This window comes from Rhodococcus sp. USK10 (genome assembly GCF_019378875.1).
Lineage (GTDB): Bacteria > Actinomycetota > Actinomycetes > Mycobacteriales > Mycobacteriaceae > Rhodococcus_F > Rhodococcus_F pseudokoreensis.
The window spans coordinates 2,201,813-2,317,155 of the sequence record NZ_CP076048.1 but is presented as its reverse complement, the minus strand read 5'-3'; the positions used below and the strand labels follow the sequence as shown (position 1 = coordinate 2,317,155).

105 protein-coding genes (1 of these 105 cut by a window edge) are annotated in these 115,343 nt (G+C 67.6%); 65 read left to right on the top strand and 40 right to left on the bottom strand.

Annotated features, from left to right (window positions below; all coding sequences use genetic code 11):
- The 5 genes from pssA to I1A62_RS17755 all read right to left on the bottom strand — a co-directional run.
- Positions 1-230: the beginning of a CDP-diacylglycerol--serine O-phosphatidyltransferase gene (gene pssA / locus I1A62_RS17775; RefSeq protein WP_124396036.1), read on the bottom strand. Its footprint begins 634 nt before the window's first position; 230 of the gene's 864 nt are visible here — the first part of the coding sequence; its start codon is at positions 228-230; its stop codon lies off the left edge, out of view.
- Positions 227-940 carry a phosphatidylserine decarboxylase gene (locus I1A62_RS17770; RefSeq protein WP_095862479.1) on the bottom strand — a complete coding sequence of 238 codons (714 nt, stop codon included), beginning with the start codon at positions 938-940 and terminating at the stop codon, positions 227-229. Before I1A62_RS17770 ends, pssA begins: the two co-directional genes overlap by 4 nt.
- Positions 941-1,003: 63 nt before the next feature.
- Positions 1,004-2,041 carry a MerR family transcriptional regulator gene (locus I1A62_RS17765; RefSeq protein ID WP_219459298.1) on the bottom strand — a complete coding sequence of 346 codons (1,038 nt, stop codon included), beginning with the start codon at positions 2,039-2,041 and terminating at the stop codon, positions 1,004-1,006.
- Positions 2,016-2,528 (bottom strand): hypothetical protein, encoded by a 513-nt coding sequence (locus I1A62_RS17760; RefSeq protein WP_219459297.1) that lies wholly within the window; start codon positions 2,526-2,528, stop codon positions 2,016-2,018. The genes I1A62_RS17765 and I1A62_RS17760 overlap by 26 nt, the downstream gene beginning before the upstream one ends.
- Before the next feature lie 43 nt (positions 2,529-2,571).
- Positions 2,572-3,027, bottom strand: a complete 456-nt coding sequence (locus I1A62_RS17755; protein WP_219459296.1) for an SRPBCC family protein — start codon at positions 3,025-3,027, stop codon at positions 2,572-2,574.
- A 476-nt stretch (positions 3,028-3,503) separates the two neighbouring features.
- On the opposite strand from I1A62_RS17755, the gene hutH reads away from it, so the two are divergent.
- Positions 3,504-5,051, top strand: a complete 1,548-nt coding sequence (gene hutH, locus I1A62_RS17750) for a histidine ammonia-lyase (protein WP_219459295.1) — start codon at positions 3,504-3,506, stop codon at positions 5,049-5,051.
- A gap of 55 nt (positions 5,052-5,106) precedes the next feature.
- A complete protein-coding gene (locus I1A62_RS17745) occupies positions 5,107-5,970 on the top strand; it encodes an alpha/beta fold hydrolase (protein ID WP_219459294.1) in 864 nt (287 codons plus the stop codon).
- A gap of 20 nt (positions 5,971-5,990) precedes the next feature.
- On the opposite strand, the gene I1A62_RS17740 is transcribed toward I1A62_RS17745, so the two are convergent.
- On the bottom strand, positions 5,991-7,247 hold the full coding sequence (locus tag I1A62_RS17740; RefSeq protein ID WP_219459293.1) for an FAD-binding oxidoreductase: 1,257 nt from the start codon (positions 7,245-7,247) through the stop codon (positions 5,991-5,993).
- Between the two features lie 103 nt (positions 7,248-7,350).
- Complete coding sequence (locus I1A62_RS17735) at positions 7,351-8,514, bottom strand: helix-turn-helix domain-containing protein (protein WP_219459292.1); 1,164 nt, start codon at positions 8,512-8,514, stop codon at positions 7,351-7,353.
- A gap of 146 nt (positions 8,515-8,660) precedes the next feature.
- Here I1A62_RS17735 and I1A62_RS17730 point away from each other — a divergent pair, with 146 nt between their 5' ends.
- From I1A62_RS17730 to groL, 5 genes are all read left to right on the top strand, one after another.
- Positions 8,661-9,662: a zinc-binding alcohol dehydrogenase family protein gene (locus I1A62_RS17730; protein ID WP_219461244.1), complete on the top strand. Its 1,002-nt coding sequence runs from the start codon at positions 8,661-8,663 to the stop codon at positions 9,660-9,662.
- A gap of 12 nt (positions 9,663-9,674) precedes the next feature.
- Positions 9,675-10,568 carry a universal stress protein gene (locus I1A62_RS17725; protein ID WP_219459291.1) on the top strand — a complete coding sequence of 298 codons (894 nt, stop codon included), beginning with the start codon at positions 9,675-9,677 and terminating at the stop codon, positions 10,566-10,568.
- Positions 10,569-10,588: 20 nt separating this feature from the next.
- Complete coding sequence (locus tag I1A62_RS17720; protein ID WP_124396046.1) at positions 10,589-11,368, top strand: HAD-IIA family hydrolase; 780 nt, start codon at positions 10,589-10,591, stop codon at positions 11,366-11,368.
- An 80-nt stretch (positions 11,369-11,448) separates the two neighbouring features.
- Positions 11,449-12,003, top strand: a complete 555-nt coding sequence (locus I1A62_RS17715; protein ID WP_124396047.1) for a DUF6764 family protein — start codon at positions 11,449-11,451, stop codon at positions 12,001-12,003.
- 229 nt (positions 12,004-12,232) lie between these two features.
- Positions 12,233-13,858: a chaperonin GroEL gene (groL, locus tag I1A62_RS17710; protein ID WP_087562199.1), complete on the top strand. Its 1,626-nt coding sequence runs from the start codon at positions 12,233-12,235 to the stop codon at positions 13,856-13,858.
- Between the two features lie 120 nt (positions 13,859-13,978).
- Here the strand turns inward: groL and I1A62_RS17705 are convergent, their stop codons facing one another.
- Entirely contained in the window at positions 13,979-14,185 is a 207-nt protein-coding gene (locus I1A62_RS17705) for a PspC domain-containing protein (RefSeq protein WP_012689066.1), read from the bottom strand.
- 735 nt (positions 14,186-14,920) lie between these two features.
- On the opposite strand from I1A62_RS17705, the gene I1A62_RS17700 reads away from it, so the two are divergent.
- Positions 14,921-15,964, top strand: a complete 1,044-nt coding sequence (locus I1A62_RS17700) for an alpha/beta hydrolase family protein (protein ID WP_219459290.1) — start codon at positions 14,921-14,923, stop codon at positions 15,962-15,964.
- Between the two features lie 73 nt (positions 15,965-16,037).
- Positions 16,038-16,871, top strand: a complete 834-nt coding sequence (locus I1A62_RS17695) for an alpha/beta fold hydrolase (RefSeq protein WP_257890827.1) — start codon at positions 16,038-16,040, stop codon at positions 16,869-16,871.
- A 52-nt stretch (positions 16,872-16,923) separates the two neighbouring features.
- Here I1A62_RS17695 and I1A62_RS17690 read toward each other — a convergent pair whose 3' ends face one another.
- Positions 16,924-18,999: a prolyl oligopeptidase family protein gene (locus I1A62_RS17690; protein ID WP_257890951.1), complete on the bottom strand. Its 2,076-nt coding sequence runs from the start codon at positions 18,997-18,999 to the stop codon at positions 16,924-16,926.
- A gap of 67 nt (positions 19,000-19,066) precedes the next feature.
- Here I1A62_RS17690 and lpdA point away from each other — a divergent pair, with 67 nt between their 5' ends.
- Positions 19,067-20,470, top strand: a complete 1,404-nt coding sequence (gene lpdA / locus I1A62_RS17685) for a dihydrolipoyl dehydrogenase (RefSeq protein ID WP_124396050.1) — start codon at positions 19,067-19,069, stop codon at positions 20,468-20,470.
- Positions 20,471-20,583: 113 nt separating this feature from the next.
- On the top strand, positions 20,584-21,033 hold the full coding sequence (locus I1A62_RS17680; RefSeq protein WP_124396051.1) for a DUF5709 domain-containing protein: 450 nt from the start codon (positions 20,584-20,586) through the stop codon (positions 21,031-21,033).
- Here I1A62_RS17680 and I1A62_RS17675 read toward each other — a convergent pair.
- Entirely contained in the window at positions 21,026-21,436 is a 411-nt protein-coding gene (locus I1A62_RS17675) for a helix-turn-helix domain-containing protein (RefSeq protein WP_124396052.1), read from the bottom strand. The genes I1A62_RS17680 and I1A62_RS17675 overlap by 8 nt on opposite strands.
- A gap of 123 nt (positions 21,437-21,559) precedes the next feature.
- Between I1A62_RS17675 and I1A62_RS17670 the strand changes: the two genes are divergently transcribed.
- Positions 21,560-22,417, top strand: a complete 858-nt coding sequence (locus I1A62_RS17670; RefSeq protein ID WP_219459289.1) for an SDR family oxidoreductase — start codon at positions 21,560-21,562, stop codon at positions 22,415-22,417.
- 10 nt (positions 22,418-22,427) lie between these two features.
- Here the strand turns inward: I1A62_RS17670 and atzF are convergent, their stop codons facing one another.
- The 14 genes from atzF to I1A62_RS17600 all read right to left on the bottom strand — a co-directional run bounded on the left by atzF (position 22,428) and on the right by I1A62_RS17600 (position 39,775).
- Positions 22,428-24,170: an allophanate hydrolase gene (gene atzF, locus I1A62_RS17665; RefSeq protein ID WP_219459288.1), complete on the bottom strand. Its 1,743-nt coding sequence runs from the start codon at positions 24,168-24,170 to the stop codon at positions 22,428-22,430.
- Positions 24,170-27,820 (bottom strand): urea carboxylase, encoded by a 3,651-nt coding sequence (uca, locus tag I1A62_RS17660; protein WP_219459287.1) that lies wholly within the window; start codon positions 27,818-27,820, stop codon positions 24,170-24,172. The genes atzF and uca overlap by 1 nt, the downstream gene beginning before the upstream one ends.
- Positions 27,821-27,890: 70 nt before the next feature.
- Entirely contained in the window at positions 27,891-29,330 is a 1,440-nt protein-coding gene (locus tag I1A62_RS17655) for a short-chain fatty acid transporter (protein WP_124396056.1), read from the bottom strand.
- 42 nt (positions 29,331-29,372) lie between these two features.
- Positions 29,373-29,906, bottom strand: coding sequence for a carboxymuconolactone decarboxylase family protein (locus I1A62_RS17650; RefSeq protein ID WP_219459286.1), 534 nt, complete (start codon positions 29,904-29,906; stop codon positions 29,373-29,375).
- Positions 29,903-30,769 (bottom strand): SDR family NAD(P)-dependent oxidoreductase, encoded by an 867-nt coding sequence (locus tag I1A62_RS17645; RefSeq protein ID WP_219459285.1) that lies wholly within the window; start codon positions 30,767-30,769, stop codon positions 29,903-29,905. The genes I1A62_RS17650 and I1A62_RS17645 overlap by 4 nt, the downstream gene beginning before the upstream one ends.
- A 99-nt stretch (positions 30,770-30,868) precedes the next feature.
- On the bottom strand, positions 30,869-31,567 hold the full coding sequence (locus I1A62_RS17640) for a GntR family transcriptional regulator (RefSeq protein ID WP_219459284.1): 699 nt from the start codon (positions 31,565-31,567) through the stop codon (positions 30,869-30,871).
- Positions 31,567-32,280 (bottom strand): urea ABC transporter ATP-binding subunit UrtE, encoded by a 714-nt coding sequence (gene urtE / locus I1A62_RS17635; RefSeq protein WP_124396060.1) that lies wholly within the window; start codon positions 32,278-32,280, stop codon positions 31,567-31,569. Before urtE ends, I1A62_RS17640 begins: the two co-directional genes overlap by 1 nt.
- Positions 32,267-33,112 carry an urea ABC transporter ATP-binding protein UrtD gene (gene urtD / locus I1A62_RS17630; protein ID WP_124396061.1) on the bottom strand — a complete coding sequence of 282 codons (846 nt, stop codon included), beginning with the start codon at positions 33,110-33,112 and terminating at the stop codon, positions 32,267-32,269. The genes urtE and urtD overlap by 14 nt, the downstream gene beginning before the upstream one ends.
- On the bottom strand, positions 33,109-34,227 hold the full coding sequence (gene urtC, locus I1A62_RS17625) for an urea ABC transporter permease subunit UrtC (RefSeq protein ID WP_124396062.1): 1,119 nt from the start codon (positions 34,225-34,227) through the stop codon (positions 33,109-33,111). Before urtC ends, urtD begins: the two co-directional genes overlap by 4 nt.
- Positions 34,224-35,108 (bottom strand): urea ABC transporter permease subunit UrtB, encoded by an 885-nt coding sequence (urtB, locus tag I1A62_RS17620; RefSeq protein ID WP_087559292.1) that lies wholly within the window; start codon positions 35,106-35,108, stop codon positions 34,224-34,226. The genes urtC and urtB overlap by 4 nt, the downstream gene beginning before the upstream one ends.
- 44 nt (positions 35,109-35,152) lie before the next feature.
- Positions 35,153-36,406, bottom strand: a complete 1,254-nt coding sequence (urtA, locus tag I1A62_RS17615; protein ID WP_124396063.1) for an urea ABC transporter substrate-binding protein — start codon at positions 36,404-36,406, stop codon at positions 35,153-35,155.
- 207 nt (positions 36,407-36,613) lie between these two features.
- Positions 36,614-38,026 (bottom strand): acetate metabolism transcriptional regulator RamB, encoded by a 1,413-nt coding sequence (ramB, locus tag I1A62_RS17610; RefSeq protein ID WP_124396064.1) that lies wholly within the window; start codon positions 38,024-38,026, stop codon positions 36,614-36,616.
- A gap of 138 nt (positions 38,027-38,164) precedes the next feature.
- A complete protein-coding gene (fmdA, locus tag I1A62_RS17605) occupies positions 38,165-39,424 on the bottom strand; it encodes a formamidase (protein WP_219459283.1) in 1,260 nt (419 codons plus the stop codon).
- A gap of 21 nt (positions 39,425-39,445) precedes the next feature.
- The gene (locus tag I1A62_RS17600; RefSeq protein WP_308340767.1) at positions 39,446-39,775 is read right to left on the bottom strand and encodes a zinc ribbon domain-containing protein; all 330 of its coding nucleotides are present in this window, start codon (positions 39,773-39,775) and stop codon (positions 39,446-39,448) included.
- Positions 39,776-40,138: 363 nt separating this feature from the next.
- Here I1A62_RS17600 and aceA point away from each other — a divergent pair, with 363 nt between their 5' ends.
- The 4 genes from aceA (at position 40,139) to I1A62_RS17580 (ending at position 45,993) form a co-directional block, all read left to right on the top strand.
- Positions 40,139-41,428 (top strand): isocitrate lyase, encoded by a 1,290-nt coding sequence (gene aceA / locus I1A62_RS17595; protein WP_072939629.1) that lies wholly within the window; start codon positions 40,139-40,141, stop codon positions 41,426-41,428.
- A 119-nt stretch (positions 41,429-41,547) separates the two neighbouring features.
- Entirely contained in the window at positions 41,548-42,444 is an 897-nt protein-coding gene (locus tag I1A62_RS17590) for a 3-hydroxybutyryl-CoA dehydrogenase (protein WP_087559288.1), read from the top strand.
- Between the two features lie 131 nt (positions 42,445-42,575).
- On the top strand, positions 42,576-44,870 hold the full coding sequence (metE, locus tag I1A62_RS17585) for a 5-methyltetrahydropteroyltriglutamate--homocysteine S-methyltransferase (RefSeq protein ID WP_219459282.1): 2,295 nt from the start codon (positions 42,576-42,578) through the stop codon (positions 44,868-44,870).
- 82 nt (positions 44,871-44,952) lie between these two features.
- Positions 44,953-45,993 carry an NAD(P)-dependent alcohol dehydrogenase gene (locus I1A62_RS17580; RefSeq protein WP_218273403.1) on the top strand — a complete coding sequence of 347 codons (1,041 nt, stop codon included), beginning with the start codon at positions 44,953-44,955 and terminating at the stop codon, positions 45,991-45,993.
- 1 nt (position 45,994) lies between these two features.
- On the opposite strand, the gene I1A62_RS17575 is transcribed toward I1A62_RS17580, so the two are convergent.
- Positions 45,995-46,792, bottom strand: coding sequence for an RNA polymerase sigma factor SigF (locus I1A62_RS17575; RefSeq protein ID WP_124396068.1), 798 nt, complete (start codon positions 46,790-46,792; stop codon positions 45,995-45,997).
- Positions 46,789-47,223 (bottom strand): ATP-binding protein, encoded by a 435-nt coding sequence (locus I1A62_RS17570; RefSeq protein ID WP_124396069.1) that lies wholly within the window; start codon positions 47,221-47,223, stop codon positions 46,789-46,791. The genes I1A62_RS17575 and I1A62_RS17570 overlap by 4 nt, the downstream gene beginning before the upstream one ends.
- A 225-nt stretch (positions 47,224-47,448) precedes the next feature.
- Here I1A62_RS17570 and I1A62_RS17565 point away from each other — a divergent pair, with 225 nt between their 5' ends.
- Together I1A62_RS17565 and I1A62_RS17560 are read left to right on the top strand one after the other, a co-directional pair.
- Positions 47,449-48,204: a GAF and ANTAR domain-containing protein gene (locus I1A62_RS17565; protein WP_219459281.1), complete on the top strand. Its 756-nt coding sequence runs from the start codon at positions 47,449-47,451 to the stop codon at positions 48,202-48,204.
- A gap of 358 nt (positions 48,205-48,562) precedes the next feature.
- On the top strand, positions 48,563-48,871 hold the full coding sequence (locus I1A62_RS17560) for an STAS domain-containing protein (protein ID WP_225858508.1): 309 nt from the start codon (positions 48,563-48,565) through the stop codon (positions 48,869-48,871).
- A 32-nt stretch (positions 48,872-48,903) separates the two neighbouring features.
- Here the strand turns inward: I1A62_RS17560 and I1A62_RS17555 are convergent, their stop codons facing one another.
- The 3 genes from I1A62_RS17555 to I1A62_RS17545 form a co-directional block, all read right to left on the bottom strand.
- Complete coding sequence (locus I1A62_RS17555) at positions 48,904-50,106, bottom strand: glycosyltransferase (RefSeq protein ID WP_124396071.1); 1,203 nt, start codon at positions 50,104-50,106, stop codon at positions 48,904-48,906.
- Positions 50,107-50,291: 185 nt separating this feature from the next.
- A complete protein-coding gene (locus I1A62_RS17550) occupies positions 50,292-50,447 on the bottom strand; it encodes a DUF6131 family protein (RefSeq protein WP_087559280.1) in 156 nt (51 codons plus the stop codon).
- Positions 50,448-50,463: 16 nt separating this feature from the next.
- Entirely contained in the window at positions 50,464-51,021 is a 558-nt protein-coding gene (locus tag I1A62_RS17545; RefSeq protein WP_124396072.1) for a DUF2231 domain-containing protein, read from the bottom strand.
- A gap of 105 nt (positions 51,022-51,126) precedes the next feature.
- Here I1A62_RS17545 and I1A62_RS17540 point away from each other — a divergent pair, with 105 nt between their 5' ends.
- Entirely contained in the window at positions 51,127-51,348 is a 222-nt protein-coding gene (locus I1A62_RS17540; RefSeq protein WP_124396073.1) for a hypothetical protein, read from the top strand.
- Positions 51,349-51,369: 21 nt separating this feature from the next.
- Here I1A62_RS17540 and I1A62_RS17535 read toward each other — a convergent pair whose 3' ends face one another.
- Positions 51,370-52,230: a polyphosphate kinase 2 family protein gene (locus tag I1A62_RS17535; RefSeq protein WP_219459280.1), complete on the bottom strand. Its 861-nt coding sequence runs from the start codon at positions 52,228-52,230 to the stop codon at positions 51,370-51,372.
- A 35-nt stretch (positions 52,231-52,265) separates the two neighbouring features.
- Here I1A62_RS17535 and I1A62_RS17530 point away from each other — a divergent pair, with 35 nt between their 5' ends.
- Positions 52,266-53,741 (top strand): NAD(P)/FAD-dependent oxidoreductase, encoded by a 1,476-nt coding sequence (locus tag I1A62_RS17530; RefSeq protein ID WP_124396075.1) that lies wholly within the window; start codon positions 52,266-52,268, stop codon positions 53,739-53,741.
- Here the strand turns inward: I1A62_RS17530 and I1A62_RS17525 are convergent.
- Together I1A62_RS17525 and I1A62_RS17520 are read right to left on the bottom strand one after the other, a co-directional pair.
- Positions 53,728-54,036, bottom strand: a complete 309-nt coding sequence (locus I1A62_RS17525) for a DUF4873 domain-containing protein (protein WP_219459279.1) — start codon at positions 54,034-54,036, stop codon at positions 53,728-53,730. The genes I1A62_RS17530 and I1A62_RS17525 overlap by 14 nt on opposite strands.
- A gap of 49 nt (positions 54,037-54,085) precedes the next feature.
- The gene (locus I1A62_RS17520; protein WP_257890950.1) at positions 54,086-54,781 is read right to left on the bottom strand and encodes a TetR/AcrR family transcriptional regulator; all 696 of its coding nucleotides are present in this window, start codon (positions 54,779-54,781) and stop codon (positions 54,086-54,088) included.
- 190 nt (positions 54,782-54,971) lie between these two features.
- On the opposite strand from I1A62_RS17520, the gene I1A62_RS17515 reads away from it, so the two are divergent.
- From I1A62_RS17515 to I1A62_RS17415, 21 genes are all read left to right on the top strand, one after another.
- A complete protein-coding gene (locus I1A62_RS17515; protein WP_124396077.1) occupies positions 54,972-56,243 on the top strand; it encodes a DUF445 domain-containing protein in 1,272 nt (423 codons plus the stop codon).
- 100 nt (positions 56,244-56,343) lie between these two features.
- Positions 56,344-56,850, top strand: a complete 507-nt coding sequence (locus tag I1A62_RS17510; RefSeq protein ID WP_012689029.1) for a helix-turn-helix domain-containing protein — start codon at positions 56,344-56,346, stop codon at positions 56,848-56,850.
- Positions 56,843-57,676 (top strand): major lipid droplet protein TadA, encoded by an 834-nt coding sequence (gene tadA / locus I1A62_RS17505; protein WP_124396078.1) that lies wholly within the window; start codon positions 56,843-56,845, stop codon positions 57,674-57,676. Before I1A62_RS17510 ends, tadA begins: the two co-directional genes overlap by 8 nt.
- A gap of 72 nt (positions 57,677-57,748) precedes the next feature.
- On the top strand, positions 57,749-58,042 hold the full coding sequence (locus I1A62_RS17500; RefSeq protein WP_005251878.1) for a DUF2516 family protein: 294 nt from the start codon (positions 57,749-57,751) through the stop codon (positions 58,040-58,042).
- A 128-nt stretch (positions 58,043-58,170) separates the two neighbouring features.
- Entirely contained in the window at positions 58,171-58,947 is a 777-nt protein-coding gene (locus I1A62_RS17495; RefSeq protein WP_219459277.1) for a MerR family transcriptional regulator, read from the top strand.
- A 17-nt stretch (positions 58,948-58,964) separates the two neighbouring features.
- Complete coding sequence (locus tag I1A62_RS17490) at positions 58,965-59,996, top strand: alpha/beta fold hydrolase (protein WP_206009967.1); 1,032 nt, start codon at positions 58,965-58,967, stop codon at positions 59,994-59,996.
- Between the two features lie 181 nt (positions 59,997-60,177).
- Positions 60,178-61,863: an FAD-dependent oxidoreductase gene (locus I1A62_RS17485; protein WP_219459276.1), complete on the top strand. Its 1,686-nt coding sequence runs from the start codon at positions 60,178-60,180 to the stop codon at positions 61,861-61,863.
- A 234-nt stretch (positions 61,864-62,097) separates the two neighbouring features.
- Positions 62,098-62,970, top strand: a complete 873-nt coding sequence (locus tag I1A62_RS17480) for an SDR family NAD(P)-dependent oxidoreductase (protein ID WP_160096161.1) — start codon at positions 62,098-62,100, stop codon at positions 62,968-62,970.
- 15 nt (positions 62,971-62,985) lie between these two features.
- Complete coding sequence (locus I1A62_RS17475; RefSeq protein ID WP_219459275.1) at positions 62,986-63,219, top strand: ferredoxin; 234 nt, start codon at positions 62,986-62,988, stop codon at positions 63,217-63,219.
- A 6-nt stretch (positions 63,220-63,225) separates the two neighbouring features.
- Positions 63,226-64,455, top strand: coding sequence for a cytochrome P450 (locus I1A62_RS17470; protein ID WP_124396084.1), 1,230 nt, complete (start codon positions 63,226-63,228; stop codon positions 64,453-64,455).
- Between the two features lie 178 nt (positions 64,456-64,633).
- The gene (locus tag I1A62_RS17465) at positions 64,634-65,236 is read left to right on the top strand and encodes a TetR/AcrR family transcriptional regulator (RefSeq protein WP_124396085.1); all 603 of its coding nucleotides are present in this window, start codon (positions 64,634-64,636) and stop codon (positions 65,234-65,236) included.
- 403 nt (positions 65,237-65,639) lie between these two features.
- Positions 65,640-66,710, top strand: coding sequence for an ABC transporter ATP-binding protein (locus I1A62_RS17460; protein WP_308340766.1), 1,071 nt, complete (start codon positions 65,640-65,642; stop codon positions 66,708-66,710).
- Between the two features lie 77 nt (positions 66,711-66,787).
- Positions 66,788-67,600, top strand: coding sequence for an ABC transporter permease (locus tag I1A62_RS17455; RefSeq protein ID WP_374710839.1), 813 nt, complete (start codon positions 66,788-66,790; stop codon positions 67,598-67,600).
- Between the two features lies 1 nt (position 67,601).
- A complete protein-coding gene (locus tag I1A62_RS17450) occupies positions 67,602-68,477 on the top strand; it encodes an ABC transporter permease (protein ID WP_219459274.1) in 876 nt (291 codons plus the stop codon).
- Between the two features lie 4 nt (positions 68,478-68,481).
- The gene (locus I1A62_RS17445) at positions 68,482-69,564 is read left to right on the top strand and encodes an Mce family protein (protein ID WP_219459273.1); all 1,083 of its coding nucleotides are present in this window, start codon (positions 68,482-68,484) and stop codon (positions 69,562-69,564) included.
- Entirely contained in the window at positions 69,561-70,574 is a 1,014-nt protein-coding gene (locus I1A62_RS17440) for an MlaD family protein (RefSeq protein ID WP_124395537.1), read from the top strand. Before I1A62_RS17445 ends, I1A62_RS17440 begins: the two co-directional genes overlap by 4 nt.
- Positions 70,562-71,587, top strand: a complete 1,026-nt coding sequence (locus tag I1A62_RS17435; protein WP_257890826.1) for an MlaD family protein — start codon at positions 70,562-70,564, stop codon at positions 71,585-71,587. The genes I1A62_RS17440 and I1A62_RS17435 overlap by 13 nt, the downstream gene beginning before the upstream one ends.
- 1 nt (position 71,588) lies before the next feature.
- The gene (locus tag I1A62_RS17430; protein ID WP_219459272.1) at positions 71,589-72,620 is read left to right on the top strand and encodes an MlaD family protein; all 1,032 of its coding nucleotides are present in this window, start codon (positions 71,589-71,591) and stop codon (positions 72,618-72,620) included.
- 1 nt (position 72,621) lies between these two features.
- Positions 72,622-73,629 (top strand): MlaD family protein, encoded by a 1,008-nt coding sequence (locus tag I1A62_RS17425; protein WP_124395539.1) that lies wholly within the window; start codon positions 72,622-72,624, stop codon positions 73,627-73,629.
- On the top strand, positions 73,626-74,585 hold the full coding sequence (locus I1A62_RS17420; RefSeq protein WP_219459271.1) for an MlaD family protein: 960 nt from the start codon (positions 73,626-73,628) through the stop codon (positions 74,583-74,585). Before I1A62_RS17425 ends, I1A62_RS17420 begins: the two co-directional genes overlap by 4 nt.
- 71 nt (positions 74,586-74,656) lie before the next feature.
- Positions 74,657-75,274 carry a hypothetical protein gene (locus I1A62_RS17415; protein ID WP_219459270.1) on the top strand — a complete coding sequence of 206 codons (618 nt, stop codon included), beginning with the start codon at positions 74,657-74,659 and terminating at the stop codon, positions 75,272-75,274.
- Positions 75,275-75,318: 44 nt separating this feature from the next.
- On the opposite strand, the gene I1A62_RS17410 is transcribed toward I1A62_RS17415, so the two are convergent.
- On the bottom strand, positions 75,319-75,933 hold the full coding sequence (locus tag I1A62_RS17410) for a TetR/AcrR family transcriptional regulator (RefSeq protein WP_087559268.1): 615 nt from the start codon (positions 75,931-75,933) through the stop codon (positions 75,319-75,321).
- Positions 75,934-76,004: 71 nt separating this feature from the next.
- Here I1A62_RS17410 and I1A62_RS17405 point away from each other — a divergent pair, with 71 nt between their 5' ends.
- The 12 genes from I1A62_RS17405 (at position 76,005) to I1A62_RS17350 (ending at position 93,622) form a co-directional block, all read left to right on the top strand.
- Positions 76,005-77,186 (top strand): Rieske 2Fe-2S domain-containing protein, encoded by a 1,182-nt coding sequence (locus I1A62_RS17405; protein WP_124395542.1) that lies wholly within the window; start codon positions 76,005-76,007, stop codon positions 77,184-77,186.
- Positions 77,183-77,944 (top strand): enoyl-CoA hydratase/isomerase family protein, encoded by a 762-nt coding sequence (locus I1A62_RS17400; RefSeq protein ID WP_219459269.1) that lies wholly within the window; start codon positions 77,183-77,185, stop codon positions 77,942-77,944. The genes I1A62_RS17405 and I1A62_RS17400 overlap by 4 nt, the downstream gene beginning before the upstream one ends.
- A complete protein-coding gene (locus I1A62_RS17395; protein WP_219459268.1) occupies positions 77,941-78,612 on the top strand; it encodes a PaaI family thioesterase in 672 nt (223 codons plus the stop codon). The genes I1A62_RS17400 and I1A62_RS17395 overlap by 4 nt, the downstream gene beginning before the upstream one ends.
- Positions 78,609-79,859 carry a CaiB/BaiF CoA-transferase family protein gene (locus I1A62_RS17390; protein WP_219459267.1) on the top strand — a complete coding sequence of 417 codons (1,251 nt, stop codon included), beginning with the start codon at positions 78,609-78,611 and terminating at the stop codon, positions 79,857-79,859. The genes I1A62_RS17395 and I1A62_RS17390 overlap by 4 nt, the downstream gene beginning before the upstream one ends.
- Before the next feature lie 191 nt (positions 79,860-80,050).
- Positions 80,051-81,592, top strand: a complete 1,542-nt coding sequence (locus tag I1A62_RS17385) for a class I adenylate-forming enzyme family protein (RefSeq protein ID WP_219459266.1) — start codon at positions 80,051-80,053, stop codon at positions 81,590-81,592.
- Between the two features lie 62 nt (positions 81,593-81,654).
- Positions 81,655-83,061 carry an MFS transporter gene (locus I1A62_RS17380; RefSeq protein WP_219459265.1) on the top strand — a complete coding sequence of 469 codons (1,407 nt, stop codon included), beginning with the start codon at positions 81,655-81,657 and terminating at the stop codon, positions 83,059-83,061.
- A gap of 3 nt (positions 83,062-83,064) precedes the next feature.
- The gene (locus I1A62_RS17375; protein WP_219459264.1) at positions 83,065-85,194 is read left to right on the top strand and encodes a molybdopterin-dependent oxidoreductase; all 2,130 of its coding nucleotides are present in this window, start codon (positions 83,065-83,067) and stop codon (positions 85,192-85,194) included.
- Positions 85,194-87,431 (top strand): molybdopterin-dependent oxidoreductase, encoded by a 2,238-nt coding sequence (locus I1A62_RS17370; RefSeq protein WP_219459263.1) that lies wholly within the window; start codon positions 85,194-85,196, stop codon positions 87,429-87,431. Before I1A62_RS17375 ends, I1A62_RS17370 begins: the two co-directional genes overlap by 1 nt.
- Positions 87,431-89,053, top strand: a complete 1,623-nt coding sequence (locus tag I1A62_RS17365) for an FAD-dependent oxidoreductase (RefSeq protein WP_219459262.1) — start codon at positions 87,431-87,433, stop codon at positions 89,051-89,053. The genes I1A62_RS17370 and I1A62_RS17365 overlap by 1 nt, the downstream gene beginning before the upstream one ends.
- A complete protein-coding gene (locus tag I1A62_RS17360) occupies positions 89,050-91,188 on the top strand; it encodes a molybdopterin-dependent oxidoreductase (RefSeq protein WP_219459261.1) in 2,139 nt (712 codons plus the stop codon). The genes I1A62_RS17365 and I1A62_RS17360 overlap by 4 nt, the downstream gene beginning before the upstream one ends.
- Positions 91,189-91,354: 166 nt before the next feature.
- Positions 91,355-92,878, top strand: coding sequence for a class I adenylate-forming enzyme family protein (locus I1A62_RS17355; RefSeq protein ID WP_219459260.1), 1,524 nt, complete (start codon positions 91,355-91,357; stop codon positions 92,876-92,878).
- Positions 92,879-93,622, top strand: coding sequence for an SDR family NAD(P)-dependent oxidoreductase (locus I1A62_RS17350; RefSeq protein WP_219459259.1), 744 nt, complete (start codon positions 92,879-92,881; stop codon positions 93,620-93,622).
- A gap of 62 nt (positions 93,623-93,684) precedes the next feature.
- On the opposite strand, the gene I1A62_RS17345 is transcribed toward I1A62_RS17350, so the two are convergent.
- Entirely contained in the window at positions 93,685-94,485 is an 801-nt protein-coding gene (locus I1A62_RS17345) for a glucose 1-dehydrogenase (RefSeq protein WP_124395554.1), read from the bottom strand.
- Between the two features lie 133 nt (positions 94,486-94,618).
- Here I1A62_RS17345 and I1A62_RS17340 point away from each other — a divergent pair, with 133 nt between their 5' ends.
- The 9 genes from I1A62_RS17340 (at position 94,619) to I1A62_RS17300 (ending at position 105,570) form a co-directional block, all read left to right on the top strand.
- Positions 94,619-95,428: an enoyl-CoA hydratase/isomerase family protein gene (locus I1A62_RS17340; protein ID WP_124395555.1), complete on the top strand. Its 810-nt coding sequence runs from the start codon at positions 94,619-94,621 to the stop codon at positions 95,426-95,428.
- Between the two features lie 90 nt (positions 95,429-95,518).
- A complete protein-coding gene (locus tag I1A62_RS17335; protein ID WP_219459258.1) occupies positions 95,519-96,556 on the top strand; it encodes an LLM class F420-dependent oxidoreductase in 1,038 nt (345 codons plus the stop codon).
- On the top strand, positions 96,553-98,040 hold the full coding sequence (locus I1A62_RS17330; RefSeq protein WP_219459257.1) for an acetyl-CoA acetyltransferase: 1,488 nt from the start codon (positions 96,553-96,555) through the stop codon (positions 98,038-98,040). Before I1A62_RS17335 ends, I1A62_RS17330 begins: the two co-directional genes overlap by 4 nt.
- An 86-nt stretch (positions 98,041-98,126) precedes the next feature.
- Positions 98,127-98,444 (top strand): hypothetical protein, encoded by a 318-nt coding sequence (locus I1A62_RS17325; RefSeq protein ID WP_219459256.1) that lies wholly within the window; start codon positions 98,127-98,129, stop codon positions 98,442-98,444.
- A complete protein-coding gene (locus I1A62_RS17320) occupies positions 98,441-98,872 on the top strand; it encodes a Zn-ribbon domain-containing OB-fold protein (protein ID WP_124395559.1) in 432 nt (143 codons plus the stop codon). The genes I1A62_RS17325 and I1A62_RS17320 overlap by 4 nt, the downstream gene beginning before the upstream one ends.
- Positions 98,869-100,053 (top strand): transporter, encoded by a 1,185-nt coding sequence (locus I1A62_RS17315; RefSeq protein ID WP_206009993.1) that lies wholly within the window; start codon positions 98,869-98,871, stop codon positions 100,051-100,053. Before I1A62_RS17320 ends, I1A62_RS17315 begins: the two co-directional genes overlap by 4 nt.
- Positions 100,054-100,080: 27 nt before the next feature.
- Positions 100,081-101,532, top strand: coding sequence for an aldehyde dehydrogenase (locus I1A62_RS17310; RefSeq protein ID WP_219459255.1), 1,452 nt, complete (start codon positions 100,081-100,083; stop codon positions 101,530-101,532).
- Positions 101,533-101,581: 49 nt separating this feature from the next.
- Positions 101,582-104,008, top strand: coding sequence for a CaiB/BaiF CoA-transferase family protein (locus tag I1A62_RS17305; RefSeq protein WP_219459254.1), 2,427 nt, complete (start codon positions 101,582-101,584; stop codon positions 104,006-104,008).
- A 191-nt stretch (positions 104,009-104,199) separates the two neighbouring features.
- Complete coding sequence (locus I1A62_RS17300; protein ID WP_219459253.1) at positions 104,200-105,570, top strand: MFS transporter; 1,371 nt, start codon at positions 104,200-104,202, stop codon at positions 105,568-105,570.
- Positions 105,571-105,583: 13 nt separating this feature from the next.
- Here the strand turns inward: I1A62_RS17300 and I1A62_RS17295 are convergent, their stop codons facing one another.
- The 3 genes from I1A62_RS17295 to I1A62_RS17285 all read right to left on the bottom strand — a co-directional run bounded on the left by I1A62_RS17295 (position 105,584) and on the right by I1A62_RS17285 (position 109,013).
- Positions 105,584-106,501 (bottom strand): triacylglycerol lipase, encoded by a 918-nt coding sequence (locus tag I1A62_RS17295; RefSeq protein WP_124395564.1) that lies wholly within the window; start codon positions 106,499-106,501, stop codon positions 105,584-105,586.
- A gap of 138 nt (positions 106,502-106,639) precedes the next feature.
- Entirely contained in the window at positions 106,640-107,791 is a 1,152-nt protein-coding gene (locus tag I1A62_RS17290) for an acyl-CoA dehydrogenase family protein (protein WP_219459252.1), read from the bottom strand.
- Positions 107,792-107,843: 52 nt separating this feature from the next.
- Positions 107,844-109,013, bottom strand: coding sequence for an SRPBCC family protein (locus I1A62_RS17285; RefSeq protein WP_124395566.1), 1,170 nt, complete (start codon positions 109,011-109,013; stop codon positions 107,844-107,846).
- Between the two features lie 200 nt (positions 109,014-109,213).
- On the opposite strand from I1A62_RS17285, the gene I1A62_RS17280 reads away from it, so the two are divergent.
- The 3 genes from I1A62_RS17280 (at position 109,214) to I1A62_RS17270 (ending at position 112,762) form a co-directional block, all read left to right on the top strand.
- Positions 109,214-110,203 carry a GNAT family N-acetyltransferase gene (locus I1A62_RS17280; protein ID WP_219459251.1) on the top strand — a complete coding sequence of 330 codons (990 nt, stop codon included), beginning with the start codon at positions 109,214-109,216 and terminating at the stop codon, positions 110,201-110,203.
- A gap of 221 nt (positions 110,204-110,424) precedes the next feature.
- Entirely contained in the window at positions 110,425-111,249 is an 825-nt protein-coding gene (locus tag I1A62_RS17275) for a mycofactocin-coupled SDR family oxidoreductase (protein ID WP_087559244.1), read from the top strand.
- 19 nt (positions 111,250-111,268) lie between these two features.
- The gene (locus tag I1A62_RS17270) at positions 111,269-112,762 is read left to right on the top strand and encodes an aldehyde dehydrogenase (RefSeq protein ID WP_219459250.1); all 1,494 of its coding nucleotides are present in this window, start codon (positions 111,269-111,271) and stop codon (positions 112,760-112,762) included.
- Positions 112,763-112,843: 81 nt separating this feature from the next.
- On the opposite strand, the gene I1A62_RS17265 is transcribed toward I1A62_RS17270, so the two are convergent.
- From I1A62_RS17265 to I1A62_RS17255, 3 genes are read right to left on the bottom strand one after another with little or no spacing between them, the layout of a single operon-like run.
- Complete coding sequence (locus tag I1A62_RS17265; protein ID WP_072939750.1) at positions 112,844-113,500, bottom strand: TetR family transcriptional regulator; 657 nt, start codon at positions 113,498-113,500, stop codon at positions 112,844-112,846.
- Between the two features lie 38 nt (positions 113,501-113,538).
- A complete protein-coding gene (locus tag I1A62_RS17260) occupies positions 113,539-114,441 on the bottom strand; it encodes an alpha/beta fold hydrolase (protein WP_124395569.1) in 903 nt (300 codons plus the stop codon).
- Positions 114,442-114,463: 22 nt separating this feature from the next.
- Positions 114,464-115,243 carry an SDR family NAD(P)-dependent oxidoreductase gene (locus I1A62_RS17255; protein ID WP_124395570.1) on the bottom strand — a complete coding sequence of 260 codons (780 nt, stop codon included), beginning with the start codon at positions 115,241-115,243 and terminating at the stop codon, positions 114,464-114,466.
- Positions 115,244-115,343: the final 100 nt, after the last annotated feature.

Here is a 115,343-nt window from a genome sequence, read left to right as displayed (position 1 = left end):
TCGGCGCCCATCTTGCTGGTGGCGTCGAGCAGTCGCGCGATCCGCCCGTCGAGCGAGTCGAGGACCGCGGCGGCGCCGATCATGGCCAGCGCCGTTCCCAGATCCTCGTCCAGCGCGAACTTGACCGCGGACAGCCCCGCGCACAGCGCGAGGATCGTGACGACACTCGGCAGGAGCCGCACCGCCTGCTGGGGTCGTCCCCTCCGCTGTTTCTTCGCGTTGGCGATCACGGCAGTTGAGCGATGACGGTCTCGGCGCCGATCGTCCGCTGTCCCCGCTCGGCGAGCAGCGTGGTGCCCGCCGGGAAGTACGTGTCCACGCGGGAGCCGAACCGGATCAGGCCGTAGGTGTCACCGATCGGGAGGGTGTCGCCGACCTTCGCGTCGCAGACGATCCGGCGGGCGAGCAGTCCGGCGATCTGGACGACGGCGACGTCGTGGCCCTCCGCGGTGTGCAGCAGCATGCTGTTGCGTTCGTTGACCTCGCTGGCGTCGGCGAGGTCGGCGGAGAGGAACTTGCCCGGCCGGTGGACGACCTTTTTCACTTCGCCGCCGACGGGGCTGCGCTGGACGTGCACGTCCAGCACGGACAGGAAGATGCTGACCCGGGGGAGCGGTTCGGTTCCCATGTCGAGTTCGGACGGCGGGACCGCGGAGTCGACGAGCGCGACCTCACCGTCGGCGGGTGCGACTGCGACGCCGACACGGTTCGGCGGAACGCGGTGCGGATGCCGGAAGAATGCGGCGCAGGCAGCGGCGGAGGTCAGTGCTCCGCGACGGACCCACTTGCGGTTGCGGCCGAGGACGGCCACGCCGAGTGGTGCGAGGACGAAGGGCAGCCCGGCCGGATGCAGGGGCGGAACTGCTCCGCGGACGAGGTCGACGATGTGCCCGACGCTCGTGGCTTGCGGGGTTCCGGGGGGTGTGGGCTTGCGTGCCACGGGCTCCTCTAACTGTGTTCGGACGGACGTGCTGCCTGCGCGCCATCGCGCCGCACCCACAGATTACGTGAGCGCTTCCGGCTGCAACGGCATCAGGAGAGAGTACGCACTCGCGGGGTCCGATGTGTGAACGGATCGTGGCCGGATGGCGAGGGGTGTGATGGGTCCACCGACCCGGAACGTCAACTGCTCGCCCGGCAGCGCGTCGACGGCTTCGAGGAGAAAACCGGCATTCACCTGCACGTGGAAGCGGACGGGCTGCTCGGTGCCCGGGTGGCCGACGACGATCTCGCCCGACTCGAGAACCCCCAGATCCACCCGGTCGCCCGCGTCGGCCAGAAGTGCGCGCAGGGTCGCCGAGGAGAAGGTGTGTTCGATTCCCGGGTCGCGGGGCGACAGGCCGCGATGGTCGGGGAAGGCGCCGACGACGAGGCCGGTGGTGAGCTGTTCGCGGCCGCAGCGGAGAGTGATGGAGTCAGCGCCCACGACGACGGTCACCGTGCGGTGGCGTCGCAGCAACCCGGCAGCGACGTCCAGGAACGCGCACGGGACGACCACAGAGATCGGGTCAACCGGCGGTTCGAGGACGGCCGCTGTTCCGACCGCCAGCCGGTAGCGGTCGGTGGTGACGAGCCGCAGCACGTCGTGGTCCGTCTCGAAGAGGCAGCCGCGCAGTACCGGGAACTCCGACTCGGCGTCGGCGGCGAACCGCACCGCACCGACCGCGGCGAGGAGGTCGGCGGTGCGGAGTACGACCGTCAACTCTCGGTCCGCTCGGGCGTCGAGCAGGCGGTGAATCTTCGTCAGTTCGCGGCGGGCGTCGTCCAGCCCCTGCTCCAGCCGGCCGAGATGCCGGTCCAGAAGTCCGTGGGCGTCGCTGCCGCTCAGCACGGCCACCATCTCCTTCACCGGCATCCCCACCCGGCGCATCGCGGCGACGAGGACGGCGGCGTCCACCTGCCGGTCGGTGTACCAGCGGTACCCCGTGCGCGGGTCGACCGCGTGCGGGGTGAGCACCCTGGCCTTGTCGTAGAACCGCAGCGCGCTGACCGACAGCCCGGACGCGCGGGCGAGTTCACCGATGCTGAGCACGGCCCCCACTCTGCCCCGGCGGTCCGACAGTCGCGTCCAGTTCGGCGTGGAGTCGGGCGATGCCCCCGCGGATCATCCGTCCGTAGCCGTCGTCCGCGAGGTGTTCGCAGCTCTGCGCTGCCCGATCGAGATGGTGGCGCGCCTCGGCCGACTGGCCGAGGGCGTGATGAGCGGCCGCCACGTTGAGGTGCAACGACGGGTAGAAGCCTGCGACCGACAGGGACGAGTGATGCTCCTTCGCGCGGTCGTCGGTCAGCGAGTCGGCAGCATCCAGGGCTCGCAGGTCCCAGCGCAGTTCCTCGGCGGGGTCCGTCTGGACGTCCGCCATGTAGTGGGCCAGCGTGACGACGTGCAGCGGGTCCGGCGCGGTGTCGCCGGAGCCTTGGAGGGCGTCCCACACCTCCTCGAAGATGTGCCGGGCGCCCTCCCGGTCACCCGCTACTGCCCGTTCCTGCCCCTGCGCGATCCTCGCCATGACGGCGTCCGGTGTGTCCATGCAGACAACGCTGAGGCCTCGACCAGGTCGAGGGTCAACCCGGCTACTTGCCCTCGGCGGCCGACTTGATCCGGGCGAGGGTGGTGTTCATGCCGTTGACGAGGTCGACCTCGAAGTCGTCGTTGCCGCCGAGGACGGTCTTGACGAGGAACTGCGACACCTTGGACGTTCCGGTCGGGGCTTCGCGGCGCTCGATGACCTTGGTTCCGCTTGCGGTCGGCTCGAGTTCGTACGACCAGATGGTGCGGTTCTCGAGGATCCGGAAGGCGATGGCCTTGTTCGGCTGAAACGTCACGACCTTCGACGTGGTCGGCCACACGAGAAGGCCCTTACGGTTGATGTTGACAGTTTTCGTGCCCTCTTCGACTACGCCGCCGAGGACGCGCATCTTGCGGCACTGGGGGCTCCACTCGCCCATCCGCTTCAGATCCGAGACGACTGCCCACACGTCTTGCGGGGTCGCGTCGATGTCGATGCTTGCTTCGAGGGTGGTTGCCATCGGCTGTCTCCAGTCAGGGAAGGTGGTACGTAAGGTAACAATTACTTTGGCGTCATGGTAGGCCCTGTGGCCAGAGGGCTGTGCGGTAGGTCACTGGATTCTCGTCCACACTGCAGTTTTCCAGCACTTCCGCGCGCCTCATCGGAACCGTGTAACCAAAGGGGCACGATTGGCGATGAGTCAATAGTGCGACGAACTGTCGCCGATGCAATGGCGCAAATTGGAAAGTTGTCGAGTCGGTGTTCGGAAGTGATCGGTAGTGAATGTTCATTCGATCCTGCGGTGGGACCGCAGCCCTCTCCCTCTACTCGAATCAGCCCGATTGCAAGGACGTCCGTCCTCGTGGCCGAGTGAAAAACTCGAACGTCTGATGACGCCACGCGAAATCGAGGAAGCTCTCCGCGGCCGGTCGTAGACACGGTCGTGGCTCCCGCAATCCCGTCACTCTCCGCCCGGACCCGGGGGAGACTGGGGTTGTGGGAGCCGAAGAGTGTGTCGTGGTCGGAACCGGTGCGGTCTCCGCCGAAGAAGTGATCCGGGTGGCGCGCCACGGCGCGCCGGTGCGGATCTCGCGCGACGCGATGTCGGCGATGGCGGAAACCCGCAAGCGCATCGAGGCGCTGGCCGAGGACCCGAAGCCCGTCTACGGCATCTCGACGGGGTTCGGGGCCCTCGCCACCCGGCACATTCCCTCTTCCCTGCGCACGCAACTGCAGCGCAGTCTCGTCCGCTCGCACGCCGCCGGAAACGGGCCCGAGGTGGAACGCGAGGTGGTGCGCGCTCTGATGCTGCTGCGGCTGTCGACCCTCGCCACCGGCAGGACCGGCGCCCGGCCGGAAGTCGCGCAGGTCTACGCCTCGCTGCTGTCGGCGGGGATCACTCCCGTGGTCCACGAATTCGGCAGCCTCGGGTGCTCCGGCGATCTGGCGCCGCTGGCCCACGTCGCGCTCGCGGTGATCGGTGAGGGCACGGTGCGGGACGCGGACGGGGAACTCGTGCCGGCCGCGGCAGCGTTGTCCGCTGCGGGGATCGCGCCGGTGGTCCTCGAGGAGAAGGAGGGGCTCGCCCTCATCAACGGCACCGACGGCATGCTCGGCATGCTGCTGCTGGCGTGCGAGGACCTGCGCGCGCTGCTGCGGCTGGCCGACGTCACGGCGGCGATGAGTGTGGAGGGGCTGCTCGGCACCGACAAGGTGTTCGCCCCCGACCTGCAGGCGCTGCGGCCCCACCCCGGCCAGGCCCGCGCCGCCGCGAACATGGTCCGGTTGCTCGCCGGCTCCGAGATCGTGCAGAGCCATGCCAACCCGAGTTGCACCGTGGTGCAGGACGCGTACTCGTTGCGGTGCGCGCCGCAGGTCGCGGGCGCCGCGCGGGACACCCTCGCGCACGCCGAGCAGGTGGCGTCGTGGGAACTGGCGAGCGCCGTCGACAACCCGGTGGTGACACTCGACGGGCGTGTGGAGTCGAACGGCAATTTCCACGGGGCGCCGGTCGGGTACGTCCTGGACTTCCTGGCCATCGTCGTCGCGGACGTCGCGAGCATGAGTGAGCGCCGCACCGACCGGTTCCTCGACGTCGCCCGCAACCACGGGCTGCCGCCGTTCCTGGCGGACGATCCCGGTGTCGACAGTGGTCACATGATTGCGCAGTACACGCAGGCGGCGATCGTGTCGGAACTGAAGCGGCTGGCGGCGCCGGCGAGTGTCGACTCGATTCCGTCGTCGGCGATGCAGGAGGACCACGTGTCGATGGGGTGGTCCGCCGCCCGGAAGCTGCGCCGGGCGATCGACGGGCTCACCCGGGTCCTCGCCGTCGAGGCGCTGACGGCCGCTCGCGCGCTCGACCTGCGGGCCCCGCTCGCACCGTCACCGGCGACGGGGGCGGTGCGGGACACGATCCGCGAGCACGTCGCCGGACCGGGAACCGACCGTCACCTCGCGCCGGAGATCGAGGCCGCGGTCGCCCTCGCCGCCTCCGGTGCGCTGGTCGCGAGCGCGGAGGTGGTGGTGGGGCGGCTGGACTGACCCCGTTGAAGTCTCGAGTCTTGCGAACTACCGTGGAATGCAGGAGATGGTCCGCATGACTCTCGCGGAGTTCGACGCACGCCGGAAGACCGTCGACACCGACCGTGGACCGGTCAGCTACCTCGATTCCGGCGCCGGCCGTGTGGCGTTCTTCATTCACGGCGTCGGGACGTCCGGCTACCTGTGGCGCAACGTGATCCGTCAACTCGAGGACGAACGACGGTGCATCGCCCTGGACCTCCCGCTGCACGGCCGCACGCCCGCCGCACCCGATCAGGACTTCACGCTGGGCGCACTGGCCGACGTCGTCGCGGCCACCTGCGACGCGCTGGGTTTGGAGAAGGTCGACGTGGTCGCCAACGACACCGGCGGCGCGGTCGCGCAGATCTACGCCGCCCGGCACCCCGACCGGTTGTCGACGCTGACGCTGACGAACTGCGACACCCACGACAACGTGCCGCCGAAGGCATTCCTGCTGGCTGTGCTGCTGGCCCGGGCCGGACTGCTCGCCCGCATTCTGCCGCCGTTGACGCGGAAGGTGACGAGGGCTCGTAAGCTGTTGTACGGCACCGGGTATCAGAACGTGCGTTCGCTGCCGGAAGAGGTCGTGGCGGCGTACGTCGAGCCGCTGCTCGGCACCCGCGACCGCGCGTTGCTCTTCCAGCGCTGGATCGCGTCTCTGAATCCGCGCGATCTGCTCGCGGTCGAGCCGGACCTCGCGGCGCTCGAGGTACCCACACTCATCGTGTGGGGCACCGGGGACCTGTTCTTCCGGACCTCGTGGGCCTACCGGCTCCGTGATCTCATTCCGGGTGCGCGGGAAGTCGTGGAGATCCGGGGCGGCAAGCTGTTCTTCCCCGACGAGCGTTCACGCGAACTGGTGGTCGAACTGCGCAGATTCTGGGCGGCCCGGTCCTGAGCCGGGTTCAGCAGCCTGATTCAGCGCAGCGGGTCGAAATGCCGCATGACGGCGGGAACCTGGCCGCCGGTCATGGAGTCGGCCATCATGCGACCGGTGAGCGGCCCCAGCGCGATGCCCCACATGCCGTGGCCGCCCGCCACGTGCACACGAGGGGAGCGGGTGCCGCCGACGAGCGGAAGTCCGTCGGTGGTGCAGGGCCGCGATCCGACCCACTCCTCCCGACGCGATTCCCAGTCGATGCCGGTGAACATGGGCGTCGCGGCCGCGATGATCGCCTGCACCCGGCGCGGGTCGAGAGGGGCGTCGGGACTGCGAAATTCCATCATTCCGGCGACGCGGAAACGGTCGTGCAGCGGGGTGCACGCCACACGCTGGGTGGGGAAGTAGATCGGGTTCTTCGGCATCTGCTCGGGCTGGACGCTGAAGCTGTACCCGCGGCCGGCCTGGACCAGGGCGCGGACACCGAACGGACGGGCGAGAGTATTGAGGTGTGCGCCGCCGGCGAGGACGACGGAATCGGCGGTGACCGTGTCGCCGGAAGCCGCGGCCAGCCGGACGCCCGACTGCCCCTGATCCTGCACCGCCACCACGTCGAAGCCGGACCTGATCTCGCCGCCCCGGGCGCGGACCGCGTCGGCGAGTGAATGCACGAAGCGCGGCGGGTCGATGAAGCGCTGGTTGCGCAGCCGCAGACCGGAGTGCACGCCGTCGCCGAGACTCGGCTCGAGAGAGTGGATCTCGTCCCGGTCGACGCGGTCGTACTCGACCTCGCCGCCCGCGGCTTCGACGTGCCGGAACTCGTCGACGAGCGCTTCCCGGTCCTCGTCCGACTTGAACGCGGTGAGGAACGGGTCGGCGAGATGCGTGTGCTCCCGCACGCCGCCGTCCGCGAGTTCGTCGTAGGCGCCCAGGGAGATCCGGTTGACCTCGGCGTACACCTTCATCGCGTCCGCCCACCGGGTGGGAGTGCAGTGCCGGGCGAAGCCGACGAGGAAACGCACCAGCCGCAGATCGGTCGTGAACGGAACGTAGACCGGTGAGGACGGATTCAGCATCGCGCGCAGGCCGTACCGCAGCACGGCCGGTTCGGGCAGCGGCAGCGTCAATGCCGGTGCGAGCCAACCCGCATTGCCCCACGACGCATCCGCCGCGACACCCTTACGGTCGACGACGGTGACGCGCACGCCACGTTCCTGGAGGAACCACGCCGTGGACAATCCGACGACGCCTGCTCCGACAATCGCGACATGGTCAGGGCGCTGCACTGTGTTCATGACTCCATGATCGGCGGGCGACGGAGCCGGGGCAGTAGCCGTTCGGCCAATCCCGGACAGTGCCCCCTGTGCAATCGGCCAGGGGTCACAAATCCCCCAGCGGTCACCAATCCCGCAGTCCCGTCAGCTTCAGGTGCAGCATCAGGATGAGCCGGGTGTCGGCGTCGGCCAGGTCCACGTCGCACGAATCGACGCAGCGCCGCAGCCGATTCCTCAGCGTGTTGGGGTGCACGTGCAGCGCGGCGGCGGCATCGGCGACATCGCCGCCGTGCGCCAGGAAGGCGCGGGCCGTGGCGACGAGATCCGTGCCGTGCTGCTCGTCGTGCCGGGTGAGCGCGGCGAGCGGGGTGAGCTCGCCCAGGCCGTCGAAGATGTCGGCGACGCGCAACGCCAGCACGGACGCGAGACTGTCCCGCATCGTCCCGGCGACCCCACCGGACCGGGCGTGCTGCAGCACGGTGAGCACCCGGTCGGCGTCCCCGCGCGACAGGTGCGCCTGGCTGGCCGTGCTCACCTCGCGCCCGACGGCGACCACGAACGTCGCCCCGCTGCGGGCGCGGCCGAGGAAATCCTCGGCGAGGCGCCGGACGTCTTTCTCCGACGCGGCGATGACCACGTAGATGACGTCGTCGAGTTGCGCGGCCACCGAATCGACCGCCAGCGTGTCGAGGTACAGGCCGAGGGAGGCGAGCAAACCGGAAGGCAGCGGGCGCCCGATCGCGACGGGGGCGGCCGCCGCGACCGTCAGCCGTCCCTCCAGCCGGAGGTCGTCGGCGGCGCGGAAAGCGGGCTCGCCGCCGTTGATCAGGGCACGGACGCGGTCGACCTGCATCCGGCGCGTCACGTCCACCCGTTCCCGCTCCGCCGCGATGTGCTCGGCGACGACCGGGACCGCGGACCGCAGAATCGATTCCTGTTCCGGGGTGGGGGCCGACGTCATCGCCGCCCAGATCGACCCGACCGACCGTCCCGCGTCCCGCACCGCGATCACCGCGCGGGGAGTCATGTTCGGCAGCCGCATGTCCACGTAGAAGACGTCGGTGTCCCGGTGCAGTCGCTCGAAGACGCCCGCGTCCTCGAGGAGTTGCCGGTACTTTCCGGGCACCTGCCGTCCCAGGATGGTCTCGATGCGTGCTTGATCCACGGCCTGCTCGCCGCTCGAATAGGCCAGGACCGTCGAGTTCTCGTCCTCGATCGTGATCGGGGCCCCGATCAGCTCGGCCAGCGACCCCGCCACCGTGAACAGGTCTTCACCGCGCAGGTCCATGGGTGCGAGCCTAGTTGCCGGGCGCGGTCCGGCCGGGTCTTCGCCGCGGTCCGTGTCCTCGAGACACGGGTCTCCGGGTCCTGGCGGTGGCCACCCGTCACGGGCATTGTGGGGGTATGGCGGCGACGCATGGCGGAACCGGAACGATGACCGCGTGGCGCGTGGTCGCTCCGGGCCCCGTCGCGGGCCACCCGCTGGAACGGAACCGCGAGCCCATACCCGAGCCGGGACCGGGCGAACTTCTCGTGAAGGTCCTGGCGTGCGGAGTGTGCCGCACCGACCTGCACGTGACGGAGGGGGATCTTCCCGTGCACCGGCCCCGGGTGACTCCCGGCCACGAGGTGGTGGGGGAGGTTGCCGCACTGGGTGATTCGGTGGCCGGGTCCTTCGCCGTCGGGGACCGGGTGGGCATCGCGTGGCTGCGGCACACTTGCGGACAGTGCGCGGCCTGCCTGCGGGGCGCGGAGAATCTGTGCAGGCAGTCGCAGTACACGGGATGGGACGCGGACGGCGGGTACGCCGAGTTCGCGACGGTCCCGGCCGGATACGCGCTGCACCTGCCGGAGGGGTACACCGACACCGAACTCGCCCCGCTGCTGTGCGCCGGGATCATCGGCTACCGGGCACTCGAGCGCGCCGCGGTCCCCGTCGGCGGCGCGCTGGGCATCTACGGGTTCGGCGGCAGCGCGCACCTCACCGCCCAGGTCGCGTCGACGCGCGGCGCCCGGGTGCACGTCATGACACGAGGGGCGGAGGCCCGGGCGCTGGCGGAGCGACTCGGGGCGGCATCCGTGCAGGGCGTGCGCGACACACCGCCGGAGCCCCTCGACTCCGCGATTCTGTTCGCCCCGGTCGGTGACCTGGTGCCCGTCGCGATGGAGGCGCTCGCCGACGGCGGCACCCTTGCCGTCGCCGGAATCCACCTCACCGACATCCCTGCGCTGGAATATCAGCGGCACCTGTTCCGGGAACGGCAGATCCGCAGCGTCACCGCCAACACCCGTTCGGATTCCGTCGAATTCCTGCGCATCGCAGCGGAACACCGGCTGAGCATCGACACCCACCCGTACCCACTCGGCCACGCCGACCGGGCACTGAGGGACCTGGCAGGCGGAATGTTCAGCGGTGCAGCAGTTCTCGAGCCGTAGAGGGAGAGAGATATGAGCGAACAAGCAGGGTCACCCGTCGTTGTCGGTATCGACGGTTCCCGCGCCGCGCTCGACGCGGCGCGCTGGGCCGCGGGCGCGGCGGTCCGGCTCGGTGCCCCGCTCCTGCTCGCCCACACGTACCCGGACGAGGCCACGTTCTACAACGGCACCGCGATGATGATCGACGCCCAGTTCATCCAGGAACTGCGCGAGGACGGCAACACGATGCTCGATGCCGCCACCGCCGCCGCCCTGCAGGATCACCCCGGACTCGCCGTCGAGCGCGACGTCCGATCCGGGACCGCGGCGTCCCACCTGATCGAGCTGTCGCGGGCGGCGCGGATCGTCGCGGTCGGCGCGCAGGGTGCGGGTGCGGTCACCGACTATCTCCTCGGATCCACGGTCCTGCGGACGGTCAACCACGCGCACAGCCCGGTCGCGGTGGTTCGGGGAGCGCCTGCGCCGGAATCACCGGACGCGCGCCCGATCGTCGTCGGCGTGGACGGCAGCCAGGTCAGCGAGAAGGCAGTCGAGGAGGCGTTCGCGCTCGCGTCCGCGTTCGGGGTCGGTCTGGACGCGGTGCACGCGTGGAGCGGGGAGAAGCAGCACGGGCTCGCGCACGCGTCGAAGTACGTCGACTGGGCCGCCTACGAAGAAGGGGAGAAGGCCGTCGTGTCCGAATGCCTCGCCGGCGCCCGCGACGAGTATCCCGACGTGCCGGTGACCGAGGTTTCGACGCAGGGGGCGTCCGCCGACGTCCTGCTGCGGCACGCGGCGACCGCGCAACTGCTGGTCGTCGGTAGCCACGGCCGGGGCAAGGTGATGGGTGCCCTGCTCGGATCCGTCAGCCAGAATCTCGTGCATCACGCTCCCTGCCCCGTCCTCGTCTGCCGGACTCGGCAGTGATGCCGGGATAGGCTCCTGTCATGGCTGGGGTCGAGGGTGTCCTGCTCGATATCGACGGTGTGCTGGTTACTTCGTGGCATCCGATCGACGGCGCCGCCGCCGCGGTGCGGGAGGTGCGCGATCGCGGACTCGCGTGCGCGTACCTCACCAACACGACGTCGAGGACGTGCGACGAGATCGCCGACGCCCTCCGGTCGGCGGGCATCGAAGCCGACTCCGACGAGATCGTCACCGCGGCGCGGCTCACCGCCGAGTACGTCCGGTCGACGTATCCCGGGTCGCGGGCGTGGGTCCTCAACAGCGGCGACATCACCGCCGATCTGTCCGGGATCGAACTGGACGACGAGAACCCGGAGGTGGTGATCCTCGGTGGCGCCGGGCCCGAATTCACCCACGGCGCACTCAGCCGTGTGGTCGAGTTGATGCTCGACGGCGTCCCCGTCGTCGCGATGCACCGGGGCACCACGTGGGCCACCCACGACGGGCTGCGCATCGACACGGGCACCTACCTCCCCGGGATGGAGGAGGTCGCGGGAACCAACGTCGTGTCGGTGGGCAAGCCGTCGCTCGCCGCGTTCCTCACCGCCACCGATCTGATGGGCACGGAACCGGACGTGACGATGATGGTCGGCGACGACCTGACGGGTGACGTCCTGGCCGCGCAGCGGGTGGGACTCATCGGTGTACTGGTGCGGACGGGCAAGTTCCGCCAGTCGATTCTGGACCTCGTCGCGCAGCGACCGGACCACGTCGTCGACTCGGTCGCGCAGCTGCCGAAGCTCCTCGACGAACTCGCCTGAGCGGGGTCCGGGACTAACCGGCCCGGAGCGGGTACTCTCGCGGCGAATCCTCCAATTCGACGTTCCCAGAAGGAGCTTCCATGCTCGCTGTCTCCACCCCCGTCACCTCGACCGCCTCGGCATCGCGTACTCGTATCTCGACTCTGTTCGGCCGACGGCTGGCACGTGTGGGAGCGGCGATGGCCGTGGGTCTGGGCGTCGCGGCGGGAATCTCGGTGGCCGGCGCAGGCGTCGCCGGTGCGGCCCCCGTCAACTGCGTCTCCCCGCCGTCGGCCAACGACGTCCAGGTGTCGGACACCGCGAGCTGCGGCGCCAAGGCGACCGAGGCAGGCACCGCCCACGCGATGGCCGCGGACAGCGGCACCGCGGTGAGTGTCGCCAACGGGCACAGCGGCGCCACCACGTACGCGAACGGATACGGAACGTCGCTCGGTGCGTCGACGGGCTCGGGCCAGGCGTACGCCGTCTCGCTCGGCGGCGGCATCGCCCGTTCCGGTGCGGCCGACGGCACCACCACCGTCGCGATCGCGGGCTGGGGTTCGGGTGCGACGGCCGACGCGAACGGCGTCGACTGCGTCGGCGCGCTGTCCCTCGCCTTCAACCTGAACACCGGTCAGGTCTGCGCGATGCGCTGATCGCCCCGGCACAGCGCTTCCGTCCCGACCTTGCACTCACCCTGTTCGAGTGCTAAAAATGCACTTGGCACTCGCCACGGGTGAGTGCCAGGTCGGGACGGTGAGACCGGGAACCACAGACACCCCTGGTCGTCCGTCGCGGGCACCGAACTCGGCCGAAGGCGTAAATGAGGCGACCCGACTAGCGGTCGCCTTGTGTGTCACCCCCAATCCGGAGGATCACTTCGCAATGGCCAAGATCATCGCGTTCGACGAAGAGGCCCGTCGCGGCCTCGAGCGGGGACTCAACGCCCTCGCCGACGCAGTCAAGGTGACGTTGGGCCCCAAGGGTCGCAACGTCGTGCTCGAGAAGAAGTGGGGCGCCCCCACGATCACCAACGATGGCGTGTCCATCGCCAAGGAGATCGAGCTCGAGGACCCCTACGAGAAGATCGGTGCCGAGCTGGTCAAGGAGGTCGCCAAGAAGACTGACGACGTCGCTGGCGACGGAACCACCACCGCTACCGTTCTCGCCCAGGCTCTCGTCCGTGAGGGCCTCCGCAACGTCGCTGCCGGCGCCAATCCGCTGGGTCTGAAGCGCGGCATCGAGAAGGCCGTCGAGGCCGTCACCGTGCGTCTGCTCGAGACCGCCAAGGAGATCGACACCAAGGAGCAGATCGCTGCTACCGCTGGTATCTCCGCCGGCGACCCGTCCATCGGCGAGCTCATCGCCGAGGCCATGGACAAGGTCGGCAAGGAAGGCGTCATCACGGTCGAGGAGTCCAACACCTTCGGCCTGCAGCTCGAGCTCACCGAGGGTATGCGCTTCGACAAGGGCTACATCTCGGCGTACTTCGCCACCGACCCGGAGCGTCAGGAAGCTGTCCTCGAGGACGCGTACATCCTGCTCGTGAGCTCCAAGATCTCCACGGTCAAGGACCTGCTGCCGCTGCTGGAGAAGGTCATCCAGTCCGGCAAGCCGCTGGTCATCATCGCCGAGGACGTCGAGGGCGAAGCCCTGTCCACCCTGGTGGTCAACAAGATCCGTGGCACCTTCAAGTCCGTGGCCGTCAAGGCTCCCGGCTTCGGTGACCGTCGCAAGGCTCAGCTCGCCGACATCGCCATCCTCACCGGTGGCGAGGTCATCAGCGAAGAGGTCGGCCTCTCCCTGGAGACCGCCGGACTCGAGCTGCTCGGCCAGGCACGCAAGGTCGTCATCACCAAGGACGAGACCACCATCGTCGAAGGCGCGGGAGACCCCGAGGCCATCGCCGGTCGCGTGTCCCAGATCCGCGCCGAGATCGAGAACAGCGACTCCGACTACGACCGCGAGAAGCTGCAGGAGCGCCTGGCCAAGCTGGCCGGTGGCGTTGCAGTCATCAAGGCCGGCGCTGCCACCGAGGTGGAGCTCAAGGAGCGCAAGCACCGCATCGAAGATGCCGTGCGTAACGCCAAGGCTGCCGTCGAAGAGGGCATCGTCGCCGGTGGTGGCGTGGCTCTGCTGCAGTCGGCTCCCGCACTGGACGACCTGAAGCTCGAAGGTGACGAGGCCACGGGTGCGAACATCGTTCGCGTCGCCCTCGAAGCACCGCTGAAGCAGATCGCCTTCAACGCAGGCCTCGAGCCCGGCGTCGTTGCCGAGAAGGTTCGCAACCTGCCCGCAGGTCACGGCCTCAACGCCGCGAACAACGAGTACGGCGACCTGCTCGAAGCCGGCATCAACGACCCGGTCAAGGTCACCCGCTCCGCGCTGCAGAACGCAGCGTCCATCGCGGCTCTGTTCCTGACCACCGAGGCCGTCGTCGCTGACAAGCCGGAGAAGGCCGGAGCGCCCGTGGGCGACCCGACCGGCGGCATGGGCGGTATGGACTTCTAAAGGCGGCTACGCCTCCCGTGCGTGGCTGAGGAGTCCCCGGACTCGTTTCCCACTCACGGGCACGAAGTGCTCCGAAAGAGCCCGGGACACCAACTGGTGTCCCGGGCTCTTTTCGTCGTCTCAGTGTCCGGCAGGCATCAGCATCCAGGCGGCGAGGTAGACGAGGGCCGCGGTGCCGCCGGTGACCAGGGTGGCCACCACGGTGAGCAACCGGACGAGGTTGACGTCCACCGAGAAGTATTCGGCGACGCCGCCGCAGACGCCTGCGAGCATCTTCTGGCTGTCGGAACGGGTGAACTGGCGGGGAGTGTTGCTGTCGAAGGTCATGCCTCCATCCTGTTCGGCGAGACCGGCCTGCACCATCGGGATGTACCCCGATCTCCACCCTGGTCTTTCACCCTGAGCAGCGGCGACGCGCCGAAGAACTCGATATCCCACACTTCGGGTCGAATGGGTGTAAAACTGAAAACTTTTGTTTAAATTTGTCCTTTTTCTGGACAAATGGGATGCGTGTATCACTGCCAAAGAAGAGATGTGCGAAATTTGCCCACTCTTCTTTTCCTCGGCGGGAAATTCAAGGGCAACGACAAGAAAATGTCCGGAAACGGTGAAGCGAAGTATGTTCTGTCGCTCCTCGATTACGGGAACGGGAATCCGGTGGTTGAGGTCTCGTCGTATCCGCTGGTGGCACGGCGTGTTTCGGAGGTAATTGGGGATTAGCCGGTGTCAGATCAACGGTTCTTCGTTAAGTCAACGATCGCAAATGTTTACCACTTCGTGCTTATTCGGAGCGAAAACTCGGGTACAAATGACGGAGCCCCTGATCGCAGGGGGAGTTCGAAAATCCACTGCGTCGAATAGGAGTAATACTATGTCCGACAGCCTTTTGGGTCTGCTCGAAGCGCTCACCACACTGATCGGCTTCCTCGGGTCCGTCGGGGGATAGGGACACCCCGTTTCGACCCCACTTCTGAACGAGAGCTGGAGTTCACATGACATCATGTGGGCTCCAGCTCTCGCCTCTACGGAGTCGGGCAGGCGACGTCGCAGCGAAGGAGAACGATGGTCAACCGCACTGCAGCGGGTAGGTACGGGGTGCGCTTGGCGCTCGCGGTCGCTCTGACGACGGCCATTCCCTGCCTCGGGGTCCAGGCGTCCGCTTCCGCCGATCCCGCCGACGACGCCACTGTCGCGGCCGGCGGCTCCCACCTGGTGAGCACCGACCCGATCGACGACCGGCAGTCGACCATTCACGTGTACTCGGCCTCCATGGACCGGGAGATTCCGCTGCGGGTCATCACCCCCGCGGACACGAGCGCCCCGAGGCCGACGCTCTACCTGCTCAACGGTGCGGGCGGCGGCGAGGACTCCGCCACGTGGCAGGCCCGGACCGACGTCGTCGACTTCTTCGCCGACAAGAATGTCAACGTCGTCACGCCGATGGAGGGCGCCTTCAGTTACTACACGGACTGGGAACAGACCGACCCCGAACTGGGCAACAACAAGTGGACGACGTTCCTCACACAGGAACTTCCGCCGATCGTCGACTCCGCGCTCGACACCAACGGCGTCAACTCGATCGCCGGCATCTCGATGGCCGGTAGCTCCGTGCTGAGCCTGGCGCAGGCGGCGCCCGACCTGTACCAGAGCGTCGGCGCCTACAGCGGGTGCGCGATGACCAGTACCGACCCCGGCCGCGCGTACGTACAGATGGTCGTCGAGGGCCGCGGCGGCGGTGACACCTCCAACATGTGGGGTCCGGAAAACGGTCCCGGCTGGGCCGCCAACGACCCGTACATCAACGCGGAGAAGCTGCGCGGACTCGACATCTACGTCAGCAACGGATCCGGGCTGCCCGGGGCCGGCGATCAGCTGAACGCGCCGGGAATCAACGGCGACGTCGGAACGCTCGCCAACCAGATCCTCGTCGGCGGCGTCATCGAGGCCGCCACCAACCAGTGCACTCACGCGCTGGCGGACAGACTGAACGAACTGCAGATTCCGGCGACGTTCGACTTCCGGCCCACCGGCACCCACTCCTGGACCTACTGGCAGGAAGACCTGCACAAGTCGTGGCCGATGCTCGCCGCGTCGATCGGCCTGTAGCGTCCGGTCTCGGAACTGAATCGACCCCCGCAGATCCCGGATCTGCGGGGGTCGAGCCGTCTAGTCTGACGAAGTGGAGACAGTACCGATCCAGATGCCCGACGGAACCACCACTCCCGTTCGCCTGTTTCCCGGCCCGGACGACGCCCCCGTGATCGTGGTGTTTCCCGGCCTGGGAATTCCTGCCGGCTACTACGAACCCTTCGCCGAGGAACTCGTGTCCCGGGGTTTCAACGCAGCGATCGGCGAACTCCGCGGCCAGGGCGACAGCCGCCCCCGCCCGAGCAGCGACAGCACGTACGGCTACCACGAACTGGTGGCCCTCGACTTTCCCGCGATCTTCGAGGTGGTGCGGGAACGGTTTCCGGCCGCGACGCCGTTCCTGCTCGGGCACAGCATGGGCGGTCAGCTCGGCGTGATGTACGGGGCACGGATCCGGGGCCGGCTCGGCGGAATCGTGCTCGTCGCGTCGGGGTCGCCGTATCACCGCGGGTTCCCCGGGATCCACGCCCCGCGGATGCTCGTCGGCGCCGCGGCGATGTCGATGACGGCCAATCTGGCCGGGTTCTGGCCCGGCGACAAACTGGACATCGGCGGGTTCGGGCGGCAGTCGAGGGTGCTGATCACCGACTGGTCGCGATTCGCCCGCACCGGCAGGATCGAACCCGACGGGGCCGACATCGACTACGAGGAACGCATCGGCCGGCTGAAACTGCCCGTGCTGTCCGTGACCGTCGAAGGGGACGATCTGGCTCCGGAATCGGCGGCGAAGAACCTCCTCGCGAAACTCCCGAACGCCGACGTCACCCTGTGGCACCAGCCGCAACCGCTCGGCCACAACGGGTGGATCCGCGAGCCCGCGAGCACCGTCGACCGGATCGTCGACTGGATCCACGACCACACCTGACCTGTGAGTACTTCTTAACCGCGGGCGGTTGAGAAGTACTCACAGGTGGGGGTCAACGGGTGAGCTGCTCCCACAGGAACGAGAACGTCAGCGCCGATTTGAACGCTGCCTGCGCGTTGTCCGCGGCCCCGCCGTGCCCGCCCTCGATGTTCTCGTAGTACCAGACCTCGTGGCCCTGCTCTTCGAGCAGCGCCGTCATCTTGCGGGCGTGGCCGGGGTGGACGCGGTCGTCGCGGGTGGAGGTGGTGACGAGGATCGGCGGGTAGTCCGCCGCCGGATCGGTGTTCTGATACGGCGAGTACTCGCCGATGAACTTCCAGTCGTCCGGGTTGTCCGGATCGCCGTACTCGGCCATCCACGACGCCCCGGCGAGCAGCAGGTGGTATCGCTTCATGTCGAGGAGCGGAACCTGGCACACGATCGCGCCGAACAGTTCCGGGTAGCGGGTGAGCATGACGCCCATGAGCAGCCCGCCGTTGCTGCCGCCCTGGATTCCGAGTTGCTTCGACGTGGTGATGCCCCGGGCCACGAGGTCGCGGGCGACGGCGGCGAAGTCCTCGAACGCCTTGTGTCTGCCTTCTCGCACCGCCTGGGTATGCCACGACGGGCCGTACTCGCCGCCGCCGCGGATGTTCGCGACCACATACGCGCCGCCGCGTTCGAGCCACGCGAACCCGACCGACCCGCTGTACCCGGGGACCATCGAGTTCTCGAAGCCGCCGTACCCGTACAGCATGGTGGGGCAGGGTCCGGTCACGTCGTCGCGGCGCACCACGAAGTAGGGGATCTCGGTTCCGTCGTCGGAGACCGCGAAGTGCTGCGACACCGACATGCCGTCCGCGTCGAAGAACGAGGGCGCCTGTTTGACGGGTTCGAGCGCACCCCCGACCGAGCCGTACAGCAGCGTCGCCGGCGTGGTGAAGCCGCTGGAGTTGACGAAGAAGTCGTCGCCGGTGCGCGGGTCGGTGCTGATGATCCCGCTCGCCGTGAGTTCCGGGACGCCGTCGAGAGGCTTCTCCTCCCACCCGGTGTCGTTCGGCGTGAGCACCGACAGCTTGGTCTGCACGTCCGACAGACGCACGAGGAGGAGGTGGTTCCTGGTCCACGTTCCCTGTTCGAGGGACGTGTGCTCGTCCGGGGTGAACAGCGGCGTCAGCTCGCGGGACCCGGCGAGGAAGTCGGCGTAGTTCGCGGCGAGCAGCGACCCGGCCGGGTATACGGTGCCGTCCACTTCCCAGTCGGTGCGCGGACGGATGGTCAGCCACTCGCGGTACACGGACGATCCCGCGTCGTCCGGGGTGTCGATCCGGACCTTCGACCCGTCGGGGAGCAGTTCGTAGCGTTCGGAGTTGTAGAAGTCCATCGACCGGCCGACGAAGTGCCGCTCGTATCCGGGGGTGTCGTCGTACGACGCGCCGACGGACACGTCGGTGGTCTCGCCCTCGAAGACGGTGACCGCCTCGGTGAACGGGGTGCCGCGATGCCAGCGCTTCGCGATTCTCGGGTAGCCGGAGTCGGTCATCGAGCCTTCGCCGAAGTCGGTCCCGACGTACACGGTGTCCTTGTCGATCCAGCTGATGCTGGTCTTGGCCTCGGGGACGTCGAATGCGTGGTCGCCGCCGACGAATTCGCGCGTTTCGAGGTCGAATTCGCGCACCACGGACGCGTCGGCGCCGCCGCGGGAGAACGACAGCAGGGCCCGTGACTGCTCGGGTCGCAGCACGCTGGCGCCTGCCCACACCCAGTTCTCGCCCTCCTGTTCGGCGAGTGCGTCGACGTCGAGCAGGACGTCCCACTCGGGGTTGTCGGTGCGGTACTGCTCCAGGGTGGTGCGCCGCCAGATGCCGCGCTTGTGTTCGCCGTCGCGCCAGAAGTTGTACAGGTACTCGCCGCGCATGCCCGCGTAGGGGATCCGGTCGTCCGTGTCGAGCACGTCCAGGATCCGGCTCTCCAGCGCGGAGAACCCGGCGTTCTCGGTGTACTCGGCGAGTGTGCGGGCGTTGCGTTCCCGCACCCAGTCGAGTGACCGTTCCGCGGTGACATCTTCGAGCCAGAGGAAGGGATCCGTCATGGCGCCATTCTTGCAGGCGGTGTCGTGCCTGGTCGCGGCGGGAAAGGTGTGACGGATGAGGCTACCCGCGGGTAACGCGACCGCGTGGAGACAGCGAATCGGGACGGGACTACCCTGAACAACCGTGACCTCACACTATGACGTCGTTGTCCTCGGAGCCGGTCCCGGTGGGTACGTCGCTGCTATCCGCGCGGCACAACTCGGACTGAGCACTGCCATCATCGAGCAGAAGTACTGGGGCGGTGTGTGCCTGAACGTGGGCTGCATCCCCTCGAAGGCTCTTCTCCGCAATGCCGAACTTGCGCATCTCTTCACAAAAGAGGCCAAGTTGTTCGGTATCTCGGGTGAGGCGTCCTTCGACTTCGGCGCAGCGTTCGACCGCAGCCGCAAGGTTGCCGAGGGCCGCGTCAAGGGCATCCACTTCCTGATGAAGAAGAACAAGATCCCCGAGTACGACGGCAAGGGCACGTTCACCGACGCCAACACCATCGAGGTCGCGCTCACCAAGGGCGGCACCGAGACGATCACGTTCGACAACGCGATCATCGCCACCGGCAGCACCACCAAGCTGCTGCCCGGCACCGAGCTCAGCAAGAACGTCGTCACCTACGAAGAGCAGATCATGACCCGGGACCTGCCCGGATCGATCCTCATCGTCGGCGCCGGCGCGATCGGCATGGAGTTCGGGTACGTCCTGAAGAACTATGGAGTCGACGTCACCATCGTCGAGTTCCTCGACCGCGCGCTGCCCAACGAGGACGCGGACGTCTCCAAGGAAATCGAGAAGCAGTACAAGAAGCTCGGCGTCAAGGTCATCACCGGCGCCGCCGTGCAGAGCATCGACGACGACGGCTCCAAGGTCACCGTCTCGATCAAGAACAACAAGTCCGGCGAGACCGAGTCGGTCGTCGTCGACAAGGTGATGCAGTCCGTCGGGTTCGCACCCCGCGTCGAGGGCTTCGGCCTCGAGACGACCGGCGTGCAGCTCACCGACCGCGGCGCCATCGGCATCACCGATACCATGCAGACGTCGGTGCCGCACATCTACGCCATCGGTGACGTCACGATGAAGCTGCAGCTGGCGCACGTCGCCGAGGCGCAGGCCGTGGTGGCCGCCGAGACGATCGCCGGCGCCGAGACGCTGCCGATCGACGACTACCGGATGATGCCGCGCGCGACGTTCTGCCAGCCGCAGGTCGCCAGCTTCGGTCTGACCGAGCAGCAGGCCAAGGACGAGGGCTACGACGTCAAGGTCGCGACGTTCCCGTTCGCCGCCAACGGCAAGGCACACGGCCTCGGGGATGCCACCGGCTTCGTCAAGCTGATCGCCGACACGAAGTACGGCGAGCTGATCGGTGGGCACCTCATCGGCCCCGACGTCTCCGAGCTGCTGCCCGAGCTGACCCTCGCGCAGAAGTGGGACCTCACGGTCAACGAGCTGGCCCGCAACGTGCACACGCACCCGACGCTCAGCGAAGCCCTGCAGGAGGCCATCCACGGCCTCGCCGGGCACATGATCAACTTCTGACCCGAACACCGACGAGGGCCCGCACAGTCTCTGTGCGGGCCCTCGTCGTTTCCGGCCGGATCGGTTCCGCGATCCGATGGCGAAGTGTCCGCTCCGATGGCATCGTGGGGAAGATGACCATGCCGGACAGCACGCCAGAAGGATCCGAGGGCGAGTACAGCCTGGACGAAGAGGACCAGCTGCAGCCGGAGGACACGTTGGTCGACCGAGGTGTGGACGACGTTCTCGACGAAGGGTATTCGCCTCCGGAGAAGCCGCTCGGGCTCGACGCGTTCGGAACGACGGCCGCCGAGCAGCGTGAAGGGGAGACCCTCGATCAGCGGCTCGCCGAGGAGGAACCGGATCCGGCGTTCGAGGAGGACGAGAACGCGGAGATCCTCGACGACAACGAGGTCGGACGGCGGCGTTCGGGGCGGCTTCTCGCCGAGGACGAGGGTGTGGGGGAGGACGAGGAGAAGGATCTCGTTGCTTTCGACATAGGAATCGATGGGGGAGCGGCGTCGGCGGAGGAGGCCGCGGTCCACATCGTCGACGAAGAGTCCGACCTCGACGAACTCAGCTGACGCCCCGACCGGCGTCGTACCTCTCCTGCGCCGCCAGAACGTCGGGTACGCGCGATTCGACCAGTTCGATCAGGCCGATCAGGCGTGAACCGACCTCGGCGCCGAGCGGCGTGAGGCTGTATTCGACCTTCGGCGGGATGGCCTCGAGCACGTCGCGAACCACGAGGCCGTCTCGTTCGAGTGCCTGCAATGTCTGCGACAGCATGCGTTCGCTGACGCCGTCGACGCGTCGGCGGAGTGCGCTGAATCGGTAGTTTCCCTCGGTCAGAGCCGCGAGGGCGAGCACACCCCAGCGGCCGGTGACGGTCTGCAGGGTCTCGCGCGACGCGCAGTTGCGTGCGAAGACGTCCGCTTCGAGGGTGCGGTCTTCACTTTCCTGTGCTGGGTGCGCGGGTTCGGACATGCGTCCAGTCTATCCCACGAAGGGGAAGCGCTTACTAAATTATTTGCACTTACGAAAAATTAGTGCATGATGGAGCGTGAGCTTGAACAGTCAACTCGCACCACTACGCGCTAGGAGTTCGTCATGACCATCGCCGTCACAGGAGCAACCGGACACCTCGGCAGGCTCGTCGTCGAGGCACTGCTCGACAAGGGGACACCCGCCGCCGACCTCGTCGCCGTGGTCCGCACCCCGGCCAAGGCCGCAGACCTCGCGGACCGGGGAGTCGAGGTCCGGCAGGCCGACTACAGCGATCGCGCCGCGCTCGAGACCGCATTCGCCGGCGTCGACAAGCTGCTGCTCGTCTCCGGCAGTGAGGTCGGGCAGCGGGTTGCCCAGCACGCCAACGTGATCGATGCCGCGAAGGCCGCCGGGGTCGGCTTCGTCGCCTACACCAGCGTCCTCGACGCGCAGAACAGCACGATCGGTCTGGCCGTGGAACACCGCGCCACCGAGGATCGGCTGGCACAGTCCGGGATCGACTTCGCGCTGCTCCGCAACGGCTGGTACTGGGAGAACTACCTCGGCAGCATTCCCGCGGCGAGCGAGACCGGTGCGCTGTTCGGCAGCGCCGGGACCGGCGTCGTCGCCGCTGCCGCCCGCAGGGACTACGCCGAGGCCGCCGCCGCCGTTCTGCTCGCCGACGGGCAGGCAGGCAAGGTCTACGAACTCGGCGGCGACGAGCGCCTGACGTACAGCGAACTGGCGGACGTCATTTCCTCCGTCATCGGAAAGCCGGTGTCGTACAAGGACCTTCCGCAGGCCGAATACGCCGCGGCGCTCGAGGGTGCCGGACTGCCCGCACCGATTGCGAGCATGCTCGCCGATTCCGATGCGGGCGTCGCCGTCGGCGCTCTCGACACCGAGAGCGGCGACCTGCAGAGGCTGATCGGCCGCAACTCGACCCCCGCCGCCACCGCCCTCGCCGTGAGTACTTCTTAACGTCGGGCGGTTAACAAGTACTCACGGGGCGCGAAGCGGCATAGGCGACCCAGCTTCCGAACTCGGTGATGTCGGTGGCCCCGTCGACCGCGTCGTGTGTGCAGCTGAAGCCCACCACGGCGCGGCCGTCGGACAATTCGACGCTCGTCAGGGCCATCGGGGCGGGCAGCGCCGCGAGGAAGCTGCCCAGCCCCGCGGCGGACACGCGGAACAGTTCCCCGGAAATCGGGGAGCCCGCGCCGGGACCGCGGCGGACGAGGCCGGGCTTGGGCGGGGTGGTGGCGAGCGCGGTGAGCCGGTACGCGTCGGTGGTGGTGACGGTGTCGACGAAGCGTGCCCCGATGTCCTCGAGTTGGAAGTGCAGGGGCTGCCCGCGCAGGTGTGCGCCGAACACGGCCAGTTCCACCCCCTCCTCGACGAGGGTGGGCGCGGGCGCGCCGAGCAGCCGGGCGGCGAGGTCGACAGCCACCTGATCGGCGAACGCCGGCACCACGAACATGACCCCGAACGGTTCACCGGCGGCGGTCGGGGCGCCCGGGACGGCGACCGCCGCCATGTCGAGCAGATTGCAGAAATTCGTGTACGTGCCCATCCGCCGGTTGATGCCGATCGGATCCGCTTGTACGGCAGCGATCGTCGGGTGTTCGGTGGTGGTGGGCAGCAGGAGTCCGTCGAAACCGGCCAGCAGGTACCGCGTCTGCGCCTTGACTCGGATGAGCGTGTCGAGGTCGGCGGCGAACTCGTGACCCGCGGGCTGGCGCGCCGACTCGACGATGGCGGTGACGACCGGATCGGCGCCCGCCGGTGCCGTGTCGAGGAATCGCCCGACCGCGGTGTACCGCTCGGCGACGACGGCGCCGTCGTACAGCAACCGGGCGGCGTCGAGCAGCGGGGAGACGTCGACCGCCTCGACGGCGAACCCGTGGTCCGTCACCGACGCGACCGTGTCGGCGAACGCCGCGTGGTACTCCGGCGTCAGCAGCGCGAGATTCGCTTCCGTGGGAATCGCGACGCGTGCGTGTGCCGGCGCGGCGAGCCGGACGTCGGACGGCCATGCGCGGCTGCGCGGGTCCGCGGCCGCGGGGCCCGACATGATGCGGGCGGCGGTCACCGCCGTGTCGAGTTCGGCCGCGAACACGGTGACGCAGTCGTAGTCGACGCACGCGGGAACGACGCCGTCGGCGGGGATGACGCCGAGTGTCGCCTTGATCCCGACGAGACCGTTGAACGCAGCCGGGACCCTGCCGGATCCCGCCGTGTCGGTGCCGATTCCGATGTCGGCGATGCCGAGGGCGACGGCGACGGCGGAACCCGAACTGGATCCGCCCGACACGCGTTCGGGGTCCCACGAGCACCGGACGGCGCCGTACGGACTGCGTGTCCCGACCAGTCCGGTCGCGAACTGGTCGAGGTTCGTCTTCCCCAGTACGACGGCGCCCTGGTCGACCAGACGGCGCACGGAAGTCGCGGTGACGCCCGGGAGATAGGCGAACTCGGGGCACGCGGCCGACGTCGGGAGCCCGGCGACGTCGATGTTGTCCTTGACCGCCACGACCTTCCCGGCCAGGGGCAGGTGCTCGCCGGCGTCGAGGCGGGCCTGCACGGCAACGGCATCGGCGTGGACGTCCTCGGCGGGCCGGAGGGTGATCCACACCTCCGGGCGGTCCACCTCGGCGATCCGCCGGAAGGCGTCCTCGACCCGGGCGGTGGGGGACAGGGCGGTGTGTCCGGGGTTCACGGCATCGACAGTCATCAGTTTTCTGCTCCAATCACGACGAGAGGGGTGCCCGGTTCGACGATCGCGCCCGGTGACACGAGGACTTCGAGGACAATGCCCGGCGAGGTGAACGCGACCGGCATCTCGAGTTTCATCGCCTCGAGCACCACGGCGTTCTGGCCCGCGTCGACGCGTTGCCCGGCCTCGACCTCGACGCGCCACACGCTTCCGACCATCGGCGCCTCGACGACGACGGCGCCCGGCGGGAGGTCGCCGCGTGCGGACGGCTCGAGTGCGGGGGCCTGCTCGACGCGGTCGAATTCGCCCGATGCACGCCACGCCGCCTTCTCGGTGTCGAACGCCGCGGACTGCCGGGCGTCGAACGCGGCGATGGATTCGGCGTTGTCCTTCAGGAACTTCAGGTGGTCGGCGAACGCGAACGTGCCGTCGGAGATCTCCGCGTCGAACCGCCCGGCCACCGCCTGCGCGCGGTACTCGCGCAACTGCTCCGGGGTGACGGGTTCCCACACGATGCGGTCGAAGAACCGGAACATCCAGGGTTTGCCGTCGTCGAACGGGCGGTGCTGCCGGTAGCCCGACCAGATCGGGACGGTGCGGCCGATCAGCTGGTAGCCGCCCGGCGACTCCATCCCGTAGACGCACAGGTACTTGCCGCCGATCCCGACGGCGTCGGACGGGGTCCACGTGCGAGCCGGGTTGTACTTGGTGGTGACCAGGCGGTGCCGCGGATCGAGGGGCACGGCCAGCGGCGCACCGAGGTAGACGTCGCCGAGCCCCAGCACCAGGTATTCGGCGTCGAACACGGCGTCCCGGACGTCGTCGACGCTGTCCAATCCGTTGATTCGCCGGATGAATTCGGTGTTCGACGGCAGCCACGGCGCCTCGTGGCGGACACCGCTGCGGTAGCGGTCGATGGCCTCGGCGATGGACGGGTCGTCGAACGACAGCGGCAACCGGACCGTGCGACTCGGAACCACCAGATCGTGCGTCGCCGGCAGCAGTTCCTCGATGTCCTGGAGGATGTCCAGCAGCCTTCCTGCCGGGAGGCGGTCGGCGTCGAAGTGCAGGTGCAGCGACCGGACACCCGGGGTGATGTCGATGATGCCCGGGACGTGGCGCCGGACCAGCGCCTCCGACAGCGCGTGGACGCGCATGCGCAGGCCGAGGTCCAGTTCCCGGTCTCCGTATTCGACGAGGACGTTGTCGTCGCCGGCGCGCAGGTACGCGACCTCCGGTCGGTCCAGTATCGGTGCGATGCGGTGCAGCACTCCGCCGTCGCTGTTCGCCGACCGGGTCGCCGCGGGCGGAACATCCAGTCTGCGAGACGAATCCGAAGAACGCAGTGAGTGCGCACCGTCGTCGGAGACCGCGACGAACCGCACGCTGTCGCCGGGGCGGATCTGCCCGAGCTTCCACCGGTGGGCCTTGGCCACGGTGAGTGGGCACGCGAAACCGCCGAGGCTGGGGCCGTCGGGGCCGAGGAGAATCGGAGTGTCACCGGAGACGTTGAGGGCTCCGACGCTGTACGGGTTGTCGTGCAGGTTCGACGGGTGCAGTCCGGCGTCGCCGCCGTCGGTCCTCGACCAGACCGGTTTGGGGCCGTCGAGTCGGAGTCCGGTCCGGTTTGCGTGCGTCTGGACCTTCCAGGTGGTGTCGTAGAACTGCGCCATGTCGGAATCGGTGAAATAGGCGGGTGCCGGCTGCGGTCCCTCGGTGACGGCGAGATGCCACACGTGCGTGAACTCCGGGATCGAGTCCTCCGGGACGGGATGCGGCGCGCCGAGACCCGTCGTGTTCTCGAACAGTGAGTCGTCGAACAGGCCCAGCACGTCGCCAGTGGCGACGGCCTTGCCCGTGATGCCGCCGAACCCGCCGAGCGTGAATGTGGCTGCGCTGCCGTGATACAGCGGGGCCTCGATCCCGCCCCGGAACGCGACGTACGTGCGCAGACCCGTGTCCGCCGGAGTGCCGATGTCGAGTACGGACCCGGCAGGCACTTCCACCGGGTGCCACAGTGAGATCGGCTCGCCGTCGAGGGTGACCGGGGCGTCGGCGCCGCCCACGCAGATCACGGTGGCGTCCGAGAACACCAGGCGCGGCCCCTGCAGGGTGCATTCGAGCCCTGGTGCGCCGGCCGGATTGCCGACCGCCGTGTTGACCAGCTGGAACGACAGGTCGTCCATCGGCCCGGACGGGGGAATTCCGACCTCCCACAGACCGATTCGGCCGGGATGGTCCTGCACGGTGGTCATCGTGCCCGCGCGGAGGACGTCGACGCGGCGTCCGGTGGGCCGCAGATCGGCCAGCGACTGCGTGGTGTGCTCGGCGTCCAGGACGGTGTCGGCGACGCAGATCCGCCGGAGCTGGGGCAGGTTGGTCTGGATCCCGTAGATATGGGTGTCGGCGAGCGCCTCCCCGAGGGCGGCGAACGCCGCCGTGCGCCGGTGCCCGCGGGTGATCACCTTCGCCAGCATCGGGTCGTAGTACGCGCTCACCTCGGTGCCCGTGTCGACCCACGTCTCCACCCGCGTGTGAGCCGGGAACTCCACACCCGTGAGGCGTCCGGCGCTGGGACGGTAGTCGTGGCCGGGGTCCTCGGCGTAAATGCGGGCCTCGACGGCGGTGCCCCTGATCGCGGGTCCGGAGTCGGGCAGCCCGTCCAGCATGGAACCGTCGCCGCGGGCGAGCCTCAGCATCCACTCGACGAGATCCACCCCGGTGACCTCCTCGGTCACCGGGTGCTCCACCTGCAGTCGGGTGTTCATCTCGAGGAACGACGCCTCACCGCGGTCCACGTCGTAGACGAACTCGACGGTTCCGGCCGACCGGTAGTTCACCGAGGACGCAAGACCGCGGGACGCGCTCAGGAGTTGTTCCACCACCTCGTCGGAGAGTCCGGGTGCCGGAGCCTCCTCCACCACCTTCTGGTTGCGGCGCTGCAGCGAGCAGTCGCGGGTGCCGAGGCTGAGCGTGCGGCCGCGGCCGTCGCCGAACACCTGCACCTCGATGTGCCGGGCGCGGGCCACGAAGCGTTCCAGGAACACCCCCGAAGAGGAGAAGTTGGCCTGGGCGAGGCGCTGGACGCGGTCGTAGGCTTCGCGGAGTTCCGCGGCGTCGAAGCACGCCTGCATCCCGATGCCGCCACCGCCGCCGACCGCCTTGATCATCACCGGATAGCCGATGTCGGAGGCCGCGGACAGGGCGGCGCCGGCGGAGTCGAGGAGCCCGCTGCCCGCGACGAGCGGGACGCCGACGGCGCGAGCGGCCTCGCGTGCGGTGTGCTTGTTGCCGAAGGTGCGCAACTGTTCGGGGGTGGGACCGACGAACGCGATGCCCGCGGATTCCGCCGCGGCGGCGAACGCGTCGTTCTCCGACAGGAACCCGTACCCGGGATGAATCGCGCCTGCGCCCGTGGCCAAGGCGGCCTCCACGACGGCGTCGGCGCGCAGATACGACTCGTGGGCGGGAGCCGGGCCCAGCCGGACGGCGACGTCGGCCATCTCGACGTGTGCGGCCGCGGAATCGGCGTCGGAGTACACCGCGACCGTCTTCAGTCCGAGGAGGTGCGCGGTTCGCATGATGCGGCAGGCGATTTCGCCCCGGTTCGCGACGAGCAGGGTGTCGAAGGAGTACTCGATCGGCGGCGTATTCATCCCTGTGGACATGGTTGTATACGCTAAGGACGAGGTGTTTCACCGAGATTTCTCGAAGTAAAGCGTGGGTTAGTAACACCTCTCACGGTGTCGACGGCTGCACCGGGGGAACGAAGTCGAATGTCGTGCCGAGCAGCCACACCAGCAGCAGGACCACCGGCAGGTGGAACATGAACTGCAGGAACGTGAATCCCACCAGATCGCGCGCCCGGAGCCCCAGCACCGCGAGCAGCGGCAGCATGAAGAACGGGTTGATCAGGTTCGGCAGCGCCTCGGCGACGTTGTACACCTGGACCGTCCAGCCCAGGTTCATCTGGACATCGGTGGCCGACTGCATGACGTACGGCGCCTCGACCAGCCACTTTCCGCCGCCGGAAGGCACGAACAGGCCCAGCACGACGGTGTAGAGGGCGATGACGACGGTGAACGCTCCGCCGCTGCCGATATTCGTGAAGAACTCGGCCAGGTGCTCCGAGATGGTGAGGCCGTTTCTGCCCTCGGCCTTGGTGAGGATCGCGGCCATCGCGGCGTACAGCGGAAACTGGACCAGAATCCCGGCCGTGGCCGGGACGGCCAGGGCGACGGCCTGCAGAAATTTGCGCGGCGTCCCGTGCAGCACGAGCCCCAGCATGAGAAAGACCAGCAGGTAGCCGTTGAGGCTGCTCACGACGGTGAGCAGCGGCTTGGTCGCCAACTGGGAGACGAGCCACCCCAACGTCATCAGACCGGCGAGTATCGGCAGGATCCTGCTGTACTCGAGCCATTCTCCCGGTCGCGATCGGGGCGGGACCTCCTTCGGCCGGTCGTCGAGGTCGACCTCCAGGTCCTGGGCGGTGGTGACGGCGGCGCCCCTCGGCGCCGAGAAGTGGGCGATCACCACGGTCAGGGCGATGATGACGGCGCACATCAGCAGCGACTGCCAGGTGAAGATCGTGGTGCCGAAGTCGAGAACGCCGGTGATCTTCAGCAGCGCGGGCGGCAGCGAGGCCGCGGTGGCCTGGAGTTGGGCGGCGGAGGACGACATGCCGAGCGCCCACACCGCGCCCAGGCCCATGAAGGCCGCCGCGCCCAGGGCGCGGTAGTCCACCCGCAGATCGGTGCGGCGTGCGATCGCCCGGGCCAGCAGCCCGCCGAACACCAAGCTGAGGCCCCAGTTCAGGAACGAGACCGACATGGACAGGAAGGCCACGAAACTGACTGCGCTGCGTGCAGTCCCGGGCACCGTCGCCAGTCGGTCGATCAGCCGGGCCACCGGCGGGGACGTCGCGACGACGTACCCGGTCAGCACCACCATCGCCATCTGCAGGGTGAACGCGGTCAGATCCCAGAACCCGTCGCCGAACGCGTCCACCACTTCCTGCGGCGAAGAACCGTTGGCCAGCGCGGCCACCGCGACGACGAAGACACCGACGAGGGCGAAGACGTAGGCGTCCGGAAACCACTTCTCCGTCCACCCGGCCAGCGACTGTGCGACCCGCGCCAGACCCTTCTCGGAACGGACGTCTTCGGTGGCGGAGGTCATGCAGCCGTTCCTCTTCTCTGCGTTCTCTGCGCGATGCGGAGCCTACGAGTAGTCGCGTTCGATCCGCAGCGTCCCGATGGTGGTGGCGAGGGCGTCGTACTGCGTCACCAGAAAACAGAACTCGATCAGCCTGCGATCGTCGAAGTACGCGCCGAGCGCCGACCACGTCGCGTCGTCCAGGTTGTCGGTGGTGACGAGTTGGTCGACGGCGGTGAGGATGGCGCGGCGGCGCGCGTCCCAGCCCTCCGCGTCCGGGCCTTCCAGCACCTGTTCGAGCAGCGCCGGGGTGACGCCGGCCCGGCGTCCGAGGCGCACGTGGTGGTCCATCTCGTAGCCGCACTTCCGCAGGTGCGCCACCCGCAGGATGATCAATTCGGTCTCGTGGCGGGAGATCTTCCCGCCCGGCATCAGCTTGCCGGAGTAGTGCAGCCACGCGCGGAAGAGGCCCCCCGTGTGGCCCACCGTGCTGAACAGATGCGCGTCCGGGACGCCGGCGACGCGGGAGATGACGCGCCACAGCACCCAGTTGACGGGGCCGAGTTCCTTCAGACGTCCCGGTGGAATGCGTGCGGTCACGCCGCCCCCTCTCCTTGTACTCGCCCCCTGGCAGGAACGGTTGCGTGCGTGCGTAGTTCGATCGACCGGGTCACCCCGGTGGCCCGAGATGCGAGGCCCCGAAGTGGGAGGGCCCGGAGTGCGAGCATACGCACAGAATCCGACCCGGGTACCCGGGACGGCGCGGAAATCCGGTTCTTCCGCCCCGCGATTCCCCGTTCGAGCGCGTCGACCGCCACCGTGATCGAGGAGGCCCGGGCGAATGCGCTGCCACGGGGTGCGGGGACCGCGACGCCGTCGAAACCGATCAGGGTGCGATCGGTGTCGATCTCGCCGAGCCGGGCGATGCCGACCCGGGTCCCGAGCGGCTTCAACTCCTCCCGCAGCGCCTCGCCGAGTTCCTCGGCGCCGCCTCTCGTCGCGCTGTGAACGCCACGCAGCGGGTCGAATGCCGTCGACGATGCGACGACCAGCGCGTACCCGTTGCGATGCCCGATGTACGGCCCTGCGGCCCGCAGCGTGTGGTATGTCCCCAGTACATTGACCTCGATGGCGTAGCGCATCACGTCCGGATCACCCGCGACAATGTGCGCCGGGGGTGTCACGCCCGCGTTCGCGACGACGACGTCGAGGCCGCCGAGCCGGTCGGTGAGGTAGTCGAACGAGTCCTCGACGGCACGCCGGTCGCGGATGTCGCACCGGCGCCACGGCGCCCGGCCGCAGGTGGTGGCAGTCTGTTCGAGGAGTTCGGGTTCGAGGCCGAGCAGCCCGACGTGGGCGCCCCGCTCGTGAAGTCGTCTGGCGAGTCCGGCGCCGATTCCCCGGGCCGAGCCGGTGATCAGGACGCGACGTCCGACCAGATTCTCTTCGAGAGTGCGTGGCATGAAGCGAGTTCCCAACCTGTGTTACCGAGCGGTAGCAAGACGCTAGCACCCGCTCGGTGCATTGGTGGGAAAAAGGCCCCACCGAGTTGGACAACTGTCTCAATCACGGATCGCCCAGGCCATCCGCGCGAGGGAAAGCGCCTGTTCCGCGCGTTCGATCACCACCTCCCGCGACTCGCTGATGTGCGCGAGCAGCGTGTCGTACGCGGTGTCGAGCTTGCCGTCGAGTGCGAACTCGGCCACCGCGATGTGTTCGTCGATGGTCGCGCTCATGCGGTCGGGGGTCAGGTAGTCGAACATCCGGACCGGCCGAACCTTCGCGTTCACGCTGACGAGCGCATCGGACAGCGCCCGGTTTCCGGCCGACCGCAGAAGCACCGTGTGGAACTGCTCGTCGAGCGCCACGAATCCGGCATCCGGCTCGGGGTTCTGCTTCCGCAGCGCGTACCACCGCTGGAGTTCCGGTCCCAGAACGTCCGGGTCGTGCGACAGCGACTCGTCGGCACGGACCCGCGCGATTCCCTGGAGCTCGAGCGTGATGCGCAGTTCGTACAGTCCCGCGAGTTCGTCGATGCGGGGGCGGTACGGAAACAACCCGCCCACGTCGCGCTGGACCAGTCCGTCGGCGAGGAGCCGGGCGAGGGCCTCCCGCACCGGTGTCCGCGACACTCCATACGTGTCGGCGAGACGCTCCTCGCCGAGCCGCTGTCCCGGCGGGATCCGGCCGCTCATCAGATCGGTGCGCAGCGACAGATACACGTGGTCGCTGAGGGACCCGGCCGGTTCTCGGCGTGCCATCAGATCGCCATCGCCGCGCGGACGTCGGAGACCGCGGTCCGGACGTCGGAATCGGGGGCGGCGCCGCCGTCGCCGGACGACGTGACCCGCCCGGACTCGAGGACGTAGTAGCGCTCCGCGGATTCGAGCGCGAACCCGATGTGCTGTTCCACCAACAGGACTCCGAGGCCGCCGCGGCGGGTGAGTTCCATGATCGTGCGTTCGATCTCCGCCACGACGGACGGCTGGATTCCCTCCGTCGGTTCGTCGAGGATCAGCATCTTCGGTTCCGTGATCAGCGCCCGCGCGATGGCGAGTTGCTGACGCTGGCCCCCGGAGAGGAGACCGGCGCGCCGGTCGAGCAGGCCGCGCAGCGCCGGGAACAGGTCCAGCGCCTCGCCGACGAGTTCCTTGCCGCGCTTGCGGCCGTCCGCCACCACCTGCAGGTTCTCCGCGGTCGTCAGCTGACCGAACGACTGCTGGCCCTGCGGCACGTACGCGAGGCCGCGCGCCACCCGGGCGCTGGGCCGCAGCGCCGTGACGTCCTCGCCGTCGAACAGCACCCGCCCGGAATTCACCTTGATCAGTCCGACCGCGGCCCGGAGAAGCGTGGTCTTGCCTGCGCCGTTGTGTCCCATCACCGCGGCGACCCCGTCCGACGGCACCGTCAGCGACACCCCGTGGATCACCTCGGTGCGGCCGTACCCGGCCCGGACGTCGTCAAGCTCGAGCATCGCTGTCCTCCTTCGAAACGTCGGGCTGCAACTCGGGGGCGGCGCCCGCCGCGGCAGTCCCGAGGTACACCTCCTGCACACGTGGATCGGCCTGCACCTGCTCGACCGTTCCCTCGCTCAGCACCTTCCCGGCGTGCAACACGGTCACCGAGGTCGCGAACGCGCGCATGAAGTCCATGTCGTGCTCGACCACGACGACGGTTCGTTCACCACCGATGCGGCGCAGCAGGTTTCCCGTCTCCTCGCGTTCCTCGTGGCTCATTCCCGCCACCGGTTCGTCGAGCAGCAGGACGGAGCAGTTCTGCACGAGGAGCATGCCGATCTCGAGCCACTGCTTCTGCCCGTGCGCGAGGATTCCAGCCGGAGTGCCGCGGAGCTTGCCGAGACCGGTGACGTCGAGCGCCTCCTCGATCGCGGGAAGCACCGTCTTACGGCGGCGCAGCAGGGTGAGCGCGGAGCGGCCTGCGCCGGCGGCGATGTCGAGGTTCTGGAGCACCGACAGTTCCTCGAACACGCTCGCCGTCTGGAACGTGCGGCCCACCCCGAGCCGGGCGATGCGGTGCACCTTCCTGCCGATCAACTCGACGCCGGATTTCGTGACCGACCCCGTCGCCGGGACGAGCCCGGTGATGGCGTCGACCAGCGTGGTCTTGCCCGCGCCGTTGGGGCCGATCAGGAACCGCAGATCGCCCTGCATCAGGGTGAGGTCGACGCCGTCGACCGCTTTGAAGCCGTCGAAGCTGACCCGCAGGTCCCGGACCTCGAGGTACTCGCTGGACATTCCGGCGTTGCCGCCGAGCATCGGCTCCCTGGACGTGGTGGGAATCGTCATCGCGCCATCTCCATTCGCTCCGCCGCCTCGGTCTCGTCCTCCGGCCCGGGCGGTGGCTGCTGCTCGGATGCGGCCTTCCGCTTCCGCTTCAGCAGCGCGAACAGTCCCGCGACACCGGCCGGGAAGAATCCGACGACCACGATGAACAGCAGACCCTGCGCATAGATCCAGCCGGACGGGAACGACTCCGAGAAGGCGCTCTGCGCCCACGCCACGCCGATGGCGCCGAGGACGGGGCCGAGAAGCGTGGAGCGTCCGCCGATGGCCACCCCGATCAGGAACGCGATCGACGGGACGATCCCGACGTCGGCGGGGGAGATGATGCCGACGATCGGCACGAACAGCGCACCGGCGAGGCCGGCGAAGAACGCTGCCGTCACGTAGGCGACGAGTTTGATGTTCGCCGGGTCGTACCCGAGAAAGCGCACCCGCTCCTCCTGGTCCCGGACGGCGACGAGCAGTTCACCGTAGCGGCTGTTCATCAACTGCCGGGTGACGGCGACGACGGCCAGCAGCACGCCTGCAGCGATGAAGAACAGCATCTGCTTGTTGGCCGGATCGTTCAGGTTGAAACCGAAGAACGTGCGGAACCGGTTGAGGCCGTTGCTTCCTCCGGTGCTCTGCTGACCCACTAGCAGGATGGCGAACGCGGCGGCGAGCGCCTGACTGAGGATCGCGAAATAGGCGCCCTTGACGCGGCGCTTGAACACGCCGAGACCGAGAACGAACGCCACCGCCGCGGGAATCAGGAGGATTCCCAGGATCGTCACGATCGGCGACGTGAACGGCACCCAGTAGCCCGGCAGTTCCCGGATGCCCGCGATCTGCATGAAGTCGGGCACGGTGTCGCCGCGGAGTTCGGCGTCGGCGATCTTCAGATGCATCGCCATCATGTAGGCGCCCAGTCCGAAGAACACACCCTGGCCGAGGGTGAGCATGCCGCCGCGGCCCCAGGCGAGGCCGATCCCGACCGCGACGATCGCGAAGCACAGGAACTTGCCGAGCAGACTCAGCCGGAAATCGCTGAGGACGGCGGGGGCGACAACGAACAGAAGCAACGCGGCCAGAGCGAATCCCGCCCACGCGCGGTAGCGGCCACTCGTCAGGATGCTCATACGAGACTCCTCGTCTTGACGGCGAACAGGCCCTGCGGCCGAACCTGGAGGAACACCACGATGACCACGAACACGATGACCTTGGCGATCGACGCCGTGGTCGAGTACTCGACGAAGGAATTGAGGATGCCGAGCGCGAAGGCGGCGATCACCGCGCCCTTCATCTGGCCCAGGCCGCCGACCACGACCACCAGGAACGCGTCGATGAGGTAACTCTGGCCGATCGTCGGGCTCGTCGAGCCGATCAGGGTCAGCGCCACACCGGCGACACCCGCCAGCCCGGAACCGATGAAGAACGTCGTCACATCGGTTCGGCGACTGGAGATCCCGCTCGTCTCCGCGAGGTCGCGGTTCTGCACGACGGCGCGGATGCGGCGTCCCATCGACGACTTCTGCATCGCCAGCGACAGCGCGACGACCGCCACGACGGCGAGCACGAGGATGAACAGCCGCGTCTTCGGGACCACCGCACCCAGGATTTCCACCCCGCCGGACAGCCAGTCCGGTGCGGCGACGTTGACGGCGGGCGCCCCGAAGACGTCGCGGGCCAGTTGCTGCAGGATCAGTCCCACACCGAACGTCACCAGCAGCGTGTCCAGCGGCCGGTGGTACATCCGCTTCACGAGCGTCACCTCGAGGAGGACGCCCATCGCGCCGCCGACCACGAAACCGACGAGCAGAGAGACGAACAGAGAACCGGTCGCGCTCGACACCACCTGCTGCACCACGTATGCCGTGTACGAGCCGGCCATGATGAATTCGCCGTGGGCCATGTTGATGACGCCCATCTGGCCGAACGTCAACGACAGCCCCAGCGCCGCGAGCAACAGGATCGATCCGATACTCAACCCGGTGAACAGCTGTCCGATCACTACATCCATCGATGTATGTCCTCTCTCTTCCCTCGTGCTCGTCGGACCGTGTGCTAGCTACCCAGCGCCTCGGCCCACGGGTAGGACTTCAGATACGGGTCCGGCTGAATCGGGGTGCCCGAATCCCAGACCGTGTAGATCAGGCCGTCGCCCCGGATCTCACCGATCCGCGCGGTCTTGGTGATGTGGTGGTTGGACCCGTCGATGGTGACCGGACCCTCCGGCGCGGCGAACGTGACGCCGTCCGCGTTGTCCTGGATGTCCTTGGTGGCGAACGAGTTCGCCTTCTCGACGGTGTTCTTCCACAGGTACACCGACGTGTACGCGGCTTCCATCGGGTCGGACGTCGGCTTGTTCGCGCCGTACCGGGCCTTGTACGCGTCGACGAACTTCTTGTTCTCCGGCGTGTCGATGGTCTGGTAGTAATTCCATGCGGTCAGCTGACCCTCGATGTTCTGGACGCCGATGCCGCCGACCTCCTCCTCGGCGATCGACACCGACACGACGGGCATGTCGGCAGGCTTCAGGCCGACGTTCGCGTACTCGCGGAAGAAGGCGACGTTGGAATCGCCGTTCAGGGTATTGAACACAGCGTCCGCGTCGGCGGAGCGGACCTTGTTGACGATGGTCGAGAAGTCGGTGGAGCCGAGCGGCGTGTAGTCCTCACCCTTGATCTCGATGCCGTTGGCCGCCGCGTACGCCTTGATGATGCGGTTCGCCGTCTGCGGGAACACGTAGTCGCTGCCCACCAGGTACAGCGACTTGACGCCCTTCTCCTTCAGGTAGTCGAGAGCGGGCACGATCTGCTGGTTGGTGGTGGCACCGGTGTAGAAGATGTTCTTCGAATCCTCGAGCCCCTCGTACTGCACGGGGTAGTACAGCAGCGAGTTGTTGTCCTCGAACACCGGCAGCATCGCCTTGCGGCTCGACGACGTCCAGCCGCCGAACACGGCTGCGACGCAGTCGCTGCTGATGAGCTTCTCGGCCTTCTCCGCGAACACGGTGGGCTCCGAGGCGCCGTCCTCGGCCACGATCTGGATCTTCTTGCCGAGCACGCCGCCCGAGTTGTTGATCTCGTCGACCGCGAGTGCGATCGAGTCCCGGACGGTCACCTCGCTGATGGCCATGGTGCCGGACAACGAGTTCAGGGACCCGACCTTGATCGTGTCCCCGGACGTGTCCACACAGGACGCCGCGGTGGACTCGCCGGCCGTGTCGGACGCCTTGCTGCCGCAACCGGTCAGCACGAGCCCGATGGCGGCGAGCGCGGTCGGTGCAGCGAGGGCGCGCTTGGAGAAGGTGCGCATGTACGGGCCTTTCCGTCGGAGGACTTGGTGGACCTCCGCAACCCGGGACATGTATCCGCCCCACGTATACAGAGGTGTATTCGTGGGGCGAACATTAAGCGGCCGTTGTTGCGCCTGAATGTCTGTCGGTGACGTGTTCGTGACGCGAATTACGGTTGCGTGAACAACCGCTCACAGTGCCTCGGTATGGCCGGGAACCGGTGTGCGCTAACGGATCAGGTACGGGGAGACCGAACTCTGGTGCTCGCTGATGTCGAGTTGCTTGCCGAGTGGCGGGAACGCGCGTTGCGGGCAGTTGACGCGCTCGCACACCCGGCAGCCGGCGCCGATGGGGGTGCCAGGGTTGGAATCGTCGAGGTCCAGACCGTCGCCGTACACGAGACGGTGCGCGTGCCGGATCTCGCAGCCCAGCCCGATCGCGAAGATCTTGGCGGGCTGTCCGTAACGCTGGGCGCGGCGTTCGACGGTGCGGGCGATCCACAGGTACCGGCGGCCGTCCGGCATCTGCGCGATCTGGTTCATGATCTTGCCGGGGTACGCGAACGTCTCGTACACGTTCCACAGCGGGCACGTGCCGCCGCTGGTGGAGAAATGGAAACCGGTGGCGGACTGCCGCTTCGACATGTTGCCCGCCCGGTCGACGCGCACGAACATGAACGGGACACCGCGCAGCTTCGGACGCTGCAGCGTGGAGAGGCGGTGGCAGATCGTCTCGTAGCTCACCGAGTAGAACGCCGACAGGCGCTCGATGTCGTACCGGAAGTCCTCGGCCACGTCGTGGAACTGGCCGTAGGGGAGGACCGTCGCCGCGGCGAAGTAGTTGGCCAGCCCGAGCCGGGCCAGCGCGACCGACTCGTCGCTGGTGAAGCCGCCCTCCGCCACCAGCTTGTCCAGCAGGTCGCCGTATTCGAGGAACGCCAGTTCGGTCGCGAACTTGAACACCTGCTGCCCACCCGACAGATGCGGCGAGATCTCCAGCAGCCGCGACTCGGGGTCGTACCGGTGCAGGACGTTCTCGCCGAGGTCGATGCGCTTGACGATCTGCACGTCGTGCACGGTCTGCAACCGGCGGGCGATCTCACCGCCGACGTCGCCGCGGTGGAACCGCATCCGCGCCGTCAGTTCCTCCGCTGCCGTGTCGAGTTCGTGCAGGTAGTTCTGCCGCTGATAGAAGTAGTCGCGGACCTCCTCGTGCGGCATCGTGATCGAGCCGCTGCCGCTGCCGTCGCTGTAGCGGTCCTCCGTCGCGAGAGCCAGCTGGGCGGTGGTGTTGCGGAAGCGGCGGTGCATGTTGACCATCGCCTTCGCCAGGCCCGGATGCGACGCGACCATCTCCGCGATCTCCTGGGCGTCCGCGTCGATCCCCATCTCCTGGTCCAGCGCGACCTCGCGCATCTCCGCGATCAGGCGCGTGTCGTCCTGGGAGGAGAAGAACGTGGTGTCGACGCCGAAGACCTCGCTGATCCGCAGCAGCACCGGGACCGTCAGCGGCCGGACGTCGTGCTCGATCTGATTGAGGTAGCTGGCCGAGATCTCCAGCGTCTTCGCCAGCTTCGCCTGGCTGAGACCACGCTCGGTTCGGAGCTGACGCAACCGGGTACCGACGAAGGTCTTGGACATACGGCAATGGTACCGGTGCAGGTCAGGTGTGCGAACGGAACCTTCGCAAGATTCACTCGCCCGGGTCGGGCGGCCGCCGCCGGGGTGAATGTACCGCTCGGCGCACTGGAGGCGCCGAAAGGTACATTCGCCCGGCGATCAGCCCCTGTTCTCCGAGCGCGGGGCGCCGATGCCCGGGTCGATCCGGAACGGACCCGACGTGGACGGTGCGACGGGGAAGTCGAACATCGCCGTCGGCAGATACACGGTCGAGCAGGAGTTCGGGATGTCCACGACCCCCGACAGCCTGCCCTCGATAGGTGCGGCGCCGAGCAGGAGATACGCCTGTTCGGGGCTGTACCCGAACTTGGTGAGGTAGTCGATCGCGTGGAGACACGCGCGCTGATAGGACAGGTGCGAGTCGAGGTACTTCTGTTCCCCGTCCAGGGTGACGGACGTCCCGGAGAACGCGAGCCACTCCGAGTACTGCGGATCCGTGTTGCCGGGCATGAAGATCGCGTTCTCGGACACTCCGTACGTGTCCATCCCGCCGGGGATGATGTCGACGCGCAGGTCGATGAAGCCGCCCATCTCGATGGCGCCGCAGAACGTGATCTCGCCGTCGCCCTGGGAGAAGTGCAGATCGCCGACGGACAGGTTCGCGCCGTCGACGAACACCGGGTAGAAGACGCGGCTGCCCTTGGTGAGGTTCTTGATGTCCTGGTTGCCGCCGTTCTCCCGCGGGGGAGCGGTTCGGGCGGCCTCGCCGGCGACGCGGTCGAAGTCGGCGCCCGGCAGGGACCCGAGGACGGCGTCCCGCGGTTCGGGCGGCAGGGCGAGTGGAGGAACCCGGCCCGGGTCGGTGGCGATGAGTGCCCCCTCCCGCGCGTTCCACTTCGACAGCAGGGCGGCCGACGGCGCGGTGCCCATCAGCCCGGGATGCACGATGCCGGTGAACGAGACGTGCGGGACGTGGCGCGACGTGGCGGTCTGACCGGAGAAGTCCCACACGGCCTTGTAGGCGTCGGGGAACTGCTCGGTGAGGAATCCGCCGCCGTTGTGGCGGGAGAAGATGCCCGTGTACCCCCAGCCCTGGCCGGCCAGCGGGCCGGAATCCTCCTGGGGGATGGGCCCGACGTCGAGGATGTCGACGATCAGCAGGTCGCCGGGCTTCGCGCCCTCCACGGCGAAAGGTCCGGACAGGGTGTGCACGGTGGTGAGCGGTGCGTTGAGGATGTCGTCGGCGGAGTCGTCGTTGTGGATGGCGCCGTCGAACCATTCGCGGCAATGCACGCGGAAGGAGTCGCCCGGTTTCACCGTGACCGCGGCCGGGATGTCGGGGTGCCAGCGGTTGTGGCCGACGATCGCCTGGTCGGTGAACTTCTTCGAGGAATCGAGCGGAAACAGCAGTTCGGGCATGTGCGCTCCTTCTGTGGCCGGTCAGGGACGAGGAAGTCGGCGGTGCAGCGGGTTGTTCGTGACGGCTGAACGCCCGGTCGCGGCCCGCGGTGGTGGCCCGGCGACGACGGCCGGTTCGTGAGCCGACCTCTTCGTTGCATCGAGGAGTTTCATCACCGGCGACGATCCGTGTCCGAGGCGCGGGGAGGACACGAGCCGGGCGGCGTCGCCTTCGCAACCTGGGCAGGGGACCGATCGGGGCACGTCGGCAATGGGGAACGACCGCTCGAACGGGCCGCAATCGGCGGCGCATCGGAATTCGTACAGCGGCATCGTGGTGCCCTTCGCCCGGAGGAGACCATTCGAGGTCACGGTAGCCGACCGGATCGGTGATTGCAGTCACATCGGGCTGTCGGAGGCGCCTCCGCGGACGGGGAACGGCACGGTCGGGCGGGGGCAGTTATCTGTGTACGACGGGTTGCGTGCATGTGGTTCACCACCTGCGAGTTTTTGCTACTGGCGAGTATTTTTCCTCCCCGATCGGGCAGGTTTGGCGCTGAACTTTCTTAACAGTCTTTGCAAAGTGGTGTGAAAAGCTAGCCAAGATTGGCATTAGCAACAGGTAGACGGCACTTTTTGCTTATGTCATTCTCGGTGAGTACATACGAAGGGCCTGGCAAGGATGTGAAGCAGTACATCCGTACCGGACCAGAAGTCGAAGAGAGTGGAGTCTTGATGTCGACCACCGGCACCCCGAAGACCGCAGCTGAAATCCAGCAGGATTGGGACACCAACCCGCGCTGGAAGGGAGTAACCCGCAACTACACGGCGGAGCAGGTCACCAAGCTCCAGGGCACCGTTGTCGAAGAGGCGACCCTCGCACGTCGTGGATCCGAGATCCTCTGGGATCTCGTGAACAACGAGGACTACATCAACTCGCTGGGCGCGCTGACCGGTAACCAGGCCGTGCAGCAGGTCCGTGCAGGCCTCAAGGCCATCTACCTGTCCGGCTGGCAGGTCGCCGGTGACGCGAACCTGTCCGGACACACCTACCCCGACCAGAGCCTCTACCCGGCCAACTCGGTCCCGCAGGTCGTGCGCCGCATCAACAATGCGCTGCTGCGCGCCGACGAGATCGCCAAGGTCGAGGGCGACACGTCCGTCGACAACTGGCTCGCCCCGATCGTCGCCGACGGTGAAGCCGGCTTCGGTGGCGCGCTCAACGTCTACGAGCTGCAGAAGGCCATGATCGCTGCCGGTGTCGCCGGTTCGCACTGGGAAGACCAGCTCGCGTCGGAGAAGAAGTGCGGCCACCTCGGTGGCAAGGTGCTCATCCCCACGCAGCAGCACATCCGCACCCTGACCTCGGCTCGCCTCGCGGCCGACGTCGCGGACGTCCCCACCGTCGTCATCGCGCGCACCGATGCCGAGGCTGCGACCCTCATCACCTCCGACGTGGACGAGCGTGACCGCCCGTTCCTCGACGGCACCCGCACCGCCGAGGGCTTCTACGGCATCAAGAACGGCATCGAGCCCTGCATCGCGCGTGCCAAGGCCTACGCCCCGTACTCCGACCTCATCTGGATGGAGACCGGCGTGCCGGACCTCGAGGTCGCCAAGAAGTTCGCCGAGGCCGTCCGCAGCGAGTTCCCCGACCAGCTGCTCGCCTACAACTGCTCGCCCTCCTTCAACTGGAAGGCTCACCTGGACGACGCGACCATCGCGAAGTTCCAGAAGGAGCTCGGCGCGATGGGCTTCAAGTTCCAGTTCATCACCCTGGCCGGCTTCCACTCGCTCAACTACGGCATGTTCGACCTGGCGCACGGCTACGCCCGCGAGGGCATGACCGCCTTCGTCGACCTGCAGGAGCGCGAGTTCAAGGCCGCCGAGGAGCGTGGCTTCACCGCCATCAAGCACCAGCGTGAGGTCGGCGCCGGCTACTTCGACAGCATCGCCACCACGGTCGACCCCAACACGTCGACGGCTGCGCTGAAGGGCTCCACCGAAGAGGGTCAGTTCCACTGAGCCTTGTTCTCCGAGGCTTCGGCCGATCATGGTTTCACCTGATCAACCCGAACCCGGGGAGGGGCCTGTGACAGGGCCCCTCCCCGGGTGACGACTCCACTAGACGAAAAGGAGCTGACGTGACCAGCGAAAAGATTCAGCGCGTCGGCGTGATCGGCGCCGGAATCATGGGTGCCGGAATCGCAGAGGTGTGCGCTCGCGCGCACGTCGACGTTCTGGTGTTCGAGCAGACCCGTGAGCTTGCGGCGGCGGGGCGTTCGCGCATCCTGCGTTCGCTCGATCGCGGTGTGAGCAGCGGCAAGATCACCGAGCGGGAACGTGAGCAGGCCGCCTGGCGGCTGCGGTTCACCTCCGATCTCGGTGATTTCGCGGATCGGCAGCTCGTCGTGGAGGCCGTCGTCGAGGACGAGAAGGTGAAGAGTGAGATCTTCGCCGAACTGGATCAGGTCGTGACAGATCCGAACGCCGTGCTGGCGTCGAACACGTCGTCGATCCCGATCATGAAGCTGGGCATCGCCACGACGGCCCCGGAACGGGTCATCGGGATGCACTTCTTCAACCCCGTTCCCGTGCTTCCCCTCGTCGAGCTGGTGACCACGCTCAAGACGAGCAAGTCGGTGGCCGAGCGGGCCGAGGCCTTCGCGAGCGACGTGCTGGGCAAGCAGGTCGTCCGGTCCGCGGACCGTTCCGGATTCGTCGTCAACGCCCTCCTGGTGCCGTACCTGCTGTCCGCGATCCGGATGGTGGAGTCCGGGTTCGCCACCAAGGAAGACATCGACAAGGCAACGGTTCTCGGCCTCGCGCACCCGATGGGTCCGCTGGCGCTGACCGACCTGGTGGGCCTGGACACGGTGAAGTCCATCGCCGACTCCATGTACGAAGAGTTCAAGGAGCCCCTGTACTCGGCTCCGCCGCTGCTGCTCCGCATGGTCGAGGCCGGGTTGGTCGGCAAGAAGTCCGGCGCGGGCTTCTACGAGTACGGCGACAACGGCCGTGCGAGCAAGAAGGCCAGCTAGCAGGTAGGTAGGTAGGTAGGCGACTACGCCTGTGCGCCTTTCACGACCTCCGGCGGTTGTGAGAGGCGCACAGGTGCATCGAGCCCAGAGGCATTCTCAGCCACCGGACTGAGCCCAGAAAGGTCGACCGCATGTCCAGCACCACAGCATACGGATCCAGCATCCTGGGGTATCCCCGTATCGGACCTCGCCGCGAACTCAAGCGTGCCCTCGAGTCCTACTGGCACGGCGCGGGAACGAAGGAAGAACTCGTCGCCGTCGCCCGGGATCTCCAGGAGGAGACGTGGAGTGAGCTCGCCGCGACCGGTCTGACCCAGGTCCCGGGCAACACGTTCTCCTACTACGACCACGTACTCGACAACGCGCTGCTGTTCGGTGCGGTCCCCGAGCGGTTCGCGTCGCTCGAGAAGCAGCTCGATCCGCTGGACTTCTACTTCACGCTGGCACGGGGCAGGCCGGACTTCCCGCCGCTCGAGCTGGTGCGGTTCTTCGGCACCAACTACCACTACCGCCAGCCCGAATTGGACGAGAACACCGAGTTCTCGCTGCGGTCCGAGACCCTGCTGGACGAGTTCGAGCGGGCGAAGGCACGCGGGATCGAACTGCGTCCCGTCGTGCTGGGGCCCGTGTCGCTGCTCCTGCTGTCGAAGGTCGGTCCGACGTCGAAGCGGCACGGGTTCTCGACCCTCGATCTGCTGGACAAGCTGCTGCCGGAATACGAGCTGCTGTTCGAGCAGTTGGCGAAGGCCGGCGCCACGTGTGTCCAGCTGGACGAGCCGTCGTTCACCGAGGACCGCACGCCGGATGAGCTGGCGGCGCTGGCCCGGGTGTACGAGAAGTTGTCGCACGCGCCGCTGCGCCCCCGCATCCTCGTCACCGGCCCGTACGGGCATTTGGGGGAGGCCCTCGCCATCCTCGCCTCCACGAAGGTCGAGGCTCTCGGTCTCGACCTCGTCAGTCATCGGCTCAGTGCGGACGAGCTGGCGAAGATCCCGGGGATGAAGCGCAAGCGCATCTACGCAGGTGTGGTCGACGGCCGGAACGTGTGGCGCGTCGACCGGTACAACACGCTGACGTACCTGAACACGCTGAAGGACGTCGTGCCGGATCTCGTGGTCTCGACGTCGACGTCGCTGCTGCACGTGCCATACGACGTGTTGTCCGAGTACGACATTCCGGGTGATGTCGCGGACCGGCTCGCGTTCGCGAAGCAGAAGGTCGGCGAGGTGGTCTCGCTGGCCAAGGCGCTGACCGAGGGCCCGTCCGACAAGTGGCGCAAGCGTCCCACGTCGGTGCACTTCAAGCTCAAGCATGCGGTGCGCGCACGAGTCAACGCGATCAAGCCGGACGACCGCATCCGGGCTCCATACGAGGAGCGGCGGGTCGCGCAGCAGGAGCGGCTGAACCTGCCGCTGGTTCCGGCGACGACGCTGGGTTCGTTCCCGCAGACGAACGAGATCCGGAAGGCCCGGTACGAGCTGGGGCAGGGGCGCCTGGAGTGGGACGAGTACTACACGCGGATCCAGGCGGAGATCGAAAGCACGATCCGGTTGCAGGAGGACATCGGTCTCGACGTCCTCGTGCACGGTGAGCACGAGCGCAACGACATGGTGCAGTACTTCGCGGAGCTTCTCGAGGGGTATGCCTTCACCCACAACGGCTGGGTGCAGGCTTACGGTTCGCGGTGTACACGTCCCCCGATCCTCTACGGGGACGTGTCGCGGCCGAAGCCGATGACCGTCGAATGGATCGCGTACGCGCAGTCGCTGACGGACAAGCCGGTGAAGGGCATGCTGACGGGTCCGGTGACGATGATCGCGCGGTCGTTCGTCCGCCAGGATCAGCCGCTGTACGAGACGGCCGACCAGTTGGCGCTGGTGATCCGTGACGAGATCGCCGACCTGGAGGCGGCGGGTATCGCGATCATCCAGGTCGACGAGCCTGCCATCCGGGAACTGCTGCCGTTGCGCGAGAACGGCCGCGAGGCGTATCTCGAGTGGGCGGTCGACGCGTTCCGTCTCGCCACGGGTGCGGCGAAACCGGAGACTCAGATCCACACGCACCTCACGTACACGAGCCGGGCGTCGGTGGTCGACGCCATCGAACGGCTCGATGCGGACGTGACGGCGATCGTGGCGACGCGTTCGATCACGTGGGTGCTCGATGCCATCAAGGAGCGGGCGCTGACCCACGGGGTCGGTCCGGGTGTGTACGAGAGCCGGTCGGCCCGGATTCCGGACATCGACGAGTTGGACGAACTGCTCACGGAGGCGAGCGAGTCGGTCTCACTCGAACGGTTGTGGGCCAACCCTGACGGTGGCCTGAAGACCCGCCACTACTGGCAGCTCGAGCCTTCGCTGCGCAACCTGGTGGCGGCCGCGAGGCGTCTGCGCAGGCGGTCCGAGAAGGAAGAATCCGAGGACTGATTCCTCAGGCGTGTTCGGGGTCACCGCGGAAGCGGTGGCCCCGAACGTGCGTTCGGTCGCGCAAACATGTAGGCATGTAAGCATGGTTACCGCAGCCGCATATGCAGTCACGTCCGCCGACAGCCGATTCGAGAAGACCACCGTGCAGCGCCGTGAGCTCGGACCGCTCGACGTTCTGATCGAGATCAAGTTCGCCGGCATCTGCCACTCCGACATTCATACCGCCCGCAACGAATGGGGCAGCACCCACTACCCGGTCGTGCCCGGTCACGAGATCGCGGGCGTGGTGAGCGCGGTCGGCTCCGACGTCACGAAGCATCGGGTCGGCGACCGCGTCGGTGTCGGCTGCTTCGTCGACTCCTGCGGCGAATGCGACGCCTGCCGTGCCGACGAGGAGCAGTACTGCTTCAACCGGGTGACCGGGACGTACAACGCCACGGGGCGCGACGGCGAGCGGACGCAGGGCGGCTACTCGACGCACATCGTGGTGACGGAACACTTCGTCCTGTCCATCCCGGACGGCCTCGAACTGGACGTCGCGGCGCCGCTGCTCTGCGCGGGCATCACGTTGTACTCACCGCTCGCCCACTGGGGCGCCGGCCCGGGCAAGAAGGTCGCGGTCATCGGGATGGGCGGTCTCGGACACGTCGGCGTGAAGATCGCGCATGCGATGGGCGCCGAGGTTACCGTGCTCAGCCAGTCGCTCGGCAAGAAGGACGACGGCCTGAAATTCGGCGCCGACCACTACTACGCCACCTCGGATCCGGGCACGTTCACGCAGTTGCGCGGACAGTTCGACCTCATCGTCAACACCGTGTCGGTGAATCTCGACATCGACGCGTACATGTCGCTGCTCGCGATCAACGGCACCCTTGTCGAACTGGGGTTGCCGGAGAAGCCGATCGAGGTGCGCGCGTTCAGCCTCGCGGCGAACCGTCGCAGCCTGGCCGGGTCGATGGTGGGCGGCATCGCTCAGACGCAGGAGATGCTGAACTTCTGCGCCGAACACGGAATCGGCGCCGAGATCGAGGTGATCTCGGCGGAGCAGATCGACGGCGCCTACGACCGCGTGGTCGGCAGCGACGTGCGGTACCGATTCGTGATCGACACGGCAACGATCTGACCTACGCGTCACCGAGTTGATCTCGCAGCGACGCCAGGGTCTTCGCGAGCAGGCGGGACACGTGCATCTGCGAGATGCCGACGCGGTCGGCGATCTGGGTCTGGGTCATGTTGCCGAAGAACCGCAGCATGAGGACGGTCCGCTCCCGTTCGGGCAGTGACTGGAGCAGGGGGCGCAGAGTCTCGTGGTTCTCGACGTCGTCCATCGCGGCGTCGTAGTCGCCGAGCGTCTCCACCATGGACAGCTCGCCTGTCCGGTCCGAGGAGGTGTTGTCGACGGAGACGGTCTGATAGGCGTTGCCTGCGAGGAGTCCCTGCGCCACCTCCTCCTGTTCGAGGTCCAGATGCTCGGCGAGTTCGCTGACCGTGGGGGCGTGGCCGAGGCTCTGCGACAGTTCGGCGACGGCCTGGCTGAGAGCGAGGTGCAGTTCCTTCATCCGGCGGGGTACCCGGACGGCCCACCCGGTGTCGCGGAAATGCCGCCGGACCTCGCCCATGATGGTGGGGACGGCGAACGACACGAAGTCCGATCCCCGCTCGACGTCGAACCTGTCCACGGAGTTGACCAGGCCGAGGCGCGCGACCTGCACCAGATCGTCGTGCGCCTCGCCGCGGCCGTCGAATCGGCGTGCGATGTGCTCGGCGAGTGGCAGGCAGCGGGTCACGACGGCGTCGCGCAGTCTGCTGCGGCGGGGGTCGTCCTCGTCGAGGGCTGCCATCTGTTGAAACAGTGCTGTGACGTCCTGATACTCGTCCGGCCAACGGGCCGTGTGCCCCCCACTGTGAGTATGGGACGTCACAGACCCAGGCCGTTCTTCACCTTGGTGAATTCCATGGTGGTGACGAAACCCGCGGTGGAGGGGTCGGGCTCCTGTTTCAGGTCGAGCGAATCGGTGAGGGCGTTGAGGACGTGCCAGGCGAACGAACGCTCGCCGAGGGAGTCGACCGAGCTGGTGGTGCTCGAAACGTCGACTCGCAAGGTGCCGTCGAGAAATTGAAGCCGGCACACCAGAAGTGCATCCGGTGTCGCGCGGACGATCAGCTGGGTACAGATCTCGTCCATGGCCAGTTTGATGTCGGCGATGGAGTCGAGGTCGAAGTCTTCGTGAATGGCAACGGTGGCTGCCAGGGCGCGCAGTACGGAGAGCTGATCGGGCGTTGCCCGCACGCGCAGTTCGACGACGGGATGTGTGTGATCCTGGTCGGGTTCGATTGTCTTGGCGATGGCCATGAGACCTCCGGGTAGGGCGTACCGTGCTGTCGGCGAGCGGTGGGTCGGCTCGCGCTGCTGAGAAGTCAGGGTAGCGATCCGGCGACACCGCAGGTGGAATACCGCAGAACAGGACCGATCAAACCAGTCCGATCAGTACGTTTGCGCGGGTAGTGTTGGCGGCACGATCAGCGTTCCTGAGGCCCTCGGCAGGGTCATGGCGGTCACGGGAGACGAGTGAGTGGGATGCCTGACGAGATTCACCTGCACACGTTGACAAGTGACGTCGACGCCGACGCGGTCACCGTCTCGCTCGACTCCGTGCTCGAATTGCTCGAGCCCGAGGACGAGTTCGAGATCGTGCTGAACACGGTGTGCCGTCGGATCGTGTCGACGTTCCCGGGTGCGGCGATGGCCGGGGTCACCGTTCTCCGGGCGACCGGTCCGGTGACGGCGGCGGCGACCTCGGACGACGTCGCGGCACTCGAGGAGTTGCAGTACCGCTTCGGTGAGGGCCCCGCGCTCGACGCCATGCGCTCCCGCGAACCAGTGCGTGCCGACCGTGCCGCCGCGTACGACAGGTGGCCGGCGTACGCCGCGAGTTCCGAACCGGTAGGCGTCCACAGCTATCTGTCCGTGCCGCTGCTCGGCCCGGAGCAGCCGGCCGCACTGAATCTGTACGGACTGCTGCCGCACGCCTTCCACCGGATGGACGAATCGGTGCTCGAGTTGTACGTCGAGGCCGCATCGGTCGCGGTGCGCAACGCGCGGCGATACGGCGAGGCGAGAAATCTGATCGAGCAACTGCGTATCGCACTTCGTTCCCGTTCCGTCATCGATCAGGCGAAGGGAATCGTGATGGCGTTGCGGGGTCTCGACGCCGAGACCGCATTCGACGTCCTCGTGACTCGTTCGCAGCGCGAGAACGTCAAACTTCGGGTGGTCGCAGAACGTGTCGTGGCGGCTGTTTCTGCCCGCACAACCGTGCATAACGGTTTGTAATCGCTCACCAGGGCAAATGAGGGCCCCAGTATCTGTTATTTCCTTGTGACACATCACAGGCGGGAGTAGTCTCGAACCGAGGTTGAACACACAGCCGATGTCGGGAAGCGCTGCCGTAGCAGACAGTGTCATGTGTCCGAGGTCGGGTCTGTCTGCAAGTGCTCCGCTTCCCCTCTCAATGTTCGAGATGGGGTGAGCCATGTCTGTTGGTCAAGGGGTCCCAGAACCTGAAATGGCGTGTTCGGGCACGGAGTTCGGTACCACGTACAAGCCGAGAGTAACGCTCGCGGCCGTCGGTTCCGCTCCGACACGCTGTGCGAGCGCGGAATTCACTTCCGAGCGACTCGGTTCCGGGGTGATGTTGGTAGGGGTGCGAGGCGAGATCGACCTGTTCAGTGCACCGGGGTTCCGTGATTACGTGTGCACGCGGATCTCGCCCGAGGGGCAGTTCATCCTCGACATGTCGAAGGTGGACTTCATCGGAACCGCGGGTCTGTCGGTGCTCGACACCGTTCACGAGACGAACGTCCGGGACGGGCGGACGTGGGCGATGATCTGTGGCCGGCCGGTCTACCGGCTGCTCAGGGCGGCGGGCCAGGAGTCGAGCTTCCCCTGCTTCGCGTCCGTGGACAGCGCCCTCGGGGCCTGGCACGGCCGTACGGCATAAAGCCGCCGAACCGGCCGAACCGGCGCCCGAGTTCAGTGGGCGCCGGTTCGACTCGTGCGCGGAGGGGCCGACACGCAGCGGCCGTAGGCACGAAGGGTGTCGGTGGCGACCCGGTCCCACGAGTAGCGGGCGCGGGCGCGATCGCAGCCCGCCATGCCGTATCCCGTGCGCAGGGCGTCATCGTCGAAGATCTGCCGCAGGGCCTCGGCCAGGCGGACCGGGTTGCGCGGGGAGATCAGGCGTCCGGTGATGCCGTCGACCACCGTGTCGCGCATGCCGCCCACGGCGGACGCCACCACCGGGGTGCCGCAGGCCATCGCCTCGAGCGGCACCATGCCGAACGGCTCGTACCACGGGGTGCACACGACGGCGTCCGCCGAGCGCAGCAGCGCGGGCATGGCGTTTCGCGGGACCCGCCCGACGATCCGTACCCGGTTGCGCACCTTCGTCTCACGGGCCAGCGTCAGCAGTCTGGACGCTTCGGGGTCGTCGGCGACGTCGTCGGCAGCGGGTCCGCCCGCGATGACGAGTTCGGTGTCGGGGAAGTGGGTGAGCGCTTCGATGGCGGTGTCGAAGCCCTTGCTCGGCGCCAGCCTGCCGACCATGACGAGGCGGTGGCGTTTGCCCTTCTCGTCGGCGCGGCCGTCGGGCGTGAACTCCTTGACGTCGACGCCCGACGGAACGACGGACGTGCGTGAGCGGGGCAGTCCGAGGTGGGACAGTTCGAAGACCTCGTCCGTGCACGTTGCCACCACTCGGGTGGCGCCGCGGGCGATCAACTGCTCCAGATGAATTCGGTTGTGCGTGCTCGACGTGTCCGCGTGCTCGAACCGCTGCTCGACCACTCCGAGGGCGTGGAACGTCTGGACCACCGGAATGCCGAGTGTGCGGGCCGCAAGTTGCGTCGCGATCCCGGACATCCAGTAGTGGGCGTGGACGATGTCGGGCCGCTCGGCCTCCCATTCGGACTTCAGGAAGCTGCCGAATGCCCCCATCAGCGGCAGGATCTCGGCCTCCGGCATCGGCCGTGCGGGGCCGACCCGGACGTGCACGACGGTGTACCCGCTCGCGGTCGTGACGCGCTCCGGGGCGTCTTCGCTCTCCGCCCGCGTGTAGACCGTGACGTCGTGGCCCTCTCTCGTGAGGGCCGCCGACAATTCGGCGAGATGAATGCTCTGCCCTCCGACTTCGGCGCCGTCCGACACGTCGAGGGGACTGGCGTTGGCGGAGACCATCGAAATCCGTAATCGTCTCGAGGTGCCGACTGCGGCCGTTCTCATCGGCTGCCCGCCGCACACGGGAGGTCTGGGTTCGCGATGAATGGCCGTCATGCCACGGGGATTCCCGAAGTTCGGGTTTGTAAACCGACCGACTCGCATTCTGTCACGCGACGGGTGACACAGCCGGCCGGTGTTGCGTTCTAATACCAGCGACGCCTGCCGCCGACCGCGCGCCCGGTCGCGCCGAGAATCCACAGGACCACGCCTATCACCACGAGGATGATGCCGATGGTCCAGAGCCAGTTGATGCCGGCCAGCCATCCGATCAGGAGCAAGATCAGTCCGAGCACGATCATGACGTTCCTCGATTCTTCATCCCACCGAGGTGAGGGGCGAGTCCGATCGCGGACCCTCCCGCACCTCGTCGACTCCTGCGCCCATTGCGTAGGTCAGATGCCCGCCGAGCGCGCCGCCGATGCCGATCGCGAGGAGTCCCGCGGTGCTGGTGGCGACAGCGCGTCCGTCCGTCCCGTGCCTTCGGCGAAGGTAGGACGCGAGCATGGCCACGACTCCGATGGCGTTGGCCTCGGCGTGGATCAGTCCGACGCGGCGCTGAACAGTGTCGCGGTCGGCCCAGTCCGCCCAGCCGGTCATCAGCGTCGGGGGAGTGGCGAGTAGTCCCAGGCCGATCAGCCTGCGTGCGCCGACGTGATCGCGAAATGCCAGATCGAAGACGCTCGCGCCGACCCACGCGCCGATGGGGAGGCTGACGAGAACGGGATGCACGGGGTGCCCGAGCCAGGACCCGCGCAACAACGGGCCCGCGTCGGAGGAACCGAGTGCCCCCTGGATCCGCTGCTGCAGAAACCGGCTGCCGCCGTCGAGGAACCGGGCGGCCTCCGCTTTCCGGAACACGCTCTCGAGGTTCATGCCTTCCGGTTACCCAGGGTGGCCCGAAGAAAACCGGTCCGCCTTGTCGTCGGTGCAGGTCGGGCGTAGCGTCGGGACCACGTTCTCGAAGGTGAGGTGAGTGCAATGAAACTCAATCTCTTCGCAGCTTGGGTCAGCTTCGCACTGGTTCTGCTCTCGGTGGTCTGTCTCGGCGGGTTCCTCGTCGCCGCGGGGTCCGGGCAGGGCGGCTGGGCGGTGATCGCCGGATCTCTGTGCGTCGTCGCACTGGCCGGAGCGATGGCGCTGTACGGCGGAACCGTGCGCCACGACCACAGGTTGCATCACGAAACGCCGCACCTCTTCTGACTGCGGCACTTCCGGTCGGCGTCAGGATTCCGCGAGCCGCCGCTTCTCCGCGTCGATGTCGAAAGTGGCGGGCGGCCAATCGAGGTCGAGTTTCTCCAGGGCGTCGATCAGCAGTTCGGTGACCGCCAGCCGGCTGTACCACTTGCGGTCGCACGGAACCACGTGCCACGGCGCGTAGTCGGTCGACGTCAGGTCGAGCATGGCCTGATACGCGTCTTGATATGCCGGCCACAGCAAGCGCTCGTCGACGTCCGAGGGATTGTATTTCCAGTACTTGTCGCGGCGCTCCAACCGCTCGCGCAACCGCGACTTCTGCTCGTCGAGTGACACGAACATCGCGACCTTGACCAGGGTCGTGCCGCCTGCGACGAGTTCCTTCTCGAATTGGTTGATCTCGTCGTAGCGGCCGCTCCAGACTGCCTCGGGCACGAGATCGTGAACCCGGACCACCAGCACGTCCTCGTAGTGCGACCGGTCGAACACGCCGAGTTGCCCGCCGCGGGGGACGGCCTTGCCGATCCGCCACAGGAAGTGGTGGCGCTTCTCGTCGGGAGTGGGAACACCGAACGAGGCGTGATCGACACCCTGCGGGTCCACGTGCCCGATGACGTGGCGGACCATCCCGCCCTTGCCCGCGGTGTCCATGCCCTGGAGCACGAGGAGCACCGACCGCCGGTCGCCGGATCGGCCGTTGGCGTAGAGCTTCTCCTGCAGGGCGGACAGCACCGCGCCGCGTTCCTCGAACAGCTGGAGGCCGTCCGACTTGTCGCCGACGAATCCGGGTGTGCTCCCGCAGTCGAGTTCGGCGATCCGCCGGCCCGGGTGTGACCGCAGGGCCTCGGTTGCCGGCGTCGTCCAGAATCCGCGTGCGTTCTCTGCCATGTACAGACAGTGCCACAGGAGCGTTACATGGAGGTGTGGTCGGCGAGGTGCATCGTTGCCGTGTCCTGGTGATCGGGACCGGGTTCTCCGGTCTGGGCACAGCCATCCAGCTACGCAAGCGTGGGCGCGACGACTTCATCCTGCTGGAGAAGGCGCGGGAGGTCGGCGGCACGTGGCGGGAGAACACGTACCCGGGTTGTGCGTGCGACGTGCCCTCGCACCTGTATTCGTTCTCGTTCGAGCCGAACGCGGACTGGACGCGGATGTGGTCGGGGCAGGCCGAGATCTTCGACTATCTGCGCGGACTGGCCGACAAGTACGACTTGCGGCGGAACATTCATTTCGGCCGCACGATGACGGGCGGCTACTGGGACGCCGAACATCGTCGGTGGCACATCCACACCGAGTCGGGCGACGAGTACGTCGCCCAGTTCGTCGTGTCCGGGATCGGCGCTCTCCACATTCCGAACGTCCCCGATCTGCCCGGAGCCGGCACGTTCGAGGGCACCGCGTTCCATTCGGCGCGCTGGAACCACGACTACGACCTGCGGGGCAAGAAGGTCGCGGTGATCGGCACGGGCGCCAGCGCCATCCAGTTCGTACCCGAAATCGTGGGCGACGTCGCCGAACTGCAGTTGTATCAGCGGACGCCGCCCTGGGTGATTCCGGACTTGAACTTCCGCATTCCGCCGAAGACGCGGCGACTGTTCGGCCGGGTCCCGTTTGCGCGACGGATGGCGCGTGCCGCGGTCTACTGGACATACGAATCGCTCGCGCTCGGGTTCAACGGGCACTTCCGCCTGATGCGGCCGATCGAGAGCGCGGCGCGGGGGAATCTGAACAGGACCGTCACCGATCCCGAACTCCGCCGCAAGCTCACCCCGTCCTACGTCATCGGCTGTAAGCGGATCCTCGGGTCGAACGTGTACTACCCGGCGCTGATCTCACCGAGGTCGGTCGTGATCACCGAGGGCATCGTGGAGATCCGTCCGCACAGCATCGTCGCGGGGGACGGGACGGAGCGGGACGTGGACGCGATCATCTACGCCACCGGATTCCACGTCACCGACGGCTTCGACAGGTTCGACCTCACCGGGGTCGACGGCAGGCGCCTCGCCGACGAATGGGAGGAGCACGGGATCCGCACCCACCTCGGTATCACCGTCGCGGGTTACCCCAACGCGTTCTTCCTGTTCGGCCCCAACACCGGGCTCGGCCACAATTCGGTGGTGTTCATGATCGAGTCGCAGATTCGTTACGTCCTCCGGCTGATGGATCTCGTCGACCGCCGCGGCGCCGACGCCGCGGTCGTCCGGCCTGCGGTGCAGAGCAGTTTCAACGCCGCCATCCAGCGGAAGCTGTCGAAGGGAGTGTGGTCCCGCGGCGGATGCGTGAGCTGGTATCTGGACTCGCACGGCGTCAACCGCGCGATCTGGCCGGGCTCGACCGTGCGCTACTGGCGGCAGACGCGGGAGGTCGATCCGGCGGACTTCGAGTTCACACCCGGCTGAAGGGCGGGGGCGTCACTCCATCGACGAGATGGCTTCCCCAGAGGTCCACGCCGGTGATCCGGGCGGTGGCCGTGCCTTCCGGGCCGGTGATCCGAAGTTCCGTGCCTGCGGACAGGTCTGTGTCCGCGCCGAGTGCGTCCGTCAGGGTGCGGACTCGGCCGTGCCAGACGTACCGACCGCTGATGGGTTCGAAGTTCCCCGCCAGCTGGACCCTGACGGTGACGGCGGGACGGTCGCCGACGACGACGTCGGCGGGGCCGCGGTAGCCCTCTTCTTCTTCCTCGTGTTCGTTCACACAGAGAAGTTTACCTGTAACTGCTAGTTACACAAGAATGGATCGGCGCCTATTCGGTCGCGTCGGCAGGCGGCAGCAGCGGGTGCGGGATCGCATTGAAGCGTGCGGGCGAGCCGTTGACCGCGGCGATGCCCGTGACTCCACCCCAGGTCATCATCGTGAGGTAGTTGATCAGGTCCTCGACCGACATCGACCGGTTGGAGATCCACCAGTGGGTGGCCAGTTGCACACCGCCGACGATTCCGTACGCCCACGGGACTGCGCCGCCGGAGTCCATCTCCATCTGCCGCAACCGCTCGCCGAGCACGGTGGACAGCACCTCGGCGATCATCCGCTCCGAGTCTGCGACCGTCTCGCGGCCGGGGCCGGAGCCGTTGGCCATGATGTACAGGTAGACGTCGGGATCCGACGCCACCGTCTCGACGTACGCGGTGATGGTGGCGCGGGTCAACTCGAAGTCGTCGAGGTCTCCGCCGATGGCCTCGTAGATCCGCGGAGCGAGCGTGGTCTCGACGTACCGCGCCATGGTCGCGTTCGTCAGATCGCTCTTGTCCGCGAAATAGCGGTACAGGACGGTCTTGGAGACGCCGATCTCGGACGCGATCTCGTCCATGCCGACGTCCCGTCCACGCAGGCGGATGGCGGCGATCGTTCCGTCGACGAGTTCTTCTCGGCGCGCGATCTTGTGCTCACGCCAGCGGCGCTTGCGCCCATCGGGCTTTGCCGCCTTGTCCAGCTTCGTCATCGACTCGGTCACCTGCTCGGGATCCTTCACGCCGTCGTTCGCCACTGACTCTCTTCACATCCGTTTCGTGTCGCGATCTCCTGTCAGCTTAGTGCGCGGGTGTTGTCGCACGGCACAACGCCGTCTGTGCGGGCGCGCGTCCAGCGGCTGGGCGACCGCCCCCGCGTCGACCTTGGGCACAATGGCGTCTGTGGATCAATTGAGCTTTTCCGCCTTCGACGACGATGCGAAGCGTCGCGATCTTCGCAAGATGAAGGCTGTCGCGACGGGCTTCCTCGTCTTCGCCACCGCGGTCTACCTCGTGTGCCGGTGGCAGGAATCGCAAGGCGCGGGGGCGTGGGTCGGCTACGTGCGGGCGGCGTCGGAGGCGGGCATGGTCGGCGCGCTGGCCGACTGGTTCGCGGTCACGGCCCTGTTCCGGCATCCGCTGGGGTTGCCGATCCCGCATACCGCGATCATCAAACGCAAGAAGGATCAGCTGGGGGCGAGTCTCAGCAGCTTCGTCGGTCAGAACTTCCTGGCCCCCGACGTGGTGTCCGCCAAGGTGGAGGCCGCGGAGATCCCGCTCCGGCTGGGCACGTGGATGGCGCAGCCGAAGCACGCCGCGCGGGTCGCCGCCGAGACGGCGACCATCCTGGGCGGCTTCGTCGAGATCCTGCGCGACGAGGACGTGCAGCAGATCATCGACAGCACTCTGGTGCGCCGGCTGGCTGAGCCCCAGTGGGGGCCGCCGATCGGGCGGGTGCTCGGCGAACTGCTCCGTGAGAACCGGCAGCTGCCGATCCTGGATCTGCTCGCCGAGCGGGCGCATCAGTGGGCGCTCGGGAGTCAGGAGACCATCGACCGGATCGTCAGCCGCGATTCGCCCGCCTGGTCGCCCAAGTTCGTCGACGCCATGCTCGGCGAGAAGATCCACCGGGAACTCGTCGAATTCACCTGGAAGGTGCGGTCCAACCCGGAGCACGAGGTGCGGCAGGCGGCCAACCGCTTCCTCGTCGACTTCGCCGACGACCTGCAGAACGATCCCGCGACCATGGAGAAGGCCGAGAAGATCAAGGCCGAGATCATGGGACGCGAGGAGGTGACCGGCCTCGCCGCGGCGACGTGGAAGGTCGCCAAGCGCCTGATCATGGAATCCGTCGACGACCCGGACAGCACGCTGCGAACGAAGGTCGCGGAGAACGTCGTGCGATTCGGCGAGCGGCTGCGCGACGACGACGAACTGAGGACCAAGGTCGACGGGTGGGTGCTCGCGGGCACGCGCTACGTCGTCGTCCACTACACCGACGAGATCACCGCGATCATCTCCGACACCGTCGAGCGCTGGGACGCCGAGGAGGCGTCGAAGAAGATCGAACTCCAGGTGGGACGCGATCTCCAGTTCATCCGCATCAACGGCACCGTGGTCGGTGCGATCGCGGGACTGCTGATCTACACGTTCTCGACGTTGCTGTTCGGCTGACGTCCCGCGGAACTGCCCCGCTAGCTGGGTGCTAACAGAGTGCTTGCAATTGCTAGCACCCTGCTTTAGGCTTGGTGCTGCCCAGCAACACGGAGGACTGATGGCCAGCGATGACCGCGATGCGGCCGGTGCAGGAGATCTGGCAGCTCGCGTAGTCAGCAACGCCGCTCACGACATCGGAGGTTTCATTCGTGCCCAGCGCGAAGCAGCCCAGGTGTCGATGCGGCAGCTGGCGCAGCTGGCCGGTGTCAGTAATCCGTATCTGAGTCAGATCGAACGTGGGTTGCGCAAGCCCTCGGCCGAGGTGCTTGGGCAGATAGCCAAGGGGCTCCGGGTTTCGTCGGAGGTCCTGTACGTCCAGGCGGGTTACCTCGAGCAGCGGCCACACGGCCCCCTCCGTGATGCTCTGCTCGCGGATACGGCCATCACCGAGCGGCAGAAGCAGGTGCTGCTCGAGATCTACGAATCGTTCTGTCGTGAGAACGAATCGGCGGAAGCGGCCGAATCCCGGACGTCCGAGCTTCGGACAGAAGAACACCAGCGTTCTGATTCCCAGACGCCGGAACCAGAACCCCCCACCGTTGAAGAGGAGAAAGCCGATGACTGACCAGAAGACCATCGACAGCGTCAAGACCTCGCTGTACGCGGCCGTAGGTGCCGGAGACGTCGTGGTGCAGGCCGTGGCCGACGTCGTCGCCCAGGTCCGCTCGCGCGCCGAGTCCACCCAGGGTGACGTCGAAGAGCGAGTCGGCGGCGCCAAGGAGCGCTTCGCCGGACTGCAGGAAGAGGTCACCGAGGGTGTCGAGAACCTTCGCGACCGCCTCGCCGGACTGCCGTCCGAGCTGCCCGAGGAGCTCGCCGAGCTGCGGGAGAAGTTCACCGCCGACGAGCTGCGCAAGGTCGCCGAGGCCTACCTGAAGGTCGCATCCGACCTGTACACGTCGCTCGCCGAGCGCGGCGAGGACACCGTCGAGCGCATCCGCAAGCAGCCGGTCGTCGAGGAGGGCATCGGCCGCGCCGAGACCGCCTTCGGTGACGCCGTCGAGCTGACCGAGGAAGCTCTCGGCACCGTGGCCCGCCAGACGCGCGCCGTGGGCGAGCAGGCCGCGAAGCTCGCGGGCCGCGCTTCGGGCCGCATCTCCGACACCGCCGAGGGACTCGGCGAGGCCATCGCCGACGCCGGCGACGAGGCTGCCCTGAAGGTGCTCGACCTGGGTGACCAGGCCGAGGAAGCGTCGAAGGGCGCTGCCGATCGCGTCACCGCCACCGCGGCCGACGTTCAGGCTCGCGCCGACCAGGCGGCCCCGGCCAAGCATGCTGCCGCTCCCGCGAAGAAGGCTGCTCCCGCTCCGGCCAAGGCTGCGGCAACGCCGGCTCCGGCCAAGAAGGCCGCCGCTCCGGCCAAGAAGGCTGCTCCGGCCAAGAAGGCTTGATCCTTCACGCTTTTCGGCCCCCGCACGTTCGGTGCGGGGGCCGTTTGCGTGCCCACCTCGTAGGATGGGGCTGTGATTCAAGTTGACGGCGTCGTCTCGGTGATCTTGTTGGTGATTCGCATCGTCGCTCTGGGTGGTGCTGCGTACGCGCTGTTCCACGCGGCTCGCCAGCGCAAGGATGCGTTCACCGCCGTGGACAAATTGAGCAAGCCGATCTGGCTGAGCATTCTCGCGGTCGCGTTCCTCGTCCTCCTGCTGTTCCCCGCCGTGCAGTTGTTCGGCATCGTCGCGGTCGTCGCGGTGTGCGTCTATCTCGTGGACGTACGGCCCCGCGTCGACGACGTGCAGCGCGGACCCCGCTGGTAGACATTCCGGCTCGTTAGGGCACCGCTCGCCCCACGGTCTTGCAAAGTCGGGGTTCTTTCGCGCCCTAACGATGACAATGGGCATTGTGACAATGCTATTGTGAGTATACGGCGACCGAGGGAGCTGACATGTCCGCGAGGGAATACCGGATCGACGACCTCGCACGCGAGGCGCGGGTGAGCGTGCGCAACGTGCGCGTCTACCAGGACCGCGGACTGCTCCCGCCGCCGCGGAAGCAGGGGCGCACGGGGTGGTACAACGACTCGCACCTCGCGCGGCTGCACCTGATCGGACGCATGCTCGATCGCGGCTACACGTTCGCGACCATCAGCGAACTGCTCACCGCCGCGCACTACGGACTGCAGGTCAAGGACGTTCTGGAGACCGACGACCCGGGCAGCCGCTGGAAGAAGCGCAGGCGCGCGGCACGCCTCACGATCGCCGAGCTGAAACGCATGTTCGGGGCGCAGACCACCGAGGCCAACATCGCCCGCGGCACCGAACTCGGTGTGCTCGTTCCCGCCGGGGACGACTATTCGGTGAACGATCCGCGACTGGTCGAGGCGGCGCAGGTCCTCGTCGACGCAGGCATCCCGCTCGAGGACGTCCTCGAGCAGACCGCGGCGGTGCGACGTGACCTCTCGGACGTCGCCGCACGGTTCGTCGCCGTCGTCGCGGACCGCTATCTCGCCGCCGAGGGTGAGTCGCTCGAACTCGACGAGGCGAAGGTCTCGGACATCGTGCGGCTCGTCGACCAGATGCGTCCCCTCGCGCACGACGCCGTCCAGTCGCTGTTCGAGGAAGCGATGGAGGAGCAGATCTCCCGGGCCCTCGAGCGGGCTGCCCGGCAACTCGGCGAGACACCGGTTCCGGCGTCGGGCACAGGCACCAACAGAGCAGGTTAGACAGGACAGGGGTAGGAATGACCAGCAGTTCGCGCACCATCGCCTTCCGGGCGCTCGCAGGCGCAGCAGGGGCCGGCGCCGTCGTCGCCGCGGCAGCGGCGATCCGTCACAAGCGCGCCACCCGTGGGTTGACGTTGTCGACCGAGGTGGCCCCGAACGAGTTGCTGCGCACCCCGGATCTGCGCCCGGACGTGACGGAGATCCTCACCGACGACGGCGCGACGCTGTACGTTCGCGCCTACGGTCCGGTGGACGGCGATCCCATTGTGCTCAGCCATGGTTGGACCTGTTCGACCGAATACTGGTACCCGCAGGTGAATGCGCTCGCGGGCGAGTACCGGGTGATCACCTACGACCAGCGTGGGCACGGCCGCAGCTCGGTCGGCTCGCTTCCGCTCGGTCCCGACGTCCTCGCCGACGACCTGTCGGAGGTGCTGAAGGCGACGGTGCGTGACGACAAGAAGGCCGTCCTCGTGGGTCACAGCATGGGTGGCATGAGCATCATGGCGTGGGCAGGCCGGCACGCCGACGAGGTGAAGAAATACGCGTCGGCAGTCCTGCTCGCCAGCACCGCCTGCGACCGGCTCGTCGCCGAGACCACCGTCATCCCGTTGCCGAATCGTTTTCCGCGCGTGCCGGTTCCGGTCGGTCGCGCCGTCCTGAGCACACCGGTTCCGTTGGTGTCTTCGCCGGTGATGACGCGCGCGCTGCAATACGTGTCGATGTCGCCGAACGCCACTCGCGCCGAGGTCCAGTTCTGCGAGAACATCGTCCGGGACTGCAAGCCGCGCATCCGCGGCGGCTGGGGTGCCGCGCTCAGCGGCCTCGACATCCACGAGGCACTCGACCACCTCGACGTCCCGACCACGGTGCTCGTCGGTTCCATGGACCGGTTGACTCCGCCCGTCCATGCCCGCAAGCTCGCTCGCGTCCTGGACGAGGCCGGTCACCTCGAGCGGCTGATCGTGCTGCCCGGCGTCGGCCACATGAGTTCCGTCGAGAGCATCGACGAGTTCGACAAGGAGATCGTGCGGCTGCGCAACCTCTGACCTTTCGGTTGCCCTGCAGTCGGTCGGGCCCACACGCCGGTGGCGTGTGGGCCCGATTTTTTTGCGCCGGTGTGAGGCTTGACACATCGACAGCATTACACCTAACGTAATTTGTATCACTGTAAAACGTGACGCGATCCAGCGATCCACCGATCCGGTCATCAGGCGATAGGAGCTCACGTTGGCTCATGTAGTTACGCAATCCTGCTGCAACGACGCGAGTTGCGTCGCGGTGTGCCCCGTCGATTGCATCCATCCGACTCCGAACGAGCCCGGCTACGGCAGCGCGGAGATGCTGTACATCGATCCCGCCGGCTGCATCGACTGCGGCGCCTGCATCGACGCTTGCCCGGTCGACGCGATCGTTCCCGACTACGACCTGACGCCGGAGACCGCGCGCTACGAGGAAATCAATGCGGCGTTCTACACGAACCGGGATCAGCAGGCCCCCGCCCCCGAACGTCCTGTTGCCGAGGCGGTCCAGGTATCGGACCGCGCACTGCTGCGGGTGGCGATCGTCGGATCCGGGCCGTCCGGCTGCTATGCGGCCGAGAGTCTGCTGTCCCGGATCGGTCCCGCCGTGGAGATTTCCTTCTTCGAAAAGCTCGCGACACCGTTCGGGCTGATCCGATTCGGAGTCGCACCGGACCATCAGGGCACCAAGGCGGTCGCCGCGCTGTTCCAGAAGACCGCGTCGCGGAAGAACGTGGACTTCTACCTCAATGTCGAGGTCGGTACGCACCTGACTCACGACGACCTGCTCGCGCATCACGATGCGGTGATCTACGCGGTCGGCGCTCCCGCCGACTGTGCACTGGGGATTCCCGGCGAGGATCTGCCCGGAAGCCACTCGGCAACGGAGTTCGTGGCGTGGTACAACGGTCACCCCGATCATGCGCACCGCACGTTCGACCTGTCGGGCGAACGGGCCGTGATCATCGGCAACGGCAATGTGGCGTTGGACGTGGCCCGAGTGCTCGTCGCGGGTACCGCCGAGTTGACGAAGACCGACATCGCCCCGCACGCATTGGAAGCGTTGTCGGAGAGCAGGATCAGAGAAGTGCTCGTCGTCGGGCGGAGAGGTCCGGCGCAAGCGGCGTACACGAATCCGGAGTTGCTCGCGCTCGGCTATCTCCCCGGTGTGAATGTCGCGGTGCAGGACGAGGAGGTTGCGCGGGAGGCGCTGGCGGGTGGGCTGACAGACCCGATCGAGGGGATGAAAGCCGGAATCGTCGCAGAGTTCGCCGCCGCCCCACAAACGCCGGGATACAAGCGTATTGCGTTGCGCTATCTGCTTTCTCCGATAGAGGTTCTGGGAGACGGTCGGGTAGAGGGGATCCGCCTGGTCCGCAACGAGCTGGTTCAGGATGTGGACGGCCGTTCCAGGGCGGCTCCCACAACTGTCGTCGAGGACGTCGAGTGTGGTCTGGTGCTGCGGTCGGTGGGGTACCGGGGGATCCCCGTCGCGGGAATTCCCGTCTCGGGTGCACGATCCACGATGCTGAACGACGGAGGTCGTGTGCTGGAACCGGACTCGGGCAGGCCGATGTCCGGTGTGTACACCGTCGGGTGGATCAAGCGAGGCCCCTCCGGCGTCATCGGAACCAACAAGGCGTGCGCCGCCGAAACTGTCGACAAACTCGTCGACGACTTCCACTCCGGTCGATTGGCGGCGCCCGGGGGTGGCAGGCAGGACCTCCGCCGACTGGTCGCGGAGCGGCGACCCGAGAGCATCGACTACGACGGATGGAAAGCGATCGACGCACACGAGCGACGACTCGGCAGGGAATCCGGCCGGCCGCGTGTGAAGCTGGTGGACACCGCCTCGATGATCGAAATTGCTTCGAGTGCAGCTATTTCCGGCTGAATCCACCCTGATGCGCGCCCGGCTCGACGTGTGTCGAAGAAAGTGATTGACGTCTCATCGCCTAACGGTATAAGGTTTATTTGGATCGGAGATGCGGCCCGCACCCGATCCTCTCGGCCGGCGACAGGCCCCCGCCGTCGAGGATCGGAACAGTCTCGCCGCCCGACTTCGCCGGACGATGTCCCACACACCGCGAGTCTCCGGCATCTGACGAATCATCACAGAGGAGTTCACATGAAACTTCAGGACAAAGTCGCCGTCATCACCGGAGGGGGATCCGGGCTTGGACGCCAGGGTGCGCAGTTGTTCGCATCGGAAGGTGCGAAGGTGGCGGTCGTCGACATCGACGGCGACCGGGCCGAGCAGACTGCGAAACTGGTTGAGCAGCAAGGTGGAACGGCGATCGCCATCACCGCCGACGTGAGTGACGAGGCGGCCGTCTACCGCAGCGTCGAGACCACCGTCGAGCAGTTCGGCAAGCTCGACATCATGTGGGCCAACGCCGGTGTCGTCTCCCGCGGCGGTGTCCCGTCCGTGGCCGGCGGCGAACAGGTGGAGTTCCAGGACCTCACGGATGCCGACTGGCAGCACGTTCTCGGGGTCAACCTCAGCGGCGTCGTGTACTCCTGTAAGGCTGCGGTGCCTGCGATGCGGGCCAACGGCGGCGGCACCATTCTGGCGACGTCGTCCGCGGCTTCGTTCGCCGCCTATCACAGCATCGCGATGTACTCGGCGACGAAAGCCGGTGTCAACGGCCTGGTTCGCGGCCTCAGCCTGGATCTCGGACGCTACGGCATCCGCGTCAATGCCCTCGCTCCCACGCACGGGATGTCGCCGAACTTCCTGATGGGCCCGGGCACCCCGGTGATCGGCCAGTCCTACGAGGAGACCGCGGGCCCGTGGGATCCGGGCGTCTCGCCGATTCCGCTCAAGCTCCAGCGTCCGCCGTCGCTCGTGGACAACGCGAAGGTCGCACTCTTCCTCGTGTCGGACGACTCCGCATACATTTCCGGTCTGACGCTGCCCGCGACGGACGGCGGCACACTGTCACGAGTCGCGATGATGTTCGAAGAGGACACGCCGACTCCCACGCTTCCCGTCGACTGAGCGGAGCGTCCGTCGATGACCATTCATGCGCAGAACCGTGCGCTGTCGTTGAAGGTCGACCGATCCGCCTGTGCGGGCCACGGCCTCTGCTACGGCGCGGAACCCGAGATAGTCGACAGCGACGACCAGGGCTATCCCGTCGTCGTGGCCGAACCTGTTCCCGAGGAACTACGAGATCAACTGGGTGCCCTCGTCGAGATGTGCCCCGAACGCGCGCTGAGCGTCGAACTCCCGAATTCGGAAGGCTGAGAAGCAGTGACGACTACCCAACTACCCGAGAACCTCATCGTGGACTTCGACGTCTACGACCAGACGTTGGCGATGCCCGAGGACGTGTTCCAGGAACGCGCGGCGGCGCTGCGGGCCATCGGCCCCGTCGTGTATTCGAAGGCGCACGGCGGTCACTGGATCGTGACGCGCTACGAGGAGATCCATCAGGTCCTGCGTGATCCGGAGACCTTCTCCAGCTACCCGAACAATCTCGTGAACGCGGGCCAGGGGAAGTTCATCCCGATCGAGCTGGACCCGCCGGAGCACACGTTCTACCGGCAGGCGCTGCAACCGCTGTTCAGTCCCAAGCGGATGAAGGAGCTCGAGCCCCAGATCCGGGACGTCATCAACGAGCTCATCGACGACTTCGTGTCACGCGGTGAGGCCGAGTTCATCTCGGAGTTCGCCCACGAGCTGCCGACGCGGGTGTTCCTGGCGCTGATGGGCTGGCCGCTCGAAGACGCCGAGATGTTCACCAAGACGACGGACGTTGCACTGCAGGGCATTCCCGGTGGAACAGAAGAAGAGTCCGCCAAGGCGCGCGAGGATGCGGCCAACCAGATCTTCGGCTACTTCGGTGCCATCGTCGCCGGAGTGCGTTCCGGTGAGAACACCTCGGACAGCCTGACCGCGCAGATCATCAACACCCCGATCGAGATGGAGGACGGGGTACGACTGCTCACCGACGAAGAGCTGTACCGCATGTTCTTCCTCCTGCTCATCGCGGGCCTCCACACCGTCCAGGGTTCACTGGCGTGGGGGATCATCCACCTGGCGAACAATCCCGGGCAGCGGCAGGAGATCGTGGACGATCCCGACACCATCCCGGCGGCTGTCGAGGAGATTCTGCGGATCGAGGCCGCCGTGATCGCGGGCCGGCGAGCGACCCGCGACGTCGAGATCGGCGGCGTGACCATCGCGGAGGGGGAGCAGCTCATCGTGCTGCTCTGCTCGGCGAATCGCGACGGCGGGGAGTTCGAGGACCCGGACGAGCTGAAGATCGATCGCTCGCCCAACCGTCACCTCTCCTTCGGGGCCGGTCCTCATCGGTGTATCGGGTCTCACCTGGCACGCATCGAGCTCAAGCTGGCCATGGAGGAGATTCACAAGCGGCTGCCGGATTACCGACTCGTTCCGGAGGATCCGCCGATCCTGCATGCCACCCAGGTACGCGGCTGCATCCGGCTCCCGATCACCTTCACCCCCTCGGCCTGAGGCCGGGCAGACGTCCGAGGCAGTTGTCCGTGGTCCTGTGGGACTTCGGGCAGCTGCCTCGCTCTTTTGGTGTAATGAAGTGGATGTGGCCGCCCGATATGCAACAACTTACGTGTATTGTCATTTGTATCGCGACTGGTCGGGTGGCCGGTCGGAAGTGACGGTGTCTGGAGCGAGGATGGCAAGAAGGAAGACCGCCGGTGTGCTGAGCCAGGACGCCGATGTCGCACGGTCTCAGATACTCGTGGCCGCCCAGACGATGATTCTTCGTTTCGGGATCGCGAAGACCACCATGGAGGACATTGCCAAGGAGGCGGGAGTCTCGCGCCCGACCGTCTACCGGTACTTCCAGGACCGCGAGACGCTCACCACCGAGCTGATCAGGTGGCGATCGCGTCAGACGCTCGAACGTGGCCGCAAGTTCCTGATGGAATGTGCGACGTTCGAGGACAGGCTGATCGAAGGCCTCATCTACCTGGTCTACGACGGGATCAACGATCCGATCGTGCGCATCCTCGTCAGCCCCGAACACGTCGGCGGGGATTCGTGGCTCGAGACGATCCCCCTCGCAACGAGTCTGACCACTGAACTGTGGGGGCCGATCTTCGACGACGCCAAGGCCGGCGGCGAGATGAGGGCGGATATCGACACCGGCGAGGCGTGCTCCTGGATCACCCTCGTGCAATTGATGCTCGCACCGCGACTGGACAATTCGGATCCGGCCGATCCCTCGCACCGGCAGATGATGAAGCAATTCGTTCTGCCGGCCTTCCTGCCCTAGTTCGCCCGCGTCCCCCAGAAGCCGTGCCCCCGAGGGGCACGGCTTCTTTTGTGCTTTCACCCGGTAAATCTAATGTTCTTAAGTATGCTGTTCGATGGTTCCCGTGCCTGGTCACGGCCGGATCGGTCGGGAATGCTTATGCCTGCGCGTATTTCGCAGGAAAGCTATTTCGCTTCCCGCTCTTGCCTCGGCGGTCAAAAGCCGTATAACGTATTACGTGCGACGTAATTTGTATCACAGCTAAAGGTTGTGAACTCGCCGTCCATCGTCCGCGATTCGATGAAAAGTGCTGCAAACAAGCTGTATTCGACGTGCGCGGCGGGATGGCTGTGGGTTCCGGTCCGAGGTCGCAAGTGCCCTGCAACATCCGAGGTGGCGTTCGACGCCTGAAGACACGGAGGTAATGGTGGGAGTCGAGGTAGCCGTCGAGGGACTGACCAAGTCGTTCGGCTCGCAGAGGATCTGGCAGGACGTCACGTTGACCCTTCCGGCCGGTGAGGTCAGTGCGTTGCTGGGCCCGTCGGGCACGGGTAAGTCTGTTTTCTTGAAGTCGCTGATCGGTCTGCTCCGTCCGGAGCAGGGGTCGATCGTGATCGACGGCACCAACATTCTGGAGTGCTCGTCGAAGGAGCTGTACGAGATCCGGAAGTTGTTCGGGGTGCTGTTCCAGGACGGTGCGTTGTTCGGGTCGATGAACCTGTTCGACAACGTGGCGTTCCCGTTGCGCGAGCACACCAAGAAGTCCGAGTCCGAGATCCGCAAGATCGTGATGGAGAAGATGGAACTGGTCGGTCTGCTCGGGGCCGAGGACAAGCTGCCCGGGGAGATCTCCGGTGGTATGCGTAAGCGTGCGGGGCTGGCGCGGGCGTTGGTGCTGGATCCGCAGATCATTCTGGTCGACGAGCCGGACTCGGGTCTGGATCCGGTGCGCACCACTTACATTTCGCAGACGTTGATCGACATCAATGCGGAGATCGATGCGACGATTCTGATCGTGTCGCACAACATCAATCTGGCGCGGACGGTGCCGGACAACATCGGGATGTTGTTCCGCCGGCATCTGGTGATGTTCGGTCCGCGGGAGGTGTTGCTGACCAGTGAGGAGCCGGTGGTCAAGCAGTTCCTGAACGGCACGATGATCGGTCCGATCGGGATGTCGGAGGAGAAGGACGAGGCGCAGATGGCGCAGGAGCAGGCGATGGTCGATGCGGGGCATCATGCCGGTGGTGTCGACGATGTGGAGGGGATTGTTCCGCAGATGAAGGCGACGCCGGGGATGCCGTTCCGGCAGGCCGTGGCCCGTCGTCAGGAACGGGTGCGGCACATCATGCACACGTTGCCGGAGAACGCTCAGATCGCGATCCAGGAAAGCCTCGGGGCGGACGGCCTCGGCGACGAGTGGGGTCCGGGCGGCGCAGACACGGACCGAATGTACTTCGAAACAGCGGCCTTCGACGCGGGAGTTGCGAAGTGACGAGTGTGGAGGTCCCGATCGTCGTGGACGCCCCGCCGATCGAGCCTGCCGCAACGGAGAGGCGACGGCGGCCGCGTCTGTCGATCGCCGCGGTGGGGAAATATTTGAAGGACACGCCCATTCGCAGCCTCGCGACGTTGGGTCGATCCGGTGAGCTGGCGGTGAACATCCTGAAGTACACGGTATCCGACACGATCGCCCTGCGGTTGCCCCTCGAGGAAGTGGCCACGCAGATGTGGAAACTTCTCAAGGTCACCGCACTTCCCGCGCTGCTGATGGCGGTGCCGATCGGCGCCGAGGTCTCGGTGCAGGTCGGTGGAATCATGAACCAGGTCGGCGCGAACTCGCTGGCAGGAGCGGCCAGTGGGCTGGGCGTGGTGGGACAGGGGGCGCCGATGGCGGCGGGACTGCTGATGAGCGGTGCGGCCGCATCGGCGATCGCCTCCGATCTCGGTGCCCGCGCGATCCGCGAGGAGATCGAAGCGATCCGGGTCATGGGGATCGACCCCGTGCAGCGACTGGTCGTTCCGCGGTTCATCGCGATGATCGCCATCGCACCGATGCTCTGCATCGTCATCGTCGCGGCGGGTGTGGCTGCGGGGCTGGTGATTTCGGCGAACGTCAACGACGTGGTGCCCGGCAGTTTCTGGCAGTCGTTCGGCTCGTTCGCCACACCGACCGATCTGGTCTTCTCCGTGCTCAAGTCGGTGATCTTCGCGGCGCTCGTCGTGTTGATCGCAAGCCTGCGAGGACTCGAAGCGAAGGGCGGTCCGAAAGGCGTAGCCAACGCGGTCAATGCCTCGGTGGTACTCAGCGTCTTCTGTATCTTCATGACCAATCTCCTGGTCAGCCAGATTCAGATGATGTTCTTTCCGGCCCGGTTGGCGTGACATGAACACACACTCCACACACCGCAGAGGCCCCGTCGGCGGAGTTCTGTTGCAACCGATTCGCTCGGTCGGTCGCGCTGCGACGTCGGTGATCGAGGAAATAGGGCAGGTGACGGTCTTCACCGTCAAGACGATCGCATTGCTGCCCAAGACGCTGCGGCACTACCGCAAGCAGACCATGACCACCATGAACAACATGGCGTGGGGGAACGGATCCCTCGTCGTCGACGGCGGTGTCGTCAGCCTGATGTTCTTCCTGGGACTGGCCGTCGGCGCCGTGGTCGCGATCCAGGCATTCATGGCCTTCGACCTGCTGGGCTTCGGCGCGCTGACCGGGATCATCGGATCGTTCGGCAACGTCCGGGTCATCGCCCCGATCATCACCGGAATCGGATTCGCCGCGCAGGCCGGCTGCCGGATGACCGCCGAGATCGGCTCGATGCGCATCTCCGAGGAGATCGACGCCACCGAATCGATGGGATTGCAGGCCATACCGTTCGTGGTCGGGACGCGGCTGATCGGCAGCATGCTGATCGTGGTCCCCGGGTATCTGATGGCGCTCGTGGTCAGCTTCTTCACCGGAGGGTTGATCATCAAGACGTTTCACCATCAGCCTTCGGGTACCTATGATCACTACTTCAGCCAATTTCTCAGTGTTCCCGACCTCGTGGCGTCGCTGGTCAAAGCAGTCGTCTTCTGTGCCGTCGTCACGATGATCCACTGCTACTACGGATACTTCGCGGGTGGTGGGCCCGCGGGGGTGGGCGCGGCGTCCGGGCGAGCGATCAGGGCGAGCCTCGTCGCGATCGTCGTCCTGAATTTCTGTATGACTGTGGCGATCTGGGGTCTCAGTCCCGAACTGGTGTTCAAAGGATGAGTCAATGAGCAGAGCGAGGAGTCAGGACTTCCTGAGAGGGGTCCCCGGCCGTCAGAGCCGAGTGCTGCACGGGGCGGGGCTGGGGGTCGTCGTGACGACCTGCGCAGTGATCGCTGCAGTCTGGGTATACCCGAGCAGCGCGGACACGGAAGTTCTGCCGATCAGCATCGACGTCCCCTACGTGGGCCCGGGTGTCGACTCCGGCACGAAGGTGATCCTGCGGGGCGGTGAGGTCGGTGTCGTCACCGGACTGGAACGGACCGGCGCGGACTCCGTCCGCATGGACCTTCAGCTGGATCCGGATCAGATCGGCGGCCTGACCGATGCTTTCGATGTCGACTTCCGGCCGCAGAACTACTTCGGATCCACCGCAGTCAATCTGGTCGGCAGGCCCGGCGGTTCCGGTCTGGAGGCACACCGCACGCTGGACCGCACGCCCACAGGAGATTTCACGATGTCGACCATGATCGAGAAGGGTTCGCTGGCCGTCGACGGCACCCTGACGGATTCGATGATCACCAGCTTGGACAAGGTCGTCCGGTACACCGACGGTCTGACACCGATGTTCGATGCGGCACTCGTGCTCGGCGACCGGATCGCGCAGACTCAGCAGGCACTTCCGGCCGACCTGCTCGGGCGAGTCAACGACGTCCTCGACGTGTTCCCGGCGTTCAATCGCCAGGCGATCGATTCGCTGACCCACATCTACAACAGCACCTACAACCAGCGACCCGACGGTTCGGTGGGGGTGGACGATCCGTTCATGGACGAGACGGACGCCGGTCTGACCCTGGCGGCCGGACAATTGTTCGGACAGGCCGGGCAGTTGCTGAAATCTCACGGTGACGAACTGGTACCGGTCACCGACGTGGTCTCGGAACTCGCGGGCGTGGTGCCGCACATCTACGACGGTGGGGCGCGCCCCGAGCGACTGCGCACCGCCGTCGAGCGGCTGGACTCGGCGTTCGAGGACAGCGGCGACGGGCAGCGGCTCAATCTCCGGATCGTCCTGGACGATCTGCCCGCACTGGCGGCACCCCTGGCGTTGACCGGTGCCCCGCCGTCCGAGGACGGGGCCGGTCGATGAGCAACCGAACCAGATACATCGTCACTCTCGTCAAGCTCGCCGTCGCGGCCGCGGTCTCCGTGGTCCTCTTCGTCATCGTGATCAGCGCGATGAAGAGCCCGGTGACCAATGAGACAAACAGCTACACAGCGGAATTCACCGATGTCTCCGGACTCGGTGCGCACGGGGACATCCGGACGAAGGGCGTCCGGATCGGCAAGGTCGAATCGGTCGAACTGATCCGGGACGGCGGGCGGAGTCTCGCGGAAGTGCACTTCACGATGGAGAAGCCGTACCAGCTGACCTCCGACACGATCCTCGCCGTGAAGTACCAGAACCTCACCGGCGTTCGCTACATCGACGCCGAATTCCCCGAAAATCCGGGCGACGCAGTCGATCGACTGCCTGCCGACAAGACGCGGGCGTCGTTCGACATCACCGAGTTGTTCAACGGACTGCAACCGGTGCTCGCGACCATGAGCACCGACGACATCAACACCTTCACCGAGAACGCGATCTCGCTTCTGCAGGGAGACGGAAACGGACTGTCACCGATGCTCGAAGACGCACAGAAACTCGCGGGCCTCGCCCACGACCGTGAACAGGTCATTTCGACCCTCACCGGCAATCTCGCACGGATCTCCGACAGCATGGGAGGCCGGTCGCCCGAGGTCGTCGAGTTCCTGCGCTCGGTGAGTTTCCCCATCGCGAAGGCGATGACGGTCATCGACGAGTTTCCGAAGACGGCCGCATTCGGTCCCGAATTCCTCACACCGATCACACGGTTGATCGATGCTCTCGGTCTGCAACCCGGAATGAACGTCGAGCAGATGCTGTCCGACGCGTTCGCGTCGGTGCCGGACACCGCGGAAGCGTTGCGACTGCTGCCGGTCGCCTTCGCCGGACTGCAGGTCCCGCAGACCGCCGCGGCGGGCCCGGGTGGTCTCCAGTGCACGAACGGTGTGGCGCAGCTGCCCACCGACGTCGAGGTTCTGCTGAGAGGGAGCGAGGTCGTCGTATGCAACCCGTGACGAGAAGCAGCGCTCGGCGTCTGGGCCGGGTGTCGAGCAGGGCGCGGGCGCTGGTCGGCAGTGAGGTCGCGTTCGGCGCGGGCATCGTTCTCCTGGTGGTCTTCGCACTCGTGACCACCGCCGTCCTCTACGCGAACCCACCGGGGCGCATGTCGTTCTCGTTCCGTACCGACGACGCCTCGTCGATCGACGTCGGCCAGGACGTCCGGGTGGCGGGCATCGGCGTGGGAACCGTCACGGACGTGTCGATCGAGCCGGACGCGGTACTGGTGACGGCGGAGATCGACGACGCGATACCGGTCGGCTCGGACTCCCGGGTGGAGGTGCGCATGCTCACCCCGGTCGGCGGGTACGCGATCACCCTCGTCCCTCTCGGCGTTCTGCCGCTCGGGGACACCCCGCTGCCCGTCGAGCAGGTCAGCGTTCCGTATTCGATCGGCGATGTCCTCCAGGCCGCGCCGCACACGACCGACAACGTCGAGGGCGGCACCGTCGACGCGAACCTCGACGAGATGGCCCGGGCGCTCGAGGAGAACCCGAATTCGATCGCGTCGATGATCTCGGGCCTGACCAGCATCGCCCGCGTCATGGATCAGCAGCGTGCGCAGGTCCGTACGATCGCCGACCTCGCCGCGGAGTATCTCCAGAGCTTCGAGGCCGATCAGGGCATGGTGTTCGACCTGATCCGCCAGATCGACGTGGTCCTCTCGACGTACAACACCACCCACGCCGGTTTCAACGAGGCCTATTCCCTGCTCGGCAACGTGCTGATGACGATTCAGCCGTTCGAGGGGTTCTATCTCGACCACAAGACGGAGGTACTCGACGCTGTGAACCACACGAAGGGTGTGATCGACGAGTTCCGGACGTCGATGGGCCCGGCCATCGACAATCTTCAGTCCCTGCGCACTCAGCTCGCCGAATGGCTGACACCCGAAGGGATGGCCGCGATCAAGGGCGGCACACTCATGGCCTCGGACTTCTGTGTCCCCGTTCCCGGACGGACGTGCTGAGATGTCCGGGAAATCACGCCTGATAGTCAAGGTGCTGGCCGTCGTGTGCGCGGCCGCCGCCGTCTGCGGCGCCGGTGTGGCGGTCGCGACGACGGGGGAGCCGGCAGACCGGTCGGCGTTCTGCGCGCTCATGCCCGACGCCATCGGCCTCTACGCCGGCAACCCGGTCACCCAGATGGGTTACGAGGTGGGCCGTGTCGAAGCCATCGAGCCGCAGGGCGACCACGTGCAGGTCACCTTCTCGCTCGCGAGTGGCCGGTCCTATCCGTTCGACGTCCGAGCGGTCACCCGCTCTAAGTCCCTGCTCGCCGATCGGAGCCTCGAACTCGTCGGCAACTACACGACCGGTCCGGAACTCGCTCCGCAGCAGTGCATTCCGCTAGAGCACAGCCATACTCCGAAAAGCATCTCCGAGATCGCCGGTTCGGCAGCCGATTTCATCGATGCCATCGCTCCGGACGACGGTGAGGAGAACGTCCGGAAGACGGTGCTCGGTCTCGACGAGGCGCTCCGCGGCCAGGGGGAGAACGCCGCGGACATGATGAGGCATGCCGCCGAGGCCGCAGCCGATCCGGACAAACTCGTCGCCGACATCGGCTCGTCGATCGCGAACATGGCCCCGCTGACGGACGAAGCGCTCCGCCGGTGGAGTTCGATCCGGTCGATCGTGGAGCAGATGCCTGCCGTCGTGGCCGCGGGCATCGATCTGTGGCCCGGAGTCATCGAGGTGTGCGAGGGAATCGGCTGGCTGGTAGCGACTTTGCACGACATCCAGCAGAACTACGGCGCCGACATCTGGCCCTTCGTGCACGGACCGGCGACCGACGCCCTGAGGCTGGCGGCGACGCGGTCGAACGACATCGCAAGCCTGATCTCGACGATTCCGTCGGTTGCACCCTTCCTCGCGCAGCAGACGACGCGCGACGGAGCACTCACGATTGCCTACCAGCAGCCGACCGTGGCTCTGACGACCGCCGGAACCGAGGTGCCGATGGACCGGCTGCTCGACCTCGTGCGGACGGGAAGGAACTGAGATGAATCTGTCGAGAAGAACGCGGCAGTTTCTGTGCGCTGCCTCCGTGAGCGCGGTGGTGCTGACGGTGCCGGCCTGTTCCCTGGGGCCGGACGACCTGCCCTCGGTCCGCGGCGGCGTCGGCGACACCTACGACCTGTCGCTCGAGTTCGCCAGCGTGATGAATCTGCCCGCCGGTGCCGACGTGATGATGGACGGGTTGCGGGTCGGCGAGGTCCGGTCCCTGCAGGTGTCCGGATCGACGGTGACGGTGTCGGCCGGAATCGGAAGCGGCACGAGGATTCCCGCCGACGCGCGGGCGATCGTCCGGCAGGACACTCTGCTGGGCGATACCTACATCGCCGTCACCGCGGACGGCGAACGCTCCGCCGACGGCTACCTGCCCGCCGGTGGCACGATCCCCGTCGCCCGCACCATCTCGCCACCGCAGTTGGAGGACACCATCGCAGTCCTCGCGAACTTCGTCAACGGCGGCAGCATCCAGCGGATCGAGGATGTGATGGCCCGGGTCAATGCCGTCGTGCCGCCGCTCCCTGCCGTGCGCGACGTGGCGTCCGTGGCGGCGCTGGACATGCAGGATCTCGCTGCCCGGACGCAGGAGATCGACCGGACGCTGACGGGGTTGAACGAGACCGCACTGTCGTTCGACGATCGGACCGACGCCCTGTCGGCCATGTTCGACAGTTCCAGCGTTCACTACTGGCGGCGACTCGCGATCTCGGTGGTGTCGCACATCGGCCAGATCCTGCCCTCCGTCGGCAGCGTCTACGAAGGCGGACTGTGGATGGTGCCCATGCTGAACACGCTCGCCGACACGGGGGACGTGGCGCGCGACGTCTGGGACGAGGGCCCGGACACGACCGTGGTGCTGTCGCGTTTCCTGCGCAGCAGGATCGTGCCGTTCGCGCAGAAGCCTTCCGTCGAGATAGAGGGCATCGAATCCGCCGGGGGAGACCAGATCGTGGCCGACGCGGAGAACCTGCTCCGCATGCTGGGAGCAGTGAAATGACTGTCAAGACTTCGTTGTCGATTCTCGGCATGGTGGTGATCGCCGTGCTGTCCTTCCTCTACATGGGCCGGGCCGGCCTGCACGTCGCCCGGTTCGACGACGTACGCACCGCCACACTGGACGTGCCGGACACGAACGGACTCGTGGTCGGCTCCCGCGTGCTGCTCCGGGGGGTGGCGATCGGACACATCAGTGACGTGACGGCGTCGGCCGACCACATCGAGGTCGCGTGGAACTACGAGAGTGACCGGTCGATCCCCGCCGACAGCGAATTCCGCGTCGACAATCTGTCGGCGCTGGGCGAACCGTTCCTCGCGGTGCTGCCCTCGTCCGCCGCGGGGCCGTATCTCGAGGACGGGGCCACCGTCCCGGCGAACCAGGTCATGGTGCCGACGACGTTCAAGGAGCTCTCGGAGCGCCTGACCAGGCTCCTCGAACAGGTGGATCCCGTTCGGGTACAAGCGATCTTCGACACGATCGACGTCGCGCTTCCCGACGACTTCGCGGTCCTGAACAACCTCACGCGGGCCGGTGAACTACTCGCCGCGACGCTCACCCAGCAGTCCGACAACCTCACCACGCTGTTCGACACTCTGCAACCACTGCTGATGGACAGCGCGACCCTGCCGGAGGGATTCCGGGACACGACACCGATCGTCGCCGAGTTCGGCAGCGGGTTCCACGACGTGCTCGGCGGAATCCGGTTCGCCACCGAGAAGGGTCCGTTGCGCGACGGAATCGCAGGCGGAGCAAGCCCTTTCATCGGGGAGCTGCAGACGTTCCTCGACCACACCGCCCCGGACCTGCAGGTGATCGGCGTGAATCTCCTGCCCTCGGTGCAGGCGGGGGCGGCGTCGATGCGGACCGTCGACGTGGGCCGCCTGCTCGACAACGTCATGGCGTCCACCGCATCCGGAGATGCACTGACGGTCCATCTCAGCCCGTCGGGACGGTAGAGCCAACCGCACCCCGAAAAGTCCTCGATCGTCCACCCCCGGAGATCGGACAGCCCAGTGAAAGGCGAACGATGCAGAAATCCATGGAACTCGTGAACTCCGGAACCGCCCCCGAGGCCGATCCCTCCGCTGGTGCGGGCGATCGTGAGCGTCGAGGCGGCAGGAACGTGCCGCTGCGGTCGGTGATGGTCGGGGGCCTGGTCGCCGTTCTCGTCGTCGCACTGGCGGTGCTCGGGTGGCAACTCCGGAACACGACCGACGAACTCGACCAACTCCACGACGCGGCGGCGAGCAGGCAGCAGGCCGAACGGATCGCCCTCGACTATGCGACCGGCGCCGCCGAGATGGACTTTCGCGACCTGTCCGCGTGGCGAACGCGGCTGACGGCGGGCACCGCCCCGGAACTGTCCAACCGACTCACCCAGGCCGCGACGTCGATGGAGCAGATCATCGCTCCGCTCCAGTGGACGTCGAGCGCACAGCCGATCTCGGCGAAAGCCGAACCGGGACCCGACGGAACCTATTCGGTCGACTGCTTCGTCAGCGTCCTGACGAAGAACAGCCAGGCACCGGACGGACTGCAGTCGACCGCGACCTACAAGATGACGGTCGACAGCGGAAACGACTGGAAGATCACCGGGATCAGCGGAATCGACTCGGCACTCGACGGGGACAAGGCGCCGCGGTAGCCGGAGTTCGGAGCAGTCTGCCGGCGGCGTCGTACCTCGCGTACTCAGTCGCCGGCAGGCAGCGCGGCAGGAACAACCGATGGGACCAGGAACGTGCGGATCTTCTCCCGGAACCGTTCCAGCGAACCGGTGCCGCCGTTCAGTTGGCTGATACACATGATCTCGAGTTCCGAGATCCATTCGCACAGCAATGTCAGATCCAGGTCGGCGCGGAGGTCGCCGGCCTCCTGCGCCTCGCGCAGAATCGGCTCCCACAGCTCACTCGTCAGTTCGACGGCCTTGCCCGACGTGGTCAGCAGGGAGTTCGCCAGGGTCATCTCCGAGGGGGAGACGAGCAGATGGACCATGGGGTCCCGCAGACCGCTCTCGACGTTCTGGCAGATGCCCTCGACGAGTCGCTCCTCGATCGTGGGCCACTTCGCTATGAAGGCCCGGGCGGGCGTCATGTTCTTGCGCGCCCGCCGCGCGACCGATTCGATGATCAGACTCTCCCGGTCCGAGAAATACCGGTAGACCGTCGCGCGGGACATGTCCGCGGCGCGGGCGACGTCCTCCATCGTCGTCTTGGTGATCCCGAAGCGTTCGAAGCACGACTCCGCTGCGCTGAGGATCGTCGAGCGGACGTCGGTCGCGGGGTCGTTTCCAGTCCTTGCAGCCACCAGGAAACAGTACAACCACGATCTGCCGTGAGACGCTAGACAATGAATGTCTCATGTGCCACTCTCGGTGTATGGAGCGCGAAGACAAGATCACCCTCACCGAGCGACTGATCGCACACGTCGACAACAACAGCACCGACTACGCGGACGACCTGCTTCGAGTGCCGTTCTCGGTGTTCAACGACCCCGAACTCGCCGAACGCGAGCGCACGGTGGTCCGGCGGCTGCCGCACATCGTCGCCCACGTCGACGAGCTGAAGAAGGCGGGCGACTTCGTCACGACCGAACTGATCGGCACGCCGCTACTGGTGGTCAAGCAGACGGACGGCAGCGTCAAGGCCTTCTCCAACGTCTGCAGGCACCGGGGCTCGAAGGTGGAGTTCGAGGAAGCCGGCTGCAAGCGCGTCTTCAGCTGCCCTTATCACAACTGGGCGTACGGCCGCGGGGGAGATCTGCGGGGAATGCCGCACGCGGAAGGCTTCGACGGCATGGACCGCTCGCAGTACGGGCTCGTCGAATTTCCCTGCGAGGTGCGGCACGGCCTGGTCTGGGTGGTTCCGACGGTCGGCGCCGAACTCGACATCGCCGCGATTCTCGGGGACAAGCACGACGCGGAGGTGACGGACACCGGCATGGCCGAGTCGTTCCAGGTGCGCAAGGAGACCTGGAAACTCGACATGAACTGGAAGATCGCCGTCGACGGCGTCCAGGACTCGTACCACCTGTGCCAGTTGCACACCAAGACCGTGTGCAACTACCTCGAGGGCAACATCACGGCCTACGACCTGGTCGACCGTTCGTGGCGAATCGTCGTGGCCCGCAAGTCGATCACCGAGGTTCGCGGCGCAGACCCCGACTCGTTCGACGTCCGGGACTACTCCCTCGCGAACTACACGATCTACCCGGGCACGATGCTCGTGACCGAACCCAACCACTTCGAGATCTGGACGATCGTGCCCGACACCGAAGATCCCAACGTGTCGTACTGCACCATTCGCCTTCTGTCCCCGAAGGAACCCGAGACTCCGCGCGAGAAGCGGATTCTGGACAAGAACTGGGAACTCCTCATGGAGACCCTGCACGCCGAGGACTGGTTCGTCACGAAGACGATCACGGCCAACGCGGCGCACGGTCAGGTCGACGAGCTGATATACGGACGCAACGAGCTTCCCGGTCAGGTGTTCCACAAGATGATCACCCGTGATGCCGAGGAGGTCGCTCGGCAGGAGGCCGCAGTCGGCGGTGTGCAGTGACGGCGGGCGACCTGCGCCGATCGTCGCCCGCACCCGGGGTGCTGCAACTCGACCTCGCGCGGCCCGATGTGCACAACGCGATCACCCTCGGCCTGCAGCGTGAACTCGATGCCGCGCTCGCCGAAGCTGCGGACGACCCGGACGTCCGGGTGGTGCTGCTGACGGGGGAGGGTACCGCCGCGTTCTCCGCGGGATACGACCTGAAGGAACTCCGGGCGTTGACGGCGGACGCTTCCGCCCTCAGCCTGCTCGAACGGGACGAACTGCTGTGGAGATACTTCACGTTCCCCAAACCCACCGTCGCCGCAGTCCAGGGCATGGCCTACGGCGCGGGCACCCTGCTGGCGGTGTGTTCCGATCTGCGCGTGGGAGGTCCCGGCACCCGCATCACCGTCACCGCGGCGAAGTACGGCGGCGCCAACCTCACGTGGGTGCTCGACCACCTGATCGGCGCCGGGCTCGCCCGCGATCTGCTGATGACGTCGCGGGAAGTCACCGGTGAGGAGGCCCACCGGATGGGGCTCGTCTCCCGGTACGCGGCCGACGGCGACGTGCTCGGCGCCGCGCTCGAGGCGGCCGGGGAGATCGCCGCGCAGCCGCCCGAGTCGATGCGCGAGATCAAGACTCTGCTGCTCGACGGGCCGGGACGCGACCTGCGGTCCCGGTACGACCGGGAGAACGTCGTGTCGCGCACGACGCTTCGGCCCCGTCCGGTCGAGGAGATGTTCGGCTCGTACTTCGGACGGCGCGCCCGGTGACCCGCGTCTCGACTCCCGGCGACATCTGGAGTCCCAGCTGGGACGACCCGTTCGAACCGACCGCGGACGCCGACGACGAGTTCGCGGAACTGACCGACGCCCTGCGGTCGGTACAGGAGGCCGTCACCCGCAGCCGTCCGACGCCCGACGCGGCTAGTTGCGCGGCGCGTACGCTCCGCGACCTCGGAGCACGACTGGCGGAGTTCGAGGTCGGCGAGGACGATCAGATCGCCGGCCGGCGCTGGGACCTTCCCGGCCGAGCGCAGGCTCTGACGCCGGCCCTCCACGTCGACGAGGTGACCGCGACCCGGGCGCGGGGGCGCGTCACGGTCGGCAGATTCCATTCCGGGCGCTACGCGATGAACGGCGGCGTGACGCCGCTGATCTTCGACGAGATTCTTGCGCGCCTCGCCAACAGCTCCGGCAGGCACTGGGCGCGCACGGCGTACCTGCACGTCAACTACCGAGCCCCCGCGCCGCTCGGCGTCGAATTGCGCGTCGAAGCGGAGTTGGCCGGGCAGGAGGGCCGCAAGCGATTCCTGCGCGGCGCGATGTATCACGGCGACCTTCTCGTCGCCGACGTCGACGGACTCTGGATCGAACTGAAACCGGAACAGACACAGAATGTCTCGCTGGCCGTCGGCCGGGGAGCAGAGGAGGGTTCATGAGTGGGTACTCGCTGCTGGACGGCGTTCGGATCCTCGAGGTAGCGCAGCTGGCGCCGTCGTCGCTCGGCGGGCATCTCGCCGATCTGGGTGCGGACGTGATCAAGATCGAATCCGGTCCGCTCGGGGATCCGGTGCGCATCGGCGGCAGCCGTGCCGTCGGAGGCGAGGACGGGCCTGCCTTCATGCACCTGCGATGGAATCGCGGAAAGCGCAGCGTCGCACTCGATCTGCGCACACCCGAGGGCAAGCAGGCGTTCCTCGACCTCGCGCGGTCGTGCGACGCGGTCATCGAGGGCATGCGGGGCGGGTACCTCGACTGGCTCGGGATCGGCTACGAGCAACTGCGACAGGTGAATCCGAAGATCGTGCTGTGCACGGTGTCGGGCATGGGCACCGACGGCCCGTACCGTGTTCTCGGCACCGGTGGTCCGGTGTTCGACGCGTACGCGGGTCTCCGCGAGGTCGGCACTCCCGCGGAGCCGCCGACCGAGGGGATGGCGGGATCCACGACGCCGCCGATCGCGATGTACGCGCTCGGCGCATACGGGGCGATGGGCCTGCTCGCCGCGCTGCACAAAGCCGGCGCCACCGGCACCGGCTGCCACGTCGAGGTGGCGGGCATCGACGTCGCCGCCGCGTGGATGCCGGACCTCGTGGACGCGGAGTTGAACAGGGGCCGCTCGATTCCCCGGCCGACCTGGCTGCCGGACGGGCGGCTGCCCGACTGGCCACGGCTCGAGGCCTACCGCACCAGCGACGGCGAGGCGATCCTGTTCGGGTCGCACGTGGAGAAGTTCTGGCACAACTTCCTGGCCGCGGTCGGGCGTGACGACCTGATCGGCGTCGACCTCACGGGCACGGATGACGGAGCCCCCGCCCGCGCGGACCTGGTGTGGCGGGCGCTGACGGCGATCTTCGCGCAGCGCACCCGCGCCGAGTGGGTGCAGCTGTTCCTCGAACACGGCATCGCGGGAGGCCCGGTCAACAGCGTGGCCGACATGCTCGACGACCCGCACTTCCGGGCGCGGGACAACACCTACCGGGTCGACTACCCCGGAGTCGGCGAACTCGAGTTCGTGGTCAGCCCCGTGCGCGTCGCCGGGGAGAAGTTCGCGCCGGCGCTGCCACCGGTCGTGGGCGCGGACACCACGGAGGTGCTGCGGACGGTGGCACGGTACGACACAGCGCGGATCGCGGTGGCGACCGACCCGGCGAGCCCCCGGCGCGAGGCCCCGTCCGCCGGCTGACCGCGCGCACTCCGCAGAAGCGACACCCACGCGAAAACAGTTGTGTGGGTGTCGTTTTCGTGCAAAAAACCGGTTGTGCCGGGTGTCCGAAATTTCCGAATCCAACATTGCATCATTCGCCTACAGCTGTTAGGTTTACGGCACACGAAGTGAGGGTGGTCACACCCGGCTGACGAGCACGAGGAGCACAGATGAATCTCGCGGACCTGACCCGGTTCTGGGGTAAAACACGTTCGCAGCAGCAGGCCATCGTGTTCGGGGACACGTCGCAGACCTGGGCCGAGGTCGACGCGATCACCGACGCGCTCGCCCGCGGCCTGGCCGCCCGGGGCGTTCGCAAGGGAGACCGGGTGGCGGTGATGATGCTCAATCGCCCCGAACTCGCCCACATCATCCTCGCGACCCTCAAGCTCGGCGCGATCAGCGTGCCGCTGAACTTCCGGCTCACCGCCAAGGAACTGGCGCCGATGGTGCTCGACTCGGCGCCGCGCGTGGTGATCGTCGAGGACGGTTTCGCGTCGCTGCTCGAGGTCGCCGCCGAGCAGGCGGAGTTCGAGACCTACGCGATCGGGGGCAGTGACCATCCGCCGTACGAGCGGCTGATCGACCCCGGGACCGCGCCCGTCGTCGCCATCGACGCCGACGACGCCGGCTTCATCTGCTACACCTCGGGGACCACCGGCGTGCAGAAGGGCGCCCTGATCACCCACCGCAACGCGATGACCCCCGGCATCTCGCAGTCGATCACGTTCGGCTTCTCGTCCCGCGACCGGGTGCTGTGCTCCGCCCCGCTGGTGTACACCGGTTCGATCCTCTCGATCTTCATGCAACTCGTCGTCGTGCCCGGCGCAACGATGGTCCTGCTGCGCGAATACGACCCGGAGATCGCCCTCGACACGTTCGAGCGTGAGCAGATCACGGCAACCACCACCGTCCCCGTGATCTGGGAACGGATGACGATGCTGCCCGACTTCGGCACCCGCACGCTCGCGAAGTTCACGTTCGCCGGCACCGGTGGCGCACCCGTCAGCCTGGACCTGCTCGACTTCTACCGCTCGCACGGCATCCCGCTCACCCAGTGCTACGGCCTCACCGAGGCGTCCGGCATGGTCTCGACGCTCGCCTACGAGGACGCCCTGTCCCGTCCCGGCTTCGCCGGGCTGCCGCTGGTCGGCACCCACATCCGGATCGGTGATCCGGGAGTCGACACCCCGGCTGGGGAGGTCGGCGAGATCCTGGTCCGCGGCGAGCACGTGCTGCGGGAGTACTGGAACAAGCCCGAGGCCACCGCGGCGACCCTCGGCGACGGGTGGCTGCGCACCGGCGACCTCGGCATGCAGGACGAGGGCGGATTCCTGAAGATCGTCGACCGCAGCAAGGACATGCTGATTTCCGGGGGCCTCAACGTCTACCCCGCCGAGATCGAGAAGGCGCTGCACGGCATCGACGGCCTGGTCGATCTCGCGGTCATCGGCGTCAAGGACGACCGCTGGGGTGAGGTGCCGATGGTGGTGTTCCACAGCGAGCGCCCCGCCGCCGAGATCGTCGCCGACATCGCCGAGGTCGCCGGCGAGAACCTGGCGAAGTTCAAGCGTCCCAAGCACGCCGTCGCGCTGGGCGAGCCCCTGCCGCGCACGTTCTCCGGCAAGCTCGCGAAACCGTCTCTGCGCCAGCGCTTCCCCGAGGTGCCCGCCGACGCACTCGCCGTCGACGGCACCGTCACCCCTGTCTAGCAAGACCCATCCAGTTCGAGGCTTCATCCCCGCGGTTCCCCCCTTCGAGAGGAATGCACGTCGTGGCCCCAACTCGTGAAGTCGACATCTCCCAACTCATCGACGCCGCACCGGTGTCTGCCCTACAGAAGCGTGCCATCGCGTTGTGCCTGGCGCTCGCAATCCTCGACGGCATGGACGCCCAGCTGATCGGATTCGCGATTCCCGCGCTGTCCGAGGACTGGGGCCTGTCCAAGGCCTCGTTCGGGCTGCTGCTGGCGCTCAGCAGCGGCGCGATGGTCGTCGGCAGCCTGCTGTTCGGTCCCGTGGCCGACCGCTGGGGCCGGCGACGGGTGATCCTGCTGTGCACCGTGCTGTTCGCGGTGTTCACCCTCGCGTGCGCGTTCGCGCCGTCGATGGGAGTGCTGATCGTGCTGCGCATCCTCGCCGGGATCGGGCTCGGCGGCGTCACCCCGAACCTGATCGCGCTGACCAGTGAGTACAGCCCCGCGCGCAGCCGCTCCACCCTGGTCACCATCGTCGTCGCGGGAATGTCGCTGGGCGGCTTCCTCGGCGGACTCGCTGCCGCTCAACTGATCCCGGCGTACGGCTGGCAGTCGATCTTCGTGGCCGGTGGCGTCCTCCCGCTGATCGTGGCCGCGTTCGCGTGGGCGGGGCTACCGGAGTCGGGCAAGTTCCTCGCCTCCCGCGGTGATCACGCCGGTGCCGCGAAGATTCTCTCGGCGATCGCCCCGCAGGCGGGCATCACCGGATCGGTGACGTTCACCGTGGACGCAACCGTGGCCACCAAATCGCCCATCCGGGAACTCTTCGCCGGTGGCCGGGCGCTGGACACGGTCCTGCTGTGGGTCGTGTTCGTCATCAACTTCCTGGTCATCTACTTCCTGTTCGGGTGGATGCCGTCGCTGTTCAGCCAGGCCGGGCAGAGCCCCTCCCACGCGATCCTCGCGGCGGCGCTGTTCAACCTCGGCGGCATGGCGGGCGCGCTGTCCATCGGGTGGATCACCGACCGCGTCGGCACCGCGTGGCGCCGGTCCCGGGGTTCGGACGCCGCGTATGCGGTGGTGATGGCCGGCTACACACTCGGCGCCCTGTTCATCGGCGTCGTCGCGATGTTCCTGGCGAACTCCACCCTGCTGCTGATCACGATCTGCATCGTCGGATTCGGGATGTCCGGCAGTTCGGCGGGCATCATCGCGATCGCGGCGTCGATCTACCCGGTCGCGGCACGCTCGACCGGCATCGGCTGGGCCATGGGAATCGGACGGGTCGGGTCCATCGCCGGGCCCACCCTCGGCGCCGCCCTGATCGCGGCCGGGATGGATGCCCGCACGATCTTCCTGCTGATGATCGTGCCGACGGCCGTCGCCGTCCTCACGCTCGGTGCGCTGTTCGTGCGGGAACGGCTGCGCGGGCGCACCGTCGTCGGGGCCGCGGAGTCGACCGCCGTCACCGCCGAGGCGCACTGAGCCATGCGATCCGTCACGTCGAGGGCCACCTCGTACTGCAGGCTGTGCGCCTCCTCGTGCGGGGTCCTGCTCGACATCGAGGACGGGCGGATCGCGCGGGTGCTCGGCGATGCCCACCATCCGATCTCCGGCGGCTACACCTGCCCGAAGGGGCGCCGCGGCGGCGACCTCGTCCACGGGCCGGACCGGCTCACCACCTCGATGCGCCGCACCGCCCCAGGCACCCACGAGCCGGTGCCGGTGGCGCGGGCGGTCACCGACATCGCGGACCGGCTGCGCGCCATCGTCGGCCGGCACGGACCGGACTCGGTCGCGCTGTTCATGGGGACGCAGCAGAACTTCGCCGCACTCACCCCACCGATGGCCCGGGCCTGGTTCCGGGGCACCGGCTCGCACAAGTTGTTCTCCACGATGACCATCGACCAGTCCGCGAAATGGGTTGTCGCCGAACGGATGGGGACGTACGTCGGCGGCCGGCAGCGGTTCGAGGACGCCGACGTGTGGTTGCTCGCGGGCACCAACCCCGTCGTCTCCGGCAACGGCGGCGACGGGGACGGCGCGGTGGTGCAGAACCCGTCCGTCACCCTGAGGGCGGCGCGGGAACGGGGCCTGCGGCTCATCGTCGTCGACCCGCGACGCACCGAGACCGCGGCGCTCGCCGACATCCACCTGGCGCCCCGGCCGGGCACGGACGCAGTGCTGTTCGCGGGCCTCCTGCACGTCGTCCTCACCGAGCGCCTCCACGACGCCGGCTTCTGCCACCGGTACACGGCCGACCTGGCCGTGCTCGCCGACGCCGTCGCCGGCGTGACCCCCGGCGTCGTGCAGCGGATCTGCGGTATTCCCGCAGACCGGATCCGCGACGCGGCACGGGTGTTCGCAGGCGCGGCACGGGGCATGGCGACCAGCGGCACCGGGTTGTGCATGGGTCCGCACTCGAACCTCGCGGAACACCTCGTCGCGGCACTGAACGTGGTGTGCGGCCGGTATCTGCGCGAGGGGGAGCGGGCCGACGACCGCGCCGTCCTGACCCGGCACCAACCGGCGCGCGCGGAGGTCGCCCCGGCCACCCGGGCATTCGAGCACGGATTCCGCAGCCGGATCGGTGGGGTCCGGGCGATACGCGGCGAACTTCCGTCCGGCATCCTCGCCGACGAGATCCTCGAACCCGGCCCCGACCGGGTGCGGGCGCTGATCGTCTCCGGCGGCAACCCGGCGGCGGCGCTGCCCGATCGCGGGAAAGCGTTGCGCGCGATGCGATCACTGGACCTGCTGGTGTGCGTCGACCCGCGCATGTCGGACACCGCGCGGCTCGCCGACTACGTGATCGCGCCGACCACGATGTACGAGCGCGCCGATCACACCGCGATCATGGAGCCGTTCTTCCCGCAGCCGTTCGCGCAGTACACCCCCGCGGTCGTGACCGCGCCGCCCGGAGTCGTCGACGACTGGCGATTCTTCCTCGACCTCGCCGCCGCCTCCGGGCAGCCCGCCAAGTTCGCCGGCCGCATCCTCGACCCCGCCGCGCCACCGACCTCCGAGCAGATGCTGGCCATGATGGCCGAGCGGGGGCGCATCCCGTTCGCGGACCTGGTCGGCGCCCCGCACGGACACCTCGCCGGACGCAGTGGCGCCGTCGTGGGTTCGGCGGCCGAGGAGAATGCCGGGCACCGCCTGACGCTGATGCCCGAGGACGTGCGCGCCGAACTGCGCGCAGCGCTGACGGACAGGGCTGTCGCAGCACAGTTTCCGCTCCTGTTGACGGTGCGGCGGATCCGGGAGGCCGTCAACTCCACCGGTACCCGCGTGCCGGGACTCGTTCCCGGTGGCGCCAACCCCGCGAGTGTGCACCCGGACGACCTCGCCGCCGTGGGCATCGCCGACGGGCAGGCGGTGATCGTGCGCTCGGCGTCCGGGCACCTGCGTGCGACCGCGCGGGCGGACGCCACCCTGGCCCGCGGCACCGTGTCGATGACGCACTGCTTCGGAAGCGTCGACCCGCGCGACGACGTCGGAGTCAACGTGAACGCGCTGACCGGAACCGGCGACGGCGTCCAGTCGATCAACGCGATGCCCACCATGACCGCGGTTCCCGTCGCGGTCGAGCCCACCACCATCGAACAGGACGTGTGATGACGACGGCAGAACCGATCGCCGGGCACCGGATCTGCCCGCTGTGCGAGTCGACCTGCGGGCTGCTGGTCGAATTCGACGGTCGCGCCATCACGAGGGTCGCGCCGAACCCGGACGACGTGACGAGCGCCGGGCACAGTTGCGCGAAGGGACTCGGTCTCGGCCGCATCGAGGGCGACCCGGACCGGATCCGGACCCCGCTCCTGCGCACCGCGGACGGTGGGTTCCGCGAGGCCGGCTGGGACGAGGCGTTCGCCGAGATCGAGCGTCGGCTACCGGAGTTCGTCACCGGTGACCCGGGCAGCTGCGCCGTCTACCACGGGAATCCGGCCGCTCACCACCTGGATTCGACGTTCTACCTGGGTGAGCTGATCGGTGCGGTCGGTACCCGGAACATCTACTCGCCGGCCAGCGTCGACACCTGGCCGAAGAACCTCGCGCACATGCTGCTGTACGGCACCGGGCTCGGGATGAGCCTGCCTGACCTCGACCGCACCGACTACCTGCTGATCCTCGGCTCGAACCCGATGGTCTCCAACGGCAGCACCGTCACCGCGCCCGGCATGCACCACCGCCTGCAGGCGTTGCGCGAGCGGGGTGGCACCCTCGTCGTGGTGGATCCGGTCCGCACCCGCACCGCCGAGGTCGCGGATCTGCACGTGCCGATCCGGCCCGGGACCGACGCCCTGTTCCTGCTCGGGGTGCTGTCCGTCATCGCGTCCGAGGGGCTGTCCCGACCCGATCGGGTGCCTGCGGTGGTGGACGGCCTGGACGCCGCTCTGGCGATGGCGGCGGGCTTCGACCCCCACGCCGTCGCCGCCGCGTGCGGGATCGACGCCGATATGATCCGCGCGGTCGCGCGGGGGTTCGCGGGCGCGCCTGCAGCGGTGGCGCATTCACGGATCGGGACGTGCATGCAGGAGTTCGGCACCCTCGCGAACTGGCTCGTCGAGGTGCTCACCACCGTCACCGGCAACCTGGACCGGCCCGGAGGGGCGATGTTCGCGCTGCCGCCGGCCGGCGGGCAGAACACCTGGCCGGTGACCAGACCGCCGAAGCTGATGTTCGACCGGTGGCGTTCGCGAGTGCGGGGGCTGCCGGAGGCGATGGGGGAGTTGCCCGCGGTGTGCTTCGCCGAGGAGATCCTCACGCCCGGACCGGGCCGTACCCGGGCACTGATCACCCTCGCCGGGAACCCGGCCCGCTCCCTGCCCAACAGCGGGGCGATCGAGCAGGCCCTCGGCGCCCTCGACTTCATGGTGTCGGTGGACTGCTACCTCAACGAGACCACCCGCCACGCCGACGTGATCCTGCCGCCGCCACCGCTGGCGACCCGCGGCCACCACGACGTGACACTGGCGCACTTCCAGATCCGGAACGTCGCGCGGTACACCCCACCCCTGCTCGACCTCGCCGATAATGAGCTGGCGGAATGGCAGATCCTGCTGCGGATCGCCGCGATCGCCAAGGGGACCCCGCACCGTCCGGTCGAGGAGATGGACGACGACGTGGCCGCCGTCGCCGCCCGGCGCGCCGCGAAACTCGCCGGCTGCGAGGTGGAACAGGCACTCCACGCCGTCGCCGGCCGCCGCGGCCCACAGCGACTGCTGGACCTGCGCCTGCGCAGCGGACCCTACGGCGATCGTTTCGGGCTCGACCCGGACGGGCTGACTCTCGCACTGCTGGAGGCCAACCCGGACGGCATCGACTACGGGTCGCTGACACCGCGCGTCCCGGAGGTGCTGCGCACCCCGGACGGGCGGATCGACCTGATGCCGGAGATGATCGTCGCGGATCTGCCGCGGGTGCGGGCGAGCATGACCCGGGCCACCCCGGATCTGCTGCTGATCAACCGGCGTCAGCGTCGGGGCATGAATTCGTGGCTGCACAATGCCCTGCCCCAACCGGACGGCGGCCAGTGCGCCCTGCTGATCAGCCCACGCGATGCGGCCGAGCGCGGCCTGGTCGGCGGCGACCGGGTGGCGGTGACATCCAAGGTCACCACCGTGACGGCCGAACTGCGAATCGACGACGCGTTGCGTCCCGGTGTGGTGAGCATGCCGCACGGATGGGGCCACGACGGGCCGGGCCTGCGGACATCCCGGTCGGCGTCGGTGCCCGGCAGCAACTACAACGCCCTGGTGGACGACACCACCGACCTCGAGGCGCTGACGGCGTCCCCGATCTTCAACGGCGTCCCGGTCACCGTGACGCGCACCAGCGAGGAGCATCCCTGATGGCGTACGTGGTCACCCAGAACTGCTGCAACGACGCGACCTGTGTCGCGGTCTGCCCCGTCGACTGCATCCACCCGACTCCCGCCGAGCGGGAGTACACGCGCACCGAGATGCTGTACATCGACCCGGGCACCTGCATCGACTGCGGCGCCTGCTCCGATGTGTGCCCGGTGGACGCGATCGTCCCGGGCGACGCGACCGCGCCGGACATCGACCGGTACCGCGACATCAACGCCGAGTACTTCCAGCGGAATCCACGCAGTGCCCCGCCCGGTGCGCACGTGCAGCCACTTCCGCTGGCCCTCGCGACCACCGGCGTCACCCATCCCCCTGCGCTGCGGGTGGCGATCGTCGGATCCGGACCGTCCGCGTTCTACGCCGCCGAGGAACTGCTGGCCCGCCGCGACATCACCGCCGAGGTCACCATGTTCGAACGGCTGCCCGTCGCAGGTGGACTCGTGCGGTTCGGCGTCGCGCCGGACCACTGGCACACGAAGACGGTGGACCGGGTGTTCGACCGCACCGCGCGACGCGACGGCTTCACCTTCCACCTCGGCGTCGAGGTCGGGCGGGACGTCACGATCGACGAGGTGCTGGCACACCACCACGCGGTGATCCACGCGTCCGGGGCGTCGGGAGACCGGCGCCTCGGCATCCCCGGCGAGGACCTGCCGGGCAGCTACGCCGCCCGGGAGTTCGTCGCCTGGTACAACGGCCACCCCGACCACGCCGAGCGCACGTTCGACCTGTCCGCGAGCCGCGCCGTCGTGGTCGGCAACGGCAACGTCGCCCTGGACGTCGCCCGCATCCTCGTCTCCGATGTGGACACCCTGCGCCGCACCGACATCGCCGACCACGCCCTCGCCGCCCTGGCCGACAGCCGGGTCGAGGAGGTGCTGGTGCTCGGCAGGCGGGGACCCGAGCACGCGGCCTGCACCACGCCGGAACTGCTCGCGCTCGGCTCGCTGCCGGGAATCGACGTCCTTGTCGACGGCCCGGTCACGGCGGGTCCGGACGCACCGGCCAAGCTGCGGATCCTCGCCGACTACTCCCGGCGGAAGGCGACTCCGGGGAACAAACGCATCGTGCTTTGCTTCGGTACCTCCCCACGAGAGGTTCTCGGTGCGGGCCGTGCCGAGTCGCTCCTGGTTGCTCACGGCGACACAGCAGACCGGATCGAGTGCGGTCTGATCCTCCGGGCGGTCGGGTACCGCGGACTGCCGATCGCCGGCCTCCCGTTCGACGAGGCCACAGGAACCGTCGCCAACACCGCGGGCCGCGTCGCGTTGCCGGGCACCGGGGAGACCGTCCGCGGTCACTACGTGGCGGGCTGGATCAAGCGCGGTGCCACCGGTGTGATCGGCACCAATCGCTACTGCGCGGCGGAGACCGTCGAGGCACTCCTCGCCGATCATCGCGCGGGACTGCTCGCCGCCCCCACCGCGGCCGCTGCGGACCTGGCGGCGCTGGTGCGCGAACGCAGGCCCGACGCGCTCGGCGGTGCGGACTGGCGCGCGATCGACCGCTTCGAGCGCGAGCGCGGCCGCGAGGAGGGCAGGCCCCGCATCAAGATCGTCGACGCCCGGGAGGCGGCCGTCGTCGCGGGTGCGGCCGCCCGGTGAGTCCGGACACGGCCCGGGTGCACACGTTCTGCCGCATCTGCGAGCCGGGGTGCGGCCTGCTCGCCGAGGTCCGGGACGGCGAAGTGGTCCGGCTGCAACCGGACCGGGATCATCCCGTGCACAAGGGGTTCTCCTGCCACAAGGGTGTGCACTACCTCCAGGTTCACAACGATCCGGATCGCCTCGACCGGCCGCTGAAGCGGAAAAATCCGCGGAGCGAGGAGCGCGGCGACTTCGAACCCGTCGAGTGGGACGTCGCGGCGCGCGAGATCGCCGACAGGCTCGCGGAAGTGCGGCGCCGGTACGGCCGGGGTGCCCTCGCCGTCTATCAGGGAAACCCGTCGGCGTTCAACGGCGCCTACTACGCGAACGCCGCCACGATCGCACGCGGCTTCGACACAAGGATGCGCTTCAGTGCGGGAACCCAGGACACCTCGGCCAAATATGCTGCGAGTGAGGCGATCTACGGGGCGTCGATGGCACATCCGATCCCTGACCTGCTGCACACCGACTACTTCTTATGCGTCGGCAGCAACCCGCAGGTCTCGCACATGACGCTGATCCACATCTCGGATCCGATGGCCAAGATCCGCGCTGTGAAGAGCCGTGGCGGGACAGTGCTGTTCGTCAATCCGCGCCGCATCGAGTCGTCGTCGCCGGAGACCGGGGACGTGTTGTTGATCAAGCCGGACACCGACTTCTACTTCCTCGCCGGAATCCTGCACGAGATCGTCTTCCGGATCGGGTACGACCGGGCCGAGGTGGAACGTCACGCTCGCCGCGTCGACGAGTTGCTCGACTTCGTCCGGCAGTACCCGGTCGACCGGATCGCCGCGGTCACCGGCATCGAGGCCGACACGATCCGGCGGGTCGCCGACGAGTTCTGCGCGGCACCGAGCGCAAGCGTCTACATGGCGACCGGGGTGAACCAGGGCCGTCAAGGCACCCTGGCCTACTGGATGCTCACGATGGTCAGCCTGTTCTCCGGCAACCTCGGCAGGCGCGGCGGCAACATCTACTCGCGCGGCGTCGCCGACGTGGTGCAGGGCTCGAAGCGTAAACGGGAGGACCCGTTCTACGACGGTCCCTTCGGTGAGATGCGCACCGTCGGCGGCGATCTGCCCGCCGCGCTCCTGCCGGACTTCATCGAGAATCCCGACGACCCGATCCGCGCGCTGATCGTGGTGTCGGGCAACCCGCTGCTGTCGGTCGGCGGCGACGACCGGCTGCGCCGGGCGTTCGAGCAGTTGGACCTGATCGTGACCGTCGATCTGTACCGCACGGTCACCGGTGAGATGGCGGACTATGTTCTGCCCGCCACGGACTGGCTGGAACGGGAGGATGTCAACTTCCTCAACACGATGGGCGTGGCAATGGAGCCGTACGTGCAATACACGCCCGCCGTCGTCCCCGCGAAGGGGGAGCGCCGCAACGACTGGTGGATCCTGTCCCGCATCCAGCAGGCGATGGGCGTCCCGACCCTGCTCGACGACCCCGACCCGAATCCGTTCGCCGCGGTCGACGCGACGATGCGGGAGTCGGGTCTGAGCATCGATCTCCTCGCGACCCTGCCGTGCCAGACCGCGGTGCTGCCGGAGGCCGAACCGTCGCACGTGTTCAGTATCGCGGTCCAGCACGACGACGGCCTGATCGACTGCTGTCCCGCGCTTTTCCAGCGCTCGTACGGGACCGCGGAACGTATCTTCGAGGAGTTGGCCGCGGAGCCCGCCGACCAGCTCAAACTGATCACCCGGCGCACCCACTACATGGTCAACAGCTGGCTGCACAATCTTCCGGTGTTCAAACAGGGGGTCCACCAAAGCAATCCGCTGTGGATGCACCCGGACGACGCGCGGAGCCGGGACCTCGTCGAGGGCGACGACGTCACCGTGCGCAACCGCCACGGCGAGGTCGACGCGATGCTGATCTACGACGACACCCTCCGGCCGGGCGTCGTGGCGATGACCCACGGCTGGGGGCAGCGCTCGGCCCGGGGGCTGGACGTCGCGAGGCGCAACCCGGGTGTGAACGTCAACCGTCTCGCGCCCTCCGGGACGGACGGCTACGACCCGCTGAGCAACCAGTCGCAGCTCACCGGCATCAACGTCGAGGTGGTGCGCCTCCGGCACCCGTGAGTACTTGTTAACCGCCGGACGTTAATAAGTACTCACGGGCGCGAAGCGCAGACCTTGCCGGATTTAACAACAACCTTTAGATTTAGCAGCTGTGACGGGCGGCACAGTCACGGAGAACTTCGGTTTCGATCCCGCCGGTCGCGGCCGGGCACACAGGAGGCAAAGAATGAGCGGAACCGTGATCGACGCGCTGAGTTTCTGGGCGCGGATCGTCCCCGGCCAACCGGCCATCGATTTCGACGGCGACGTCGTCACGTATGCGGAACTGTCGCGGTGGGCCGACGGCGTCGCCCACGACCTCGCGGCGCGCGGCGTCGTGCCGGGCGACCGGGTCAGCTTCGTGGGCACCAACACCCTCGAGTGGTGCGCGGCGGCGCTGGGGGCGATGAAGGTGGGCGCCATCGCTGCGCCGTTCAATCAGCGGATGCTCGCCGGCGAACTGACGGCGCTGGTCGAGGATTGCGAGCCGAAGATCGTGTACTGCGATCAGGCGTTCCTCCCGAGGCTCGAGGAGGTGCTGAAGGCGCACGACACGTTCTCGCTCGCCGTCCTCGAACACGACGTGCGGCCCCTGCGCGGCGGGGAGCACAGTAAGTTCCCGACTCCGGTGGTCGACGTCTCGACCCCGACCGCGATCGTCTTCACCAGCGGGACTACGGGCAGGCCCAAGGGCGTGGTGTTCACCCACGCCACCATCGCGGGCGAGATGCACGAGTGGTCGCTGATGGAACCCATCCTGCCCAACGGTCTGCGGCCTCTGCTCGTGCTGCCGTTGTTCACCGCGGCGGGCATCATCTGGGGCATCTCCCGCACCGTCATCCACGGCGGCACGCTCTACCTGCAACCGGGGTTCGACCCGCAGGCCGCCCTGCGTGTTCTGGTCGAGGACAAGGCGACGACGCTCACCGGTCCACCCATCCTGTTCGAGCAGATCGCGAAGGCCCCGGGGTTCGCCGACGCCGACCTCCGCCATCTCACCACCGCACACGTGGGCGGTGCCCGGGTGCCGGTGCACCTGCTGGGGATCTGGCAGGACCGGGGTGTGCAGTTGCGGCAGATCTACGGGCAGACCGAGATCGGCGGTTCCGCGACCGTGATGCCCCGCGACGAGGCGGCCGAGCATCCGGACAAATGCGGGTGGGGTGGCATCTTCACCAAGATCCGAGTCGTCGATGCATCCGGAATCGACTGCGCGCCGGGCGAAACCGGGCAGATCCTCCTCCGTGGGCCGGGAATGATGCCGGGCTACTGGCGCAACGAGGACGCGACGAAGGCCACGCTGATCGACGGCTGGTTGCACACGGGAGATCTCGGAAAGCTCGACGAGAACGGCTACCTGACCTACGTGGACCGGCTCAAGGACATGATCATCTCCGGTGGGCTCAACATCTCGCCCGCCGAAATCGAATCGGTGATCAATCAGATCCCGGAGGTCGAGGAAGTCGCGGTGATCAGCGTGCCCGACGCGAAGTTCGGGGAGACGCCGGCCGCCCTCGTGAAGGCGGCGCCGGGCCTGGCCGAGGCGGATGTCGTCGAGTTCTGCAATCAGCGCCTCGCCGACTTCAAGGTCCCGCGCTACGTCGTCCTGCTGGACGAGCCGTTGCCGCGGATGGCCAGCGGCAAGATCGCCAAACGGGAACTGCGCGACACGTACGCGGACGTGCCGGACACCCACCGGAAGGTGCGCTGAATGACGAACGCGGGTGAACAGAGGGTCGCCGTCGTCACCGGGGGCGGCCGGGGCATCGGTGCGGCTATCGCGCAGCGCCTCGCGTCGGACGGTTTCGCCGTGGCGGTGAACTATTCGCGCAGCGAGACGCATGCGGCCGACGTGGTCGCGAAGATCGTCGCGGGAGGTGGCCGCGCGGTGGCGATCAAGGCGGACATCGGGAACGCGGCCTCCGCCGAGGAGCTGATCTCACGGACCGCCGACACGCTCGGGGCGCCGACGGTGCTGGTCAACAACGCGGGCATGAACCTCGCCGGCTCGGTCCGCAAGCAGGAACCGGACGACTGGGATCGCGTGATCGCGGTCAACCTCAGCGGGGCCTTCTACTGCACGCATGCCGCGTTGCCTGCGATGTACGAGAACGGCTGGGGCCGCGTCGTCTTCTTCGGAAGCCCGTCCGGCGGACGCCGGCCGTCGCCGGGGATGAGCGCCTACTCGGCGGCGAAAGCCGGCCTGACCGGGATGACCCGGACGTTGGCGCTCGAGGTCGCGCGGCGCGGCATCACCGTCAACACCGTCGTCCCCGGTTTCGTCGAGACCGACATCATCAGTTCCGGGGGCGACGCCGCCGTCGACGCCCTGGCCGCCCATTGGCCGCGGATCCCCGCGGAGTCCGTGGCGGCGACCGTGTCGTTCCTCGTCAGTGACGACGCCCGGCACGTGTCGGGTGAAGAGGTGGGCGTCTGGCTCGGCGGTCCGGTGTAGGCGCCTCCGGCGCCCGTGCGCGGTTGACGAGTCCCAGGACTCGTCAACCGCGCACGGGCGCGTCAGCGCCTGTAGGTGGCGGGCCACGCCTTCCCGAGGGTCAGGCCCCCGTCGACGACGATGTTCTGCCCGGTCACGAACGTTGCGTCGTCGGAGACCAGATAGGCGATGGCGCCGGCGATGTCGTGGCCCTCGCCGGCGCGGGGGATCGGCTGGAATGTCGCCAGACCCTGCCGCACGCTGTCGACGCTGGCGTCCAGCGCGTCTCCGTCGAGACCCGCGCCGTGGCCGACGATGCGGGTGGCGACGCCGCCGGGGGTGACCGCATTGACCCGGACGTGGAATTCCGCAAGTTCGCGTGCGGCGCTGCGGGTCATCTGCAGCACGGCGGCCTTCGCGGCGCCGTACGGGTGCGGGCCGAAGCCGGTGCGCACGCCCGCGACGGACGACACGTTGACCACGGTGCCGAACCCCTGCTCGCGCATCACCCGGGCGGCGTGTTTGGTGCCGAGGAAGGCGCTGCGCGCCAGGACGGCGAACGAGGAGTCCCACTCGTCGACGGTGGTGTCGGCGACGTATGTCCAGGCCCCGACCCGGCCGGCGTTGTTGACCATCGCGTCGAGGCGTCCGAAGCGCTCGGTCGCGGCGCGGACCGCGGCCGCGACATCCTCCTCGCGGGTGACGTCGGTGTGCAGGTAGACGCCGTGCTCGCCGAGGGCGGCCGCGACCGCCTCGCCGCGTTCGTCGTCGATGTCCGTGACCACCACCCGCGCACCCCGCTCCGCGAGAAGTGCGCAGGTCGCCGCCCCGATCCCGCTCGCACCACCGGTCACCACCGCGACCTTGCCGTGCAGTTCCGCCATTGTGTTCTGTCCTTTCGCGCCGTCCGTCCGAACTGTGGATCTTGAGGTATTAACCTAAAGGTATTAGCTTGATATGTCGACGGTACCGACACGAAGCGGAGGCCGTCGGAACCACACGAGGGGAAGGCCCCGAATGTCCGAACTGATACTGACCGAGCAGCCGCGACCGGGCATCTTGCTCGTGCGACTGAACCGACCCGAGGCCCTCAATGCGATGAATGCGGAGATGATCGGCGAACTGCACCGGGTTCTGGCCCGGGTGCGGGACGACTCGACGATCCGGGCGATCGTCCTCACCGGCGCGGGCAAGGCGTTCTGCGCGGGCCTGGACTTGCGTGGGTACGGCACCCCGGACGGTGCCGCGGACGGCGAGGGCCGCCCCCAGGCCGGGTTGCGGGTGCAGAAGCACATCGCCGACCTGGTCGAGGCGTTCCGGGGCGCGCGCCCGCCGATCATCGCCGCGATCAACGGCGCCGCGGCAGGCGGTGGTATGGCGCTGGCGCTGATGGCCGACATCCGCATCATCGCCGACTCGGCCGCGCTGCACGCGTCGTTCATCAAACGCGGCCTCTCCAACTGCGACATCGGAGTCAGTTGGCTGCTGCCCCGCATGATCGGGTTCTCGCGCGCGGCGCAGATCCTGCTCACCGGCCGGACGATCGACGCCAGGGAGGCGGAACGAATCGGAATCGCCTCGTCCGTCGAATCCGGCGACGCCCTGCTCGGCGCGGCGCTGGGCACCGCCGAGGAGATCGCGCAGAACACTCCGTTCGGGGTGTGGATGACCAAAGAGGTGATGTGGTCGAACCTGGAGGCGCCGAGTCTCCGGGCGGCGATCGACCTCGAGAACCGCACCCAGATCCTGGCGGCCATGACCAAGGACCACCGCGAGGCGGTGAAGTCCTTCCTCGAGAAGCGCCCGCCCGAGTATCTGAATCACTGATGCAGGGCCGGACCGACGCCACGGCCGGGCCGTGACCACCGCACTGCAGCAGCACCACCGGCCCTCCGGGGCAGTAAGCGAGGAAGATCAGTGAAAGTCGGTATCGCCGCCGGATATTGGGGTTCCGGGCCGCCGCGCAACGTCGACCGGATGCTCGCCGAAGCCGAAGCGCTCGGCGTGGACAGCTTCTGGACGGCGGAGACCTACGGATCGGACGCGCTGACCCCCCTCGCCTGGTGGGGATCGCGCACGTCCACGATCAAACTGGGAACCGCGGTCTGCCAGATGTCGGCCCGGACGCCGACCGCCCTGGCGATGGCGGCGCAGACGGTCGACCACCTCAGCGGGGGCCGGGTGATCGTCGGCATCGGCGCGTCGGGACCGCAGGTGGTCGAGGGCTGGTACGGGCAACCGTATCCCCGGCCGCTCGAGCGGACCCGTGAGTACGTCGAGATCATGCGTGCGGTGTGGGCCCGGGAGAAGCCGGTGACCTACGAAGGCAAGCACTATCAGCTCCCGCTGGACGGTGGCAGCGGCCTCGGAAAGCCGTTGAAGTCGATCGTTCACCCACTGCGCGAGGAGATTCCGGTCTACCTCGGGGCGGAGGGGCTGAAAAACGTCGCGCTCGCCGCGGAGATCGCGGACGGCTGGACGCCGCTGTGGTTCTCGCCCAAGAGCGACGAGTTCTACCGCGCCGCGCTGGCCGAGGGGTTCGGCCGGGACGGGGCCCGCCGGTCGCCGTCGGATTTCGAGATCGCCAACGTGTGCTGGCTGGTCGAGAACGACGACGTGGAAAAGGCGGCGGCCAAGATCAAACCCGTCGTCGCGCTGTACGCCGGTGGCATGGGCGCGAAGGGCGCGAATTTCCACAACGACGTCTTCGCCCGCATGGGCTGGGCCGACGCCTGCGCCGAGATCCAGGAGTTGTACCTGCGTGGGCGGCCCGATCTCGCCGCGCAGGCCGTTCCGACCGAGATGGTCGAGGACGTCGCGCTGATCGGGCCTGCCGACAAGATCTGTGAGGACATCGTGAACCGCTGGAAACCCACCTGTTTGACGACGCTGATCCTCGGCGGCTGGCCGAGGCCGGAGAACCGGGAACGCATCCTCGAGGCGGTGATGTCGTGACGCTCGATCCGCGCACACCGATCCTCGTCGGCGGCGGACAGGTCAACGAGCGGACCGGGGGAGTGGAACCCGTCGATCTGATCGTCGCGGCGGCCCGCGCCGCCGCCGTCGAGGCGGGATCGCCGCGTCTGCTCGAACTCGTCGACTCGGTCCGGTTGATCGGGATGCTGTCGTGGCGGTACCGCGACCCCGGGGCGCTGGTCGGTGAACGCATCGGCGCCGCCGTTCGGCATACCGGGTACACCGGCAGCGGCGGCAGCGGCCCGCAGGTTCTGGTCAACCAGGCGGCCGAGGACATCGCGGCGGGCAGGGCCGACGTAGTCCTGGTGGGTGGTGCCGAGTCCTGGCGGACCCGGATGAAGCTGCGGTCCCAGGGTGTTCGCCCGTTGTGGACCGTGCAGGACGACTCGGTTGCACCCGCAGAGGTCCTCGTCCCCGAGGTGCCGATGGTCTTCGACGGTCAGTCCAGGATCGGGCTCGATCGGCCCGCGTACGTGTACCCCCTGTTCGAGCAGGCGCTGCGGATCTCGTCGGGGCGGTCGGAGGACGAGCACCGCGGCGCGATCGGCGCACTCTGGTCGGGATTCAGCAAGGTGGCGGCGACGAACCCGCACGCGTGGACCGGCCGTGAGTACACGGCCGACGAGATCGTCACGCCGTCCGAGGACAATCGGTGGATCAGCAGGCCGTACACCAAGCTGATGAATTCGAACAACATGGTGGAGCAGGGCGCGGCGCTGCTGCTCTGCTCCGTCGGCGTCGCCACCCGCCTCGGGATTCCCCGCGACAACTGGGTCTTTCCGCACGCGGGCACCGAGGCCCACGACACGTACGACATCGCCGAACGGGAGGCGCTCGACCGGTCACCCGCCATCCGGCTGGCGGGGGCGCGCGCCCTGGAACTGTCGGGAATCGGGCGGGACGACCTGGCGCACGTGGACGTGTATTCGTGCTTCCCGTCGGCCGTCCAGGTCGCCGCCGCCGAGTTGGGGCTGCCCCTCGGCGATCCCGGTCGACCGCTGACACTGACCGGCGGCCTCACGTTCGCGGGCGGTCCGTGGAACAACTACAGCACCCACGCGATCGCCACCCTGGCGACCCGGCTGCGCGAGGCGCCGGGAACGTACGGGCTGATCACGGCGAACGGCGGCTACCTCACCAAGCACGCGTTCGGCGTCTACCGGACGGAGCCGCCGCGCAGCGGTTTCCGGCGCCAGGACGTTCAGGCCGACGTCGACGCGCTGCCGACCACGACGGCGCTCACGAGCTATGAGGGGTCCGGCTCGATCGAGTCCTGGACGGTGGTGCACGGTCGCGACGGCGCCCCGGAGCGCGGCTTCGTGGCGGTGCGGACCGGCACCGGCGAACGCACGCTGGCCACCACGACGGAAACAGGCGCGCTGGCCCGTCTGGTCGGCGTCGACGTCGCGCGGGACACAGCGGTCGTCGCCGCCGACGGCACGTTCCGGTTCGCGGACGATTGACTCCGGTTTACCTAACGACATAAGGTATAGGAATCGAGGGCATCCGCCGCGAGGTGTGAGGTTCTCACGGAGAAAAGGAGTTTCGAATGTCTGTCGAAGACTTCCGCGAACTGTACGAGCGGCACGTCGGATACGTGGTGTCCGGAGACATGAAGTCCGCACTCGCCGACATGGTTCAGGCGAACCTGCCCGCCGTGTTCGACGGTGTCACTGTTCCCCGCGGCGACGTCGACGGGTTCGAGATCAAGGACGTCCGGGCCGACGGCGACCGCCGAATCGGCGAGACGGTGTACACGACCCCGGGCGGCACGATCGGCCTGCGATCGATCTGGGAGCGTCACGACGGCCGCTGGCTGGCCGCGGCGCTCGAGAACTTCCCCGCCGAAGGAGGCCGTCCGGCATGACGGGAGAACCGTGGGGACCGTCCGCCGACGGCCTCGACCAACCCTACTGGGACGGGCTCACCCGAGGTGAGCTGCGACTCCAGCGTTGCGGCAACTGCAAGACCTGGATCTGGGGGCCGCAATGGGTCTGCGGATCCTGCCACACCCTCGACCCGAACTGGGAGTCCGTGACGCCCACCGGGACCGTGTACAGCTGGTCGCGCAGCTGGTACCCGTTCATCACCGAACTGGCCGACCGGGTCCCGTACGTGACGGTCCTGGTGGAACTTCCCGAGGCCGGAAACCGCCGGGTACTCGGAATCCTGACCGGCGACGACACCGACGCCATCCGCATCGGCGACCCGGTCGTCGGTCACATCGAACACGACGAAGGCGCGACCTGGCCGCTGCTGCGCTGGCGTCGATCCACCGAAGGAGCGCAGGCATGAGTGCACTCACCATGCGCGGGGCGGCCGCCGTCGTCGGCGTGTCCGAACTGCACTACCGCCGCGGCGAGGCCCCGGCGGGTGAACTGAGGATGACGCTCGAGGCGATCCTCGCCGCCTGCTCGGACGCCGGCATCTCGCCGCGCGAACTCGACGGATTCGTGTCGTATGCGGGCGGCGGGCACGACGGTGCGGTCATCGGCGGCGCACTGGGCGTCGACGACGTCCGGTGGTCGAACATGATGTGGGGCGGTGGCGGCGGGACGGTCGCAGCCGCGATCAACAATGCCGCCGTCGCGATCGCAGCCGGGCAGGCCGAGTGCGTCGTCGTCTACCGCTCGATGGCACAGGCGGATACCGGGCGGCTCGGATACGCGAAGTACCACTACGGCCCGCACTTCCTCGCGCACGGCGTCGGATCGCCAGCCCAGGTGTGCGCACTGCGGACGCAGCGACTGCTCGAGCACGACGGGGTGCCGCGCGAGACCATGCGTGCCCTGGTGCTCGCCGCGTACCGGCACGCCCAGAACAATCCGACCGCGCAGGGCTACGGCAAGCCGCTCGACGAGGCGACGTACGAGTCGTCCCGCCTGATCACCGAACCGTTCCACCTGTACGACTGCTCGCGGGAGAGCGACGGCGCCGTCGCGCTGGTGCTGGTCTCCGCCGATCGCGCGAAGTCGCTGCGACCCGATCCCGCGTACGTTCTCGCGGGAGCCCAGGGCGCACCGGGCGGCTACTCCTCGATCATCGACAACGACGACCAGTACGCCACAGCGGGTTTCGCGGGCGCTGCCGGACGACCCGGGGTCGCGGACCGCCTCTGGGCCGCAGCAGGTCTGGGCCCTGACGACGTGGACGTCGTCCAGGTGTACGAGAACTTCAGCGGGCCCGCCGTCGCCGCGCTCATCGACCACGGCCTGGCGCCGTCCGGACCCGCCGCAGGCGAGGTCCTCACGGTCGACAACCTCACCGCGGGCGTGGGCAAGCTCCCCGTGAACACCAGTGGCGGCAACATCGCCGACTCGTTCGTCAACGGAATGGGGCTCGCCGTCGAAGCGGTGCGTCAGATCCGGGGCACGTCGACCAATCCTGTGGCGCACGCCAAGACGTCGCTGTTCATCGGCGGCCCGATGGCACCGCTCGTCAGTTCGACGCTCTTCGCCCACGAAGACGTGCTGTAGCACCCCGACTCTGTGAGAAGGATCGACATGGACAACATGACCGTGGACCGCGACGCTCTGTTCATCGGTGGCCGGTGGGTCGCCCCGCAGGAGGGTGCCGCGGCCGACGTCGTCGAGGCTGCCACGGAGAAGGTGCTCGGGCGTTCGGCGCTCGCTTCGGCAGCCGACATCGATGCCGCCGTCGCCGCCGCACGCGACGCACACCGCGGACCGTGGGGACAGCTCGACAACCGCGCTCGCGCAGACCTTCTCGACGTGTTCGCGTCCGCGCTGAAGAAGCGTGGTCGCGACACCGCGACGTTGGTGAGCCGCGAGAACGGGATGCCGATCTCACTCTCCGCCGGGGTCAACGGTTTCGGGCCCGCCGCCATGATCCGCTACTACGCGGCGCTCGTCCGCGAGGCGGCATCCGAGGACGTCCGTCCCAGCGCGTTCGGCGGCCGCACGGTGGTCCGGCGTGAGCCGGTGGGCGTCGTCGCCGCGATCACCCCGTGGAACTACCCGCAACCCCTCGCCGCGATGAAGATCGCGCCCGCACTCGCGGCCGGGTGCACCGTGATTCTGAAGGCCGCCCCCGAAACCGCGCTCGACGCGTTCGCGTTCGCGGATGCCGCCGAGGAGGCCGGTCTGCCTCCCGGCGTCCTGAACATCGTGCCCGCGGGCCGCGAGGCGAGCGCCTACCTGGTGCAGCACCCGGGGGTCGAGAAGGTCGCGTTCACCGGGTCGACGGCGGCGGGACGAGCGATCGGCGAGGTGTGCGGCAGGCTGCTGCGCCCCGTCACGCTCGAACTCGGCGGCAAATCGGCTGCAATAGTGGCAGCCGACGCCGACCTGTCCGTGTTCGCCGCGAACCTCGCCGAGGTGTCGCTGGTGAACAACGGCCAGACGTGCCATGCGAGTACCCGGATCCTCGCCCCCCGTGCCCGGTACGAGGAGGTCGTCGAGGCGGTCACCGAGACGGTCCGGGGTCTCGTCGTCGGGGATCCCCTCGACAAGGCCACCGCGATCGGGCCGCTGGTCAGCGCCGCCCAGCGCGAGCGCGTGCTCGGCTACATCGAGGACGGGCGCAGCGCGGGCTACCGCACGACGACCGGCGGGGGCGTACCGGATTCGCAGTCGCTCGGCTGGTTCGTCGAGCCGACGGTGTTCGTGGACGTGGACAACTCCGCCCGCATCGCCCAGGAGGAGATCTTCGGACCCGTTCTGACGATCACCCCCTACACGGACGAGGACGAGGCCGTGGCGATCGCCAACGACTCCGAATACGGGCTGGGCGGCACGGTCTGGACGGCCGACGAGGAGCACGGACTCGCGCTGGCCTCGCGGATCCACAGCGGGACCGTCGGCGTCAACCACTACGCCCTCGATCTCGACGCGCCGTTCGGGGGAGTCAAGTCCTCCGGTCTCGGACGCGAACTCGGTCCGGAAGGCCTGAACCCGTATTTCGCGACGAAGTCCGTGTATTTCGGAACACGCTGATTCGACACGCTTTTCATTCACCACCAGATCTGATCGAACGGAGCAGGCGATGACGCTACCGCTGACCGGTGTCCGCGTACTGGACCTCACCGACGGCCTCGGTGAGTCGTGTGGCCGGTACCTCGCCGACCTCGGCGCGCAGGTGACGAAGGTGGAAGGTCCGGGAGGTGCCCGCTCACGCCGCGCCGAGCCCGTGGTGGACGGGGTCAGCATCCCGTTCGCGCTGCGCAACGCGAACAAGCGGGGGATCGTCGTGGACCTCGACGATCCCGCGGGCCGGGACCGGCTCCGGGAACTCGCCGCGGAATCCGACATCCTGGTGGAATCGCACGCGCCGGGCCTGCTGAGCGAGCGCGGAGTGGGCGCGACCGAACTCTCAGCTCTCGCACCGTCACTGGTGTGTGTATCGGTCACACCGTTCGGGCAGACCGGGCCCTACCGGGACTGGGCGGCCACGGAACAGGTGCTGTACGCACTGAGCGGTGTGCTGTCCCGCTCGGGCGCTCCCGGAGCCGAACCCCTCCTTCCTCCCGCCGGCCTGGTGGAGGAGACGGTGGGGATGCACGCCGCCTGGTCGGCGCTGCTCGCCTACTACGACCGCATCCACACCGGGCGCGGCCAGGTCGTGGACCTGTCCGCCTTCGAGGCGCTCGTGCACGGCTTCGATCCCGGTTTCGGGACGCAGGGTTCCGCGGCCGCGGGGCGCTCCGACGACTTCCCCCGGAACCGGCCGGACGCCTCGAACTTCTATCCGGTGTTCCCCTGCGCCGACGGCTACGTGCGGATCTGCCTGCTGGCCAAACGGCAGTGGCGGGGAATGTTCGAATGGCTCGGCGAGCCGGAGGAATTCGCCGACCCGAAGTACGACACCATTCCGGCCCGGTTCGCCGCCGCCGACACCCTGCACCCCCTCATCGAGGCGCTGTTCGCGACCCGCACCCGCGACCAACTCGTCGCCGAGGGTGCGACCAGGGGAGTGCCGGTCGGCGGCGTCCTCTCGCTCGGGGAAGTACTGACCACCGAGCACTTCGACGTGGCCGGTGCCCTCGCGGACATGGAGATCGCCACCGGGGTGCACGCCCGGGTTCCGACGGGATACGTGTCGATCGACGGCGCACGCGTCGGAATCAGGACCCCGGCGCCCGAGGTCGGGGAGCACGACGCCCAGGCCCAGGCCACGCGGGAGACCCCGGCGGGCGGGGCGTCCGAGACGCGGCGACGGGGCGCCCGCCCCCTCGACGGCCTCCGCGTTCTCGACCTGGGCGTGATCGTCTTCGGCGCCGAACTCAGCCGCCAGTTCGCCGACTACGGCGCCGACGTCGTCAAGGTCGAGAATGCGAAGTTCCCCGACGGTCTCCGCCAGTCGAAGCGGGGTGCGGCGCTCGCCGCGTCCGTCGCCTGGGGGCACCGCAACAAGCGCAGCCTCGGTCTGGACCTGCGCAGCCCCGAGGGCGGGGAGTTGTTCCGCCGACTCGTCGCCGAGGCCGACGTGGTCCTGGCCAATTTCAAACCCGGAACGCTCGCGTCGATGGGCCTGTCGTACGACGAACTCGCCGCACTCAACCCTGGCATCATCGTGTCCGAGAGCAGCGCGTTCGGCAGTACCGGGCCGTGGAACAACCGACTCGGCTACGGCCCGCTGGTGCGTGCCGCGTGCGGTGTGTCCGCCCTGTGGCGGTACCCCGGGAACGAAGACCTGCTCTGTGACGGCTCGACCGTCTATCCCGATCACATCGCCGCGCACGTCACGGCGATCGCGGTACTCGCCGCGCTGATCCAGCGGACCCGCACCGGAAGGGGCGCGGCGCTGGAGGTGGCGCAGGCGGACACCGCGCTCGTCCAACTCGGTGCTCAACTCGTCACCGAATCGCTCCGACCGGGCACCGTCTCCGCGCCCGGCAACTCCGATCCATTCGCCGCGCCTGCCGGGGTGTTCGCCTGCGCCGGTGACGACGAGTGGTGCGTCGTGTCGGTCCGGGACGACGACGACTGGGTGCGCCTGTGCACCGCGATCGGCACGCCCGAGCTGGCGGACGTCCCAGCGTTCCGTACCCGGTCCGAGCGGATCCGCAACCGGGTGGACGTCGACGCCGTGCTGGGCGAGTGGTTGCAGACGCGTTCTCCCGCAGCGGCGGTCGCGCAGTTGCAGGCGGCGGGAGTGCCCGCCGGGATGATGCTGCGACTTCCCGAACTGCTCACCGATCCACACCTGGCGGCCCGCGACGCCTACACGGAAACCCATCACGCGTTGCTCCCGAAGGCGTTGCCCACGGCAGCCCGCGTCGCGCGCTTCTCGGCCATAGCCGATCCGCCGCTGCGCCAGGCCCCGATTGCCGGGCAGCACAGCCGGGAGATCTGCGCGGACCTGCTGAACATGACGACCGCAGAAGTGGATCGCCTCGTGGCCGAGGGGATCCTGCAACCGCCCGCCACGGATCCGTCGCCGATCGGGGTGGCCGCCTCCGCCGCGAGGTAACGCACGAGTTGATTCGACAGCGGCCCGGGTTCCCCTGGGCCGCTGTCGAATCGCGTCCATGTCACGGGTGTTCCGGGGAGGTCGGAAGACCCGAGGGTAAAGCGTAGACAAAACTAATGGTTGTTGGTTAACGTGGCACCCGTCACAATCATTCTCGAACTCTTCGAGACCGCACGACACGGAGTGTGTGCATGACGACCAGCTCATCAACCGCCGCAGACGGCGCCACGACGGTCTCCGGTTCCGGGTCCGCCGGCGACTCGAAACGAGCCAGCCGCGCCGCCTTCGTCGGAACTCTGCTCGAATACTACGATTTCAGCCTCTACGCCTCCGCCGCGTCGGTGGTGTTCGGGAGCGTGTTCTTCTCCGGTGCGAGCCCGTTCCTGGCCACGCTGCAAGCGGTCGGGACGTTCGCAGTCGGCTTCCTCGTGCGGCCGATCGGCGGTGTCGTCCTCGGCAGCCTCGGCGACCGGATCGGACGGAAGAAGATCCTCGTCTTCACCCTCGTGATGATGGGGGCCGCGACGATGCTCGTGGGTCTGCTGCCCGGCTACTCGCAGATCGGCTGGCTGGCCCCGGCCCTCCTCGTCCTCCTCCGGATCCTCCAGGGAATCGGCGCCAGCGCCGAATACGGCGGCGCGACCCTGGTCGCGGTGGAGTTCGCGCCGCAGCGCCGACGGGGACTTCTCGGATCCTTGCCCGGGGCGGGAGCGTCCATCGGCGGCGTTCTCGGCACCAGCGCCCTGCTGATCGTCTCGGCCGCGCTTCCCGAGGAAGCCTTCATGTCCTGGGGGTGGCGCCTGCCGTTCCTGCTCAGCGGACTGATTCTCCTGTACGGCCTGTCGCTGCGGGCCCGGTTGCCCGAGACTCCGGCGTTCCGCCACATCGAGGAATCGAACGACAAGACCACGTCCCCGGTTCTCGACGTCATCCGCCGTCAACCACGCGCGATCCTGTCCGTTCTCGTGATGGTGTTCGGGCAGGCCGGTCTCGGCTATTTCTATCTCGTCTTCATGCTGACCTACGGCCGCAACCAACTGGGCATGGGGCAGACCGACATCCTGATCGGACTGGTGCTCGCGCAATTGAGTTGTGCGGCCTTCATTCCCCTGTTCGGGATGCTGTCGGACCGGGTGGGCCGACGACCGGTCATCATCTCCGGCTTCGTGTTCTCCGCGCTGCTCGCCTTCCCTGCGTTCTGGCTCGTCGGGCACGGCGGCGGTACCGCCGCGTTCTGGTTGGTCCTGGTGCTGGGGAACGGGGTCGGTGTCGCGGCGATCTTCGGGCCGATGGGGGCGTACGTCACCGAACTGTTCGAGACCCGGCACGCCTTCAGCGGTCTGGGGTTGGGCCGTGAACTCGGGAACGCGCTCGGTGCCGCGCTCGTGCCGGTCCTCGCGGTGCAACTCGCGTTCAACGACGGCGGCAGCACCGCGGCACTGAGCATCCTGCTGGTGGCGATCTCGGTGGCGGGCGTCGCCGCCGCATGGGTCTCGGTGTCGCGAACCCAGCGCGCGCGGGACGGTGCGGAGCGGGCCGCGTCGTCCGAGGTCGCGGTCTAGCGGAGGTCGTGGTTCAGGGCAGAGGCGCCACGGGATGGCAGGCGGGAGCGACGGCCGTCGCCGGATCGAGGAGGTTGCGCACGATCCGGAGCGTGATGTCGTCGTAGACCATGGTTCCGTGATTGGTCAGATCCTCGGGGCAGAAGTCCTGAACCACGACGTTGGACACGTTCGGTCCGGGCGGCAGTTGCGACTCGCTCAACTGCACGACGAGGTCGTGCCTGGAACTGACGGTCGCATACTCGACTCCCGGGCGGGTCATGCCGCCCTCACCGGTCTCCGTGACGAACGCGGAACCCGCCGTCCCGTCGTCGACCGCCGGAATCACGCTCCCGACGGCATCTTTCGCCTGGGAATACGCGGCGAGAAGGTTCAGCATCCCGTAGGCGCTGATGCCGTTGGTGGCGGGAGCGACCCCGATCATCGTGCCGATCTTCGACTCCCCACCGAGGTGGTTGATGTAGTGCAGCGGCACCAGTCCGCCCTGGGAGTGCCCGACGAGATCGACCCGGTCGGCGCCGGTGGCGGCGAGGACCGTCTCGACGAAATCGCCGACCTGCCGGGCGGACACGCGCATGTCGCCGGTCTGATGGAACGGGCCGGTGTCCGGGCCGCCGTAGTCGAGGCCGAAGACGCAGTAGCCGTCGGCTTTCAGCTGGGGTGAGTACATCGCCCAGTTGGCGTAGCTGTTCTCGAACGTTCCGTTGACGAGGACGACGGGCCGCGGATGCGCGGCGTCCGGCCTGCACGAGAAATCGTTCATGCCCTGTGGGATCGCGTCGGGGTGCTCGATGGAATAGGCCCACGCGGCAGGCCACCCCGTTTGCGGGGGCCCCACGGGAGCCGTGTCCGGGGCGGCGTCGGCCACCGCCGGAGTGCCCAGGACTGCCAGGGCTCCGAGAACTGCCACCGTGCGTGCGCGTGCACCCATCGCGTCCGACTCCTCTACCGCAGAGCGACCGTTTTACCTAAGTAGTGTAGTTTCTGCCCGGGTGTGCGTGGGTGGGAACGGCGCAAAGAAGGGGTGCGGCGAATACATTTTCGCCGCACCCCTTCTTCCCGGAATCGTTCAGGCCTTCATCAGGTCTCGATGGATGATTTCCTTCATGATTTCGTTGGTGCCGCCGTAGATCCGCTGGATCCGCGCATCGATGTACGCCTTGGCGACGGGATACTCCATCATGTAGCCGTACCCACCGTGGAACTGCACCCCGGCATCGATGACGCGGCCCTGCAGTTCCGTGGCCCAGAGCTTCGCCTTCGCCGCATCCACGGCGGTGAGGGTGCCCGCGTTGTGCTCACGCACGCACCGGTCGATGTACGCGCGGGACACCTCGACGGCGGTCTGCAGTTCGGCGAGGGTGAACCCGAGGCCCTGAAATTCCCCGACCCGCTTGCCGAAGGCCGTCCGCTCCTTGACGTAGTCGAGAGTCCAGCCGAGGACCGCCTCGGCGGACACCTGCGCGGCGATACCGATACCGAGTCGTTCGAGGGGGAGGCTCTGCATCAGATACGCGAACCCCGAACCGATCTCACCGAGCAGATTCTCCTTGGGGACGCGGACGTCCTCGAAGAACAATTCGGCGGTGTCCTGGGCGTGCAGACCGAGCTTGTCGAGTTTGCGGCCCCGGGCGAATCCCGGCGTCCCGTCCTCGACGACGAAGAGGCTGAAGCCGCGCGAGCCGGCCGAGGGATCGGTCTTCGCGAACATGATCACGAGGTCGGCGAGGATTCCGCTGGTGATGAACGTCTTGGACCCGTTGATCACCCAGCTGTCGCCGTCCAGGACCGCCGTGGTCTGGATGGCGCGCAGGTCGCTGCCCGCGGCAGGCTCGCTCATCGCGATCGCGCCGATGGTCTCGCCGGTGACGAACCCGGGCAGCCAGCGCCGACGCTGCTCGGCGTCGGCGTGACGGAGCAGGTAGTTCAGCACGATGTCGTCATTCGTGGAGAACCCGGACTGCAGGGCCGACGCGCCGACCCGGGCGATCTCCTGCTGGATCACGAAGCGGAAGCGGTAGTCCAGTTCGCCGGGCCCGCCGTATTCCTCGGGGACGGACAGTCCCAGCAGGCCCTGGCGACCGGCCGCCAGCCAGGTCTCGCGATCGATCAGGCGATCCGCATCCCATTTCTCGAGTTGGGGCACCACGTGCTTGTCGACGAATCCCCGCACGGATTCGCGGAACAACTCGTGGTCCCGGTCGAACAGATCGCTCTGCATGTGTTCCTCCTGATGCGGGACGCCCGTGGGGCGCCCCGCACGTCATGTGTTGTCAGTTCGTTGCCAGTAGTTTCTGCGTCTCACGCCGGAACACCTGGTTGGCCACCTCGTTCTGGCCCAATACCATCCGGCCGGCGTTGGCGCTGGTCATGCCGTGCTGCGAGTCCCGCAGAAGGGGGAAGTCCTCCGCGTGGAGAACGGCGAGGAGAATCTCCCAGTTCTTGGTCCACAGGCGGGTCCACTTCTCCTCGGTCATCTCGGTCTCCGCGACCGGCGGCACGATCAGGCGCATCTCCATGCGACAGCGCTGCGGATCGGTGGGGTGCGGCCGGAAGGTGAGGAGCTGGAAGTGATCCGGCTGCCGCAGCAGGGTGCTGTTGGGGAGCAGGAAATGGGTTTCCGTGATGTCCTTGGCCAGGCTCCGGTCGCCGGGATCTTCTTCGATCCATCGGTCGATCGACTTGCGCGGCGCGATGAATCGGCAGTGCCTGCCGAAGTCCTCGAACGCCATCACGTTGGTGTGGATGTGCTTGGCCGCGGTATTCGGGTGCGCGTACTGGATGTGATATCCGTCGAGGAACGCGTCCTGCATGATCTTCCAGTTCACCGGCTCGTCGAATCCCTCGGACCGGAAGGCGATCTTGGAACCGAGGTCGTAACCGGCGACGATCGTATCCATCTCTTCGCCGAGCCAGGCCGCCACGTCGATGTCGGCGTCCGCGTCGTCGACGACCCAGATGAAACCGTGACGTTCCTCGGTCGGCAATTCCACGAGCCCCATGTTCGTGGTGTCGGTCTCGCCGAACGTGTTGTCGCGGGTGATCGTCCGGAGACTGCCGTCCGTGTCGTACGACCACCGGTGGTAGGGGCAGGAGAAAAGGCGGCAACGGCCCTTCTCCTCCTTTTCGAGGAGGGCGCCGCGGTGCCGGCAGAGGTTGACGAACGTCTTGACGCCGCCGTCGCGCTGCCGGACCACGATGATGTTGTTCCGTGGCATCTGCAGGGTGAAGAAGTCGCCGGCACGGGGGATCTCGGAGCCGTGCGCGACGATCGAGGGGACACGCCCGAAGATGAGGTCACGTTCCCGCTTGGCCACGGCCGGATCGGTGAACTCCTCCGGCTGGAACCAGGTGATGTGCTCGAATTCGTCCGTCGTGTCGTTGCGCAGGTGATCCAGGGCGCGGCGAATGCGTTCCTCGCGGGGGGCTCCGACCTCGGTCATTGCGTTTCCTCCAGTGTCGTGCGGAGTCGATGGGCCGGCGTTGTCGCCGCTACCCGTCACCGGCTCCGAATGCGGTGTGGATCGACGCATTAAATCTAACTCACATAGATTTATGTGTAAACCCTCGCAGGTCCGGCCGTTGCGGGTGTTATCAATGAGCATTAGGTTTAGGTGACACCGTCCGATGAGGAGTGATACGGATGATTTCCTGTCAGTGGTGCGAGGAACTCGCAGACGACGACCGCGACGAAGTTCTCGCCCTGGTGGGCGCGGCCGCGGAATACGACGACGAAGCGGGGTTCTCGCGCATCGAACCGCGTGATGTCACGGCACATTCGCGGCCGGGGGTGCGGGTATCGCATCTTGCGGTCAAGGCGCGCCGCGGTCTGAGCGCTCTCGACGACGTTCCGCTCGTCGTGGTGGCGTACCTCAACATCGCCGTGGACGACGACGGTCTCGGGACCGTCCAGTTCGTCGTGCACCCCGACTATCGATCGCGGGGAATCGCGACCCTGCTCGTCGAGGAACTGGGCCTCGACGTGGACCGGCCGGACGGCTGGATGGGTACCGGTGCGCGCGCGCTGCGCGTCTGGGCCTTCGGCACGCATCCCGCGGCCGAGCGCCTGACCCGACGATTCCGGATCTCGTCGGTGAGCCGGCTGTGGACCCTGTTCCGCAGCCTGACCGGGCCGTTCGCGGTTCCGCTCGATCCGGTGCCCCTCCCGGCCGGGTCCGTGCTGGAGGCGCCGCGCGGGCTCGAGGCCCCCGAGTCGGTGACTGCTCTCGACGACGTGCTGGGCCGTTCCGGAATTCCGGCCGCTCAGCTGGAAAAGCTGTCGGAGAGCCGTGCCCACGGAACCGGGTCCGTCGTACTCGCGTCCGGCGACGCCGGCCGGCCCCAGGGGTTCGTGTGGCTGGACCCGTCGCTGCACACGCACCTCGAACTGCGGGCGGCGTGGATCCGTGCACTGGTGCTCGAGAAGGAGGCACGGGGCGGCGGCCTGGGTGCGGCGCTGCTCGTGCGGGCGCTCGAGGTGCTGCGCGACGCGGGGGCCCAAATCGCCTTGATGAGAATCGATCCCGACGACGACGGTGCGGTCCGGCTCTGCCGGTTGCTGTCGTTCGAGCAGGAGGATGCGCATACGTGCTATCAGGTCGGTGAGTGGCACGAGGCTCCCGGCTACCTCTGAGGCATGAGACGGAGAACGATATTTGTTCCACTGTTGACGAGCGGCGAATGCCGCGCTACTGTCCTGTGACACGGCTCACAAGAAGTGTCCGTTTCGAGGGCGTCCGGCCGACGGCCCTCGAACCCAAGACCCACATCCAGTGCTCACCTCGCGCGCACGCCGCGCGACATTCCGGCGCACATCACCGACATCTCAGACTCGGTTGAACGAGAGGACACGTCATGGCACGACTCGAGGGGAAGGTCGCGTTCGTCACCGGTGCGGCTCGCGGACAGGGACGTTCGCACGCGGTGCGACTGGCGGAGGAGGGCGCCTCCGTCATCGCGATGGACATCTGCGAGCAGATCGACACCGTGTTCTATCCGATGGCGACCACGGATGACCTCGCCGAGACCGAACGCCTGGTCAAGGAGGCCGGCGGTTCCATCGTCACGTCGGTGGGCGACGTCCGGAACCGCGCCGACGTCCAGCGCGCGTACGACGCCGGGATCGAACAGTTCGGGCACGTCGACATCGTCCTGCCCAACGCCGGCATCATGCCCGTCATCGGACCCGGTGATCAGCCGCAGGCGTGGCACGACGCCATCGACGTGATGCTCACCGGCGTGTGGCACGTACTCGAGGTGACGGTGCCCGGGCTGATCGAGCGGGGCGAGGGCGGGTCGATCGTCATCACCAGTTCCGCCGCGGGCCTCACCAGCATCGGACTCAACACGTTCCCCGGCCAGGCCGGTTACTCCGCGGCCAAGCACGGCGTCGTCGGTCTCATGCGCCTGTACTCGAAGCAGCTTGCCAAGCACAGCATTCGGGTCAACACCGTGCATCCCACCGGGGTGAACACCCCGATGGTGGCCAACGCCGAATACGGCGAATTCGTGAACTCGCACCCCGAGGTCGCGAACGACGAATCGTACAAGAATCCGATGCCGGTCGAGCTGATCGAGGCCGTCGACATCAGCAACGCCATCGTGTTCCTCGCCTCCGACGAGGCGCGGTACGTCACGGGCGTGACCCTGCCGGTCGATGCCGGCTACAACAACCGTTGAGCGAAGGGAATTTTCGACCATGACGACAACAGAGTCGGCGGCCGCAGCGCCTCCGAAGATCGCCGATCGCGAGCAGGTGTTCGTGGGCGGCCGGTGGGTGGAGTCGACGGGAGACGAGTGGATCGACCTCGTCGACCCGTTCACCGAGAAGAAGGCGGCGCGAATCCGCAGCGCCACAACCGAAGACGTAGAACGCGCCGTGCAGGCGGCCCGCACGTCGTTCGATTCCGGTGAGTGGGCGTCGCGCACGATGGCCGAACGCGCCGACGTCCTCGACGAGATCGCCTCGCGACTCGAGACCCGCGTGGAAGAGTTGACCCCGCTCGGCGTGATCGAGGTCGGCATCCCCGTCGCGGTCAGCGGCCCGACGCAGCAGATGACCGCCGGGTTGTTCCGCGCCGTGGCGGCCGTGGCCCGCGACTACTCCACCCGCGACGACCGGACCCGGGCCGACGGCGGGGTCTCACGAATCCTGAAGGAGCCGACCGGGGTTGTCGCCGCCATCATCCCCTGGAACGGGCCCATCGGGACGATCGCCTTCAAGGTGGCCCCCGCTCTCGCCGCAGGCTGCTCGGTGATCCTCAAGACGGCGCCGGAGGCCCCGCTGTCGCCGTCCGTGTTCGCCGACGTCATCGGGGAACTGACGGCCGAAGGCAAGATTCCGGACGGTGTCGTCAGCGTTCTCTGCGCCGACCGGGAGGTGTCCGAAACTCTCGTCACCAATCCCGACGTCGATCACATCACGTTCACCGGAAGCACTCTCGCCGGGCGGCGCATCATGTCGCTCGCCGGGGAGCGCATCGCCCGGGTGTCGCTCGAACTCGGTGGCAAGTCGGCGGCGATCATCCTCGACGACGCCGACCTGGGGCACGTCATGCAGTCGCTCCCGATGGGTGGCTGCATGCAGAGCGGTCAGGCGTGTATCGCGCTGACGCGGGTGCTCGTGTCACGCAAGCGCCACGACGAGGTGGTCGAGGCGCTGAAGGGTGCACTGGGCTTCCTCACCATGGGAAATCCGTGGGAGCAGACGACATTCCTCGGCCCGCTCGCCATGGAACGGCAGCGTGACCGGGTCGAGAGTTACATCGCCTCGGCGAAAGAGGAGGGCGCGACCGTCGTGCTCGGAGGCGGCCGCCCGGCAGGCGTCGACCACGGCTTCTTCGTCGAACCGACCCTGATCGACGGCGTGCGCAACGACATGCGCGTCGCGCAGGAGGAGATCTTCGGTCCCGTCGTCTCCGTGATCACCTACGAGGACGAGGAGGAGGCGATCGCCATCGCCAACGACTCGATCTACGGACTGTCCGGTGCGGTGTACACCGCCGACCTCGAGCACGGTTTCGAGGTGGCCCAGCGTATCCGGACCGGAACGGTCAGCGTGAACGCCACCATCATCGATTTCACCGTGCCGTTCGGCGGCTACAAACAGTCCGGCGTCGGACGTGAAGGCGGCGTCGAGGGTCTCGAGGAGTTCTTCGAGACCAAGACGGTGCATCTGCCCGCCACCGGGTAGCGGATCGCCGGCACCGAGATGACGAAGGGCCCCTGGAACATCGTGTCCCAGGGGCCCTTCGCCTCGTCGGGCGCCGGCGTGTCAGGCGGAGCGTTCCTGCGGTGCGTTCGCGGCGGCCGCATCGTTTCGCATCACGCCGTACAGGAAGCTGCGGATCATCTCCTCGAACAATCGCTTCGACGAGAGTTCGTTGGCGGCAAGCGCTTCGGCGAGGAGCGGCTGAGACTCCGGGTCGACGTTCGGGAAGATCGTTGCCCGGGTGCTCGGCTTGCGCATCGCCTCCGTGAGGACCGCGCCGATCGACAACGTCTCCATCCCGTCCAGAATCTGGACGTGGAGATGCGTCGGCACACCGGAGTCCAGCAGGAATCGCGCTGTGTCCTCGTACGTGCCGATCAGGAGGTCCCGGGGCAGGTACTGCAGGAGGATCGGCGCCGCGTTCCGGTGCCGCAGGATGGCCTGGCGGAAATTCATGCTCAACGCCACGAAGAACTCGGGCCAGTCGGGACCGGGTTTGCGGCGGGGACGGACCACGGACGCGCCGGCGATGTGGCGTGCCACCGCGGACAGGATCTCGCTCTTGTCCGCGAAGTGGTGGTACAGCGACGGCGCCTGCACTCCGAGGTGCTTGGCCAGTCGCGGCAGACTGAATGCCTCGAGTCCTTGGGAATCGATGATCTCGATGGACGCCTGCACCGCAGCCGCGCGGCTGATCAGGGGCTTCGATGGTCGGGGCATGTCAGGCTTTCCGGTCAGGGTGTTCGCTCGGATGGTTGTCAGTCATGATGAGGTGAATCGTAGTCGGTCGTGGTCACCTCATGGGTGTAGGCGACGTCGCTGTCGAGGAAGTCGAGCAGGCCGCCGCTGAGCAGGTCGTTGTCGTCGCCGCTGACCATGTGCCCGGCCCCTCCGACATCGATGTGACGGGCCGTCGGGATCAGTTCCAGCAGGTCACGGGCACCGTCCGCGCTGACGACGTCGGACTGGGCGCCCCGGATGAGGAGGGTCGGGACGCGCACCGCGCGCGCCGCGGCACGGGCCCGCGCTTCCCGGACCTCGGCGTGGTCGTCGGTGTTCTCCCGATACGTGATCATCCGTGGATCCCAGTGCCAGTACCAGCGCCCGTCGCGGAGGCGGAGGTTCTTGCGGAGTCCCTCGACGCGCGGCGGACGACGGCGGTGCGGGTTGTAGGCGACGACGGCGTCGAGCGCGTCCTCGAGGGTGTCGAAACCGGCGAGGCCGCTCTCCATGAACGACGTGATCTTGGCGAGGCCGCCGGGTTCGGCGCGGGGTGTGATGTCCACCAGGACCAGCGCGCGGCCGATGCCGTGGTCGCCCTGCGCGAGCAACGACGCCATCCCACCCATGGACGCGCCGACCAGCACCGGTGGCTCGTCGAGTCCGGCGGCGACGGCCACGAGGTCGCGCGCGTGGGCATTGCTGCCGTAGTCGCCGTCCTCGGCCCACTCGCTGTCGCCGTGACCGCGGGCATCGATCGCCAGGGCGCACCAGCCGTTGTCGGCGAGTCGAATTCCGGTGCGCTGCCACGAATGGCGGGTCTGCCCACCGCCGTGCAACAGCAGGACGATTCCCTTCCGCGCGGACGCCGGCTCCCACCGGTCCGCGACGAGGGTGACTCCGTCGCCTCGCAGTTCGGTGCGAATCGTGGTGATCGGCATGGTCGTTGTCGCCTTTCGTCGGTCAGTGACCGGAGGTTCCGCCGTCGACGGCGAGCGTCGAACCGGTGATGTAGCCCGAGGCCCGGCTGGCGAGGAAGACCACCGCCGCGTCGAGTTCGCGCTGGGTGGCGGTCCGTCCGAGTGAGCAGTCGTGGAGGAAGGCCGCGAGTGTCTCCGCCGACATCTCGCCGATCATGTCGGTGTCGACGAATCCCGGTGCGATCGCATTGACCCGGATTCCCTTGCGTCCCGACCACTGGTTCGACAGATCCCTGGTCAAGCCGATGAGCCCGGCCTTGCTCGACGAGTACGCGGCCTGCGGGAGCACGGACTTCACCAGGCCGAGCATGCTGGTGATGTTGACGATGCTGGAACCGGGGCCCATCACGCGGGCGCAGGCCTGCGCGGCCCAGTAGGCGCCGAAGAGGTTCACGTCGAGCACTGCCCGATAGTCCTCGGGCCGCTCGCGGGTGGCGGGTGCGGCGTGCGTGACCCCGGCGTTGTTCACCAGGATGTCGAGCCTGCCGAACCGGTCGATCGCCGCCTGTGCGAGCGCGTCGCACTGCTGCGGATCGGTCACGTCGGTGGGGACCACCAGGCAGTCGCGACCGCGTTCGGTCACCGATCGGGCGACCGCGTCGAGTCGGTCGCGCCGTCGTGCGGCGATCACGACATCCGCGCCCGCCTCGGCGAGCGCGCACGCGAAACCTGCGCCGAGGCCGCTGCCCGCGCCGGTGACGACGGCCACGGAGTCGGTCAGGCGGAACAGGTCGAGCACCGATTCGGTTGCCTGCGGGTTCATGAGCGAGGTCTCCCATCCGAAATTCTAATGTACATAGGTTTATCGCAGGTGCTGCCGTGAGGCAACATCTCCGACGTGCGTCTTGCGTGACATTAATCTA

Coding starts and splice junctions, on each gene's coding strand:
- I1A62_RS17760 (WP_219459297.1), bottom strand. CDS start 2,528: ATGGACACACCGGACGCCGTCATGGCGAGGATCGCGCAGGGGCAGGAA.
- I1A62_RS17755 (WP_219459296.1), bottom strand. CDS start 3,027: ATGGCAACCACCCTCGAAGCAAGCATCGACATCGACGCGACCCCGCAA.
- I1A62_RS17745 (WP_219459294.1), top strand. CDS start 5,107: ATGACTCTCGCGGAGTTCGACGCACGCCGGAAGACCGTCGACACCGAC.
- I1A62_RS17740 (WP_219459293.1), bottom strand. CDS start 7,247: ATGAACACAGTGCAGCGCCCTGACCATGTCGCGATTGTCGGAGCAGGC.
- I1A62_RS17735 (WP_219459292.1), bottom strand. CDS start 8,514: ATGGACCTGCGCGGTGAAGACCTGTTCACGGTGGCGGGGTCGCTGGCC.
- I1A62_RS17730 (WP_219461244.1), top strand. CDS start 8,661: ATGACCGCGTGGCGCGTGGTCGCTCCGGGCCCCGTCGCGGGCCACCCG.
- I1A62_RS17725 (WP_219459291.1), top strand. CDS start 9,675: ATGAGCGAACAAGCAGGGTCACCCGTCGTTGTCGGTATCGACGGTTCC.
- I1A62_RS17720 (WP_124396046.1), top strand. CDS start 10,589: ATGGCTGGGGTCGAGGGTGTCCTGCTCGATATCGACGGTGTGCTGGTT.
- I1A62_RS17715 (WP_124396047.1), top strand. CDS start 11,449: ATGCTCGCTGTCTCCACCCCCGTCACCTCGACCGCCTCGGCATCGCGT.
- groL (WP_087562199.1), top strand. CDS start 12,233: ATGGCCAAGATCATCGCGTTCGACGAAGAGGCCCGTCGCGGCCTCGAG.
- I1A62_RS17705 (WP_012689066.1), bottom strand. CDS start 14,185: ATGACCTTCGACAGCAACACTCCCCGCCAGTTCACCCGTTCCGACAGC.
- I1A62_RS17700 (WP_219459290.1), top strand. CDS start 14,921: ATGGTCAACCGCACTGCAGCGGGTAGGTACGGGGTGCGCTTGGCGCTC.
- I1A62_RS17680 (WP_124396051.1), top strand. CDS start 20,584: ATGACCATGCCGGACAGCACGCCAGAAGGATCCGAGGGCGAGTACAGC.
- I1A62_RS17675 (WP_124396052.1), bottom strand. CDS start 21,436: ATGTCCGAACCCGCGCACCCAGCACAGGAAAGTGAAGACCGCACCCTC.
- I1A62_RS17670 (WP_219459289.1), top strand. CDS start 21,560: ATGACCATCGCCGTCACAGGAGCAACCGGACACCTCGGCAGGCTCGTC.
- atzF (WP_219459288.1), bottom strand. CDS start 24,170: ATGACTGTCGATGCCGTGAACCCCGGACACACCGCCCTGTCCCCCACC.
- uca (WP_219459287.1), bottom strand. CDS start 27,820: ATGTCCACAGGGATGAATACGCCGCCGATCGAGTACTCCTTCGACACC.
- I1A62_RS17655 (WP_124396056.1), bottom strand. CDS start 29,330: ATGACCTCCGCCACCGAAGACGTCCGTTCCGAGAAGGGTCTGGCGCGG.
- I1A62_RS17645 (WP_219459285.1), bottom strand. CDS start 30,769: ATGCCACGCACTCTCGAAGAGAATCTGGTCGGACGTCGCGTCCTGATC.
- I1A62_RS17640 (WP_219459284.1), bottom strand. CDS start 31,567: ATGGCACGCCGAGAACCGGCCGGGTCCCTCAGCGACCACGTGTATCTG.
- urtE (WP_124396060.1), bottom strand. CDS start 32,280: ATGCTCGAGCTTGACGACGTCCGGGCCGGGTACGGCCGCACCGAGGTG.
- urtD (WP_124396061.1), bottom strand. CDS start 33,112: ATGACGATTCCCACCACGTCCAGGGAGCCGATGCTCGGCGGCAACGCC.
- urtC (WP_124396062.1), bottom strand. CDS start 34,227: ATGAGCATCCTGACGAGTGGCCGCTACCGCGCGTGGGCGGGATTCGCT.
- urtB (WP_087559292.1), bottom strand. CDS start 35,108: ATGGATGTAGTGATCGGACAGCTGTTCACCGGGTTGAGTATCGGATCG.
- urtA (WP_124396063.1), bottom strand. CDS start 36,406: ATGCGCACCTTCTCCAAGCGCGCCCTCGCTGCACCGACCGCGCTCGCC.
- ramB (WP_124396064.1), bottom strand. CDS start 38,026: ATGTCCAAGACCTTCGTCGGTACCCGGTTGCGTCAGCTCCGAACCGAG.
- fmdA (WP_219459283.1), bottom strand. CDS start 39,424: ATGCCCGAACTGCTGTTTCCGCTCGATTCCTCGAAGAAGTTCACCGAC.
- aceA (WP_072939629.1), top strand. CDS start 40,139: ATGTCGACCACCGGCACCCCGAAGACCGCAGCTGAAATCCAGCAGGAT.
- metE (WP_219459282.1), top strand. CDS start 42,576: ATGTCCAGCACCACAGCATACGGATCCAGCATCCTGGGGTATCCCCGT.
- I1A62_RS17580 (WP_218273403.1), top strand. CDS start 44,953: ATGGTTACCGCAGCCGCATATGCAGTCACGTCCGCCGACAGCCGATTC.
- I1A62_RS17570 (WP_124396069.1), bottom strand. CDS start 47,223: ATGGCCATCGCCAAGACAATCGAACCCGACCAGGATCACACACATCCC.
- I1A62_RS17565 (WP_219459281.1), top strand. CDS start 47,449: ATGCCTGACGAGATTCACCTGCACACGTTGACAAGTGACGTCGACGCC.
- I1A62_RS17560 (WP_225858508.1), top strand. CDS start 48,563: ATGTTGGTAGGGGTGCGAGGCGAGATCGACCTGTTCAGTGCACCGGGG.
- I1A62_RS17555 (WP_124396071.1), bottom strand. CDS start 50,106: ATGGTCTCCGCCAACGCCAGTCCCCTCGACGTGTCGGACGGCGCCGAA.
- I1A62_RS17550 (WP_087559280.1), bottom strand. CDS start 50,447: ATGATCGTGCTCGGACTGATCTTGCTCCTGATCGGATGGCTGGCCGGC.
- I1A62_RS17545 (WP_124396072.1), bottom strand. CDS start 51,021: ATGAACCTCGAGAGCGTGTTCCGGAAAGCGGAGGCCGCCCGGTTCCTC.
- I1A62_RS17540 (WP_124396073.1), top strand. CDS start 51,127: ATGAAACTCAATCTCTTCGCAGCTTGGGTCAGCTTCGCACTGGTTCTG.
- I1A62_RS17535 (WP_219459280.1), bottom strand. CDS start 52,230: ATGGCAGAGAACGCACGCGGATTCTGGACGACGCCGGCAACCGAGGCC.
- I1A62_RS17520 (WP_257890950.1), bottom strand. CDS start 54,781: ATGACGAAGCTGGACAAGGCGGCAAAGCCCGATGGGCGCAAGCGCCGC.
- I1A62_RS17510 (WP_012689029.1), top strand. CDS start 56,344: ATGGCCAGCGATGACCGCGATGCGGCCGGTGCAGGAGATCTGGCAGCT.
- tadA (WP_124396078.1), top strand. CDS start 56,843: ATGACTGACCAGAAGACCATCGACAGCGTCAAGACCTCGCTGTACGCG.
- I1A62_RS17495 (WP_219459277.1), top strand. CDS start 58,171: ATGTCCGCGAGGGAATACCGGATCGACGACCTCGCACGCGAGGCGCGG.
- I1A62_RS17490 (WP_206009967.1), top strand. CDS start 58,965: ATGACCAGCAGTTCGCGCACCATCGCCTTCCGGGCGCTCGCAGGCGCA.
- I1A62_RS17480 (WP_160096161.1), top strand. CDS start 62,098: ATGAAACTTCAGGACAAAGTCGCCGTCATCACCGGAGGGGGATCCGGG.
- I1A62_RS17475 (WP_219459275.1), top strand. CDS start 62,986: ATGACCATTCATGCGCAGAACCGTGCGCTGTCGTTGAAGGTCGACCGA.
- I1A62_RS17465 (WP_124396085.1), top strand. CDS start 64,634: ATGGCAAGAAGGAAGACCGCCGGTGTGCTGAGCCAGGACGCCGATGTC.
- I1A62_RS17460 (WP_308340766.1), top strand. CDS start 65,640: ATGGTGGGAGTCGAGGTAGCCGTCGAGGGACTGACCAAGTCGTTCGGC.
- I1A62_RS17450 (WP_219459274.1), top strand. CDS start 67,602: ATGAACACACACTCCACACACCGCAGAGGCCCCGTCGGCGGAGTTCTG.
- I1A62_RS17445 (WP_219459273.1), top strand. CDS start 68,482: ATGAGCAGAGCGAGGAGTCAGGACTTCCTGAGAGGGGTCCCCGGCCGT.
- I1A62_RS17440 (WP_124395537.1), top strand. CDS start 69,561: ATGAGCAACCGAACCAGATACATCGTCACTCTCGTCAAGCTCGCCGTC.
- I1A62_RS17435 (WP_257890826.1), top strand. CDS start 70,562: ATGCAACCCGTGACGAGAAGCAGCGCTCGGCGTCTGGGCCGGGTGTCG.
- I1A62_RS17430 (WP_219459272.1), top strand. CDS start 71,589: ATGTCCGGGAAATCACGCCTGATAGTCAAGGTGCTGGCCGTCGTGTGC.
- I1A62_RS17425 (WP_124395539.1), top strand. CDS start 72,622: ATGAATCTGTCGAGAAGAACGCGGCAGTTTCTGTGCGCTGCCTCCGTG.
- I1A62_RS17420 (WP_219459271.1), top strand. CDS start 73,626: ATGACTGTCAAGACTTCGTTGTCGATTCTCGGCATGGTGGTGATCGCC.
- I1A62_RS17415 (WP_219459270.1), top strand. CDS start 74,657: ATGCAGAAATCCATGGAACTCGTGAACTCCGGAACCGCCCCCGAGGCC.
- I1A62_RS17405 (WP_124395542.1), top strand. CDS start 76,005: ATGGAGCGCGAAGACAAGATCACCCTCACCGAGCGACTGATCGCACAC.
- I1A62_RS17390 (WP_219459267.1), top strand. CDS start 78,609: ATGAGTGGGTACTCGCTGCTGGACGGCGTTCGGATCCTCGAGGTAGCG.
- I1A62_RS17385 (WP_219459266.1), top strand. CDS start 80,051: ATGAATCTCGCGGACCTGACCCGGTTCTGGGGTAAAACACGTTCGCAG.
- I1A62_RS17375 (WP_219459264.1), top strand. CDS start 83,065: ATGCGATCCGTCACGTCGAGGGCCACCTCGTACTGCAGGCTGTGCGCC.
- I1A62_RS17370 (WP_219459263.1), top strand. CDS start 85,194: ATGACGACGGCAGAACCGATCGCCGGGCACCGGATCTGCCCGCTGTGC.
- I1A62_RS17365 (WP_219459262.1), top strand. CDS start 87,431: ATGGCGTACGTGGTCACCCAGAACTGCTGCAACGACGCGACCTGTGTC.
- I1A62_RS17355 (WP_219459260.1), top strand. CDS start 91,355: ATGAGCGGAACCGTGATCGACGCGCTGAGTTTCTGGGCGCGGATCGTC.
- I1A62_RS17350 (WP_219459259.1), top strand. CDS start 92,879: ATGACGAACGCGGGTGAACAGAGGGTCGCCGTCGTCACCGGGGGCGGC.
- I1A62_RS17345 (WP_124395554.1), bottom strand. CDS start 94,485: ATGGCGGAACTGCACGGCAAGGTCGCGGTGGTGACCGGTGGTGCGAGC.
- I1A62_RS17340 (WP_124395555.1), top strand. CDS start 94,619: ATGTCCGAACTGATACTGACCGAGCAGCCGCGACCGGGCATCTTGCTC.
- I1A62_RS17325 (WP_219459256.1), top strand. CDS start 98,127: ATGTCTGTCGAAGACTTCCGCGAACTGTACGAGCGGCACGTCGGATAC.
- I1A62_RS17320 (WP_124395559.1), top strand. CDS start 98,441: ATGACGGGAGAACCGTGGGGACCGTCCGCCGACGGCCTCGACCAACCC.
- I1A62_RS17315 (WP_206009993.1), top strand. CDS start 98,869: ATGAGTGCACTCACCATGCGCGGGGCGGCCGCCGTCGTCGGCGTGTCC.
- I1A62_RS17310 (WP_219459255.1), top strand. CDS start 100,081: ATGGACAACATGACCGTGGACCGCGACGCTCTGTTCATCGGTGGCCGG.
- I1A62_RS17305 (WP_219459254.1), top strand. CDS start 101,582: ATGACGCTACCGCTGACCGGTGTCCGCGTACTGGACCTCACCGACGGC.
- I1A62_RS17300 (WP_219459253.1), top strand. CDS start 104,200: ATGACGACCAGCTCATCAACCGCCGCAGACGGCGCCACGACGGTCTCC.
- I1A62_RS17295 (WP_124395564.1), bottom strand. CDS start 106,501: ATGGGTGCACGCGCACGCACGGTGGCAGTTCTCGGAGCCCTGGCAGTC.
- I1A62_RS17290 (WP_219459252.1), bottom strand. CDS start 107,791: ATGCAGAGCGATCTGTTCGACCGGGACCACGAGTTGTTCCGCGAATCC.
- I1A62_RS17285 (WP_124395566.1), bottom strand. CDS start 109,013: ATGACCGAGGTCGGAGCCCCCCGCGAGGAACGCATTCGCCGCGCCCTG.
- I1A62_RS17280 (WP_219459251.1), top strand. CDS start 109,214: ATGATTTCCTGTCAGTGGTGCGAGGAACTCGCAGACGACGACCGCGAC.
- I1A62_RS17275 (WP_087559244.1), top strand. CDS start 110,425: ATGGCACGACTCGAGGGGAAGGTCGCGTTCGTCACCGGTGCGGCTCGC.
- I1A62_RS17270 (WP_219459250.1), top strand. CDS start 111,269: ATGACGACAACAGAGTCGGCGGCCGCAGCGCCTCCGAAGATCGCCGAT.
- I1A62_RS17265 (WP_072939750.1), bottom strand. CDS start 113,500: ATGCCCCGACCATCGAAGCCCCTGATCAGCCGCGCGGCTGCGGTGCAG.
- I1A62_RS17260 (WP_124395569.1), bottom strand. CDS start 114,441: ATGCCGATCACCACGATTCGCACCGAACTGCGAGGCGACGGAGTCACC.
- I1A62_RS17255 (WP_124395570.1), bottom strand. CDS start 115,243: ATGAACCCGCAGGCAACCGAATCGGTGCTCGACCTGTTCCGCCTGACC.